The 103,991-nt window shown below is 68.8% G+C and carries 125 protein-coding genes, 1 tRNA gene and 4 pseudogenes; 46 read left to right on the top strand and 84 right to left on the bottom strand.

Features of this window, described 5'->3' with window-relative positions:
* Window positions 1-68 precede the first annotated feature (68 nt).
* The 4 genes and pseudogenes from AC01Y6_RS00650 to AC01Y6_RS00635 all read right to left on the bottom strand — a co-directional run.
* A pseudogene (locus AC01Y6_RS00650) lies at window positions 69-275 on the bottom strand (rhodanese-like domain-containing protein); the annotation flags it as partial.
* 81 nt (window positions 276-356) lie between these two features.
* Window positions 357-683 carry a thiosulfate oxidation carrier complex protein SoxZ gene (gene soxZ / locus AC01Y6_RS00645; protein WP_428720160.1) on the bottom strand — a complete coding sequence of 109 codons (327 nt, stop codon included), beginning with the start codon at window positions 681-683 and terminating at the stop codon, window positions 357-359.
* Between the two features lie 11 nt (window positions 684-694).
* Window positions 695-1,147, bottom strand: coding sequence for a thiosulfate oxidation carrier protein SoxY (soxY, locus tag AC01Y6_RS00640; RefSeq protein WP_347241484.1), 453 nt, complete (start codon window positions 1,145-1,147; stop codon window positions 695-697).
* Entirely contained in the window at window positions 1,140-1,568 is a 429-nt protein-coding gene (locus AC01Y6_RS00635) for a SoxW family protein (protein ID WP_476669787.1), read from the bottom strand. The genes soxY and AC01Y6_RS00635 overlap by 8 nt, the downstream gene beginning before the upstream one ends.
* A 227-nt stretch (window positions 1,569-1,795) precedes the next feature.
* Between AC01Y6_RS00635 and cycA the strand changes: the two genes are divergently transcribed.
* From cycA to AC01Y6_RS00605, 6 genes are all read left to right on the top strand, one after another.
* Window positions 1,796-2,242, top strand: a complete 447-nt coding sequence (gene cycA / locus AC01Y6_RS00630) for a cytochrome C-552 (RefSeq protein WP_476669786.1) — start codon at window positions 1,796-1,798, stop codon at window positions 2,240-2,242.
* 87 nt (window positions 2,243-2,329) lie between these two features.
* Entirely contained in the window at window positions 2,330-3,280 is a 951-nt protein-coding gene (locus tag AC01Y6_RS00625) for an ABC transporter ATP-binding protein (RefSeq protein WP_428720158.1), read from the top strand.
* Window positions 3,277-3,882, top strand: coding sequence for a thiamine diphosphokinase (locus AC01Y6_RS00620; RefSeq protein WP_476669784.1), 606 nt, complete (start codon window positions 3,277-3,279; stop codon window positions 3,880-3,882). Before AC01Y6_RS00625 ends, AC01Y6_RS00620 begins: the two co-directional genes overlap by 4 nt.
* Before the next feature lie 39 nt (window positions 3,883-3,921).
* Window positions 3,922-3,997: transfer RNA gene (locus AC01Y6_RS00615), tRNA-Lys, on the top strand.
* A 45-nt stretch (window positions 3,998-4,042) separates the two neighbouring features.
* Window positions 4,043-5,062: a DUF815 domain-containing protein gene (locus AC01Y6_RS00610; RefSeq protein ID WP_476669782.1), complete on the top strand. Its 1,020-nt coding sequence runs from the start codon at window positions 4,043-4,045 to the stop codon at window positions 5,060-5,062.
* A 54-nt stretch (window positions 5,063-5,116) separates the two neighbouring features.
* A complete protein-coding gene (locus AC01Y6_RS00605) occupies window positions 5,117-6,796 on the top strand; it encodes a GmrSD restriction endonuclease domain-containing protein (RefSeq protein ID WP_476669781.1) in 1,680 nt (559 codons plus the stop codon).
* 12 nt (window positions 6,797-6,808) lie between these two features.
* Here AC01Y6_RS00605 and AC01Y6_RS00600 read toward each other — a convergent pair whose 3' ends face one another.
* Window positions 6,809-8,458, bottom strand: a complete 1,650-nt coding sequence (locus AC01Y6_RS00600; RefSeq protein ID WP_476669780.1) for a CTP synthase — start codon at window positions 8,456-8,458, stop codon at window positions 6,809-6,811.
* 130 nt (window positions 8,459-8,588) lie between these two features.
* Between AC01Y6_RS00600 and rplM the strand changes: the two genes are divergently transcribed.
* Complete coding sequence (rplM, locus tag AC01Y6_RS00595) at window positions 8,589-9,014, top strand: 50S ribosomal protein L13 (RefSeq protein WP_347241764.1); 426 nt, start codon at window positions 8,589-8,591, stop codon at window positions 9,012-9,014.
* Window positions 9,014-9,400 (top strand): 30S ribosomal protein S9, encoded by a 387-nt coding sequence (gene rpsI, locus AC01Y6_RS00590; protein WP_347241763.1) that lies wholly within the window; start codon window positions 9,014-9,016, stop codon window positions 9,398-9,400. The genes rplM and rpsI overlap by 1 nt, the downstream gene beginning before the upstream one ends.
* On the opposite strand, the gene AC01Y6_RS00585 is transcribed toward rpsI, so the two are convergent.
* From AC01Y6_RS00585 to AC01Y6_RS00550, 8 genes are read right to left on the bottom strand one after another with little or no spacing between them, the layout of a single operon-like run.
* On the bottom strand, window positions 9,397-12,024 hold the full coding sequence (locus tag AC01Y6_RS00585; protein WP_476669779.1) for a UvrD-helicase domain-containing protein: 2,628 nt from the start codon (window positions 12,022-12,024) through the stop codon (window positions 9,397-9,399). The two genes, rpsI and AC01Y6_RS00585, sit on opposite strands and share 4 nt — an antisense overlap.
* On the bottom strand, window positions 12,021-14,249 hold the full coding sequence (locus AC01Y6_RS00580; RefSeq protein ID WP_476669777.1) for a PD-(D/E)XK nuclease family protein: 2,229 nt from the start codon (window positions 14,247-14,249) through the stop codon (window positions 12,021-12,023). The genes AC01Y6_RS00585 and AC01Y6_RS00580 overlap by 4 nt, the downstream gene beginning before the upstream one ends.
* A 20-nt stretch (window positions 14,250-14,269) precedes the next feature.
* A complete protein-coding gene (locus tag AC01Y6_RS00575) occupies window positions 14,270-14,677 on the bottom strand; it encodes a hypothetical protein (protein WP_347241761.1) in 408 nt (135 codons plus the stop codon).
* Window positions 14,678-14,697: 20 nt separating this feature from the next.
* On the bottom strand, window positions 14,698-15,234 hold the full coding sequence (locus AC01Y6_RS00570) for a hypothetical protein (RefSeq protein ID WP_347241760.1): 537 nt from the start codon (window positions 15,232-15,234) through the stop codon (window positions 14,698-14,700).
* Between the two features lie 25 nt (window positions 15,235-15,259).
* Window positions 15,260-16,564 (bottom strand): sensor histidine kinase, encoded by a 1,305-nt coding sequence (locus tag AC01Y6_RS00565; protein WP_476669775.1) that lies wholly within the window; start codon window positions 16,562-16,564, stop codon window positions 15,260-15,262.
* Window positions 16,533-17,183: a response regulator transcription factor gene (locus AC01Y6_RS00560; protein WP_476669774.1), complete on the bottom strand. Its 651-nt coding sequence runs from the start codon at window positions 17,181-17,183 to the stop codon at window positions 16,533-16,535. Before AC01Y6_RS00560 ends, AC01Y6_RS00565 begins: the two co-directional genes overlap by 32 nt.
* Window positions 17,180-19,135: a protein kinase domain-containing protein gene (locus AC01Y6_RS00555; RefSeq protein WP_476669772.1), complete on the bottom strand. Its 1,956-nt coding sequence runs from the start codon at window positions 19,133-19,135 to the stop codon at window positions 17,180-17,182. The genes AC01Y6_RS00560 and AC01Y6_RS00555 overlap by 4 nt, the downstream gene beginning before the upstream one ends.
* Complete coding sequence (locus tag AC01Y6_RS00550; protein WP_347241756.1) at window positions 19,135-19,890, bottom strand: PP2C family protein-serine/threonine phosphatase; 756 nt, start codon at window positions 19,888-19,890, stop codon at window positions 19,135-19,137. Before AC01Y6_RS00550 ends, AC01Y6_RS00555 begins: the two co-directional genes overlap by 1 nt.
* 25 nt (window positions 19,891-19,915) lie before the next feature.
* Here AC01Y6_RS00550 and AC01Y6_RS00545 point away from each other — a divergent pair, with 25 nt between their 5' ends.
* Both AC01Y6_RS00545 and AC01Y6_RS00540 read left to right on the top strand, forming a co-directional pair.
* Window positions 19,916-21,637, top strand: a complete 1,722-nt coding sequence (locus tag AC01Y6_RS00545) for a hypothetical protein (protein WP_476669771.1) — start codon at window positions 19,916-19,918, stop codon at window positions 21,635-21,637.
* Window positions 21,638-21,786: 149 nt separating this feature from the next.
* Window positions 21,787-21,969, top strand: a pseudogene (locus AC01Y6_RS00540) (MFS transporter); the annotation flags it as partial.
* A 189-nt stretch (window positions 21,970-22,158) separates the two neighbouring features.
* Here AC01Y6_RS00540 and hemB read toward each other — a convergent pair.
* Window positions 22,159-23,139, bottom strand: a complete 981-nt coding sequence (gene hemB / locus AC01Y6_RS00535) for a porphobilinogen synthase (protein ID WP_476669770.1) — start codon at window positions 23,137-23,139, stop codon at window positions 22,159-22,161.
* 29 nt (window positions 23,140-23,168) lie between these two features.
* Between hemB and AC01Y6_RS00530 the strand changes: the two genes are divergently transcribed.
* The 6 genes from AC01Y6_RS00530 to AC01Y6_RS00505 are packed head-to-tail and all read left to right on the top strand — an operon-like array spanning window position 23,169 to window position 25,476.
* Complete coding sequence (locus AC01Y6_RS00530) at window positions 23,169-23,486, top strand: YbaB/EbfC family nucleoid-associated protein (RefSeq protein ID WP_347241753.1); 318 nt, start codon at window positions 23,169-23,171, stop codon at window positions 23,484-23,486.
* Window positions 23,487-24,071: a recombination mediator RecR gene (gene recR / locus AC01Y6_RS00525; RefSeq protein WP_347241752.1), complete on the top strand. Its 585-nt coding sequence runs from the start codon at window positions 23,487-23,489 to the stop codon at window positions 24,069-24,071.
* Between the two features lie 37 nt (window positions 24,072-24,108).
* Window positions 24,109-24,537 carry a hypothetical protein gene (locus tag AC01Y6_RS00520; RefSeq protein ID WP_347241751.1) on the top strand — a complete coding sequence of 143 codons (429 nt, stop codon included), beginning with the start codon at window positions 24,109-24,111 and terminating at the stop codon, window positions 24,535-24,537.
* Window positions 24,525-24,854 (top strand): roadblock/LC7 domain-containing protein, encoded by a 330-nt coding sequence (locus AC01Y6_RS00515; protein WP_347241750.1) that lies wholly within the window; start codon window positions 24,525-24,527, stop codon window positions 24,852-24,854. The genes AC01Y6_RS00520 and AC01Y6_RS00515 overlap by 13 nt, the downstream gene beginning before the upstream one ends.
* A gap of 11 nt (window positions 24,855-24,865) precedes the next feature.
* Window positions 24,866-25,213: a roadblock/LC7 domain-containing protein gene (locus AC01Y6_RS00510; RefSeq protein ID WP_347241774.1), complete on the top strand. Its 348-nt coding sequence runs from the start codon at window positions 24,866-24,868 to the stop codon at window positions 25,211-25,213.
* Window positions 25,210-25,476 carry a DUF3467 domain-containing protein gene (locus AC01Y6_RS00505; RefSeq protein ID WP_347241749.1) on the top strand — a complete coding sequence of 89 codons (267 nt, stop codon included), beginning with the start codon at window positions 25,210-25,212 and terminating at the stop codon, window positions 25,474-25,476. The genes AC01Y6_RS00510 and AC01Y6_RS00505 overlap by 4 nt, the downstream gene beginning before the upstream one ends.
* Before the next feature lie 11 nt (window positions 25,477-25,487).
* Here AC01Y6_RS00505 and AC01Y6_RS00500 read toward each other — a convergent pair whose 3' ends face one another.
* A complete protein-coding gene (locus AC01Y6_RS00500) occupies window positions 25,488-27,293 on the bottom strand; it encodes a S9 family peptidase (protein WP_476669768.1) in 1,806 nt (601 codons plus the stop codon).
* Window positions 27,294-27,358: 65 nt separating this feature from the next.
* Between AC01Y6_RS00500 and AC01Y6_RS00495 the strand changes: the two genes are divergently transcribed.
* The 4 genes from AC01Y6_RS00495 to AC01Y6_RS00480 are packed head-to-tail and all read left to right on the top strand — an operon-like array spanning window position 27,359 to window position 29,601.
* Window positions 27,359-28,087 carry a Nif3-like dinuclear metal center hexameric protein gene (locus AC01Y6_RS00495; protein ID WP_347241747.1) on the top strand — a complete coding sequence of 243 codons (729 nt, stop codon included), beginning with the start codon at window positions 27,359-27,361 and terminating at the stop codon, window positions 28,085-28,087.
* The gene (tmk, locus tag AC01Y6_RS00490; RefSeq protein WP_428720209.1) at window positions 28,087-28,686 is read left to right on the top strand and encodes a dTMP kinase; all 600 of its coding nucleotides are present in this window, start codon (window positions 28,087-28,089) and stop codon (window positions 28,684-28,686) included. Before AC01Y6_RS00495 ends, tmk begins: the two co-directional genes overlap by 1 nt.
* Window positions 28,687-28,693: 7 nt before the next feature.
* Complete coding sequence (locus AC01Y6_RS00485; protein ID WP_476669767.1) at window positions 28,694-29,149, top strand: DUF192 domain-containing protein; 456 nt, start codon at window positions 28,694-28,696, stop codon at window positions 29,147-29,149.
* Window positions 29,149-29,601 (top strand): DUF192 domain-containing protein, encoded by a 453-nt coding sequence (locus AC01Y6_RS00480; RefSeq protein ID WP_476669766.1) that lies wholly within the window; start codon window positions 29,149-29,151, stop codon window positions 29,599-29,601. The genes AC01Y6_RS00485 and AC01Y6_RS00480 overlap by 1 nt, the downstream gene beginning before the upstream one ends.
* A 119-nt stretch (window positions 29,602-29,720) precedes the next feature.
* Here the strand turns inward: AC01Y6_RS00480 and AC01Y6_RS00475 are convergent, their stop codons facing one another.
* Window positions 29,721-29,942, bottom strand: a complete 222-nt coding sequence (locus tag AC01Y6_RS00475; protein WP_347241743.1) for an FmdB family zinc ribbon protein — start codon at window positions 29,940-29,942, stop codon at window positions 29,721-29,723.
* A gap of 74 nt (window positions 29,943-30,016) precedes the next feature.
* Between AC01Y6_RS00475 and AC01Y6_RS00470 the strand changes: the two genes are divergently transcribed.
* Window positions 30,017-30,565, top strand: a complete 549-nt coding sequence (locus tag AC01Y6_RS00470; protein WP_347241742.1) for a 5-formyltetrahydrofolate cyclo-ligase — start codon at window positions 30,017-30,019, stop codon at window positions 30,563-30,565.
* A gap of 46 nt (window positions 30,566-30,611) precedes the next feature.
* Here the strand turns inward: AC01Y6_RS00470 and AC01Y6_RS00465 are convergent, their stop codons facing one another.
* The 3 genes from AC01Y6_RS00465 to AC01Y6_RS00455 all read right to left on the bottom strand — a co-directional run bounded on the left by AC01Y6_RS00465 (window position 30,612) and on the right by AC01Y6_RS00455 (window position 33,142).
* Window positions 30,612-31,997 (bottom strand): S-layer homology domain-containing protein, encoded by a 1,386-nt coding sequence (locus tag AC01Y6_RS00465; protein ID WP_428715294.1) that lies wholly within the window; start codon window positions 31,995-31,997, stop codon window positions 30,612-30,614.
* A gap of 71 nt (window positions 31,998-32,068) precedes the next feature.
* Window positions 32,069-32,596, bottom strand: coding sequence for a type I phosphoribosyltransferase (locus AC01Y6_RS00460; protein ID WP_347241740.1), 528 nt, complete (start codon window positions 32,594-32,596; stop codon window positions 32,069-32,071).
* A gap of 9 nt (window positions 32,597-32,605) precedes the next feature.
* The gene (locus AC01Y6_RS00455; protein ID WP_428715295.1) at window positions 32,606-33,142 is read right to left on the bottom strand and encodes a phosphoribosyltransferase family protein; all 537 of its coding nucleotides are present in this window, start codon (window positions 33,140-33,142) and stop codon (window positions 32,606-32,608) included.
* Between the two features lie 22 nt (window positions 33,143-33,164).
* Between AC01Y6_RS00455 and AC01Y6_RS00450 the strand changes: the two genes are divergently transcribed.
* Window positions 33,165-33,593, top strand: a complete 429-nt coding sequence (locus AC01Y6_RS00450; RefSeq protein WP_428715296.1) for a bifunctional nuclease family protein — start codon at window positions 33,165-33,167, stop codon at window positions 33,591-33,593.
* A 3-nt stretch (window positions 33,594-33,596) separates the two neighbouring features.
* Window positions 33,597-34,361 carry a metallophosphoesterase gene (locus AC01Y6_RS00445; RefSeq protein ID WP_347241737.1) on the top strand — a complete coding sequence of 255 codons (765 nt, stop codon included), beginning with the start codon at window positions 33,597-33,599 and terminating at the stop codon, window positions 34,359-34,361.
* On the opposite strand, the gene AC01Y6_RS00440 is transcribed toward AC01Y6_RS00445, so the two are convergent.
* Together AC01Y6_RS00440 and AC01Y6_RS00435 are read right to left on the bottom strand one after the other, a co-directional pair.
* On the bottom strand, window positions 34,342-34,665 hold the full coding sequence (locus AC01Y6_RS00440; RefSeq protein ID WP_476669765.1) for a histidine triad nucleotide-binding protein: 324 nt from the start codon (window positions 34,663-34,665) through the stop codon (window positions 34,342-34,344). The two genes, AC01Y6_RS00445 and AC01Y6_RS00440, sit on opposite strands and share 20 nt — an antisense overlap.
* Before the next feature lie 10 nt (window positions 34,666-34,675).
* Window positions 34,676-35,974 carry a MiaB/RimO family radical SAM methylthiotransferase gene (locus tag AC01Y6_RS00435; RefSeq protein ID WP_347241735.1) on the bottom strand — a complete coding sequence of 433 codons (1,299 nt, stop codon included), beginning with the start codon at window positions 35,972-35,974 and terminating at the stop codon, window positions 34,676-34,678.
* A gap of 140 nt (window positions 35,975-36,114) precedes the next feature.
* Between AC01Y6_RS00435 and AC01Y6_RS00430 the strand changes: the two genes are divergently transcribed.
* The 4 genes from AC01Y6_RS00430 to AC01Y6_RS00415 are packed head-to-tail and all read left to right on the top strand — an operon-like array spanning window position 36,115 to window position 42,231.
* Entirely contained in the window at window positions 36,115-40,323 is a 4,209-nt protein-coding gene (locus AC01Y6_RS00430) for an adenosylcobalamin-dependent ribonucleoside-diphosphate reductase (protein ID WP_476669763.1), read from the top strand.
* Window positions 40,324-40,342: 19 nt separating this feature from the next.
* A complete protein-coding gene (locus AC01Y6_RS00425; RefSeq protein ID WP_347241733.1) occupies window positions 40,343-40,942 on the top strand; it encodes a phosphoribosylanthranilate isomerase in 600 nt (199 codons plus the stop codon).
* Between the two features lie 7 nt (window positions 40,943-40,949).
* Window positions 40,950-41,747 carry an inositol monophosphatase family protein gene (locus tag AC01Y6_RS00420; protein WP_428720739.1) on the top strand — a complete coding sequence of 266 codons (798 nt, stop codon included), beginning with the start codon at window positions 40,950-40,952 and terminating at the stop codon, window positions 41,745-41,747.
* A 4-nt stretch (window positions 41,748-41,751) separates the two neighbouring features.
* Window positions 41,752-42,231 carry a flavin reductase family protein gene (locus tag AC01Y6_RS00415; RefSeq protein WP_428720740.1) on the top strand — a complete coding sequence of 160 codons (480 nt, stop codon included), beginning with the start codon at window positions 41,752-41,754 and terminating at the stop codon, window positions 42,229-42,231.
* On the opposite strand, the gene AC01Y6_RS00410 is transcribed toward AC01Y6_RS00415, so the two are convergent.
* The gene (locus AC01Y6_RS00410) at window positions 42,228-42,602 is read right to left on the bottom strand and encodes a M67 family metallopeptidase (protein WP_428715304.1); all 375 of its coding nucleotides are present in this window, start codon (window positions 42,600-42,602) and stop codon (window positions 42,228-42,230) included. The two genes, AC01Y6_RS00415 and AC01Y6_RS00410, sit on opposite strands and share 4 nt — an antisense overlap.
* 56 nt (window positions 42,603-42,658) lie before the next feature.
* Here AC01Y6_RS00410 and AC01Y6_RS00405 point away from each other — a divergent pair, with 56 nt between their 5' ends.
* The 5 genes from AC01Y6_RS00405 to AC01Y6_RS00385 all read left to right on the top strand — a co-directional run bounded on the left by AC01Y6_RS00405 (window position 42,659) and on the right by AC01Y6_RS00385 (window position 50,111).
* Complete coding sequence (locus AC01Y6_RS00405; RefSeq protein WP_476669761.1) at window positions 42,659-44,635, top strand: elongation factor G; 1,977 nt, start codon at window positions 42,659-42,661, stop codon at window positions 44,633-44,635.
* Window positions 44,636-45,526 carry an AAA family ATPase gene (locus tag AC01Y6_RS00400; RefSeq protein WP_476669759.1) on the top strand — a complete coding sequence of 297 codons (891 nt, stop codon included), beginning with the start codon at window positions 44,636-44,638 and terminating at the stop codon, window positions 45,524-45,526.
* Window positions 45,523-47,916, top strand: a complete 2,394-nt coding sequence (gene ppsA, locus AC01Y6_RS00395) for a phosphoenolpyruvate synthase (protein WP_476669757.1) — start codon at window positions 45,523-45,525, stop codon at window positions 47,914-47,916. The genes AC01Y6_RS00400 and ppsA overlap by 4 nt, the downstream gene beginning before the upstream one ends.
* 88 nt (window positions 47,917-48,004) lie before the next feature.
* Entirely contained in the window at window positions 48,005-48,679 is a 675-nt protein-coding gene (locus AC01Y6_RS00390) for a response regulator transcription factor (protein ID WP_347241726.1), read from the top strand.
* A gap of 25 nt (window positions 48,680-48,704) precedes the next feature.
* Window positions 48,705-50,111, top strand: coding sequence for a sensor histidine kinase (locus tag AC01Y6_RS00385; protein WP_476669756.1), 1,407 nt, complete (start codon window positions 48,705-48,707; stop codon window positions 50,109-50,111).
* On the opposite strand, the pseudogene AC01Y6_RS00380 reads toward AC01Y6_RS00385, so the two are convergent.
* The 6 genes and pseudogenes from AC01Y6_RS00380 to AC01Y6_RS00355 form a co-directional block, all read right to left on the bottom strand.
* Window positions 50,065-50,271, bottom strand: a pseudogene (locus AC01Y6_RS00380) (DUF2089 family protein); the annotation flags it as partial. The gene AC01Y6_RS00385 and the pseudogene AC01Y6_RS00380 overlap by 47 nt on opposite strands.
* A complete protein-coding gene (gene ccsA, locus AC01Y6_RS00375) occupies window positions 50,272-51,024 on the bottom strand; it encodes a cytochrome c biogenesis protein CcsA (protein WP_476669755.1) in 753 nt (250 codons plus the stop codon).
* Window positions 51,021-52,136 carry a glutamyl-tRNA reductase gene (gene hemA / locus AC01Y6_RS00370; RefSeq protein ID WP_428719537.1) on the bottom strand — a complete coding sequence of 372 codons (1,116 nt, stop codon included), beginning with the start codon at window positions 52,134-52,136 and terminating at the stop codon, window positions 51,021-51,023. The genes ccsA and hemA overlap by 4 nt, the downstream gene beginning before the upstream one ends.
* A gap of 45 nt (window positions 52,137-52,181) precedes the next feature.
* A complete protein-coding gene (locus tag AC01Y6_RS00365; RefSeq protein WP_476669754.1) occupies window positions 52,182-52,862 on the bottom strand; it encodes a uroporphyrinogen-III synthase in 681 nt (226 codons plus the stop codon).
* Entirely contained in the window at window positions 52,834-53,199 is a 366-nt protein-coding gene (locus AC01Y6_RS00360) for a carboxymuconolactone decarboxylase family protein (protein ID WP_476669753.1), read from the bottom strand. The genes AC01Y6_RS00365 and AC01Y6_RS00360 overlap by 29 nt, the downstream gene beginning before the upstream one ends.
* Complete coding sequence (locus tag AC01Y6_RS00355; protein ID WP_428719534.1) at window positions 53,196-53,855, bottom strand: HAD family hydrolase; 660 nt, start codon at window positions 53,853-53,855, stop codon at window positions 53,196-53,198. The genes AC01Y6_RS00360 and AC01Y6_RS00355 overlap by 4 nt, the downstream gene beginning before the upstream one ends.
* A 308-nt stretch (window positions 53,856-54,163) precedes the next feature.
* On the opposite strand from AC01Y6_RS00355, the gene purB reads away from it, so the two are divergent.
* Genes purB through purF form a run of 9 tightly spaced genes read left to right on the top strand, consistent with a single transcriptional unit; the run spans window position 54,164 to window position 62,012 of the window.
* Window positions 54,164-55,474 carry an adenylosuccinate lyase gene (gene purB / locus AC01Y6_RS00350; RefSeq protein WP_476669751.1) on the top strand — a complete coding sequence of 437 codons (1,311 nt, stop codon included), beginning with the start codon at window positions 54,164-54,166 and terminating at the stop codon, window positions 55,472-55,474.
* A 9-nt stretch (window positions 55,475-55,483) separates the two neighbouring features.
* On the top strand, window positions 55,484-55,711 hold the full coding sequence (locus tag AC01Y6_RS00345; protein WP_008633096.1) for a DUF433 domain-containing protein: 228 nt from the start codon (window positions 55,484-55,486) through the stop codon (window positions 55,709-55,711).
* Window positions 55,708-56,073, top strand: coding sequence for a DUF5615 family PIN-like protein (locus tag AC01Y6_RS00340; RefSeq protein WP_347241717.1), 366 nt, complete (start codon window positions 55,708-55,710; stop codon window positions 56,071-56,073). The genes AC01Y6_RS00345 and AC01Y6_RS00340 overlap by 4 nt, the downstream gene beginning before the upstream one ends.
* 35 nt (window positions 56,074-56,108) lie before the next feature.
* Window positions 56,109-56,798, top strand: coding sequence for a phosphoribosylaminoimidazolesuccinocarboxamide synthase (gene purC, locus AC01Y6_RS00335; protein ID WP_476669749.1), 690 nt, complete (start codon window positions 56,109-56,111; stop codon window positions 56,796-56,798).
* An 11-nt stretch (window positions 56,799-56,809) separates the two neighbouring features.
* The gene (gene purS / locus AC01Y6_RS00330) at window positions 56,810-57,064 is read left to right on the top strand and encodes a phosphoribosylformylglycinamidine synthase subunit PurS (protein WP_347241715.1); all 255 of its coding nucleotides are present in this window, start codon (window positions 56,810-56,812) and stop codon (window positions 57,062-57,064) included.
* Window positions 57,061-57,744 (top strand): phosphoribosylformylglycinamidine synthase subunit PurQ, encoded by a 684-nt coding sequence (purQ, locus tag AC01Y6_RS00325; RefSeq protein ID WP_476669747.1) that lies wholly within the window; start codon window positions 57,061-57,063, stop codon window positions 57,742-57,744. The genes purS and purQ overlap by 4 nt, the downstream gene beginning before the upstream one ends.
* Window positions 57,741-58,454, top strand: a complete 714-nt coding sequence (locus tag AC01Y6_RS00320; protein WP_476669746.1) for an HAD family hydrolase — start codon at window positions 57,741-57,743, stop codon at window positions 58,452-58,454. The genes purQ and AC01Y6_RS00320 overlap by 4 nt, the downstream gene beginning before the upstream one ends.
* Window positions 58,454-60,631: a phosphoribosylformylglycinamidine synthase subunit PurL gene (purL, locus tag AC01Y6_RS00315; RefSeq protein ID WP_476669745.1), complete on the top strand. Its 2,178-nt coding sequence runs from the start codon at window positions 58,454-58,456 to the stop codon at window positions 60,629-60,631. Before AC01Y6_RS00320 ends, purL begins: the two co-directional genes overlap by 1 nt.
* Window positions 60,624-62,012 (top strand): amidophosphoribosyltransferase, encoded by a 1,389-nt coding sequence (gene purF / locus AC01Y6_RS00310; RefSeq protein WP_428721090.1) that lies wholly within the window; start codon window positions 60,624-60,626, stop codon window positions 62,010-62,012. Before purL ends, purF begins: the two co-directional genes overlap by 8 nt.
* Here the strand turns inward: purF and AC01Y6_RS00305 are convergent.
* Window positions 62,009-62,272 carry a hypothetical protein gene (locus AC01Y6_RS00305; RefSeq protein ID WP_476669744.1) on the bottom strand — a complete coding sequence of 88 codons (264 nt, stop codon included), beginning with the start codon at window positions 62,270-62,272 and terminating at the stop codon, window positions 62,009-62,011. The genes purF and AC01Y6_RS00305 overlap by 4 nt on opposite strands.
* Before the next feature lie 47 nt (window positions 62,273-62,319).
* Between AC01Y6_RS00305 and glyA the strand changes: the two genes are divergently transcribed.
* Together glyA and recN are read left to right on the top strand one after the other, a co-directional pair.
* Complete coding sequence (gene glyA, locus AC01Y6_RS00300; RefSeq protein ID WP_476669743.1) at window positions 62,320-63,543, top strand: serine hydroxymethyltransferase; 1,224 nt, start codon at window positions 62,320-62,322, stop codon at window positions 63,541-63,543.
* Between the two features lie 22 nt (window positions 63,544-63,565).
* Window positions 63,566-65,140 carry a DNA repair protein RecN gene (gene recN / locus AC01Y6_RS00295; RefSeq protein ID WP_476669742.1) on the top strand — a complete coding sequence of 525 codons (1,575 nt, stop codon included), beginning with the start codon at window positions 63,566-63,568 and terminating at the stop codon, window positions 65,138-65,140.
* A 213-nt stretch (window positions 65,141-65,353) separates the two neighbouring features.
* On the opposite strand, the gene AC01Y6_RS00290 is transcribed toward recN, so the two are convergent.
* From AC01Y6_RS00290 to gmk, 5 genes are read right to left on the bottom strand one after another with little or no spacing between them, the layout of a single operon-like run.
* Window positions 65,354-65,965, bottom strand: a complete 612-nt coding sequence (locus AC01Y6_RS00290; RefSeq protein ID WP_347241707.1) for a MarC family protein — start codon at window positions 65,963-65,965, stop codon at window positions 65,354-65,356.
* Window positions 65,966-65,969: 4 nt separating this feature from the next.
* The gene (gene argR, locus AC01Y6_RS00285; protein WP_347241706.1) at window positions 65,970-66,461 is read right to left on the bottom strand and encodes an arginine repressor; all 492 of its coding nucleotides are present in this window, start codon (window positions 66,459-66,461) and stop codon (window positions 65,970-65,972) included.
* Between the two features lie 9 nt (window positions 66,462-66,470).
* A complete protein-coding gene (coaBC, locus tag AC01Y6_RS00280; protein WP_476669740.1) occupies window positions 66,471-67,658 on the bottom strand; it encodes a bifunctional phosphopantothenoylcysteine decarboxylase/phosphopantothenate--cysteine ligase CoaBC in 1,188 nt (395 codons plus the stop codon).
* Window positions 67,658-67,960: a DNA-directed RNA polymerase subunit omega gene (gene rpoZ, locus AC01Y6_RS00275; protein ID WP_347241704.1), complete on the bottom strand. Its 303-nt coding sequence runs from the start codon at window positions 67,958-67,960 to the stop codon at window positions 67,658-67,660. The genes coaBC and rpoZ overlap by 1 nt, the downstream gene beginning before the upstream one ends.
* Window positions 67,941-68,603 (bottom strand): guanylate kinase, encoded by a 663-nt coding sequence (gmk, locus tag AC01Y6_RS00270; RefSeq protein WP_476669790.1) that lies wholly within the window; start codon window positions 68,601-68,603, stop codon window positions 67,941-67,943. The genes rpoZ and gmk overlap by 20 nt, the downstream gene beginning before the upstream one ends.
* Before the next feature lie 91 nt (window positions 68,604-68,694).
* Here gmk and AC01Y6_RS00265 point away from each other — a divergent pair, with 91 nt between their 5' ends.
* Window positions 68,695-70,122, top strand: coding sequence for a glycoside hydrolase family 13 protein (locus AC01Y6_RS00265; RefSeq protein ID WP_476669739.1), 1,428 nt, complete (start codon window positions 68,695-68,697; stop codon window positions 70,120-70,122).
* Here the strand turns inward: AC01Y6_RS00265 and AC01Y6_RS00260 are convergent.
* The 17 genes and pseudogenes from AC01Y6_RS00260 to AC01Y6_RS00180 form a co-directional block, all read right to left on the bottom strand.
* Window positions 70,099-70,560, bottom strand: coding sequence for a methylated-DNA--[protein]-cysteine S-methyltransferase (locus tag AC01Y6_RS00260; protein ID WP_347241702.1), 462 nt, complete (start codon window positions 70,558-70,560; stop codon window positions 70,099-70,101). The two genes, AC01Y6_RS00265 and AC01Y6_RS00260, sit on opposite strands and share 24 nt — an antisense overlap.
* Window positions 70,561-70,563: 3 nt before the next feature.
* Entirely contained in the window at window positions 70,564-71,625 is a 1,062-nt protein-coding gene (locus tag AC01Y6_RS00255; protein ID WP_476669738.1) for a SpoIID/LytB domain-containing protein, read from the bottom strand.
* 12 nt (window positions 71,626-71,637) lie between these two features.
* Complete coding sequence (gene bshC, locus AC01Y6_RS00250; RefSeq protein WP_476669737.1) at window positions 71,638-73,092, bottom strand: bacillithiol biosynthesis cysteine-adding enzyme BshC; 1,455 nt, start codon at window positions 73,090-73,092, stop codon at window positions 71,638-71,640.
* Window positions 73,093-73,102: 10 nt separating this feature from the next.
* On the bottom strand, window positions 73,103-73,726 hold the full coding sequence (locus AC01Y6_RS00245) for a Crp/Fnr family transcriptional regulator (RefSeq protein WP_476669735.1): 624 nt from the start codon (window positions 73,724-73,726) through the stop codon (window positions 73,103-73,105).
* Window positions 73,727-73,729: 3 nt separating this feature from the next.
* Entirely contained in the window at window positions 73,730-74,548 is an 819-nt protein-coding gene (locus tag AC01Y6_RS00240; protein WP_476669733.1) for a menaquinone biosynthesis family protein, read from the bottom strand.
* Window positions 74,549-74,553: 5 nt separating this feature from the next.
* Window positions 74,554-77,310, bottom strand: coding sequence for a hypothetical protein (locus AC01Y6_RS00235; RefSeq protein ID WP_476669731.1), 2,757 nt, complete (start codon window positions 77,308-77,310; stop codon window positions 74,554-74,556).
* A gap of 60 nt (window positions 77,311-77,370) precedes the next feature.
* On the bottom strand, window positions 77,371-78,393 hold the full coding sequence (locus AC01Y6_RS00230; protein ID WP_476669730.1) for a 1,9-bis(guanidino)-5-aza-nonane synthase: 1,023 nt from the start codon (window positions 78,391-78,393) through the stop codon (window positions 77,371-77,373).
* A 65-nt stretch (window positions 78,394-78,458) separates the two neighbouring features.
* Window positions 78,459-78,678, bottom strand: a pseudogene (locus AC01Y6_RS00225) (hypothetical protein); the annotation flags it as partial.
* A gap of 1 nt (window position 78,679) precedes the next feature.
* Window positions 78,680-79,570, bottom strand: a complete 891-nt coding sequence (locus tag AC01Y6_RS00220) for a 2-hydroxyacid dehydrogenase (RefSeq protein ID WP_476669729.1) — start codon at window positions 79,568-79,570, stop codon at window positions 78,680-78,682.
* The gene (locus AC01Y6_RS00215; RefSeq protein ID WP_476669727.1) at window positions 79,545-80,072 is read right to left on the bottom strand and encodes a GNAT family N-acetyltransferase; all 528 of its coding nucleotides are present in this window, start codon (window positions 80,070-80,072) and stop codon (window positions 79,545-79,547) included. The genes AC01Y6_RS00220 and AC01Y6_RS00215 overlap by 26 nt, the downstream gene beginning before the upstream one ends.
* 9 nt (window positions 80,073-80,081) lie before the next feature.
* Window positions 80,082-81,356 carry a Glu/Leu/Phe/Val family dehydrogenase gene (locus tag AC01Y6_RS00210; protein ID WP_347240733.1) on the bottom strand — a complete coding sequence of 425 codons (1,275 nt, stop codon included), beginning with the start codon at window positions 81,354-81,356 and terminating at the stop codon, window positions 80,082-80,084.
* A gap of 10 nt (window positions 81,357-81,366) precedes the next feature.
* Window positions 81,367-82,626, bottom strand: a complete 1,260-nt coding sequence (locus AC01Y6_RS00205; RefSeq protein ID WP_347240732.1) for a Glu/Leu/Phe/Val family dehydrogenase — start codon at window positions 82,624-82,626, stop codon at window positions 81,367-81,369.
* A gap of 26 nt (window positions 82,627-82,652) precedes the next feature.
* Complete coding sequence (locus tag AC01Y6_RS00200; protein WP_428721077.1) at window positions 82,653-83,606, bottom strand: polyprenyl synthetase family protein; 954 nt, start codon at window positions 83,604-83,606, stop codon at window positions 82,653-82,655.
* A gap of 46 nt (window positions 83,607-83,652) precedes the next feature.
* Window positions 83,653-84,093 carry a hypothetical protein gene (locus tag AC01Y6_RS00195; protein WP_347240730.1) on the bottom strand — a complete coding sequence of 147 codons (441 nt, stop codon included), beginning with the start codon at window positions 84,091-84,093 and terminating at the stop codon, window positions 83,653-83,655.
* On the bottom strand, window positions 84,090-84,725 hold the full coding sequence (locus AC01Y6_RS00190) for a redox-sensing transcriptional repressor Rex (protein WP_054638503.1): 636 nt from the start codon (window positions 84,723-84,725) through the stop codon (window positions 84,090-84,092). The genes AC01Y6_RS00195 and AC01Y6_RS00190 overlap by 4 nt, the downstream gene beginning before the upstream one ends.
* Complete coding sequence (locus tag AC01Y6_RS00185; RefSeq protein WP_476669725.1) at window positions 84,722-85,513, bottom strand: SPOR domain-containing protein; 792 nt, start codon at window positions 85,511-85,513, stop codon at window positions 84,722-84,724. The genes AC01Y6_RS00190 and AC01Y6_RS00185 overlap by 4 nt, the downstream gene beginning before the upstream one ends.
* Before the next feature lies 1 nt (window position 85,514).
* Window positions 85,515-86,852, bottom strand: coding sequence for a tetratricopeptide repeat protein (locus AC01Y6_RS00180; protein WP_476669724.1), 1,338 nt, complete (start codon window positions 86,850-86,852; stop codon window positions 85,515-85,517).
* A 73-nt stretch (window positions 86,853-86,925) separates the two neighbouring features.
* Between AC01Y6_RS00180 and AC01Y6_RS00175 the strand changes: the two genes are divergently transcribed.
* Window positions 86,926-87,462, top strand: a complete 537-nt coding sequence (locus tag AC01Y6_RS00175) for an HNH endonuclease (protein WP_347240727.1) — start codon at window positions 86,926-86,928, stop codon at window positions 87,460-87,462.
* A 1-nt stretch (window position 87,463) separates the two neighbouring features.
* Here AC01Y6_RS00175 and AC01Y6_RS00170 read toward each other — a convergent pair whose 3' ends face one another.
* Complete coding sequence (locus AC01Y6_RS00170) at window positions 87,464-88,297, bottom strand: DMT family transporter (protein WP_347240726.1); 834 nt, start codon at window positions 88,295-88,297, stop codon at window positions 87,464-87,466.
* A 47-nt stretch (window positions 88,298-88,344) separates the two neighbouring features.
* Here AC01Y6_RS00170 and AC01Y6_RS00165 point away from each other — a divergent pair, with 47 nt between their 5' ends.
* Window positions 88,345-88,821: a DNA cytosine methyltransferase gene (locus AC01Y6_RS00165; RefSeq protein WP_347242128.1), complete on the top strand. Its 477-nt coding sequence runs from the start codon at window positions 88,345-88,347 to the stop codon at window positions 88,819-88,821.
* Window positions 88,822-88,927: 106 nt separating this feature from the next.
* Here AC01Y6_RS00165 and rplQ read toward each other — a convergent pair whose 3' ends face one another.
* From rplQ to AC01Y6_RS00005, 32 genes are all read right to left on the bottom strand, one after another.
* Window positions 88,928-89,284 carry a 50S ribosomal protein L17 gene (rplQ, locus tag AC01Y6_RS00160; protein ID WP_347242127.1) on the bottom strand — a complete coding sequence of 119 codons (357 nt, stop codon included), beginning with the start codon at window positions 89,282-89,284 and terminating at the stop codon, window positions 88,928-88,930.
* 4 nt (window positions 89,285-89,288) lie between these two features.
* Window positions 89,289-90,227 carry a DNA-directed RNA polymerase subunit alpha gene (locus tag AC01Y6_RS00155; protein WP_347242126.1) on the bottom strand — a complete coding sequence of 313 codons (939 nt, stop codon included), beginning with the start codon at window positions 90,225-90,227 and terminating at the stop codon, window positions 89,289-89,291.
* 22 nt (window positions 90,228-90,249) lie between these two features.
* Window positions 90,250-90,879, bottom strand: coding sequence for a 30S ribosomal protein S4 (gene rpsD / locus AC01Y6_RS00150; protein WP_428719513.1), 630 nt, complete (start codon window positions 90,877-90,879; stop codon window positions 90,250-90,252).
* Window positions 90,880-90,889: 10 nt separating this feature from the next.
* On the bottom strand, window positions 90,890-91,279 hold the full coding sequence (gene rpsK, locus AC01Y6_RS00145) for a 30S ribosomal protein S11 (RefSeq protein ID WP_347242124.1): 390 nt from the start codon (window positions 91,277-91,279) through the stop codon (window positions 90,890-90,892).
* Window positions 91,280-91,320: 41 nt separating this feature from the next.
* Window positions 91,321-91,701 carry a 30S ribosomal protein S13 gene (gene rpsM / locus AC01Y6_RS00140; protein WP_039458154.1) on the bottom strand — a complete coding sequence of 127 codons (381 nt, stop codon included), beginning with the start codon at window positions 91,699-91,701 and terminating at the stop codon, window positions 91,321-91,323.
* Between the two features lie 9 nt (window positions 91,702-91,710).
* Entirely contained in the window at window positions 91,711-91,824 is a 114-nt protein-coding gene (rpmJ, locus tag AC01Y6_RS00135; protein WP_003043944.1) for a 50S ribosomal protein L36, read from the bottom strand.
* Between the two features lie 8 nt (window positions 91,825-91,832).
* Window positions 91,833-92,051, bottom strand: a complete 219-nt coding sequence (gene infA, locus AC01Y6_RS00130; RefSeq protein ID WP_347242122.1) for a translation initiation factor IF-1 — start codon at window positions 92,049-92,051, stop codon at window positions 91,833-91,835.
* Between the two features lie 7 nt (window positions 92,052-92,058).
* Window positions 92,059-92,826 (bottom strand): type I methionyl aminopeptidase, encoded by a 768-nt coding sequence (map, locus tag AC01Y6_RS00125; protein ID WP_428719512.1) that lies wholly within the window; start codon window positions 92,824-92,826, stop codon window positions 92,059-92,061.
* Window positions 92,826-93,380: an adenylate kinase gene (locus AC01Y6_RS00120; protein WP_347242120.1), complete on the bottom strand. Its 555-nt coding sequence runs from the start codon at window positions 93,378-93,380 to the stop codon at window positions 92,826-92,828. Before AC01Y6_RS00120 ends, map begins: the two co-directional genes overlap by 1 nt.
* A gap of 9 nt (window positions 93,381-93,389) precedes the next feature.
* Window positions 93,390-94,706, bottom strand: a complete 1,317-nt coding sequence (gene secY, locus AC01Y6_RS00115; protein WP_476669721.1) for a preprotein translocase subunit SecY — start codon at window positions 94,704-94,706, stop codon at window positions 93,390-93,392.
* On the bottom strand, window positions 94,707-95,159 hold the full coding sequence (gene rplO, locus AC01Y6_RS00110) for a 50S ribosomal protein L15 (RefSeq protein ID WP_347242118.1): 453 nt from the start codon (window positions 95,157-95,159) through the stop codon (window positions 94,707-94,709).
* Entirely contained in the window at window positions 95,156-95,338 is a 183-nt protein-coding gene (gene rpmD, locus AC01Y6_RS00105; RefSeq protein ID WP_347242117.1) for a 50S ribosomal protein L30, read from the bottom strand. Before rpmD ends, rplO begins: the two co-directional genes overlap by 4 nt.
* Complete coding sequence (gene rpsE / locus AC01Y6_RS00100; RefSeq protein WP_347242116.1) at window positions 95,338-95,811, bottom strand: 30S ribosomal protein S5; 474 nt, start codon at window positions 95,809-95,811, stop codon at window positions 95,338-95,340. Before rpsE ends, rpmD begins: the two co-directional genes overlap by 1 nt.
* Before the next feature lie 9 nt (window positions 95,812-95,820).
* Window positions 95,821-96,159: a 50S ribosomal protein L18 gene (gene rplR / locus AC01Y6_RS00095; protein ID WP_234507146.1), complete on the bottom strand. Its 339-nt coding sequence runs from the start codon at window positions 96,157-96,159 to the stop codon at window positions 95,821-95,823.
* 8 nt (window positions 96,160-96,167) lie between these two features.
* Window positions 96,168-96,710, bottom strand: coding sequence for a 50S ribosomal protein L6 (gene rplF / locus AC01Y6_RS00090; RefSeq protein ID WP_347242115.1), 543 nt, complete (start codon window positions 96,708-96,710; stop codon window positions 96,168-96,170).
* Window positions 96,710-97,126, bottom strand: a complete 417-nt coding sequence (gene rpsH / locus AC01Y6_RS00085; protein WP_054637958.1) for a 30S ribosomal protein S8 — start codon at window positions 97,124-97,126, stop codon at window positions 96,710-96,712. The genes rplF and rpsH overlap by 1 nt, the downstream gene beginning before the upstream one ends.
* 68 nt (window positions 97,127-97,194) lie before the next feature.
* Window positions 97,195-97,380 carry a type Z 30S ribosomal protein S14 gene (locus AC01Y6_RS00080; protein WP_018111303.1) on the bottom strand — a complete coding sequence of 62 codons (186 nt, stop codon included), beginning with the start codon at window positions 97,378-97,380 and terminating at the stop codon, window positions 97,195-97,197.
* Between the two features lie 7 nt (window positions 97,381-97,387).
* Window positions 97,388-97,936, bottom strand: a complete 549-nt coding sequence (gene rplE / locus AC01Y6_RS00075) for a 50S ribosomal protein L5 (protein ID WP_347242114.1) — start codon at window positions 97,934-97,936, stop codon at window positions 97,388-97,390.
* Between the two features lies 1 nt (window position 97,937).
* Window positions 97,938-98,270 (bottom strand): 50S ribosomal protein L24, encoded by a 333-nt coding sequence (gene rplX, locus AC01Y6_RS00070; RefSeq protein ID WP_428719510.1) that lies wholly within the window; start codon window positions 98,268-98,270, stop codon window positions 97,938-97,940.
* Complete coding sequence (gene rplN, locus AC01Y6_RS00065) at window positions 98,270-98,638, bottom strand: 50S ribosomal protein L14 (RefSeq protein WP_003043914.1); 369 nt, start codon at window positions 98,636-98,638, stop codon at window positions 98,270-98,272. The genes rplX and rplN overlap by 1 nt, the downstream gene beginning before the upstream one ends.
* Window positions 98,635-98,952 carry a 30S ribosomal protein S17 gene (gene rpsQ / locus AC01Y6_RS00060; RefSeq protein ID WP_347242112.1) on the bottom strand — a complete coding sequence of 106 codons (318 nt, stop codon included), beginning with the start codon at window positions 98,950-98,952 and terminating at the stop codon, window positions 98,635-98,637. The genes rplN and rpsQ overlap by 4 nt, the downstream gene beginning before the upstream one ends.
* On the bottom strand, window positions 98,945-99,163 hold the full coding sequence (rpmC, locus tag AC01Y6_RS00055; protein ID WP_347242111.1) for a 50S ribosomal protein L29: 219 nt from the start codon (window positions 99,161-99,163) through the stop codon (window positions 98,945-98,947). The genes rpsQ and rpmC overlap by 8 nt, the downstream gene beginning before the upstream one ends.
* Entirely contained in the window at window positions 99,150-99,575 is a 426-nt protein-coding gene (gene rplP, locus AC01Y6_RS00050; protein WP_347242110.1) for a 50S ribosomal protein L16, read from the bottom strand. Before rplP ends, rpmC begins: the two co-directional genes overlap by 14 nt.
* A gap of 3 nt (window positions 99,576-99,578) precedes the next feature.
* A complete protein-coding gene (rpsC, locus tag AC01Y6_RS00045) occupies window positions 99,579-100,298 on the bottom strand; it encodes a 30S ribosomal protein S3 (protein WP_347242109.1) in 720 nt (239 codons plus the stop codon).
* On the bottom strand, window positions 100,288-100,629 hold the full coding sequence (gene rplV, locus AC01Y6_RS00040) for a 50S ribosomal protein L22 (RefSeq protein ID WP_347242108.1): 342 nt from the start codon (window positions 100,627-100,629) through the stop codon (window positions 100,288-100,290). The genes rpsC and rplV overlap by 11 nt, the downstream gene beginning before the upstream one ends.
* 2 nt (window positions 100,630-100,631) lie before the next feature.
* Complete coding sequence (gene rpsS / locus AC01Y6_RS00035) at window positions 100,632-100,913, bottom strand: 30S ribosomal protein S19 (protein WP_011173711.1); 282 nt, start codon at window positions 100,911-100,913, stop codon at window positions 100,632-100,634.
* 8 nt (window positions 100,914-100,921) lie between these two features.
* Window positions 100,922-101,752 (bottom strand): 50S ribosomal protein L2, encoded by an 831-nt coding sequence (gene rplB / locus AC01Y6_RS00030; RefSeq protein ID WP_347242107.1) that lies wholly within the window; start codon window positions 101,750-101,752, stop codon window positions 100,922-100,924.
* A gap of 50 nt (window positions 101,753-101,802) precedes the next feature.
* Window positions 101,803-102,093 carry a 50S ribosomal protein L23 gene (locus tag AC01Y6_RS00025; protein WP_347242106.1) on the bottom strand — a complete coding sequence of 97 codons (291 nt, stop codon included), beginning with the start codon at window positions 102,091-102,093 and terminating at the stop codon, window positions 101,803-101,805.
* On the bottom strand, window positions 102,090-102,713 hold the full coding sequence (rplD, locus tag AC01Y6_RS00020) for a 50S ribosomal protein L4 (RefSeq protein ID WP_428719509.1): 624 nt from the start codon (window positions 102,711-102,713) through the stop codon (window positions 102,090-102,092). Before rplD ends, AC01Y6_RS00025 begins: the two co-directional genes overlap by 4 nt.
* An 8-nt stretch (window positions 102,714-102,721) precedes the next feature.
* Window positions 102,722-103,342, bottom strand: coding sequence for a 50S ribosomal protein L3 (gene rplC / locus AC01Y6_RS00015; protein ID WP_428722191.1), 621 nt, complete (start codon window positions 103,340-103,342; stop codon window positions 102,722-102,724).
* On the bottom strand, window positions 103,339-103,656 hold the full coding sequence (gene rpsJ / locus AC01Y6_RS00010; RefSeq protein WP_054647667.1) for a 30S ribosomal protein S10: 318 nt from the start codon (window positions 103,654-103,656) through the stop codon (window positions 103,339-103,341). Before rpsJ ends, rplC begins: the two co-directional genes overlap by 4 nt.
* Before the next feature lie 8 nt (window positions 103,657-103,664).
* The coding region (locus AC01Y6_RS00005) for an EF-Tu C-terminal domain-related protein (RefSeq protein WP_476669711.1) at window positions 103,665-103,991 on the bottom strand (327 nt) is incomplete at its 5' end.

Here is a 103,991-nt window from a genome sequence, read left to right as displayed (position 1 = left end):
CCACCAGGGACTGGGCGGAGGCCAGGCCCAGGAGGGCCAAAAGGGCGAAAAGCTTCCTCATCATCCACCCCCTCTATGGGAAGGCCGGCGTCCAGCCAGCCTTTGAAGCCGTGGGCGATGTTCTTGGCGTTCTTGTAGCCTTTGGCCTGCAGGAAGGCCGCCACCACCGCGGAAACGCCCCCCGAGTTGCAGAGGATCAGGGACTCCTTGCCCTTGGGGAGCTCGCGCAAGCGGTCCGGGACCTTCCCGGCGTAGATGTGCACCGAGCCCGGGATGGAGGAGGAGAAGCGCCAAGAGCATTACCTTTCGCATACACCACCTCCCTAAGGGCGCCCGGGAAGACCCGGGCGCCCGCCCTAGGCCAGCTCCAGCTTGGCCGCGCCCTCGCCCGTGTCCCCGTCCGTGTCCTTGAGCTTGACGGTGAAGGTCCCGGGCTTCTCCGCCTTGAACTTAAAGCCGTAGAGGGGGTTGGCGCTGGTGGAGGGGCCGGGGCGGGCCTCCGCCACCTTTTCCCCCTCAAAGTAGACCTCCACCAGGTTGATGTACTTGGCGGGGATGAGCTTCCCCTCGGCGTCCCGGCGGGTGCCGGGCTCGTTGGGGTGCTGGGCCACCGCCTGGAGCTTGAACTCCTCGCCCGCCTTGGGCTTGGCCGGGGTTAGACGCACGATCACGCGAATCGCCATGGCTCACCTCCTTAACCGCACCCGCCCGCCGTGAGCCGGGTGCTGGCCGAGGCCAGAAGGAGCTTCCCGTCCTGGGTCTCCACCACCGCCCGCACCGCCGTGGTCTCCGCCAGGCGCACCCGGGTGGCGTAGTAGGGCAGGGCCTTCATGGGCATGAAGCTCGCCAGGCGGGGGGTGGGGTTCTTGTCGGCGAAGAGGTGGACGGCCTTGATCTGGGCCGAGGGCAGGTTTACCTCCACCTCGGCGGGCACGTTGGCCCCGCTTTCGGCGATGGCGGGCATGGTGAGCCTCACCAGATCGGAAGGGGTGAGGTCCTTGAAGCCCTTGCCCAGGGTCTCCTGCAGGGCCTTTTCCAAGTTGGCCAGGTCCTCGCCCTCGAGGCCCTGGGCCCTCACGGGAAGCCCAAAGAGGACCCCGGCCCCTAGGGCCGCTCCGGTAGCCTTGAGAAACGCTCGCCTATTCACACGCACCTCCCTTGGCACACATCTGGCGCAGCTCCTCCAGAAACTGCGCCCGGGGCCGGCTGCCAAAAAGCCGGCCCACCTCTTCCCACGCCCCCTTGCGGAAGGCGAGGAAGACGAAGGTAGGGGTCCCCGGCACCCGGAAGCGCCGGGCAAGCTCCTGCCCCTCCGGGGTCTCGGTGCCCACGGAGGCCACCACGAAGCGCTCCTCCAAAAGGCGGCTTACGGCGGGGTCGGAGAGGACGAAGGTGTTCATCTGGTCGCAGTAGGGGCAGCGGGGGCTGTGGAAGTAGACCACGACCACCCGCCCGTGGGCCTGGGCCAGGGCCTGGGCCTGGGGCAGGGGATACCAGCGGCCGAAGTCCGGGGCCGCCAAGGCCAGGCCCATCAGGAGGAGCGTCCAAAGTACCCGGTATGCGTACATACTCCACTCTGCCTGGGTACACCCAAGGACATTTGTACCATACTCGCGGGTCAAGGAAAAATCAAGAGCCTAGGGCGCAAACCTCTGTGTACTTATCCACAAACCCCCTTCCCTTATCCAAGCATTGCCGTTTTATACCCCAAGGGGTAGATGGCTTAAGCCAGGCTAAAGGTACACCCCTTGACGGGAAAGCAGGGACAAACTACCCTATACCCCGGAGGGTAAAGATGAAGCGGACCCTTATGGTTTTCCTCCTTCTCGGCGGCCTGGCCTTGGCCCAGGCGGACGGCGCCAAGATCTACGCCCAGTGCGCGGGGTGCCACCAGGCGAACGGGCAGGGCATCCCCGGGGCCTTCCCGCCCCTCGCGGGCCACGTGGCGGAGATCCTCTCCAAAGAGGGGGGCCGGGAGTACCTCGTCAAGGTTCTCCTCTGGGGCCTGCAGGGCCAGATTCAGGTGAAGGGGATGAAGTATGGCGGGAACATGCCCGCCTACGCCCAGCTCAAGGACGAGGATATCGCCGCCGTCCTCAACCACATCGCCACCGCCTGGGGGGACGACAAGAAGGTGAAGGACTTCAAGCCCTTCGCCGCGGCCGAGGTGAAGGCCCTCCGCGACAAGAAGCTCACGCCCCAGCAGGTCTACGAGGAGCGGAAGAAGCTCGGCCTGAAGTAACCCCACCCCACGCTGGCCCAAGCCAGCACGGGGACCCCGGTAAAGGGACCTGGGCGCTTGCCCGGGCCCTTCCGGTTTAATGGGAGGGTGCTGGAGCTTCACCTGGAAAAGGCCTTTCCCGGCTTTAGCCTCTCCGTGGGGCTCTCCATGGCCGAGGGCGAGACCCTGGCCCTTCTAGGGCCTTCGGGAAGCGGGAAGAGCACCCTGCTCAGGCTCATCGCCGGGCTTCTAAGGCCCGATGGGGGTTTCGTGCGCTTCCTGGGGGAAGACCTCACCCCCCTTCCCCCCGAAAGGCGGAAGGTGGGCTTCCTCTTCCAGGACTACGCCCTCTTCCCCCACCTCACCGTGGAGGAAAACGTCGCCTTCGGCCTGGTGGAAGCCCGCTGGCCCAAGGAGGCGCGGGAGGCCCGAGTCAAGGAGCTCCTGGAAAGGATGGAGCTCACCCCCCACGCCAGGAAGCGCCCTAAGGAGCTCTCCGGCGGGGAGCAGCAGAGGGTGGCCCTGGCCCGGGCCCTGGCCCCTAGGCCCCGCCTCCTCCTCCTGGACGAGCCCTTGGGGGCCCTGGACCTGAGGCTTCGGGAGGAGCTCCTCCTCTTCCTGAGGAGGACCCTCAAGGAAGAGGGGGTCACCGCCCTCCTCGTGACCCACGACCAGGGGGAGGCCTTTCTCCTCGCCCACCGGGTGGCCCTGCTGAAGGAGGGGCGGCTGGTCCAGGTGGGGAGGCCCGAGGAGGTCTACGCCCGCCCCAAGGACCTCTGGGCCGCCCGCTTCCTGGGGCACAAGAACCTCCTCTCCCCTGAGGAGAGCCAAGCCCTGGGGCTTCCCCCCAAGGCCCACCTCCTCCCCCCAAGGGCCCTCGCCCTGGGAGGCCCCCTGGAGGGGGTGGTGGAGGAGCGCCTCTTCTTCGGGCCCCGGGTGGGGCTTTGGGTGCGGGTGAAGGGGGTCAGGCTCTACCTCGAGGCCCCCGAGGGCCCCAGGGAGGGGGAAGGGGTGGGCCTCCACCTGGACCCCGCCCAGGCGGTAGCCTTGGAAGGATGAGGCTCGCCCTCCTCCTCGGGGGGCCCCTCCTGGTGACGGAGGGGCTAAGGAAAAGGCTGGAAGGTTTTCGCCTCTGGGCGGCGGACTCGGGGGCCCGGCACGCCCCGGCCCTGGGGCTTCCCCTGGAGCTTTGGCTTGGGGACATGGACTCTAGCCCCCCCTGGCTGGACCTAAAGGCCCCCAAGGAGGTGCTTCCCCGGGACAAGGACCTCACCGACGGGGAGGCCCTCTTCCGGAGGGCCCTGGAGCTTGGGGCGGAGGAGGTGCTTGGCCTTGGGGCCCTGGGGGGGAGGCTGGACCACACCCTGGCCCACCTGGAGCTCGCCTTCCTCCTGGCGGAAAGGGGGTGCCGGGTGGAGCTCACCGACGGCCTCGCCTGGGCCCTACCCCTCCTTCCCGGGGTCCACGAGCTTCCCCTGGAGCCGGGAAGCCCCTTCAGCCTCCTCCCTTTCCCCGAGGCCATCCTGGGGGTGGAAGGGGCCCGGTGGAACCTCCCCCCCACCCCTCTTCGGGCCACCACCCGCACCCTGGAAAACCAGGCCCTGGGGCCCCTAAAGGTGCGCGTGGAAAGGGGGCGGGCCCTCCTTTACCGCTTCCCTTGACAGCGGAAAAAAGGAAGGCTACACTAGCCTTTGGCGTTTGGGCCGCTAGCTCAACCGGTAGAGCAACCGACTCTTAATCGGTGGGTTACAGGTTCGAGTCCTGTGCGGCCCACCAAAGCCCCCGGGGAAACCCCCGGGGGAAGCCCTTATGATGGGGCCCATGGAGCTGCCCAAGCGGCCCCCGGACCTCCTTTCCCTGGACCTCCCCCAGGGCGAGCCCTGGGGCTACGCCCTGGCCCAGGCCCTCCTCAAGGCCCCCTGGGCCTGGCGGGCCCTGAGGCCCACCCCCGGGCTTCTGGACCTGGTGCGGTGGGACCTCGAGGCCCTCTTCGCCGAGCTCCAGCGCCTTAGGGCGGAATCCCCCCTGGGAAGCCTGGGGGAGCGGCCCCCCCACCCGGCGGAGGAAGGGGCGCTAAAGGCCCTCCTCGCCCGCGACCCGGAAGCCCTGGTGGCCGTCCTAAAGGCCCACGGCCCCTGGCCCTTCGCCCTCTACCGGGCCTTCCGCTTTGACGGGGAGCTCCACCCCCTGCCCCACCCCCGCCTCCCCCGGGAGGACGAGCTCATCGGCTACGAGGCCCAGCTTCAGGCCCTCGAGGCCAACGCCCGGCGCTTCCTCTCCGCTAGGCCCGCCCTCCACACCCTCCTCTACGGGGCCCGGGGCACGGGGAAGAGCACCGCGGCCAAGGGCCTCCTCCACCTGGAGGGGGCGAGGATGGTGGAGGTGGAGAAGGGGGCCCTCCCCCGCCTCGAGGTCCTCCTGGAGAAGCTCGCCCTCCTCCCCCACCGCTTCTTCCTCTTCCTGGACGACCTCTCCTTGGACCCCGAGGACGAGGCCTTCCACCACCTGAAGGCCCTTTTGGAGGGGAGCCTCGAGGGGCCGCCGGAGAACGTCCTCCTCCTCGCCACCTCCAACCGCCGCCACCTGGTGCGCCTAGGGAAAAACCCCCTCCCCGGGGAGGCCCCCGAGGCCTGGGACGACCTTCAGGACACCCTGGCCCTCGCCGAGCGCTTCGGCCTGGTCCTCACCTTCCCCCCCTTTGACCAGGCCCTCTACCTGAAGGCCGTGGCCCACCACCTGGGCCGCCCCCTCGAGGCGGAGGAGGAGGCCGAGGCCCTCCGCTTCGCCCTGGCCCGGGGCTTCTCCGGCCGGGTGGCGAGGCAGTTCGCCCAAAGCCGTTGACGGTTCCCCAATCGATGTGGCACTATTTTAGGTATGCGTACAGGGTCATTCCGAATGAATCAGTTGTTGAAAAAAGCCAAAATCGGCCAGTTTAAACTCCCTCAATTCCAGCGTGATTTTGTTTGGAACGAAGCGCAGGTTGCTCTACTAATTGACTCTATTGCTCGTAATTACCCCATCGGCTCGTTGCTTTTATTAGAACCTAGTCCTGAGGTTCGCTTAAGCACCCGTTCTCTTCAGGTTGCTGTAGATGATTCGGAATCATTCTTGCAAAATACCTCTTCGGGAAACCTCTCTGGAGATGAAGATGTGGTACCGGAGGGGCAGGAGTTACTTATACTAGATGGCCAACAAAGGATGACCTCTATTGTTCGTGTATTGCTAAATGCCCACCCCCAAAAAACTTATTGGTTTGATTTACAAGCATTGTATGACTCATTTGAAGATGAACGATCGGATTGGATTAAGAAAACTTCTCTTTCTGGAGCGAAAGATCCAACCCGTAATAATGGGCGGTGGGTGCGTGCAGATCTTGTTATCGAGGGAGAAGAACAAAGGCATGTTATTAGCTATTTTTTGGATTTTTTTAGAGAAGAGCAAGACAGAGCAATGGAAGCGATACAAAAAGTTAATCGTATATTTGAAACTATCCGAAACTATGAGATTCCTTACATTCTTCTAGAAGGCCAAGAGGGAATAGAAGCTATTTGTCGTATTTTTGAAACAATAAACTCAACGGGAACGCGCTTAACCACCTTTGATCTGGCCGTTGCGCGTTACTTTCCCGAGCCAGATCTTAGAAACTTATACGAAACGGCGCAAAACTCCCATCACTTACTCAAACAATTTGATGTAGATGGAGAGCGAATCCTTCAGGTTATCGTCCTTCTTGAGAAGAATACAGAACCTTCCCGTAGTGAACAACTTAGGCTCACCAAAGAAGATATTAGTAAGCATTGGGATAAAGCAGTCTCAGCTCTGGTTTCTGCTATAAAATGGGCGCAAAACGAATGCGGCCTTGAGCCAAGGTACTACGTTGGTGAAAGTCAGTTGGTAGCTCTTGCTGGGGTTTTGGCCGGGTTAAGCCGCAGGGAACAAGAAGCCTTCCTTGTAGAAAGGCGAGATAAATTGGTGCAATGGTTTTTCTCGAACGTTCTGCAAAGTGGTTTTAGGGCTACAAATTACAGAATTTTTATCCATTATAAGAGCCTTCAAAAACTTTTGGAGGAGGGGCAAATCCCAGATGATGACCTTCCAGCGGTTAAACTCGACCTGGAAAGTTTGGTTAACTTGGCAAAAAGCGATAACAGACATAAAGCCATTCAAGCCCTCTTAAGACGAGTTATCCCTGAAGATTTCTACTCGGGATCCAGGATAGAATCAGATGTTTTAGAGATGCATCACGTTTTCCCCCGGTCTTTTGGAGGAAGAAAGAAGGTAGACTCCATCGCAAACTTAGTGCCCCTAACTCGCGAGAGCAACCAACGGCTTTCAAACAGAAATCCTTCGGACTACATTCACGATCTCAAGGATCGGGTAGGTATAAATGTGGCAAACAATCGCTTAAAGAACGCTTTGTTTCCAATCCAATTCACCTCTGACGGGGAAATACACCCTCCCATCCTATCGGACGATCAATACGAAGCTTTTTTGCACGAAAGAGGTAAGCTTATTCTGGAAAAAATAAGGGAGGTTCTAGGCAATCGCTTTGCCGAAAACCCCCCTGATGATTAACAGCAACCTTATCTAGGACCCTGCGAAAGCTAAGGACGCCTCCACGAAGCCCGCGAAGGGCGGGGAGGGGCGCATGGGCCGGCTTTTAAACTCGGGGTGGCTCTGGAGGGCGAGGAAAAAGGGGTGGTCCTTAAGCTCAACGGCCTCCACCAGCCCCGCCCCCCGGCCCCGCATCCCCGGGGTGGTGGCGGAGACCACGAGGCCCGCCCGCTCCAGCCGGTCCACGTAGAGGGGGTTCACCTCGTAGCGGTGGCGGTGGCGCTCCAGGGCCTCCTCCTTGCCGTAGAGGCGGTGGAGCAGGGTGCCGGGCTTGATGCGCATGGGCCAGTCCCCAAGGCGCATGGTGCCCCCAAGGCCCTCCACCTCCAGCTGCTCGGGCATGAGGTCGATCACCGGGTGGGGGGTGTAGGGGTCAAACTCCGTGGAGTTGGCCCCCTTGAGGCCCGCCACGTTCCGGGCGAACTCAATGACGGCGATCTGCAGGCCCAGGCAGATGCCGAGGTAGGGGATCTTCCGCTCTCTGGCGTACTGGGCCGCCCGCACCTTGCCCTCTATCCCCCGCACGCCAAAGCCCCCGGGGACCAGGATCCCCGCCACGTCGCCGAAGGCCTCGTCCAGGTCCGCCTCCTCCAGGGCCTCGGCGTCCACCCACTTCACCTCCACCCGGGCCCGGTTCCGGATCCCGGCGTGGCGAAGGGCCTCCAGGAGGGAAAGGTACGCATCCGGCATCTTCACGTACTTCCCGGCGATGGCGATCCTCACGGTGCGCTCGGGGTGCTTGAGGACCTGGACCGCCTCCTGCCAGAAGGAGAGGTTGGGGATCACGGGCTCGAGGCCCAAGGCCCGCTCCACCGCCCGGCCCAGGCCCTGCTCCTCCAGGAGGAGGGGCACCTCGTAGAGGTGCTCCACGGTGGGGCTGGAGAAGACGTGGCCGGGGCGGACGTTGGTGAAGAGGGCCACCTTCTTCCGCACCTCCTCGGGGACGGGCTTCACCGAGCGGAGCACGATGGCGTCGGGCTGGATCCCCACGCCCCTTAGGGTGGCCACGGAGTGCTGGGTGGGCTTGGTCTTGAACTCCTCGCTGGTCTCCAGGTAGGGGACCAGGGTGAGGTGCAGGTAGAGGGTGTTCTCCTCCCCCTCGTCAAAGCGGAACTGGCGGATGGCCTCGAGGAAGGGAAGGCTCTCAATGTCCCCCACCGTCCCCCCCACCTCCACCACGGCGATTTCCGCCTTCTGCTCCTCGGCCACCTTGCGGATCCTTTCCTTGATCTCGTCGGTGATGTGGGGGATGACCTGGACGGTCTGGGAGAGATACTCTCCCCGGCGCTCCTTCTGGATCACCGAGAGGTAGACCTGGCCGGTGGTGAGGTTGTTTCCCCGGGAGAGGTCCATGTCCAAGAAGCGCTCGTAGTGGCCGATGTCCAGGTCGGTCTCGGCCCCGTCCGCGGTGACGAAGACCTCCCCGTGCTCGTAGGGGCGCATGGTGCCCGCGTCCACGTTCACGTAGGGGTCAATCTTGATGGCCGTCACCCGGTAGCCCCGGGCCCGGAGGAGCGCCCCCAGGGAAGAGGTGAGGATGCCTTTGCCCAGGCTGGAAACCACCCCCCCGGTGACGAAAATGTACTTTCTGGACCTGGCTAGATGCTCGGAAACCCCGCTCACGGGTCTTCAGCCTACCACATCTACCCCCAGGCCCTAAGGATGTGGTAAAGTAACCTTTGGCGTTCTTGCGGGGTCCCCCGATCCCCCGCCAAGAGCGGTTCTTTGTGCCCAAGCCATAAGGAGGGCCCTGGTGAAGACGTACGTACCTAAGGAAGTGGAACCCCGCTGGGTTTTGATTGACGCCGAGGGCAAGACCTTGGGGCGGCTCGCCACCCAGATCGCCACCCTCCTTCGGGGCAAGCACCGCCCCGACTGGACCCCGAACCTTCCCATGGGGGACTTCGTGGTGGTGGTGAACGCCGACAAGATCCGCGTCACCGGGAAGAAGCTGGAGCAGAAGATCTACACCCGCTACAGCGGCTACCCCGGGGGGCTTAAGCAGATCCCCCTGGAGAAGATGCTGGCCACCCACCCCGAGCGGGTGCTGGAGCACGCGGTGAAGGGCATGCTCCCCAAGGGGCCCCTGGGCCGGAGGCTCTTCAAAAGGCTTAAGGTCTACGCCGGGCCCACCCACCCCCACCAGGCCCAGAAGCCCGAGAAGCTGGAGGTCAAGTGATGGAGCAGTACTACGGCACCGGACGGCGGAAGGAGGCGGTGGCCCGGGTATTCTTAAGGCCCGGGAGCGGCAAGGTCACCGTGAACGGCCAGGACTTCAACGAGTACTTCCAGGGCCTGGTGCGCGCGGTGGCGGCCCTGGAGCCCCTGAGGGCGGTGGACGCCCTGGGCCGCTTTGACGCCTACATCACCGTGAGGGGGGGCGGGAAGAGCGGCCAGGTGGACGCCATCAAGCTGGGGGTGTCCCGGGCCCTTCTCCGGTACAACCCCGACTACCGGGCGAAGCTCAAGCCCCTGGGCTTCCTCACCCGGGACGCCCGCGTGGTGGAGCGCAAGAAGTACGGAAAGCACAAGGCCCGCCGCGCGCCCCAGTACTCCAAGCGCTAGGCCTGGCCTTCCCTACCCCCCAGGGCTTCCCCTGGGGGGTTTTCCAGCTCCGCCAGGGCCGCCCTAAGCTCCTCGGGGGAGAAGGGGTGGACCTCCTGGGAGCGGAGGTAGACCACCCGGGCCTCCGCCTCCACCCCCCAGGCCCGCCGCACCGCCTCCCGGTAGAGGGCGAGCTGCGGGCGGTAGACCTCCGGGTGGACCTCCCGGTCGGTCTTGTAGTCCTCCAGGTACCACTTCCCCCCCACCCGGTACAGGCGGTCCAGAACCCCGTACCAGACCGTTTTCCCAAGGGGCAGGACCAGGGGAAGCTCGGCGTGGTCCTCCTCCCGGGCCTCCAGAGGGGGAAGGGGGCCCCCCAGCATGGCCCGGTAGCGGCGGAGGAGGAGGCGGACCTCCCGCAAAAGGGCCTCCCGTTCCTCCGGGGAAAAGGGAAAGGCCACCTCCTGGAGGAGAAGGGCGGCCATGGACCCCTGGTCCTCGGGGTCCAGATGGCGGGCGATGGCGTAGTGGACCAGGGTGCCCAGGGCCCGGGCGAACTCCGGAGCCCGTTCCGCCTCCAGGGCCTCGAGGAGGGGAAGGGGCTCCTCCTGGGCCTTGCGGTGGGCGCTGGGGGAGTAGACCCGGGGGAGGGGGCGGGCGGGGAAGGCCAGGGCGGCGTAGGGCGCGGGCTCCGGAGGAGGGGGAAAGGAAGGGGGGGGCCCGGGGAGGGGGGCCGCCCCCACGGGGTGCCGGTAGACCCAGGGGTCCTCGGCCTCCGGCCCCAGGCCGAGGCGCAAGAAGGCCCTGGCCCAGGGTCCTGGGCGGCTCGAGGCGCTTCCCGTCACCAAGAGCACGTCCTTGGCCCGGGAGAGGGCCACGTAGAGGAGGCGGAGGCCCTCCTCCTCCTCGGCCTGGGCCCAGGCCTTGCGCACCCGGGCGAAGGCCTCCGTCCCCCGCAAGGCCACCTGCCCCTCGGGCCCCACCGCCACGGGGTCCCGGAAGGGGGGGTCCTCCCGGGCCAGGTCAAAGACCGCCACCACGGGCCACTCCAACCCCTTGGCGGCGTGCACCGTGAGGAGGCTCACCCCCTCCGCGCCCTCGGGGAGCTCGCTGGCCTCGGGGTCCTGGGCGCGAACCTTGAGCCACTCCAGGAGGGCCTCGAGGTCGGGGAAGCGCTCGGAGGCCGCCAGGAGGAGCAGGGCGTCCAGGTTGGCCCGGGCCCTGGGGGAAAGCCTCCTCAGGAAGCCCTCCTCCCGGGCCAGGGCCTTCAGGGCCTCCAGGGGCTTGGCCCCGGCCAGCCCTTTCAGCCAGAGCAGCCGCTCCCGCACGGCCTCGGGCAGGAGGGTAAGGGGGTCCTCCGCCCGCAGGGCCTCTTCCACCTGGGCCAGGTCCAGCCCCACCCAGGGCCCCCGCAGAAAGGCCAGCAGGGAAAGGCGCTCCTCCGGTCCCCAAGGCCCCTCCAGGAGGGCGAGGCGCAGGGCGTGGTAGAGGTCCCGCACCTCGGGGCGGTTGAAGAAGCTCCGGCCCCGCCTGAGCCCATAGGGCACCCCGCGGGCGCGAAGGGCCGCCTCGAGGTGGGAAAGGCTGGTGCGGCTCCGGACCAGGACGGCCATGTCCTTAAAAGGGTAGCCCTCCCCGTGAAAGGCCAAGAGGCGCTCCGCCAGGAGGGCGGCCTCCCGCCTGCGCTTCCCCTCCAGGTCCCCCTCCCCCACCACCCAGTGGACCTCCACCCGCCCCTCCTCCTCCCGCTCGGGGGCCACCAAGACCCGCTCCTTTTCGGGGAAAAGGGCCACGAAGCGGTTGAGGAAGCGGGCCACCTCCCGGGCGTGGCGGAAGGTGCGGTCCAGGGAACGGACCTCCTCTGCCCGGGCCAGGGCCTGGCGGAAGACCTCCACCCGGGCGTTGCGGAAGAGGTAGATGGACTGCTTGGGGTCCCCCACGGCCACCACCTCCGCCCCCGCCTCCTCCAGGGCCTGGAAGAAGCGGCCCTGCAGGGGGTTCAGGTCCTGGTACTCGTCTATCAGCACGTGGGGAAAGCGCTCCACCACCCGCCTTAGGGCCCCGGGGTGGTCCAGGAGGCGGAGGGCCCAGGCCTCCAGGTCCCCGGGCCCCAGGGCTTCCCCGGTGCGGCGGCGGTACCTTTCCAAGACCTCCTGGAAAAGCCCCACCGCCTCCTCCGCCCCCGGGAGGGGGGTGAACCCCTGGGCCAGGGTGCGCTTCCGGTAAAGGAGGTGGAGGACCTCGGGGAGGGGGCCCGGGTCCAGGCCCCGGAGGTAGAGGAGGCTCCTCACCTCCTCCAGGAAAAGGGCCTCGGCCAAGAGCTCGTCCACCACCGCGAAGTCCGGGTCCAAGGAGAGGAGGGGGGCCACGTGGCGCAGGGCCTCCGCCAGGAAGCCGTGGATGGTGGTGAACACCGCCCCGTGCACCTCCCGCCTGGCCTCCTCGGCCCAAGGAGCCCCGGGCGCCCTCGCCAGAAGGTCCTCCACCCCCGCCCGGGCCCGGGCCCTCAGCTCCTCCGCGGCCTTGCGGGTGAAGGTGACGGCGGCGATGCGCCTTAGGGGAACGCCCCTTTCCACCAGGGCCAAGAGCTCCTTCACCAGGGTGTGGGTCTTGCCCGTGCCCGCCGAGGCCACGTAAAGCCTCACAGCTCCTCCTTCCGGCAGACGTCCTTGTAGGGGCAGGGGTGGCAGTGGCTCCCGGGCTTTGGGGCGAAGGGGCTCCCCTGCCAGAGGGCCAGGGCCTCCTCCAGCCTGGGCTTGATGGCCTCCAGGGGCCCGATCCTATCCCCCTTGCGGAAAGGGCGCCCGCGGTAGGGGACGGGCTCGCCCAGCCAGGGCCAGGCCCAGAGGTGCACCGCCTCCACCCTGGGCTTGAACCTGCCGTCTAGGAGCTCCTCCAGGGCCTTCCACTCGGTCCAGCGCTTCCGCGCATCCCATTCGGGCTCGGCCCCCGCCGGGAGAAGGCGGTAGAGGTGCAAAGCCTCCCCCTCCCGCCGCACCCCGTCCAGGCGCAGGCGGTAGCCTTCCCTCTCCCAAAGCACGAAGAACCGCATGCCCTCCAAGTGGGCCCGGTGCCGCTCAAGCCAGGGCCCCACCTCCGGGTGGTTCCAAAGCCCTTCCCCTCCACGGGCGAGAAAGGACCAGCCCGAAAAGCCGTCCTCTTCCTCCCGCAGGGGAAAACGCTCCATGTACGCCCGGAAAGGGCACTCCAGAAGGCGCCTTAGGGTCTCCAGAAAAGGGGGCTCTTTCCCGCCCGAGGGCCAGGGGGACCGGAAAGGGGTGTGGGGCAGGGCCTCGAGGCGGCTCGCCGGGGGCAGGGGGTCGGGCCTTCGCCCCTGTTCCACGGGCGGGTAGGAACCGGAGGGCCCGGCCTCGGGGTAGAGGAGGAAGACCTCCTCCCCCCGGGTGGCCACCGCCTCGAGGAAGAGGGGGTCAAGGCCCCGGAGGCGCCTTGGAAGCCGGGAGAGGAGCCCCCGCTCCCTGAGCTCCTCCAGGAGGAAGTAGTCCTCCCCCTCCCCCAGGGTGTACCGCCCCGCCACCCAGTCCAGCACGTAGGCCCGCCGGGCCCGCACCCCCGTGGCCCGCAAGGGGGGAAGGACGGGGACGCCCCGCCCCACCCCGGGGGGCAGGGTCTCGTCCAAGAGGAGGCTCCGCCACCAGGCGAGGGGGTTTTCCCGGTCCACCCGGAGGGCCAGGCGGAGGCGGGAGAGGAAGGGTTCCTTGGCGGAAACCCCCACCCTTTCCAAGGCCTCCTCCGCCCAGGCCAAGGGGTCCGGCCCCGGGGCGCGCAGGGCCCGGAAGGCCTCCCACTCCGCCAGGAGGCCTTCCCGCTCGGCCAGGGCCTTAAGGGCCTCCTCCCCCGCCAGGCCCAGGCGCAAGGCCCGCCGGCCCAGGGCGGAAAACCCCAGGGCCAAGAGGTCCCGCCCCGAGGGGAAGGGGCTCAGGAGGGCCAGGACCTTTTCCCCGTCCTCGGTCTCCGCCAGGGCCCGCTCCCGGCCGTCCTCCAGGGGGAGGCCGTACTCCTCCTTGAGGAGAAGAAGCCCCCCGATGCGCTCCTCCGGGGCCACCACCAGCACCTCCTCCGGGGCCAGGCCCTCCCCCCCAAGCTCCCGTGGGGCCAGGGCCCGCTTCAGGGCCCGGAGGAGGTGGCGGGCCTCCTCCACGGGGTTGGCCAGGCGCCACACCTCCTTGCGCACCGGCCTAGGGGGAAGGGTTTCCCAGGGCTTTAGGCCCTGGGGCAGGACCTCGAGGGCAAGGAGCACGGGCACCTCCTGGGCCAGGCGCCGGAGGAAGGCCAAGTCCAAGGGCCCCACCTCCCGGAAACCGTCCACCACCACCAGGTGCGGCCTCGGGAAGAGGCGAAGGGGAACCTTGAGCGCCAGGCGGCGGAAGTCATCGTAATCCAGGCTTCCCCGCTTCAGGCGCTCGTAGGCCAGGTAGACCCGCCTCAGCCTCCCCGCCTCCCCCTCCTTGGGCAGGGCGAAGGGGGAAAGCCCGAAGCGCTTGAGCTCGGCGATGGCCCGGGCGAAAAGCCGGGCCTCCCCGGGGGCTACCCCAGGGCCATGGAGCTCCCGCAGGGCCTCGGCCACCAGGGCCACCCGCCCCGCCCCCGGAAGGAGGGGGCGAAGCCAACCCGCCTCGGCCAGCGCCCGGTAGTAGAGGGCCTGGAAGGAGAGGTACTCCAGGCCCAAAAAGGGCCCCTCCCTGCCGAAAAGCTCCTGAACGTAAACGCGCTGGTGGGGCAGGCCCACCCACCACACCCGCCCCCGCGCCCTAAGGGCCTCCAGGGCGTGGGCCAGGACGAGCCGGGTCTTCCCCGAGGCCGGGGGGCCTAAAAGGGGATAAAGCCCGGGCCCCAAAGCGGGCTTCATACGAGGGGCATTCTACCCCCTCAAGGGCCCTGGGGCAGGGGCAGGGGACGGAGGTCCTCCCCCAGGCGCACCACCCCCACCACCCGGCCCCGGTGGAGGACGAAGCAGCGGTACTCTCCCGGCAGGACCACCACCCGCCGGGCCAGGGAGAACTCCCTCAGGAAAGGCAAGGGCCTACGGGGAAGGGGCCTGCCCCGGGGAGGGCCCAGGTGGGGGTAGGGTCTCTCCCCCTCCAGGGCCAGGAGGAGGAGGGGCCTCTCCCGCCCCAGGAGGACCAGGGTGGCCCCCCCCTCCCGGTAGAGGGCCAGGACCTCGAGGGCCCGCACCACCTCGGCGCAGCGCAGGAGGACGGCCTCCTCCGAAAAAGGCCCGGGCTCCCCCCCCAGGGCCATCCCAAAGAAGGCGAGGAGGAGCACGGGCCAGCGCATGGGTCAATCCCGGTGCGGCCTCAGAAGCCCCGCTCCGCCGAGATCAGGGCCAAGGCCGCCCGGGCCAGCATCCAGGCCCGGCCGGGCTCCTTCTCCAACCGGTTCTTGGCCTCGGCCACCAGGTCCTTCACCAAGGGGTCCTGGCCCCGGTAGTAGGCGAGCTCCTTCTCCGCCCGGTCCGAGACGGCCTGGGCCCGAGCCCTGAGGTCCACGCCTTTCCCGCCCCAGCCCTTCGGGCCGAAGCCGTGGTGAAAGCCCATGCGGGCCTGGGGCCGGGCCTTAAGCTTCGGCTCCCCTTGGGCGGCCCGGTAAAGCAAAAGGGCCGCCTGGGCCTCCCGGAGGACCTTGAAGTAGGCCTTGGCCTCGTGGCTCTTCTCCGCCCGGGCCTTCACCTCCTTGGCCCAGGCGAGGAGCTTCTCCTCCCCCCCCGCCAGCCCGGCCACCCGCTCCAGCTGGGAGAGGGCAAGGGCCGCCCGGGCCTCCATACGGTAGTCCGCCTGCTGGGCCAGGGAAAGGCCCGCCAAAAGAACCAGCGCGCCCAAAGCCGCTCCCTTCACTTCCCATCACCTCCCGGCGCCCAGGCTAGCCCTCCTCCCCAAAGGGCGCACCGGGGGAAACCTTAAGGGAAGCCAAAGGCAGGAAAAGCCCCACCCCCGCCCCCCCACGGTTTTCCGCCCGCGCCTTGCCCCCGTGGGCCCGGGCCACGGCGGCCACCAGGGCGAGGCCCAGGCCCGTCCCCTTCCCCCCGTGCACGAAGGGCTCCAGGACCCGGGGAAGGAGGTCCTCGGGAAACCCGGGGCCCGCGTCCACGAGCCAGACCCAGACCCCCTCTCCTTCCCGGGAAAGCTCCGCCCGCACGGGAAGCCTGCCGTGGCGGCGGGCGTTCTCCAGGACGTTCTCCACCGCCAGGGCCAAAAGCTCAGGGTCGGCCAGGACCACCCCCTCCCCCTCCGCCTCCACCCCCCTCTCCCGCAGGAAGGCCCGTAGGTCCAAGGGCCTTGGGGAAAGGGGGTGGGCCTCGAGGCGGGCGAGGCGGAGAAGCCCCGCGAGGAGGGCCTCCATGCGCCCGGCCTCCCGCAAGGCCCCCTCCAGGGCCCGGGGCTCGTTTTTGCGGCGGAGCACCTCCAGGTAGCCCTTGAGGGCGGTGAGGGGGGTGCGGAGCTCGTGGGAGGCGTGGCGGGCGAAGCGCCGGGCCGCCTCCTCCTTCTCGGCGAGCTCGGCGAGGAGCCTCCCCACCCGGGCGAAAAGGGCGTTCAGCGCCGCCACCACTGGCCTGAGCTCGGCCAGGCCCGGGTCGGGGAGGGGGCTTAGGTCCTCGGGGGCCCGGGCCCGCAAGGCCTTTTCCAGCTCCCGGAGGGGACGGAGGGCCCAGGAAAGGGCGAGGGCGGCGAGGAGGAAGACCCCAAGCAAAAGCCCCCCGCCCCAGGTGGCGTAGAGGAGGAGAAGCCGCCTCCCCAGGGCGGAAACCCCTTCCAGGGGTACCCCGAGGCCATAGGCGAGCCCCCCTTGGGCCAGGGCCACATAGAGCGTCCCCCGAAAGACCCCCTGGTAGACCCCTTCCGCCGCCAAAGCCGCGGGAAGCCCGGGGGGCAAAGGCCAGTCCCCGAGCTGGGTGAACCGGGCCACGCCCCCCCGGAGGACAAACCCCACCCCGCCCCCGAAGAGCTGGGCCAGGCGGAAAAGCTCAAGAAGGAGCTGCTCCTCGTCCCTCACCCCCTCCGCCTGGAGGAGGTAGAGCCGGGTATAGAGGGCCCGCCTCAGGTCCTCGCTCGCGGCCCGCTCCGCCTCCCGGGCGGAAAGCCAGGCCAGGGGGGCAAGGAGGAGGAGAAGGGCGAGGAGGAGGAGGGCGAAGAGCCTAGCCCTCAGGGAGGAAAAGGCGGTAGCCATACCCGCGCACCGTCTGGAGGGGGCTGGGTTCCCCCAGGGCCTTCCGGAGGGCGGAGAGGTGGACCTCGAGGGTGGCGGGCTCCACGGGCTCCCCCCAGACCCTAAGCATCAGGGCCTCCTTGGGAATCACCTCCTCCGGGCGTTCCAAGAAGACCTTGAGGAGGAGGAAGGCTTTGGGAGAAAGGCTGAGGCGCCTTTCCCCGCGGAAGGCCTCCATGCGCCTAGGGTAGAGGCGGAGGTCCTTGTAGGCGAGGACCTCCTCGCGCCTCCTCGCCCGGCGGGCCAGGGCCTCGAGGCGGGCCAGGAGCTCCTGGAGGCTGTAGGGCTTCACCAGGTAATCGTCCGCCCCCTCCCTCAGCCCCTTTACCCGCCACTCCACCTCCTCCAGGGCGGTGAGGATGAGGACCGGCACCTCCGAGCGGGCGCGAATCTCCTTGAGGAGGGAAAACCCGTCCCCCTCCGGCAGGAGGATGTCCAGGACCACCGCCTCGGCCCAGGGAAGGAGCCCTAAGGCCTCTTTGGGCCGGTCCACGGCCCGCACCTCGTGCCCCTCCAGGGAAAGGCCAAGCTCCAAGGCCTCCCGCACCCCGGGGTCGTCCTCCACCAGAAGAACCCTCATGCCGGATTCCGCCAAAGGGCAAGGGCCCGCACCGGGGCGTAAACCTCCAAGGGCGCAAGGGCCTCCCCGGTCCTCAGGTCAATGCGGTGGACCCGGGGGCTCCCCCGCCGGGCGGCGTAGAGGATGCCCCCAAAGGGAAGAAGCTCCACCAGGCTCATGCGGTCCTCCCCTTCCAGGAGGGGCAGGGCGTAGGAGCCAAGGAGGGCCCCGGAGAGGTCCAGCTCCCGCACCTTGCCCGCCTCGGCATCGTAGAGGTAAAGCCTCTCCCCCGAAGCCCCCACGCCCCCCAGGAGCCTGAGGTCCTCGCTCTCCTTGGAGCGCCGGAAGGCGTAGCGGGAGAGGTAGCGCCCGTCCAAGGAAAGCCGCTGCACCTGGCGGTTGCCGTAGTCCAGGACGAAGAGGAACTCCCCCGAGGCCACCAGGGCCTTGGGGTCTTGAAAGCTTCCCCGGCCCGGGCCGTGTCCCCCGAAGCGGGCCTGGTAGTGGCCCTTCAGGTCCAGGCGGGTGATGGTGGCCGTCTCCCCGTCCAGGACGAAAAGGGCGCCGTCGGCCACGGCCAGGCCCAGGGGAAAGAGGAACTCCCCGGGCTTCATGCCGTAGGGCCCCACGGAGAGGAGGAGCTCCCCTTCGGGGGAGAAGCGGTGGAGCATCTTGGCCCCGTGCTCAAAGACCGAAACCCAGACCCCCCCCTCGGGGTCGGCGGCCACCGCCAGGGGCGGGGCGGGGAAGTGCCCGGGGGCCGAGCCGATGCCCGAGAGGAGGCGGGCCGGGGTGCCCTCGAGGTCCAGAAGGCGCACCGTGCCCTTCTTGGCCTCCACCCCGAGGAGGAGGTAGTGGGGGTGGGCAAGGCCCCGCTCCTCGTCCCAGGGGCCCTCCAGGACCCGGATGACCTCTTCCAGGGCGGGCCGCTTGGCCGGGTCCTTCTCCAGCATCTTGAGCACCAGGTCGGAGAGGGCCTGGGGGATCTCGGGCCTAAGCTGCTTGGGGGGCGTGGGCATCTGGAAGATCTGCTGGTGGATCACCGTCTCGTACCCCCCGGTGAAGGGGGGCTGTCCGGTCAGGGCCTCGTAGAGGACGATGCCCAGGGAGTAGATGTCCGAGCGGTGGTCCAGGTTCTGCCCCTTGGCCTGCTCGGGGCTCATGTAGACCGGGGTGCCGATCCGGACCCCGGTGATGGTGAGGCGGGTGAGGACCTTCCCGGCGGCGATGCCGAAATCCATGAGGCGCACCCCCCTCGGGTCCACCCCGTCCTCCCGGAGGGCCCCCTTGAGGACCATGATGTTCCCCGGCTTGATGTCCCGGTGGACGATGCCCTGGGCGTGGATGTGCCGGAGGGCGTCCGCCACCCGGGCGAGGATGGCGGCGGCCTGCCTGAGGTTCAGGCGCCGCTCCTCAATGAGCTTGTCCAACCCCTCCCCCTCCAAAAACTCCATGGCGATGAAGTGGACCCCGTCCACCTGGCCGTGGTCGTAGACCTTGACGATGCTGGGGTGGTCCAGCTTGGCCAGCACCTCCGCCTCCCGGTGGAAGCGGCGGACGAAGCGGGGGTCGCCCACGAAGCGCTCCTGGGGCACCTTTAAGGCCACCAGGCGGCCCGTCTTCTTGTCTTTGGCTTTGTAGACCGTGGCCATCCCCCCCACCCCCACCTTCTCCAGGACCTCGTAGCGCTGGGAGAGGGCCTTTTCCTCCTCCGTGGTCTTGGTGCGGGTGGGGTTCTTTTCCCGGGCGGGCCTCCGCCTGGGGGACCTGCGCCTAGGACCCAGGTACACCCGGGGAGCCGCCAGGGTCCCCAGGGCCAGGAGGAGCCAGGGGAGGGCCGCCTCCGGCCGCACCCCGAGGGCCATCCCCGCCCCGGCAAGGAGGGCGAGGAGGAGGAAGAGGGGCCAAGGGGAAAGCCGCGCGGCCAAGGCCGCGGTGAGGAGAACGAGGAGGAAGGCCAAAAGCAGGTGCATCACTCCACCCTGAGGGCCACGGCGGTGATGTTGTCGTCCCCGCCGCGCCTAAGCGCCTCGGCCACCAGGGCCTCGAGGCTCCCCTGCAGGTCCTTGCCGAGAAGCCACTCCTCTTCAGGCAAGAGGCCGTAAAGCCCGTCGGTCACCAGGAGCACCCCTTCCCCCGGGAGGAGGCGCACCGGGAGGAGGTCAAAGCGGGCCTCGGGAAGGCCCAGGGCCCGGGTGAGGACGTGGCGGTAGGGGTGGCGCTCCGCCTCGGTGGGGGTCAAAACGCCTTCCCGCACCCGCTCCGCCACCCAGGAGTGGTCCTCCGTGAGGCGGGAAAGCCCCTGGGGACCGAAGCGGTAGGCCCGGGAGTCCCCGATGTGGCCCACCACCCCCTCCTTCAGCCAGTCGGCGTAGAGGAGGGCGGTGAGGGTGGTGCCCATCCCCCGCTTTCCGAGCCTTTCCGCCTCCCCCTCCACCCTCCTTTGGGCCAGGGTGAAGGCCTTCTCCATCACCCTGGGGAGCCCCACGGCGGAGCGGCCTCCCTTCAAGTGCTCGGCGTAGGCCCGCGCCGCCTGGGAGAGGGCCTCAATGGCCACCTTGCTCGCCCACTCCCCCGCCTCCATGCCCCCCATGCCGTCGGCCACCGCCAGGAGGAGGAGGTCGCCCGGGGGCACCTCGAGGCGGAGCACCCGGTGGAAGTCCTCGTTGTTCTGGCGGCGCCCCACGTGGGAAACGGCGGCCACCTGGAACCGGGGGGCGAGGCGCATCCCGTCCATTGTATAGGATGGGAGCGTGGAGCGCCTGGCCGACCTGGTGGACCTCTACGAGTACCGGGTGGAGGACCTTCTCCAGGGCCGCACCCCCAAAGGGGGGAAGCGGGCCCTCCTGGAGCTTAGGGCCCTCCTGGCGGACTCCCGCCTCCCCCCGCCCCTCGCCAAGCGTTTCCGCCAGGCCGACGCCCGCCTCCGGGCCCTGCGGGGCGGGACTCCCCAAGCCCCCCCGGCTCCCCCAGACCTCCCCGCCCTCCTCCTCGAGGAGCCCGAAGCCCCCCAGGAGGACGAGATCCAGGAGCGCCTCAAGAGGATCTCCCTGAAGGTGTGGCGCCTCCTCGCCGAGCGGGAGGTGAAAAACCGGGCCAAGGACTTCCTCTCGGGCAGGCGTGAGGAACTGAGGCTCGTCCACGCCTTTCTGCAGAACTACGGGGCCTACCGGGAGCAGGAGGGCTTCCGGCGGGACTTCAACCTGGCCCGCTTCGTCCCCACCCACCCCATCCCCGCCCTCTCGGACCCCCTGGTGGACCTCGAGGACCCCAAGGTGGCCGAGGCCCTCCTCCTGGAGTACCTGGAGACCGCCCTGCGCCTGCCCCAAGACCTCCCCCTGCCCCCCGAGGAAACCCGCACCTACGTGCGCCGCTTCCTCAACCGCCTCCTGGACTGGGACGGGGCCTACGGCCTCTCCCCCAGGCGGGACCTCGCCGCCCTGAGGCGGGCCCTGGAGGAGGCCCGAAGGCTCGGGGCAGGGCCTAAGGAGATCGCCCGCCTGGAGGAACGCCTCAAACAGGAGGCCCTGGAAGAGCGGCGGAGGGAGCTCCTCCTGGAGGAGGAGAGGCGCCGGTTCCGCGTGGCCCTGGAGAAGGTCCTCGCCCTCCTCAACCTCCTCCCCACCCCTCAAGGGGAAACCCCCTGGCCCGAGGTGCCCCCCCCTGGCCAGGTGGGAGAGAACCTGGCCACCCTTCCCTTGCGGCCGGGCCGCGTTCCCCTGGGCCCCCTCACCCTCACCCTGAGCCAGGCCGAGGGCCGCTGGCACCTGGGCCTTGGGGGCGAGGACCACCCCCTGGAGGAGACCTTGGTCCTCCCCTGGGAGGACCTCGAGGTCTGGGCGGTGCGGGAGGAAGACCTCCTCCACCTCAGGCTGGAGGCCCGAAGCGGTCTCCGCCTCTACGAACTGCTCTCCGAGGGGCGGGTGGTGGCCCTCCTCCTCAGCCCTAAGGGGGACTACGCCCACCTCCGCCTCCTCCGGGCCCTCTCCGCCAGGCTCAAGGGGGAGTTCCAGCCCGAGGCCTTCGGGCCCGGCCTGGCGGAAAAGTACCGCCAAGCCCCGGAAGAGGCTCTCCTGGACTTCGCCCGCAAGGGCCTGGAGCTGACCCTAAAGCGCCTGGGGCCCCAAGACCCCCTTCCCTTTCTCCTGGAGGTGGGCCGGGCCCTGGGCCTGGAGGGGGAGGCCCATACCCTGGGCGAGGCCCTCCGGGAATACCTGGGCCGCCGTCCCCCCACCCGGGAGACCCTGGGGGGCGAGGTCCACCTCCTTTCCCTCTCCCCCGAGCCCCAGGCCCTCAAGGTGGGGAGTAGCGTCCTCTCCCTCCGCCTCAGGGAGGACACGGCCTACGTGGGCCAGGCGGGGGAGGTGCCAAAGCGGCTCAAGGACCTCCTCCTCTACCGCCTGCCCGAGGGAACCCTGGTGCTCGCCCGGGAGGGGCGCAGGGTGGCCTACCTGGTCCTCCACCCCGAATCTTGATACAATCCCCACCTTACGCCACAAGGCCTTCGCCCGGCTCATCCTCTCCTACCTGGTCTCCCAGGCGGGGAGCAAGGTCCACCAGGTGGCCGGGGGTGGGTTCGCCGGGCTTCGGCTTCGTGGAGGCGTCCATGGCCCTCGAGACCATCAGCGCCGTGATGAACGCCGCCGTGCTCCTCGGCACCATGCTGGGCGGAGCCCTAGAGGGGCGGATCGGCGCCCCGGCGGTCTTCGTCCTGGCCGGGGCCGGGGTGGCCTTGGCCTCCGGCCACACCCTCTTAAGGGGAGGCGTGCCCGCCCCTAGGCAAGCCCCCAGGACCACCCAGGCCTGAGCCCCCCACGCTCCCAAAGAGCCGTACGACCCGGCTTTGGGGCGGAGGATTCGCGCCAAAGGGGTACGACCCCCGGTCAGGGGCGAGCTAAGTGCCCGCGCGTTGGCTTCGCAACATGGGATACCCGAGCTGAGGCTATGGGAAAACGCTTTTGGGGCCCCCACCGCGGCTTTTGCCGCGGTGGGGTACTTAGGCCTCCTTCAGCCAGCGGGCGGCCTCGAGGGCGTAGTAGGTGAGGATCCCCTGGGCCCCGGCGCGGCGGAGGGCAAAGAGGCTTTCCAGCACGGCCCGCCTTTCGTCCAGCCACCCTTTGAGGGCCGCCGCCTTCAGCATGGCGTACTCCCCGGAGACCTGGTAGGCGAAGAGGGGCTTGGCGAAGCGCCCCTTGAGGGCGGAAAGCACGTCCAGGTAGGGGAGGGCGGGCTTCACCATGAGCATGTCCGCCCCCTCCAGGTCGTCCAAGGCCGCCTCCCTCAGGGCGTCCCACAGGCCCGCCCGGGGGTCCATCTGGTAGCCGGAGCGGTCGCCGAAGCCCGGGGCACTCTGGGCCGCCTCCCGGAAGGGCCCGTAGAAGGCGGAGGCGTACTTCACGGCGTAGGAGAGGATGGGCACGTGGGCGAAGCCTCCCCGGTCCAAGGCCTCCCGGATGGCCTTGACCTGCCCGTCCATCATGGCGCTTGGGGCCACCACGTCCGCCCCCGCCTGGGCCTGGGAGAGGGCGGTCTTGGCGAGGAGGTCCAGGGTGGCGTCGTTGTCCACGTAGAAGCCCAGAGGGCCTTCCCTCACCACCCCGCAGTGGCCGTGGTCCGTGTACTCGCAAAGGCAGGTGTCGGCCATGACCAGAAGCTCGGGGAACTCCCGCTTGAGAAGCCTTAGGGCCCGCTGCACCACCCCGTCCTCGGCGTAGGCCCCCTGGCCCAGGGGGTCCTTGGCCTCCTGTGGCAGGACGCCAAAGAGGATCACGCCTCCAAGGCCCGCCCTCAGGGCCTCCTCCCCCGCTCGGGGAAGCTCGGCGAGGGGGTAGCGGAAGACCCCGGGCATGGAGGAAACCTCCTCCTTCTCCCCGCCCTCCTTCACGAAGAGGGGGAGAACGAGGTGCCTGGGGGAGAGCTCCACCTCGGCCACCAGGGGGCGGAGAAGGGGCGAGCGAAGCCTTCTTGGGCGCTCCATGCCTCCACTATACTCATGGGGGAGGGAGCATGAACCTGCAGAAGCTCTTGAAGGAAGCCCAGAAGGCCCAGAAGAAGGCCGCCGAGGTCCAAGAGCGGCTGGAGCGAATGACCGTGGTGGGCTCGGCCCAGGGCCTGGTGGAGGTGGAGGCGAACGGCCACGGCAAGATCCTCGCCCTGAGGCTTAAGCCCGAGGCCCTGAAGGCCTTCCAGGAAGACCTCGAGGGCCTCGAGGACCTCCTTTTGGTGGCCATCCAGGACGCCCAGAGGAAGGCCCACGAGCTCTCGGAAAAGGAGATGGCCCGGGAGCTCGGGGGCGTGGGGGACATGCTGGGGAAGCTCCTTTAGATGCGCTACCCGGAAAGCCTCCTCAAGCTCACCCGGGCCCTCTCCCGCCTGCCCGGCGTCGGCCCCAAGACCGCCCAGAAGCTGGCCCTCTTCCTGGCCTTCCACCGGGAGGAGGCCGAGGAGCTGGGGGCGGCCTTGGCGGGCCTGGAGGGCCTGGGGGTCTGCCGCGAGTGCGGCAACCTGGCCGAGGGGGAGCTCTGCCCCATCTGCCGGGACGAGGACCGGGACCGCTCCCTCCTCGCCGTGGTGGAGAGCGTGGCCGACCTGTACGCCCTGGAGCGGAGCGGGGAGTTCCGGGGCCTCTACCACGTCCTGGGAGGGGCCCTGAACCCCTTGGAGGGCATCGGCCCCAAGGAGCTCAACCTGGAGGGCCTCTTCCGGCGGCTTAAAGGCGTGGAGGAGGTGGTCCTCGCCACCTCCATGACCGTGGAGGGGGAGGCCACCGCCCTCTTCCTCGCCGAGGAGCTGAAGAAGCGGGGGGTGCGGGTGACCCGGCCCGCCTACGGCCTCCCCGTGGGGGGGAGCCTGGAGTACGCCGACGAGGTGACCCTGGGCCGGGCCCTGGAGGGGAGGAAGCCCCTCTGAAGCCATCCGGCCCGGGAAGGGCGCGCTTTCAGCGAAGATGAGACGTCCCGAAAGCCCTACCGAAACCCTCTTGCAGGACCTCCTGGACCGGGTGGACGGGGCTTTCGCCGCCGCCATCGGCACCCTGGAGGGCCTCTTGGTGGAAGGGGTCGGCCGGAGACGGGTGGACCTGGAGGCAGCCGTGGCCGAGCACGCCGCCCTCCTGCGCCAGGCCCGGGCCGCCTACGCGGGAAGCCTAGGCACCCCCAGGGTAGAGGAGCTTCTGGTGGGGGGGCATCCCGTGGTAGGCTATGCCCGAATGGTGCGCGCTGGCTCCACATCCCGGGAGGGTTGGGCCTTTAGGCAAGGGTCTTCGGACCTCTTCCTCCTCCTTCTTCTAGAGGCCGAGGGCAACCTCGGCCAGGCGCGGTGGCAAACGGCCAAGGCCAGGGAAAGGCTTTGGGAGGTGGCGGGATGGCTTACCTAGAAAGCCTGGCCCCCCTAGGGGTGCGGCGGGCGGTCCTCACGGGGCTGGACGGCCTGGTGATTGAGGCCCTGGGCCGGGGCGCCCCCCCCGCCGAGGTCCTGGCGGCGGAGCTCGCCTCCCTGGTGCGCCACATGGCCCCTCTGGCCGAGGCCCTCTCGGGGGACGTGCGCCGCTTCACCCTGGCCACGGACCAGCAGGAGGTGCTGGCCCTGAGGGTGGGGGAGTACATCCTGGGGGCGGTGATCGAACGGGGCATGGACCGCAAGGCCATCGGCCAGGAGCTTTCCCGCATCGCCCTAAAGGTGCAGGGGCTCTAGGAGGAGAGATGGTGGAGGAAGCCCTCAAGGAACTCAAGGCCACCCGGGGAGTGCGGGTGGCGGCCCTGCTCAGCGAGGACGGCTTCGTGGTGGAGGAGGTTCGCGAGGAGGGGGCTCCGGAGCCCGGCCTCCTCTCCGCCCGGGCCGCCACCGCCTTGGGCACGGCCCAGGCCCTGGCCCAGGGCTTGGGCCAGGAAGACCTGGAAGAGGTCATGATAGAGTACCCAGAAGGGGCGCTGCTTTTGGCGCCCCTTCCTGGGCATCACCTTCTCCTTTTCCTGGACGGGGTGAAAAGCCTAGGCCGGGCACGGCTCACCCTAAAAAGGGTGTTGCCCAAGCTAGAGGAGGCCCTTAAATGAGCGAACTCAAGTTGGACATCCAGATAGACAAGGACACCGCCCTAGGCCGCTACACCAACCTGGCCCTCATCGCCCACACCAAGAACGAGTTCATCCTGGACTTCGCCCTGCTCCAGCCCCAGGGCGGGGCCATGGTGGTGAGCCGGGTCATCACCAGCCCCCAGCACGCCAAGGCCCTCCTAAGGAGCCTGGCGGAAAACGTGGCCCGCTACGAGGAGACCTTCGGCCCCATCCCCGAGCCCGTGGCGGAGAACCAGGCCTAGGCCCCCCGGCCCTACAGGTTTTCCCGCCACCAGTCCAGGTAGGCCCTAAGCCGGGCGATCCTTCGGTCCGGCCGGCCCGAGCGGGAAAGCTCATGCCCCTCCTCCGGCACCCGGAAGAAGCGGGTCCGCACCCCGAGGTGGCGTAGGGCCGTGTACCAGGTCTCCCCCTGGTCTATGGGACAGCGGTGGTCGGCCTCCGAGTGGACCACGAGGGTGGGGGTCCGGACCCGGTGGACGAGGCGGAGGGGGCTCTTCTCCCAGAGGACCTCGGGCCTTTCCCAGGGCCTGGCCCCAAGCTCCAGGTAGGTGAACCGGGGGCCGATGTCGCTCGCCCCGAAGAAGCTCAGCCAGTTGCAGATGCTCCGGTCGGTGACCGCCGCCTTAAAGCGCTCCGGGTAGCGGGCGGTAAGCCAGTTCGTCATGTACCCCCCGTAGCTTCCCCCCGCCACCCCCACCCGCTTAGGGTCCAGGGGAAAGTGGGCGAGCACGTGGTCCAGGAAGCCCAGGAGGTCCCGCTCGTCCCGCTCCCCCCACTCCCCCTCCAGGAGGGCGAAGTCCTGGCCGTAGCCCGTGGAGCCCCGGGGGTTGGAAAAGGCCACGGCGTAGCCCGCCCGGAGGAAGAGCTGGAACTCCAGCATGGGGGCCTCGCCGAAGGCGGTGTGGGGCCCCCCGTGGATGTAGAGGATCACCGGGTGGGGCCCCTCCCCCTCGGGCAGAAGGACCCACCCCGGGACCTCGTGCCCCTCGGGGCTTGTCCACTCGGTGTAGAGGGGCTCGGCCAGGTCCAAGACCCCGGCGTTGGGGTCAAAGGTGCCCAAGGGGCCCTCGAGGCGGGCCGGGTGGCTGAAGCCCTCCTTGAGGAGGAAGAGCCCCCGCTCCGCGAGGGCGAAGGCGAGAACGCTTCCCTCCTCGGTGAGGGCCTCCGCCCTCCCCTCCAGGTCCACCCGGTAAAGCCTCGCCCTCCCGGCCTCGGTGCGCACCACGTAGACCCCGTCCCCGCCCCACTTGGGGCCTTGGGCGTGCTGGCCAAAGCGGAGGTCGGAGTTCAGGGAGTTCCCTAGGCTCCCCTCCAGGAGCACCCGGGCCTCGCCTCCCTTGAGGTGGTAAAGCCTCGCCTCCGTCCCCCCGCCCCGCTCAAAGGCGTGCCCCAGGAAGAAGAGGCCCTCTGGGCTCCACTCCAGGCCGAAGATGGGGCCTACACCCCCGTAGACCCTTTCCAAGCGCCCCTCCCGGAGGAGGTAGAGGGCATCCCGCCCCTCCATCTGGGCCTCGAGGTCCTCGGGCATCACCAAATAAAGGCCACCGGGGGCGTAGACCATTTCCTTGGGGGCGGGGTAGCGGTCCAGGAGGAGACGGGGCCTCCCCTTCTCCAAGGCGTAAAGGGCCACGTTTCCCTCGGGGAGGAGGCCTCGCCCGTCAAACTTGAAGGGCCAGCCCTCAAAGACGCGGGGCGCCCCGGGCCTTGGGGGCTCCTTCAGCGCCAGGAAGGCCACCTCTCCCCCCGGGCCCAGGGCGTAGTCCAGCACCCCGGCCGTCTCCGTGAGCCTTTCCGCCTCGCCCCCCCGAAGGTCCAGGCGGAAAAGCTCTTCTCCCTCCCCCACCTTGCGCAGGAAGTAAACGTACGGGTGGGCGTAGCGGGGCTTCCTCGCCTCCCCCTGGGTGAGGAGGCGTAAGGCCCCGTCATAGAGGGCGAGGCGGGAGCGGTAGCGGGGCGGGTCCCCCTCCTGGATCTCCGTGAGGAGGAAAAGGGGGAAGCCCTCGGGGCCGGGGACCAGATCCGATAGAAAGCGGAGCTTCAGCAAGACCTCGGGCTCCATGCCCCCATGATACTGACCGGTCATCCGCGCACCGGGGCGCCGGGGCCCTGGGGTAAGCTTGTCCCATGGACCGGGACGAGCTGGTGCGGTATCTGGACGCTTACCTAAGGCTCCAGGCCTTCCCAGAGGACCCCTCCCTAAACGGCCTCCAGGTGGAGGGGAGGCGGGCGGTGCGCAAGGTGGGGGCGGCGGTGGACGCCGGGGAGGCCATCTTCCGGAGGGCCCTGGAGGAGGGGGTGGACTTCCTCCTGGTGCACCACGGCCTCTTCTGGGGGAAGCCCTTTCCCCTCGTGGGCCACCACAAGCGCCGCCTGGACCTCCTCTTCCAGGGGGGCATCAACCTTTACGCCGCCCACCTCCCCCTGGACGCCCACGAGGAGGTGGGGAACAACTTCGTCCTGGCCCGGGACCTGGGCCTGGTGGACCTCGAGCCCTGGGACGTGGGGGTGAAAGGGCGCTTTCCCATCCCCACCCCCCTCCTCCAGGTGGCGGACCGCCTGGGCCAGCTCACGGGGATGCAGCCCCTGGTGCACCAGGGAGGCCCGGACCACGTGGAGACCGTCATCCTGGTCTCGGGGGCGGGGGTAAGCCTCCTCCCCAAGGTGGACGCCGACCTCTTCATCACCGGGGAGCCCAAGCACAGCGTCTTCCACGAGACCTTTGAGCGGGGGCTCAACGTCATCTACGCCGGCCACTACGACACGGAGACCTTCGGGGTGAAGGCCCTCGCCGCCCACCTCGAGGCCCGCTTCGGCCTCCCCTGGGTCTTCCTGGACCACCCCACGGGGCTTTGATGAAAGGGGTTTTCCTCACCCTCGAGGGCCTGGACGGGAGCGGCAAGTCCACCCAAGCCCGCCTCCTCGCCCGCTTCCTGGAGGCAAGGGGCCTCCGGGTCCGCCTCACCCACGAGCCCGGAGGGGGCATAGGGGAGGTCCGAACCCTCCTCGCTCAGGACCTTTCCCCCGAGGCCGAGTACCTCCTCCTCAGCGCCGACCGGGCCGAACACGTGCGCAAAGCGATCCTCCCCGCCCTGGAGGAGGGGGCCTGGGTGGTCTCGGACCGCTACCTGGACTCCAGCCTCGCCTACCAGGGCTTCGGGCGCGGGCTTCCCCTTTCCTGGCTGAAAGAGGTGGCCGAGCGGGCCACCCTGGGCCTAAAGCCCCGCCTCACCTTCCTCCTGGACCTTCCCCCGGAGGAGGCCCTGAGGCGCCTGGAGGGAAGGGCCAAGGACCGCTTTGAGGAGGAGGGGCTGGCCTTCTTCCGGAGGGTGCGGGAGGGCTACCTCGCCCTCGCCCGGTCCGAGCCCGAGCGTTTCGTAGTCCTGGACGCCACGAGGAGCCTCGAGGCGGTGCAGGGGGAAATCCAAGCCCGCCTGAGGGCCCTCCTGCCATAATGGGCCTATGCGCCTCCTTGTCCTCCTCGCCCTCCTTGGCCTTCTCGCCCTGGCCCAGGGGCTCACCTTCCCCCGGAGCACCCTCTACGTGGAGGGAAACGGCAAGCGCTACCCCCTCAAGGTGGAGGTGGCCGACACCCCCGAGCGCCAGGCCCAGGGCCTCATGTTCCGGAAAAGCCTAGGAGAGGACGAGGGCATGGTCTTCCTCTTCCCCGCCCCCACCGCGGGAGGGTTTTGGATGAAGAACACCCTCATCCCCCTTTCCATCGCCTTCTTCAACCGAGAAGGGATCGTCCTCCGCATCCTGGAGATGGCCCCCTGCAGGGCCGACCCCTGTCCCGTCTACTACCCCGGGGTGGTTTACCAGGGGGCCCTCGAGGTGAACCAGGGCTGGTTCCGGAGGCGCGGCCTCAGCGAGGGCGCCCGGGTGGGGGGCGAGGCCCTGAAGCTCTGGCCCAGGTAGTGGAGCGGAACCCCCTCTTCCCCCTCGCCGCCTTCCTCCTCCTCGTCCTCCTCTCGGTCTTCTCCCTTCTCGGCTACCTCCTGGCCTTCCGCAGGCTCCCGCCCCCTCCCCCCACCACCCCCATCCGGGTGGAGACCCGGGAAGGGACCAGGGTCTTGGAGGGCCGCCTGGCCCGCACCCCCGAGGCCTGGGCCCGGGGGCTCGGCCTACGGCAAGAGCCCCTCGAGGCCCTCCTCTACCTTTTCCCCGAGGCCACCGACGCCCCCTTCACCACCCAGGGGTACCGCTTCGGGGTGGTGGTGGCCTTCCTGGACGGGGAAGGCCGGGTGCTCCGGGTGGCCCACCTGAGGCCGGGGGAAACCTACGCCCCCGGCACCGCCTACCGGGGAGCCTTGGAGGTGCGGGAGGGGCTCCTTACCTTCGCCCCTGGGGACCGGGTGCGCTGGCCCTAGCCCTAGGTCGGCTTGCGCCGGCCTGAAGTGGCCTTATACCCTTTTGGCGTGAAGCCTTAGAGCCCTTTGGGACCCCTTTTCCGGGTTTCCATGCGGGCTTGCGCCAGCATGGGGTGGTATTACTCCTTGCTCTCCTCGCCCCCGGACTTGCCCTCGCCGTCCTTCTTGGCGTAATCCTTCACGTGCCAGCCCGACCCCTTGAAGATGATGGCGGGCGGGGTGATGACCCTTTTAAGGGGCTCTCCCGTCTCGGGATGCGCCGCAAGGGGCTCGTCGTGGAAGCCCTGCTCAAACTCGTAGTAGTTGCCCGTCTGCAAGCCCTTGTAGACGTAGACCGGCATACCCTACCCTCCTAGGCCCATTTTGACACTCCAATAGCTTGAGTGTCAAGGCGGGGACGTAGTACCCTCCCCCCGTGGACAAGCCCGCCCTGCGCCGCCTCGCCCTGCGGGTCTGGCGCACCCTGGACCGGGAAACCCTCTCCCGCCAAGTCCTCTCGGCCCTCCTCCCCTGGCTTCGGGAACGGGGCTTCCGTCACATCCTCCTCTACCACCCCCTCCCCCACGAGCTGGACCTCACCCCCCTGGTGGAGGCCTACCCCGTCCGCTACTACCTCCCCAAGGTGGCCGGGGAGGGCCTAAGCGTCCACCCCTGGGGCCCCTTGGCGCCAGGGCCCTTCGGCCTTAAGGAGCCCACCACCGAGGCCGTGGACCCTGGGGTCTTGGAGCTCATCGTGGTCCCGGGCCTCGCCTTTGACCGGGAAGGCTTCCGGCTGGGCCACGGCAAGGGGTACTACGACCGCTTCCTCTTTGGAGTGAGGGCCCTCTCCCTGGGGGTGGTGCCCGAGGCCCTCCTCCTGCCTCGCCTTCCCCGGGACCCCTGGGATATTCCCGTGGCCTTCCTGGCCACGGAAAGGGGGGTACGGCGGTCGGATGCCCAGGGCCCGGGATCCGAGGGGTGCTAAACTCCCTCCATGCGGGGTGCTCTCCTGGACCGGGAGTTTATGCCCTTTACCAAAGGGCACTTGGGAGGTGAATCCGCTGCAGCTTGTCCTCCATCACCGTCAGGAGGCGATCTTTGTCCTCCAGGGCCAAGCCCTTGGGTCGGCTCAAGGGGAGTTCCGCCAAGAGCACCTTGTCCACCGGGCGGACCGGGATGGGGTTCCGCTCCTCCAAACCCCCTTCGTCCCAAGCGCTGAAAGCGATGTCCTCCCCGGCGTTGAGGTCGACCCGGTACAGGCGGGCACTTCCCGGTTGGGCCTCGAGGACCAGCAGGTTCTTGGGATCGGGCCAGGCCACCCCCGCCACCTCGGCCTCAGGACCGTCCAAAAGGTAAGCGTACTCTTCGTACAGGCCCACGGGGTTGCTCAGAAGAAGCACCAGGCGCACCACCCGGCTTGGGCAATCGCAAAGAGGCCGGGCATTCACCAGCAAGAGGTAGTTGCCCGAGGGGTCCAGGGCCAAATGCCCCTCACCCATTCGGCGGAGCACCGGAGGAAGGACCTCTTTGCCCCCGCCCGCCCCTAGGGGAACATACCGGTTCTTGCCGTCCTCCAGGACACCCCCTTGCAAACGCCAGGGAGGCAACGCCACCCCGGCCCCCGCGGGCCCCGCCTCCTTGGCCTCACCTGCGGCCCACAGCCAGGCCTTCTCACCCACCACCCAAACCTGCCCCCGGGCCATACCCACCCAGCTGGCGGGCAGGTCCAAGGGCTCCTTGGCCACCGCTGGGGCAAGGGTGCCCGGGGACTGCCTGGGTGGCGAGGGAGGGGAAGGCTGGGCTTCCTGGGTCTTAGGTCCAAGCTTGCCCAACCCCTCCAGCAAGGACCTCAAGGCAGCCAGGACCCGGGCCATCTGGTAGCGGTTGACCGGGGCCTCGAGGCCAAAGGAGCCGTCCGGGTTCAGGTCCATAAGCCCCGCCCCCACCACCCGGCGCACCGCCGGGGCTGCCCAGTGAACCTCGGACACGTCCCAGGGCAACAGGGCTTCCCTGGCCACCCCCAGCCGCTCCAAGATGCGCGCAAGCACCGCGGCCAAGGCAGCCCGGTTCAAGGGCTCCTGCCCCCGAAAGGTCCCGTCGGGGTAACCGGTAACAAGCCCCCAGGCCACGGCCAAGGATAGGGGCTCCAGGGCCCAATGCCCGGGGGGCACGTCCTTAAAGGCCACCGGCTTGCCCTCCACCCCGAGATCCTTCAGCACCCGCCCCAAAACAGTCCCCAGCTGGTAGCGGTTCAAGACCTCATGCCCGCGAAAGGTTCCGTCGGGATACCCCTGAATCCACCCGGCCCGCACCACCGCCTCCACCTGCTCCGTGAGAGGGCCTTGGGGCACATCGGAGAAGGCAGCCCAAGCCAGACCGCCCAAAACCGAAAGGGCCAACAACCCGATGCCTTTCATGCAACCCCCTTCCCCAAAATACCCCTGGGGGCCGGAAAGCATCCAGCCCCCAGCACAGCCCCACAACGTTTCTAAAGCACCGGGAGCTCGGCCACGGTAGCCACTTCCAAGGAGGGGTTTCCCTGCCTAAAGGCGGCGATCCGCCCCACCACGTGCCCTCCCGCCCGGACCACCATCCTCTCCATGGCCTTCATGGTCTCCCCGCTCGCCACCACATCGGAAACCAGGGTCACCTTCTGGTTGAGGAGCTTCTCGGCGAAGCGGCGGTCCAGCCAGAGCACCTCTCCCACCCCCAGGGTCAGGGTCTGGACCTCCTGGATGATGGGGTCTTCCATGTAGGGACGGCGGCGCCTCCTGGCCACCACGTAGGGCAGGCCCAACGCCTCCGCCAGCACGTGGGTGAGGGGAATGGGGCTCGTCTCGGTGGTGAAGAGGATCTCGGTATCCGAAGGCACCAGGGGCTTCAAGGCCAGGGCGGCGGCCCGGGTGAGCTCTGGGTCCCCTAGGAACTCCACCAAGGGAATGCGCCTTCCCGGTAAGGGCTCAATCAGGGGCACGTGCCGGGTGATGCCGCCGATGGCGATGGGGTAGGTTTCCATAGCCTCCTCCTATTCCGGCTTGAAAAGGGGAAGATGGCCCAGGGCGATGACGTCCTGGCGAGGGGTACCCTCGGTGAAGACGGCGAGCACCGCCACCACCTCTCCCCCCACGCTCTCGATGAGTTCCCTGAGGCCCGCCAGGGTGGAGCCCGTGGAGACCACGTCGTCCACGATGGCCACCTTTTTACCCCGGATGAGGGGAACGTCCGCCCCGTCCAGCACCAGAAGCTGGGGCTTCCCCGTGGTGATGGAGAGCACCTGGCGGCTTACGGGGTTGATCATGTAGGGCTTCTCCGTCTTGCGGGCCACCACGTAGGGCTTGCCCGTGATGCGGGAAAGGGCGTGGGCCAGGGGCACGGCCTTGACCTCCGGGGTGACCAGGGTTTCCGCCTCCGGGGGCAAGCGTTTGGCTAGCTCCTCCGCCGCCGCCTCGGTGAGCTCGGTGTCGCCCAAGAGGTTCAAAAGGGCCACGGCCACATCCGGCCCCACCTGGACAATGGGAAGCTCCCGCTTGACCCCAGCGATCTCCACAGGGTAGGTCCTCACGGGCCCAGTCTATACTGAAGGCATGCTGAGCGCCAAGATTGAAACCCTGGGCGTGGACCCCCAAAACGGCAGCGTGGTGGTCCTGCTCAGGACGGAGAACGATAAGCTTTTACCCATCGTCATCGGTCCCCTCGAGGCCCACCACATCGTGGTGGCCCTGCAAGGGGAAAAGCCCCCAAGGCCCCTCACGCCGGACCTCCTCCTCTCGGTGATGGAGATGCTCCAGGCTAAACTGAGGCGGGTGGAGATCATTGACCTTAGGGACGGCACCTTCTACGCCCGCCTCATCCTGGAGCACCGGGGGATTGAGCTGGAGGTGGACGCCCGCCCCTCCGACGCCATGGCCCTGGCCTTAAGGGCGGGGGCGCCCATCCTGGTGGCGGAGGAGGTGGTGGAGAAGGCGGGGGTAGAGGAGGCGAGCCTCAAGCCCCACGGGGCCGCGGAAGCCTAGACCTTGCGCCGGTTTCTCCCCTTTCTCCTCCTCTTCTCCCTGGCCCTGGGCCAGCGGCTTGCGGTCCTGGGAGACTGGGGGGCGAACACCTGGGGGCGGGCCCAGGTGGCGGCCCTCCTCCAAAGGGAGCACGCCCATAGCCCCCTCACGGCCCTCCTCACCGCCGGGGACAACTTCTACCCTAGGGGCGCCGTGGTGGAGGCCTTCCTGAAGGAGCTTCCCCCCGTTCCCCTCTACCCCGCCTTCGGCAACCACGACGCCCCAAGCCTTAGGGCGCAGCTCAAGCGCTTCGGGCTGGAGAGGCCCTACTACCGGGTCCGGTTCGGGGGCCTCGAGGCCTTCGTCCTCTACACGGAAGGCGACCTCAAGGCCCAGCGGGCCTGGCTGGAGGAGGCCCTCCAAAGCTCCACCGCTCCCCTGAAAGCCCTCCTCCTCCACCGCCCCCTCTACTCCTCGGGGCTCCACGGGGGAAGCCCCGCCTTAAGGAGCCTCCTGGAGCCCCTCCTCCGGCGGCACGGGGTGGCCCTGGTCCTCGCGGGCCACGACCACCACTACGAGCGCCTGGAGGTGGGCCCCACCACCCACTTGGTGGTGGGGGGCGGGGGCGCGGGGCTCTACCCCACCCGGCCGCCCCTCCCCTGGAGCCGGGCCCTGGCCGTGGCCCACCACGCCCTCTTCCTGGAGGTGGGGCGGGAGGGCCTTTTGGGCTACGCCCTGGACCCCGCGGGGAGGGTCTTGGACCGCTTCCTCATCCCCAGCCCCCCATGACGTGCACGTGCACGTGGAAGACCTCCTGCCCCCCCTTTTCCCCCACGTTCACCTGGACGCGGTAGCCCTCGAGGCCCAGGTGCCGCGCCACCCGGCCCACGGTGCGGAAAAGGGCCCCGAGCTTCCTCTCCCCTTCCTCGGTGTCGGGGTAGTCGGAGAGCTTCTCCACGTGCTCCTTGGGCACCACCAGGACGTGCACCGGGGCCTTGGGCCTTATATCGTGGAAGGCCACGAAGGCCTCGTCCTCGTAGACCTTCCTGGAGGGGAGCTCCCCGGCGATGATGCGGCAGAACACGCACTCCATGGAAGGCATCCTACCGCACGGGAAGCTCCAGGGGCCCCTTGACCCCCTCCACCCGGCCCAAAAGGACGTACCCCTCCACCCCCAGGACCCGGGCCCAGACCGTCTCCCCGGGGCGGGCCTCCCCGGAAAGCCGGGCCTCGTAGTAGTCGGGGGTGTGGCCTAAGGCCTCGCCCCCCTGGACCCTTTCCACCAGGACCTCCACCCGCTCCCCGAGCTTAGGCCGGACCCGCTCCTCCGCCAGGCGCTGGGCCAGGGCGATGAGCTCCTTGGTGCGGCGCCTCCTCACCTCCGGGGGCACCTGGGGCATGGAGGCCGCCCGGGTCTTGGGCCTCGGCGTGTAGGTGAAGGCGTGGACCCGGGTGGGCCTGAGCTCCTCCAGGAAGGCCAGGGTCTCGCGGTGCTCCTCTTCGGTCTCCGTGGGGAGGCCCGCGATGACGTCGGTGGTGAGGGCGAAGCCGGGGATGAGCTCGTAGGCCCGCCGCACCAGGTCCCGGTAGTAGGCCTTATCGTAGCGGCGGCCCATGAGCTTGAGGAGCCGGTCCGAGCCCGTCTGCAAGGAGAGGTGGAGGTGGGGCCTGACCTCGGGAGCGTAGCGGCCAATGGTCCTCAGGAGGTCCTCCCCCGTGTCCTCGGGTTCTATGGAGGAAAGCCGCACCTTGGCCCCCAGGTGGTAAAGGTCCTCCACGAGCCCCGCGAGGCCCCGGGGGTGCCCCCGGTAGCTCCCGAGGCGCACCCCGGTGAGGACGATCTCCCGGATCCCCATGCGGAGAAGGGCCTCGGCCTCGGCCAGGGCCTCCCGGTAGTCCCGGTGGCGCTCCTTGCCCCTAAGCCTCGGGATGATGCAGTAGGCGCAGCCCGCCTGGCACCCGTCCTGCACCTTCAGGAAGGCCCGCACCCGGCTGTTTAAAAGCCCCCTTTCCCCCGCCCCCCAGAACTCGTTGGGCGGGGTGGTGATGGGGTCGGAGGGGAGGCCAAAGCGCTCCAGGATCACCCGGGGAAGCTCGGCCTTGCGGGCGTTGGGCACCACCGCGTCCGCCCCGAGCTCCTTTAGGACCTCGGGGGCGAGCTCGGCGTAGCACCCCGTGACCACGATGAAGGCCTCGGGGTTGTACCGCCTGGCCCGGCGCACCTCCTTGCGGGTGTCCGCCTCCGCCGTGGTGGTGACGGCGCAGGAGTTGATGACCACGAGGTCCGCCCCCCCGGCCTCCACGGGGACCACCTCGGGCTCCAGCGCCTTGAGAAAGCCCAAAAGGGCCTCGGTCTCCACCTGGTTCACCTTGCACCCCAGGGTGCGAAAGGCGGCGCGCATCCTTTCCATTCTGGTAACCTTTAGAAGCCCCGTCAACCGCCCGGGCCAGAGTGTGGTCCCCCCCACTTGCCGTGAAAACCCAAGGAGTAGTAGCATCCTGCCACCTAACCCCAAGATCTGGGGGTTATTAGGGAGGACCTATGGAGCGACCCTTCTTTGACGAGCACGCCCAGGCCATCGCCAAGCGCCAGTACCTCCAGCCCGGGGACGGGGACATCCTGGGCATGTTCCGCCGGGTGGCCCGGGAGATCGCCAAGCCCGAGAAGCCCGAGGAAAGGGCCTACTGGGAGGAGAAGTTCTACGAGCTCATGAGCACCAAGCGCTTCTCCCCGGGGGGCCGGATCCTCGCCGGGGCGGGCACCGCCCACGGCAACCTCCTCAACTGCTTCGTCCAAGGGGCCACGGAGAACCCCCCCGAGAGCTTCGCGGGCATCATGGAGGTGGCCAAGAAGCTCGCCCTGGTCACCAAGGTGGGGGGCGGAAACGGGGTGAACCTGGACCCCTACCGCTCCAAGGGGGCGGGCAGGCGCCGGGAGGTGCGGGGCGTGGCCTACCTCTCGGCGGAGCACCCGGACCTCGAGGACTTCCTCCGGGGCCTCATGCGCCCCCCCACCAACCCCGATGGGCCCAAGGAGGAGATCCGGCTCAAGAACTTCGCCCGGGTGGTCTACGGAAAGCTCTCCCCCGAGCTCATGGCCCTGGCGGAAGAGCGGGGGGTGGGGGTGGTGGAGGAACCCCCCAAGGAGCGCATCCTGGTCCCCGACGACATGGGGGGCATCGTGGAGGCCGCCCGCGAGGCCGCGGACCTGGCCCGGAGGGGCCTCACCCCCCACGTGGACTTCTCCCTCCTCCGCCCGGAAGGAGCCCCCATCCGGGGAAGCGGGGGGACGAGCTCGGGGCCGGTGAGCTTTCTCTTTGAGCTCTTTGACAACTTCCTGGAGTGGGCCGCCCTGGGAGCGGAAGGGGCGGGCCCCGTGGCCACCCTGCGCTACGTGTACGCCCCGGTCCTCCGGGTGGTGCGGCAGGGGGGGTGTCTCCACCCCGATACCCTGGTCCACACCGACCGGGGCACGCTACGCCTTCGGGAGATCGTGGACCCCTTCCTTCGGGGCTGGCAGCCCCACGCCCTAAGTGTGGCCACCGACGAGGGCTGGCGGCGAAGCCCCGAGGGGTACAACAACGGCGTAGCCTCCACCCTCCGGGTGGTCCTGGAAAATGGCCTCGAGGTCCAAGGGACCCCTAATCACAAGCTCAAGGTTCTCCGAGAAGACGGGACGCGGGCCTGGGTGGAACTGCAGGACCTCAGACCCGGGGACTGGGTGATCTGGGTGCTGGACGAGCACACGGGGACCCCAGTCCAGCTCGCCCCCCTGGACGAACCCCTCCACCCCAACGCCACCCCCGTCCGCACCCCGGAGGTGCTCACCGAGGACCTGGCCTTCCTGCTGGGGTTCTTCTTCGGAGAGGGCTTCGTGAGCGGGGACCGGATCGGCCTCTCCGTCCACGAGGAAGAGCCTATGCGGGAAGAGGTCAAGCGCCTCTTCCGCGAGCTCTTCGGGTTGGAGCTCCGGGAAGAGCGGAAGCCGGGGGACCGGAGCGTCACCTTAGTGGCCCAGAGCCGTCACCTGGTCACCTGGCTCAGGAAGAACGGCCTTCTCAAGGGGAAGGCCCACGAACTGGAGGTCCCCAGGGCCATCCGTCAAAGCCCCCGCCCCGTCCTCGCCGCCTTCCTCCGGGGCCTCTTTGAGGCCGATGGTACCCTTACCGCAGGTTACCCCATGCTGACCACCGCCTCCAAACGCCTGGCCCAGGACGTAATGGTCCTCCTGGGGGGACTGGGTATCCCCTCCAAGCTCCTCCGCTACAACCCCCTGCCGGGGCGCTTCTCCAAGGCCGAACACTACCGGGTCCGGGTGGTCACCGCCAAGGGCCTGGAGCGGTACCTGGAGAGGATCGGGGTGCCCAAGGGCTCTCGCTTGGAAGCTCTCTACGAGAGGCAGCCCGACACCCGGAGGGAGTCCAGCTGGCCCCTGCCCCACGCCGAAGGGTTGCTGAAGCCTCTCTTGGCGGTGGCGGAGAAGGGCAAGAAGGGCCACGCCTCCCCCTACACCCCCTTGCGGAAGGACCTCCTCCGGTATATCCGGGGCGAGCGTCGGCTCACCGCCACGGGGTACGCTATGGTCCTGGAAAAGGCGCAGGACCTGGGCCTGGAGGCCGAACCCTTTCCCTTCAACGAGTACTACGTGCAGGTGGCCTCCGTGGAGCCAGGCGGGGCAATCCTCACCCTGGACCTCTCCGTGGATGAGAACCACACCTACCTCGCCAACGGCCTGGTGAGCCACAACACCCGCCGCGGCGCGGGGATGGCCACCCTCTCCATTGACCACCCCGACCTCCTGGACTTCCTCACCGCCAAGGACCTGGACCGGGAGAAGGCCGAGGGGGACATCTCCACCTTCAACATCTCCGTCCTGGTCACCGAGGCCTTCATGAAGGCCCTGGAGGAGGACGCCCTCTGGCCCGTGACCCCCGTGGAGGTGCCGGGGAAGTACTACCCCTACCCCCTGGAGGGCCCCTACACGGGCAGGCTCCCCGAGCTTCCCGAGCGGGCCGATGGCGCCAAGCCCATCCCCCTCTATGGGGGGAAGGTCCCCGCCCGGTGGCTCTGGCACGAGATCGCCTGGCACGCCTGGGCCACGGGGGAGCCGGGCCTCATCTTCGTGGACCGGGTCAACGAGTTCTCGGCCCTGAAGGGCTTGGGGCCCCGTTATTGGATTCGCTCCACCAATCCCTGCGGTGAGATCCCGCTCACCATGGGCGAGCCCTGCGACCTGGGGGCCCTGAACCTCGCCGCCTACGTGAAGGACGGGGCCTTCCAGATGGAGGAGTTCCGCAAGGACGTCCACACCGCCGTCCGCTTCCTGGACAACGTCCTGGACGTGAACAGGTTCGCCCTCCCCGACAACGAGGAGGCGGCGAGGCGGCTCAGGCGGCTTGGCCTAGGGGTCATGGGCCTGGCGGACGCCCTCATCAAGATGGGCCTCCCCTACGCCTCGGAGGAGGCCCGGGAGAAGGTCTACGAGATCATGTCCGCTCAAAGGGAGGAGGCCATCCGGGCCTCCGAGGCCCTGGCCGAGGAAAGGGGCGTCTTCCCCCTCTACGAGGAACACCGGGAGTACTTCCAGGCCTTAGGCGTCCGCCCACGGCGCAACGTGGCCCTCCTCACCGTGGCCCCCACGGGGACCACCAGCATGCTCATGGGGGTCTCCTCGGGGATTGAGCCCGTCTTCAGTCCCTTCGTCTGGCGCAGGATCGGCGGGGAGTACAAGCCCCTCCTCCACCCCCTCTTCGTGGAGCTCATGGAGGCCTACCCGCCCGCCCCTGGCTTCGCCAAGGACGGGAAGTGGGACTGGGAGAAGATCGTGGAGGAGATCCAGAAGGACGGCCACGGTTCCGTGCAAAATCTCCCCTTCGTCCCCGAGCCCATCCGGCGGGTCTTCCAGTGCGCCCACGACATCCACCCCTTGGACCACGTGCGCATGCAGGGGGCGGTGCAGCGGGCCTTTGACGCCGAGGGGTACGCCGGGAACTCCCTCTCCAAGACCATCAACCTTCCAAACCACGCCTCGGTGGAGGACGTGGAGGCCGCCTACCTCGAGGCCCACCGCACGGGGTGCAAGGGGATCACCGTCTACCGGGACGGCTCCCGGGAGTTCCAGGTGCTCACGGTGAAGAAGGAGGAGAAGAAGGCCGAGGCGCATACAGAAGGGGAGGAAAAAGCGCGGGACATCCCCTTCCAAGCCCACGAACCCCCCAGGCAACCCCAGGCAGGGGAGCCCGTCTACGAACGTCCGGGCCGCCTCATGGGCTTCACGGACATGGTGAAGCTCATGACCCCCGAGGGGCAGAAGCGGAGCTTCCTGGTGACGGTGAACGTGTTGGAGGGGAAGCCCATAGAGGTCATCCTCACCTCGGGGAAAGCGGGGGACGAGGCCAACGCCGACTCCGAGGCCCTGGGCCGGGTGGTCTCCATCGCCCTGCAGCACGGGGTGCCCCCCGAAGCCCTCATCCGCACCCTCCGGGGCATCAACGGGGGGCTTTACGGCACCTACCAGGGGCGGCTCGTCTCCAGCAAGGCGGACCTCATCGCCGTGGCCCTGGAGACCATCCCCGAGGCCCTGAAGGGAAGCGCCCCCGCGCCCTCCCTAAAGGAGCCCCTCCCCGCCCTCTCCGGCGGGGGGCTTGTCCTCCCCGGGGCCGAGAAGTGCCCGGTGTGCGGGGAGAAGGCCCTGGTGCGGGAGGAGGGGTGCTGGAAGTGCCAGGTCTGCGGCTACTCTAAGTGCGGCTGAGGGCCTTTATACTGGCCCCGTGCGGGTCAAGATCTGCGGCCTCACCCGCCTTCAAGACGCCCTCCTGGCCGAGGAACTCGGGGCCTTCGCCCTGGGCTTCGTCCTCGCCCCGGGCTCCAGGAGGCGGGTGGAGCCCGGGGCCGCCCGCGCCATCTCCCGGGCCCTCGGGCCCTTCGTGGTGCGGGTGGGGGTCTTCCGGGACCAGCCCCCCGAGGAGGTCCTTAGGGCGATGGAGGAGGCCCGCCTCCAGGTGGTCCAGCTCCACGGGGAGGAGCCCCCGGAGTGGGCCGAGGCCGTCGGGCGCTTTTTCCCCGTCATCAAGGCCTTTTCCCTCAAGGGCCCGGCGCGGCCCGAGTGGGCGGACTACCCCGCGGAAGCCCTCCTCCTGGACAGCCCCGCCCCGGGAAGCGGCCAGGCCTACCCCCGGGAGTGGGCCAGGCCCCTCCTGGAAAGGGGCCTGAGGGTCATCCTGGCCGGGGGCCTGACCCCGGAAAACCTGGGGGAGGCCCTGGCCCTAAAGCCCTACGCCATAGACCTGGCGAGCGGGGTGGAGGAGGCCCCGGGGGTGAAGAGCGAGGCCAAGCTCAGGGCTCTTTTCCAGAGGCTCCGGGGCCTATGATAGAAGGGTGATCGGCAAGGGTCATCCCTTCTTTCCCCATCTTGAAACCATGCTGGAGGCGGCCCGCCTGGCCCGGGGCATCCACCACTATTACCTGGAAAAAGGCTTCACCCACGGGACCAAGTCGGGCCCCACCGACCTCGTCACCCAGGCGGACCGGGAGGCGGAGGAGGCCATCAAGACCCTTCTCCTAGAGCGCTTTCCCGAGGCGGGCTTCCTGGGCGAGGAAGGGGGAAGCGAGGGGAACGCCGCCTTGCGCTTCATCGTGGACCCCCTGGACGGCACGGTGAACTACGCCCACGGCTTCCCCTTCTACGGGGTCTCCCTGGCCCTCGAGGCCGAGGGGGTCATCCAGGCGGGAGTGGTCATGGACACCGCCCGGGGGGAGACCTTCTACGCCCTTAGGGGCGAGGGGGCCTACCTGGACGGGAGGCCCATCCGGGTCACCGGGAGGGGGGAGCTCCTTGGAAGCCTTCTCGCCACGGGCTTCCCCTACGACGTGGCCCAGGACCCGGAGAACCTCACCTACTTCGCCCGGGCCCTGAGGCGGGGGCTTTTGGTCAGGCGCCCGGGGGCCGCCGCCCTGGACCTGGCCTACGTGGCCGCGGGGCGGCTGGAGGGCTTCTGGGAGGTGAAGCTGAACCCCTGGGACGTGGCCGCGGGCTGGCTCTTGGTGGAGGAGGCGGGGGGCAGGGTCACGGACCTTACGGGAAAGCCCTACACCCTGGGAAACCGGTACATCGTGGCCACCAACGGCCGGATTCACGAAGCCCTCCTAGAGGCCCTCCTCACCGAGGTAGAATAGGGCCATGGACCTCGAGGCCAAGAAAAAGGTCCTCCGGAGCTTCACCTACGGGCTCTACGTCCTCACGGCGAGGGACGGCGAGGAGATGGCCGCCGGGACGGTGAACTGGGTCACCCAGGCCTCCTTCCAGCCCCCCCTCGTGGCCCTGGGGGTCAAGCGGGACAGCCACCTCCACGCCCTCATAGAGCGCACGGGCAAGCTCGCCCTCATGACCCTGGCCCAGGACCAGAAGGCCATCGCCCAGGACTTCTTCAAGCCCACGGTGCGGGAAGGGGACCGCCTGAACGGCCACCCCTTCGCCCCCTCCCCCACCTTCGGCCTCCCCCTCCTCACCGAGCTCCCCTACTGGCTCGAGGCCGAGGTGCGCCACCTCTACCCGGGCGGGGACCACAGCCTGGTGCTGGCCGAGGTGGTGGAGGCCGGGGTGCGCTACGAGGCCAGGCCCCTCGTCATGTGGGACACGGGCTGGTTCTACGGGGGCTAGAGGAGGACCACCTCCACCTCCCGCCCCTCGGGGAGGAGGAAGGCCCGGAAGCCGTCGGTGCCGAAGATCACGTAGGGCACCCTCCAGCGGGCCTCTTTGAGGTCGGTGGGGCTCGGGAGGGCGGGGCCCTTGGGGTGGGAGTGGTAGATGGCGAGGAGGGCAAGCCCCTCCCGCTCCAGGGCCTTCAGGGCCTTTAGGAGGGCCAGGGGCTCGGCCAGGTAGCCCGTGAGGGGGCTAGGGTGGACGTTGGGCAGGGGGATGACCCGCTCCACCTCGCGCCTCCCCGCCCAAAGCCCCACCCCCTCCCTGGGGGCCTCGCCCTTAAGGTGGGCCTCCGTTTCCCGAAGGAGCCTCCGCGGCAGGTAAAGCACCTGGGACAATCGCCCCCTCCTTGGCCCTATACTATGGGCACCAAGAAGGAGGCGCCATGATCCGAACCGTGGCCCTGGTAGGGCACGCAGGCAGCGGCAAAACCACCCTCACCGAGGCCCTGCTTTTCCACACGGGGGCCAAGGAGCGCAGGGGCCGGGTGGAAGAAGGCACCACCACCACGGACTACACCCCCGAGGCCAGGCTCCACCGCACCACGGTGCGCACCGGGGTCGCCCCCCTCCGCTACCGGGGCCACCGGGTCTTCCTCCTGGACGCCCCGGGCTACGGGGACTTCGTGGGGGAGATCCGGGGGGCCCTGGAGGCCGCGGACGCCGCCTTGGTGGCGGTCTCGGCGGAAAGCGGGGTGCAGGTGGGCACGGAACGGGCCTGGACCGTGGCGGAGAGGCTCGGCCTTCCCCGCATGGTGGTGGTCACCAAGCTGGACAAGGGCGGGGACTACTACGCCCTCCTCCAGGACCTGAGGAGCACCCTGGGCCCCATCCTCCCCATAGACCTCCCCCTCTACGAGGGGGGGGAGTGGGTGGGGCTCATTGACGTCTTCCACGGGAAGGCCTACCGCTACCAGGAGGGGCGGGAAGTGGAGGTGGCGGTCCCCCAAGAGGAAAGGGAAAGGGCGGAGCGCTTCCGCCAGGAGGTCCTCGAGGCCATCGTGGAAACCGACGAGGGCCTCTTGGAGAAGTACCTGGAGGGGGAGGAGGTCACGGGGGAGGCCCTGGAGAAGGCCTTCCACGAGGCGGTGCGGAGGGGCCTCCTCTACCCCGTGGCCCTGGCCTCGGGGGAGGCGGGGATCGGGGTGCTTCCCCTTCTGGACCTCGTCCTGGAGGCCCTCCCCTCCCCCACGGAGCGCTTCGGGGATGGCCCCCCCTTGGCCAAGGTCTTCAAGGTCCAGGTGGACCCCTTCATGGGCCAGGTGGCCTACGTGCGCCTCTACCGGGGAAGGCTCAGGCCCGGGGACAGCCTCCAAAGCGAGGCGGGGCAGGTGCGCCTCCCCCACCTCTACGTGCCCATGGGGAAGGACCTCCTGGAGGTGGAGGAGGCGGAGGCGGGCTTCATCCTCGGGATCCCCAAGGCGGAGGGCCTCCACCGGGGCATGGTCCTCTGGCAAGGGCCTAGGCCGGAAAGCGAGGAGGTGCCCTTCGCCCGCCTCCCCGAGCCCAACGTGCCCGTGGCCCTCCACCCCAAGGGGCGCACGGACGAGGCCCGGCTGGGGGAGGCCCTGAGGAAGCTCCTCGAGGAGGACCCGAGCCTGAAGATAGAGCGCCAGGAGGAGACGGGGGAGCTCCTCCTTTGGGGCCACGGGGAGCTTCACCTCACCACGGCCAAGGAGCGCCTCTCGGACTACGGGGTGGAGGTGGAGTACTCCCTCCCCAAGGTGCCCTACCGGGAGACCATAAGAAGGGTGGCCGAGGGCCAGGGCAAGTACAAGAAGCAGACCGGGGGGCACGGCCAGTACGGGGACGTGTGGCTGAGGCTTGAGCCCGCCCCCGAGTACGCCTTTGAGTGGCGCATCACCGGCGGGGTCATCCCCAGCAAGTACCAGGAGGCCATAGAGGAGGGGATCAAGGAGGCGGCCAAGAAGGGAGTGCTGGCGGGCTTTCCCGTGATGGGCTTCAAGGCCATCGTCTACAACGGCTCCTACCACGAGGTGGACTCCTCGGACCTCGCCTTCCAGATCGCCGCGAGCCTCGCCTTCAAGAAGGTAATGGCCGAGGCGAACCCCGTGCTCTTGGAGCCCATCTACCGCCTCAAGGTCCTCGCCCCCCAGGAGCGGGTGGGGGACGTCCTCTCCGACCTCCAGGCCCGGCGGGGAAGGATCCTGGGCATGGAGCAGGAGGGGGCCTTGAGCGTGGTCCACGCCGAGGTGCCCCTGGCCGAGGTCCTGGAGTACCACAAGGCCCTCCCCGGCCTCACCGGGGGGGCGGGGGCCTACACCCTGGAGTTCAGCCACTACGCCGAGGTCCCCCCGCACCTCGCCCAGAGGATCGTCCAGGAGCGGGCCCAGGAGGGCTAGGTGGCCTTGGAACGGCTTCGGGAAGCCCTGGGGGAGGCCCTCTTCGGCCAGGAGGAGGTCATAGAGGCCCTCCTCGCCGTCCTCCTCGCCCGGGGGCACGCCCTTTTGGAGGGGATGCCGGGCCTGGGCAAGACCCTCCTCGCGGAAAGCCTGGCCCGGGCGAGCGGCCTCGCCTACAAGCGCATCCAGTTCACCCCGGACCTCCTCCCCCAGGACCTCACGGGGAGCGAGGTCTTCCGGGAAGGCCGCTTTGAGTTCGTGAAGGGCCCCCTCTTCGCCCAGGTGGTCCTGGCGGACGAGATCAACCGGGCGCCCCCCAAGGTGCAGTCGGCTCTTCTGGAGGCCATGCAGGAAAGGGCGGTGACCGCAGGGGGCGTGCGCCACCCCTTGCCCGAGCCCTTCTTCGTCCTCGCCACGCAAAACCCCCTGGAGCTGGAGGGCACCTACCCCCTGCCCGAGGCCCAGCTGGACCGCTTCACCGCCAAGATCCCCTTCCGCCCCCCGAGGCGGGAGGTGTGGCTAAGGATCCTCACCGAGGAGCCCAAGACCCCGGAGCCGGTGGAGGTGGACCTCCTCAAGGCCCAGGAGGAGGCGGGGGAGGTGCGGGTGGCCAGGGAGGCCCTTTTGGCCATCACCCACGTGGCCTTCCTCACAGAGGAGGACCGGCGCCTCCGCATGGGGCTTTCCCCCAGGGGGGCCAAGGCCTGGCTGGCCCTGGCCAAGGCCCTCGCCTACCTGCGGAAGAAGCCCTTCGTGGACTGGAAGGAGCTCAGAGACGCCGCCTTCCTCGCCCTCCCCCACCGCCTCTTTCTCACGGAGGAGGCCCTTTACGAGGGGGAAAGGGCCGAGAGGGTGCTGGAGGAGGCCTTAAAGAAGGGAGGGATCCCATGAGATGGGTGCGGTTTTTCCACGAGGTGGGCCTGGAGGACGTCCCCCTGGTGGGGGGCAAGAACGCCTCCCTGGGGGAGATGATCCGGGAGCTTTCCCCCTTAGGGGTGAAGGTGCCGGAAGGCTTCGCCACCACCAGCGAGGCCTACCGGTATTTCCTCCGGCACAACGGCCTCGAGGAGGCCATCGCCAAGGAACTCAAGGGGCTGGACCCGGAGGACCCCAAGGCCCTGGAGAGGGCGGGCCGCCGCCTACGGAACCTCATCCTCAAGGGCGAATACCCCCAAGACCTCCGGGAGGAGATCCTCGAGGCCTACCGCAGGCTCTCCCAGGAGGCGGGGGAGGAGGAGATCCCGGTGGCCGTGCGCTCCAGCGCCACCGCCGAGGACCTCCCCACGGCGAGCTTCGCCGGGCAGCAGGAAAGCTTTCTCTACGTCCAAGGGGAAGAGGACCTCCTCCTCCACGTGAAGCGGGCCATGGCGAGCCTCTTCACGGCGCGGGCCATCAGCTACCGGTCCCACATGGGATTTGACCACCTCAAGGTGGCCCTCTCCGTGGGGGTCCAGCGCATGGTGCGGGCGGACAGCGCCGCAAGCGGGGTCATCTTCACCCTGGACCCCGACACCGGCCACCGGGGCTTCGTCTACCTCACGGCCATCTACGGCCTCGGCGAGAACATCGTCCAGGGCCGGGTGGTCCCGGACGGCTACTACGTGCACAAGGAGACCTTCCGCGAGGGCTTCCGGGCCGTGGTCTATAAGCGGCTCGGCGCCAAGGAGCTCACCCTGGCCTTTGACCCCAGGGAAGGGAGGCTCAAGAACCGCCCCACGCCCCTCTACCTGCGGAACCGCTTCGCCCTAAAGGACGAGGAGGTCCTCCTCCTCGCCGACTGGGCCCTGAAGATTGAGGACCACTACTCCAAGAAGCGGGGAAGCCCCACCCCCATGGACATTGAGTGGGCCAAGGACGGCCCCACGGGGGAGCTCTTCGTCCTCCAGGCCCGGCCCGAGACCGTCCACTCGCAAAAGGCCCCGGTCCTCCGCGTCTTCCGCCTCCTAAAGAAGGGCGAGGTCCTGGCGGAGGGGCTCGCCGTGGGCGAGGCCATCGCCCAGGGCCGGGCCCGCGTCCTCAAGGACCCCAAGGAGATGGACCGCTTCCAGGAGGGGGAGGTCCTGGTCACGGAGACCACCAACCCCGACTGGGAGCCCATCATGAAGAAGGCGGCGGCCATCGTCACCGAAAGGGGCGGGCGCACCTCCCACGCGGCCATCGTGGCCCGGGAGCTGGGGGTGCCCGCGGTGGTGGGGGCGGTGGGGGCCACCCGGCTGGTCCCCGAGGGGGAGGAGGTCACGGTCTCCTGCGCCGAGGGGGAGGTGGGGCGGGTCTACCGGGGGAGGCTCCCCTTTGAGGTGGAGGAGATCCGCCCCGAGGCCCTGCCCAAGACCCGGACCAAGATCCTGGTGAACGTGGGCACTCCGGAGGAGGCCCTGAAGGCGAGCCTCCTCCCCACCGAGGGGGTGGGCCTTCTCCGGATGGAGTTCGTCTTCGCGAGCCACGTGCGCGTCCACCCCCTGGCCCTCACCCGGTTTGAAACTCTCCCTAAGGAGGTGCGCCGCCAGGTGGAGGAGGCCACCGAGGCCTACCCCGACAAGCGGGCCTACTTCGTGGAGCGCCTGAGCGAGGGCATCGGCCTCATCGCCGCCGCCTTCCACCCGAGGCCCGTTCTCCTCCGCTTCTCCGACTTCAAGACCAACGAGTACGCCCGCCTCCTCGGGGGGCACCTCTTTGAGCCCAAGGAGGAGAACCCCATGCTGGGGTGGCGGGGGGCGAGCCGCTACTACCACCCGGACTACAAGGAGGGCTTCCTCCTGGAGGTGGCCGCGGTGAAGCGGGTGCGGGAGGAGATGGGCTTAAGGAACCTTCACGTGATGGTCCCCTTCTGCCGCACCCCGGAGGAGGGGGAGAAGGTCTTGGAGGCCATGGCGGAAGGGGGCCTCAGGCGGGGGGAGGGCGGGCTCCAGGTCTACGTGATGGCGGAGATTCCCGCCAACGTCCTCGAGGCCGAGGCCTTCGCCGAGCTCTTTGACGGCTTCTCCATCGGCTCCAACGACCTCACCCAGCTCGCCCTGGGCCTGGACCGGGACTCGGAGCGGGTGGCCCACCTCTTTGACGAAAGGCGGGAGACGGTGAAGCGCCTCGCGGCCATGCTCATTGAGAAGGCCCACGCCAAGGGGAGGCCTGTGGGCATCTGCGGCCAGGCCCCCTCGGACTACCCCGAGTTCGCCGCCTTTTTGGTGGAAAGGGGCATAGACTCCCTGAGCCTCAACCCGGACGCCCTCTTGCGCACGGTGCGGGAGGTGGCGGAGGTGGAAACGAGGCTCGGAATCGGATAGCTTGGCCAGCCTGCGAGCGCCCCCGCCCTTTTTCGCGAACCGGGCCCCGCACCTGGCTTTCTCATGAGAAAGTGAGTACCATGGGGGCATGGAACCCCCTCTGATCCTCATCGTGGAGGACGAGAAGGACATCGCCCGCTTCATTGAGCTTGAGCTCCAGGCCGAGGGCTACCGCACCGAGGTGGCCCACGACGGCATCACCGGGCTTTCCAAGTTCCGGGAGGTGAACCCAAACCTGGTGATCCTGGACCTGATGCTTCCCGTCATGGACGGGATTGAGGTGGCCAAGCGCATCCGCAAGACCTCCAACGTCCCCATCCTCATCCTCACCGCCAAGGACCGCGTGGAAGACAAGGTGGCCGGCCTAGACGCCGGGGCCGACGACTACCTGGTGAAGCCCTTTTCCATAGAGGAGCTCCTCGCCCGGGTGCGGGCCCACCTCCGCCGGGTCACCCCGGCCATCACCGGGGAGATCCGGGTGGCGGACCTCATCATCAACCTCGAGGGCCGGGAGGTCTTCCGGGGCGGGCGGCGGGTAGAGCTTTCCAACAAGGAGTTTGAGCTCCTGGAGCTCCTCGCCAAGAACCCCGGCAAGGTCTTCAGCCGCTACGAGATCGAGGAGAAGGTCTGGCCCGGCTACCAAGGCGGGAGCAACGTGGTGGACGTCTACATCGGCTACCTGCGCAAGAAGCTGGAGGCCGGGGGGGAGCGCCGCCTCATCCACACGGTGCGGGGGGTGGGGTACGTCCTCAGGGAGGACTGAGCCCAGGCCCGCCCAACCCCCCGGCATGACCCTCAGGACCCGGATCACCCTCCTCACGGCGGGGCTTCTCCTCGTGGCCCTCCTGGTCTTGGGCTTCGCCCTGGAAGGCCTTCTCAGGAGCTTCCTCTACCGGAACCTCCGGGGGGAGCTCCTAGAGGCCAGCAACCAGGTGGTGCGCCTTCTCAACCTCGGGGGGCAGGCCCTCCTGGAGGCGGGCCTCCCGCCGAGCCTCTACGCCGAGGTCCAGCTCCTCCCCGAGGAAAACCCCGCCCTTTTGGCCAAGGAAGGGGGCATCAGCCTGCAGAAAAGCCCCGCCCTGGGGCAGGGAAGGCTTCTCCTGGGCGAGGCCCAGTACCGCGCCCTCCTGGAAAAGGGCGAGGTCTGGGCCCAGGTGGCCCTTCCCCGGGAGGGAAGCCCCTTGCGCCTTTTGGTCTACGCCCGCCGGGTGGAGGTGAACCTCTCCGGGGCGGTGTGGAAGGGGGCCCTTTTGGTGGGCAAGCCCACGGAGGACCTCGAGGCCACCCTCAGCCAGTTCGCCCGCATCTACGCCGGGACCGCCCTCCTCGTCCTCCTCCTGGTCCTGTTCCTGGCCCGAAGGCTCGTGGCCCGGGCCCTGGAGCCCCTGGAGTGGGCGGCCCGCAAGGCCGAGGCCATGAGCGCCCGCCCCGAGCCCCTGCCCGAGCCGGAGACCGAGGACGAGGTGGCCGCCTTGGTCAAGGCCCTGAACGGGATGCTCTCCCGGATGCAGGAGGCCTTTGAGGCCCAGACCCGCTTCCTCCAGGACGCCTCCCACGAGCTCAGGACCCCCGTCACCGCCATCCTGGGGCACGTGGGCTACCTCCTCCGCCGCACCCCCCTCACCGAGGCCCAGCGGGAGAGCCTCGAGGTGGTGAAGCGGGAGGCGGAGCGCATGGGCAAGCTGGTCTCCGACCTCCTGGACCTCTCCCAAAGCGGCACTTGGAGGATCCGCCCCGTGCCCGTGCGGGTCTTAGACCTCCTGGAAGAGGTGCGGGAGGAGTTCGCCAAGAGCTTTGAGGGGGAGATCCGGGTGGAGGCCCCCGAGGAGCTTTACGTCCTGGGGGACCCCGACCGGCTCCACCAGGTCATGGCCAACCTGGTCTCTAACGCCCTCAAGGCGGGGGCGAGGCGGGTCTGGCTCAAGGCCTTTGACCTGGGGGGTAAGGCCATCGTGCGGGTGGAGGACGACGGGGAAGGGATCCCCGAGGAGCACCTCCCCCACCTCTTTGAACGCTTCTACCGGGTGGACAAGGCCCGGGACCGGGAAAGGGGCGGCTCGGGCCTCGGCCTCGCCATCGTGAAGGCCATCCTCGAGGCCCACGGGGGGGAGGTCTGGGTGGAGAGCCAGGTGGGCAAGGGGACGGCTTTCAGCTTTTCCCTTCCCGCAAGCGGGCCACCGCCTCCTCCAGGCTGATCTCCCCCCGCCTCAGGGCCTCCAGGACCTGTAGGCGGTCCTCCTCCCCGTCTTCCTCCTCGTACCCCAGGGCCTTGAGGAGGGCGTCCAGCCGGGCCCGCACCGTGGGGTAGGACACCCCCAGGATGCGCTCCACCTCCTTGAGGTTCCCTCTACCTTTTCAAAAAGGAAGCCTCGAGGGGTGCCGGGAGCCTAAAAAGGGCGCCCCCAGGAAGGCGAAGAGGAGAAGGCCGTAGGCGAGGAGAAGAACCCCGGCCCGCGAAAGACCCCGAAGCCTCTCCTCCAGGAGGAAGTAAAGGGTGAGGAGGAGCCAGCCCAAGAGGGCGGGGACCTCCTTGGGGTCCGGGCTCAATGGGCTTCCGAAGTAGCCGAAGGCCCAGGCCATGCCGCTCGCGAGCCCCAGGGTGGCCGCCACGTACCCCACCCGCAGGTACCCCCGCTCCAGGCGCCTCAGGCTCCAGAGGGGAGCGCTCCCCACCGCCCGCTCGGGGGCCCGGCGCAGGCGCAGGTCCTGCAGGGCGCACATCGCCCCCGCCCCCACCCCCACGCTCAAGGCGAGGTAGGCCACGAGGAAGGCCCCCCCGTGGAGGAGGGAGAGGAAGGGGGAGAGGCCCTCCCCCGGGTGGGGCAGGGCCTTGAGGGCGAAAAGCCCAAGGAGGAGGGAAAGGAGGGCCAGATAGCGCCCGAGAGGGGCGAGCCAGGGCCTCTCCAAAAGGGTGGCCCCCCTTAGGGCGAGCAGCCCCCCAAGGAGGAGGGCAGGTTGGGCAGGGCCGGAAAAAGGCCCCTTGAAGAGGGCATCGGCCAGGGCCGCCCCCAGGTAAACAAGGGCCCCCCACCCCATTCCCCGGGGCCAGAAAAGCCCTAGCGCCAGGAGCACCACCCCGAGGAGGGCCAGGGGGCTCGCCGGGGTCATGGCCGGGCCTGGGCCTTGAGGGCCAGGATCAGGGGGTGGGCCCGGCGGCCCGCCTCCTTGCGCCAGGTGAGGGGGTCGGCCCCGGGCAGCTCCCGGGCCACCTCCTGAAAAAGACGCTCCTCCAGAGCGCGAATGGCCTCCCGCACCCGGTGGCCCGCGTACCACTCCAGGTAGTCGGCGAGGGCCTTCTCCACCAGGGCCTCCACCTTGGGCACCTCCCCCTCCCTGGCCCTAAGGTTCCTCTCCACCACCCGCTCCAGGTCGTCCAGGTTGTAGAGGTAGGCGTGGGGGAGGCGGCCCACCCGCGGGTCTATGTTCCGGGGCAGGGCGATGTCTATGAGGAAGAGGGGCTTGGCCCTTTTAGGCAGGTCCTCGGGCCCCACCAGGTAGTGGGGAGCCGCCGCCGAGGCCACCACCAGGTCCGCCTGGCGGAGGACCTGGGGAAGGGCGGGAAGGCCGAAGGCCTCCCCGCCAAAGCGCTCCGCCAGGGCCCTCGCCCTTTCCTCGGTGCGGTTCACCACCAGCACCCGCCCCACCCCGTGGGCCTTGAGGTGGGTGAGGAAAAGCTCCGCCATCTCCCCCGCCCCCAGCACGGCCACGGAGAGCCCGGAGAGGTCCCCGTAGACGGCGAGGGCCAGGTCCAAGGCGGCGTAGGCCACGCTCACCGCCCCTGCCCCAATGCCCGTTTCGCTCCGGGCCCTTTTCCCCAGGGCGATGGCGGATTGGAAGGCCTTCTCCAGGAGGCTCTCCGTGGCCCCGTGCTTTCTCGCCAAGAAGAGCGCCTCCCGCACCTGGCCCAGGATCTGGGCCTCCCCCACCACCAGCGAGTCCAGCCCCGCCGCCACCCGGAAGAGGTGGCGCAGGGCCTCCTGGCCCTCCTTCACGTAGAGGTGCCGGGGAGCCACCCCCCTTTTTAGGAGGAGGGCCTTGGCCCTCTCGGGGCTCCCCACCCCGTAGAGCTCCGTGCGGTTGCAGGTGGAGAGGACCACCCCCTTGCCCAGGGCGGAAAGGGCGGCGGGCAGGCCCACCACGGGGTCCAAAGAGGCCCGCTCCCGCACCTCCACGGGAGCGGTCTTGTGGGAGAGGCCCACCAGGTAGAGGGGCAGGGCCATATTCCTCCCCGAGAGTATACGCCAAGGGCGTAGGGACGGAAGCCCCTACCGCCCGAGGACCCGGAGGATGGCCCGGAAGAGGCCCTCGAGGCCCGGGCTTTCCGCCTCCACCACGGGAAAGCCGAGCCGCCTCGCTTCCTCCCCGGTGCTTGGGCCGATGGCGGCCGCTTGGGGGCGCCTTTTCGTCCAGCGGGCGAAGGCCCTGGCCCCGCTCGGGCTGAAGAAGGCCACCACCTCCGCCCGCTCCAAAAGGGCCACCTCCTCGGGGGCGAGGTCCCTTTCCCGGGTGGCGTAGACCTCCTCGCGCTCCGCCAGGACCCCCCTCGCCCTAAGCCCCTCCTCCAGGTCCCGCCCCGCCAGATCCCCGGCCACGAAGAGGACCCGCCTCGCCTCGGGGAAGCCCTGGGCCAGGTCCCGGGCCGTGGCCCTTTCCGGCACGAAGGCGGGGAAAAGCCCCCCTTCCGCCAAGACCTTCCCCGTGCCCTCCCCCACCGCCGCCACCCTGAGGAAGGGGCGGCCCGCCTCCTCCCAGGCCCGAAGGAGGCGCTTCGCCCCCTCCTTGGAGGTCACGGCCACGTAGTCCCACCCCTCCTTAAGCCTTTGGGGCAGGCGGGCGAGGGCGGGGAGGTCCACCTGCTCCAAGAGGGCCACCTCCGCCGCCTCTATCCCGAGGGCGGCGAGCCTGGCGAGAAGCGCCCTATCCTTCCCCCTCGTGAGGAGCACCACGGCCCTTGAGCACCTTCTGGAAAAGCTTCATGGCGGCCAGGGCCCGGGGAAAGCCCAGGAAGAGGGCCGCCTGAAGGATGGCCTCCCGCACCTCCCTTTCCGTGGCCCCCACCCTCAAGGCCCCCTCCAGGTGGGTGGCGAGCTCCTTGGGGCTACCCAGGGCGATGAGGGCGGTGATGGCGAGAAGCTCCCGGGTCTTCAGGTCCAGACCCGGCCTGGCCAGCACCTCCTCGTAGGCGAAGTCCCGGATGTAGCGGAAGAGGTCCCCGTCCGCCTCCTTCAGGGCCTCCTCAATGGCCTCCCGTTTCTCCCCCCAGAGGGCCTCCCGGACGCTCATGGGAGGTAGTCTAGCACCGCCTGAAGCCGGGAAAGGGCCTTGGGGTTTTCCCCCAGGGGGTCAAAGAGGAGGGCCCGCATCCCCACGGCCTCCGCCCCCAGGAGGTCCGCCTCGGAGTCCCCCACGTGCACCGCCTCCTCCGGGGCTACCCCTAGGGCTTGGAGGGCCTCCTGGAAGAGGCGGGGGTCCGGCTTGGCGTAGCCGGAGAAGGCGCTCACCGCGAGGTGGTCAAAGTAGCGCTTTAGGCCCACCACCTCCAGGATCTCGGGGAGGGTGGCGTCCCAGTTGGAGACCACGGCCAGGGGGTAGCCCTCGGCCTTCAGGGCCCTTAGGGTCTCCTCCGCCCCCGGTGCGAGGGGCCAGAGGGCGGGGTCCTTCCAGCGGGCCACGAGCTCTTGGGAAAGGGCCTCGGCGTGGTCCTCGAGGCCCATCCCCGCAAGAAGCCTCCGGTGGAACTCCCGCCAAAGGCCTAAGGCGGTCTCCAGGTCCCGGGCCGAGAGGTGGTGCTCCTCGTAGAAGCGGAAGGCGGCCAAGGCCGCCGCTTTGGGGTCCTTTCTTGGCCTAAGCCCCCTCTCTTCCAAGAAGGGCAGGAGCCAGAAGCGGGGGCTCGCCAGGATCAGGGTGTTCCCCACGTCAAAGGTCAGGGCCCGGACCATGGGCCCAGTCTATACCCTTTACCGCAAGGCCCCCTGGGAAGGCCCCATAAGCTTCCAGGCGATCCTGCAAATCCGCGGATCTCCCACCCCAAGGTCTTCGCTCAAAGGGGTGGTCTCTCCCCGGGCGTGGGAACCGAAAATGGCCAGCTCCCGCACGCCGAAGCGCGCCCGAAGCTCCGGCTTGTTGGGCCAAGATGCGCCGGATCTCGCCCAGGGTCTTCATGGTCTGCTACCCCCTAGAGGGGCCACAACCGTTGGTATACGCTCCCCTCCAGCTTGCTCGCCCGTTCCCTGGTACCCTAAAGGGCATGATCGCCCGCTACCAGACGCCGGAGATGGCCCGCCTCTGGTCGGAGGAGAGCCGCTACCGGATGTGGGCTTGGGTGGAGGCCTACGCCCTCGAGGCCTGGGAAGCCCTGGGGGAGGTGCCTAGGGGCCTTGCGGCGAGGCTTCTCGCCAAGCTTGAGGCAAGGCCCCTGGACGGGGCCTTCGCCCGGAGGGTGGCCGAGCTAGAGGCCGAGACCCGGCACGACCTCGTGGCCTTCACCCGGGCCCTCACCGAGTGGACGGAAGACGAGGAGGTGGGCCGCTACCTCCACCTCGGCCTCACCAGCTCGGACGTGGTGGACACGGCGCAAAACGCCCTTTTGGTCCAGGCCCTGGACCTCGTCCTGGAGGAGCTAAAGGGGGTGGAGGAGGCCCTTAGAGCCCTCGCCCTCCGCTACAAGCGCACCCCCGCCGTCGCCCGCACCCACGGGGTCCACGCCGAGCCCACGAGCTTCGGCCTCCGCTTCCTCTCCTTCCTCGCCGCCTTCCAAAGGGACGAGGAGAGGCTCAAGCGGGCGAGGGAGGCCATCGGGGTGGCCATGCTCTCGGGCTCCGTGGGGAACTACGCCCACGTCCCCCCCGAGGTGGAGGCCCACGTGGCCCAGCGCCTGGGCCTTCTTCCCGAGCCCGTCTCCACCCAGGTGGTCCCCCGGGACCGGCACGCCGAGGTCATGGCGGCCCTCGCCCTCCTGGGCGGCAACCTGGAGCGGGTGGCGGTGGAGCTACGCCACCTCCAGCGCACGGAGGTCCTCGAGGCCCAGGAGCCCTTCCACGAAGGGCAGACGGGAAGCTCCTCCATGCCCCACAAGAAAAACCCCGTGGGCCTGGAGAACCTCACCGGGGTGGCGAGGCTTTTGAGGGGCTACCTCTCCCCCGCCCTGGAGGACATCGCCCTCTGGCACGAGCGGGACATCTCCCACTCCTCGGTGGAAAGGGTCATCCTCCCCGACGCCACCACCCTGGCCCACTACGCCTTGAGGCGCCTCAAGGAAATCCTGAAGGGCCTCGTGGTCCACGAGGAGAACCTAAAGCGGAACCTGGACCTCACCCGGGGCCTCATCTACTCCCAGCGGGTCCTGAACGCCCTCATCGCCCGGGGCCTCTCCCGGGAAAGGGCCTACGCCCTCGTCCAGCGGAACGCCCTGAGGAGCTGGGAGGAGGGGAAGAGCTTCCTGGAACTTCTGGAGGCCGACCCCGAAAACCCCCTCAAGGGGGAGGAGCTAAGGGCCCTCTTTGACCCAAAGCCCTTCCTCCGGCACGTGGACGCCATCTACGCCCGGTTCGGGCTTTAGAATGGGGGCATGCCCCGGTTTAGCCGGATCACCCACGATCCCCGCCTCTTCGGCGGTAAGGCCACCATCCGGGGGATGCGCCTCACGGTGGCAGCCCTGCTCCGGCGGCTGGCCCACGGAGAACGTCCCGAGGACCTCCTCCGGGACTACCCGGAGCTTACCCTCGAGGACATCCGGGAAGCCTTGGCCTACGCCGCTTGGAGGCTGGAGGAAGAAGAGCACGCTTTGAGCCCGTGAAGATCCTGGTGGACATGAACCTCTCGCCGCGCTGGCGGGAAACCCTCCAGGCCTCGGGGTACGAAGCCGTTTGGTGGCGCGACGTGGGCCCGGAAAACGCCCCCGACGAGGTTCTCTTCGCTTGGGCCAGGGAGCGGGGCTATACGGTCCTCACTGCCGATCTGGACTTCGGCCACCTCCTCTCCCTCACGGGAGAGGACGGACCTAGCGTGATCCTCCTCCGCCTCCCCTACACAGAACCCCCTGAGGCCCTACCGCAGGTGCTGGAAGTCTTGAGTCGCTTCTCCGAGGCTTTGCAGCGGGGAGCCCTAGCGGTGATCGGCCCCGAAAAGACGCGGCTTCGCCTCCTGCCGCTACAATGAGGGCAAAGGGCCCCGTGCCCCTTTTGAGGAGAGGCATGGAGAAGCTCTACGAGGGCAAGGCCAAGGTGCTCTACCGGGAAGGCCCGGACACCCTAAGGGTCTACTTCAAGGACGAGGCCACCGCCTTCAACGCAAAGAAGCGGGGGGTGATCCCCGGAAAGGGCGTGGTGAACAACAAGGTCTCCTCGGCCCTCTTCCGCTACCTCGAGGCCCACGGGGTCAAGACCCACTTCCTGGAGGAGGTCTCCGACCGGGAGATGCGGGTGAGAAGGGTGGCGATCCTTCCCCTGGAGGTGATCCTCCGCTATAGGGCCGCGGGAAGCTTCGCCCGGCGCTACGGCCTGGAGGAGGGGACCCCGCTCAGGGCGCCCCTTCTGGAGTTCTCCCTGAAAAACGACGCCCTGGGAGACCCCCTGATCTGCGAGAACGCCGTCCTCGCCCTGGGGCTTGCGGAAGAGGCAGAGCTTGAGGCGGTGAAGGCCACCACCCTCCGGGTGGGGGAGCTCCTTAAGGGCTTCTTCGCCGAGCGGGGCCTGGAGCTCGTGGACTTCAAGCTGGAGTTCGGGAAGGCGGACGGGGAGGTCCTCCTCGCCGACGAGATCAGCCCCGACACCATGCGCCTTTGGGACGAGAAGGGGGAGCCCTTGGACAAGGACCGCTTCCGCAAGGACCTGGGCGGCGTGGAGGAGGCCTACCAAGAAGTGCTGAGGCGCGTCCTGGGGTAGACTTGGGCCATATGCCGCGCTACCGGGCCACCCTGCTCATTGAGCTCAAAGAGGGCATCCTAGACCCCCAGGGCCGGGCGGTGGAGGGGGTCCTAAAGGACCTCGGCCACCCGGTGGAGAGCGTGCGGGTGGGGAAGGTGCTGGAGATCGTCTTCCCGGCGGAAACCCTCCTGGAGGCGGAGCGGAAGGCCTTGGAGTTCGGCAAAACCCTCGCCAACCCGGTGATGGAGGTCTACGCCCTGGAGGCCCTGAAGGAACTCCCATGAGGTGGGCCATCGTCCGCTTTCCCGGCGCAAACTGCGACGAGGACGCCCGCTTCGCCCTAAAGAAGGCGGGGGTCCGGGCGGAGTTCGTCTGGCACACGGAGAGGGACCTAAAGGGCTTTGACGGGGTCTTCCTCCCCGGAGGCTTCAGCTACGGGGACTACCTGAGGGCGGGGGCCCTCGCCGCCAAGAGCCCGGTGATGGAGGCGGTGCGCCGCTTCGCCCGGGAGGGGCGGTACGTGGTGGGGGTCTGCAACGGCTTCCAGATCCTCACCGAGGCGGGGCTTCTGCCGGGGGCGCTCCTTGCCAACCTCAACCTCCACTTCACCTGCAAGGAGGTGGGGGTGCGGGTGGAGCGAAACGACCTCCCCTTCACCCGGCTCTACGGGAAGGGCCAGGTCCTCAGGCTTCCCATCGCCCACGGCGAGGGCCGCTACTACGCCGACCCGGAGACCTTGGCGCGCCTCGAGGGGGAGGGCCTCGTGGTCTTCCGCTACGCGCCCCTAAAGGGCGAGGCCGACTACAACCCCAACGGGAGCCTCCACGACATCGCGGGCATCGTGAGCGAAAGGGGGAACGTCCTCGGCATGATGCCCCACCCCGAAAGGGCCGTGGACGAGGTCTTGGGCAACACCGACGGGCTTCCCTTCTTCCTGGGGCTCGTGGAGGAGGTGGCGCGATGAAACCCAAAGCCATCACCTTTGACTTCTGGGGCACCCTCTTCACCGAGGGGGAGGCGTTTTTGGAACGGGTCATGCCCGCCCGGTACGAGATCCTCCTGGACGCCCTCTCCGAGGCGGGGCACCCCGCGGAGGAGGCCGAGGTGCGGGAGGCCTACCGCCAGGCGGCCTTGGCCTTTGAGGAGGCCTGGAAGGCGGGGGAGCACATGCCCACCTACGAGCGGGTGGCCCGCATCTTCGCCCTCCTCGGCGCCCCCCACGACCCCGGCCTCATCGCCCTCACCGCAAGGCGCCTGGAGGAAAGCGCCCTCCTCGCCGACCTCGAGCCCCTTCCCGGCGTAGCGGTCTTGAAGGAGCTCGCCAAGCGGTACCCCCTGGCCCTGGTCTCCGACACCGGCATGACCCCGGGCCGCCTCCTCCGGGAGCACCTCAAGCGGCAGGGCCTGGACGTCTTCCAGGCCTATAGCTTCTCCGACGAGACGGGCTTCGTGAAGCCCAGGCCCGAGGCCTTCCGGGTGGCCCTCGAGGCCTTAGGCATCGCCCCGGAGGAGGCCCTCCACGTGGGGGACCTGCCCCAGACGGACATCAAGGGGGCCTTCGGGGCGGGCTACCCCTGGGCGGTCCAGTACGTGGGCCTGAGGGAGGTGAACGGGGAGGTGAAGCCCACGGCCAAGGTGAAGGACCACCGGGAGCTCCTCGCCCTCCTCACGTGATGGAAGCCCTGGCCAAGGAGATCGGGATCCCGGAAGGGGAGTACCGGGAGATCGTCCGCAGGCTCGGGCGGGAGCCCAACCGGGTGGAGCTCCTCCTCTTCAAGGTGATGTGGAGCGAGCACTGCGCCTACAAGAACTCCCGCCCCCTCCTCAAGGAGCTTCCCAGGGAGGGAGAAGCCGTCCTCCAGGGCCCCGGGGAGAACGCCGGCGTGGTGCGGGTGGGCGAGGGCTGGGCCGTGGCCTTCAAGATAGAAAGCCACAACCACCCCTCGGCGGTGGAGCCCTTCCAGGGGGCGGCCACGGGGGTGGGGGGGATCCTCCGGGACATCCTGAGCATGGGGGCTCGCCCCATCGCCCTCCTGGACTCCCTCCGCTTCGGGCCGCCCGAGGAGCCTAAAAGCCGCTACCTCCTCAAGGGGGTGGTCTCGGGAATCGGCTTCTACGGCAACGCCATCGGGGTGCCCACGGTGGGGGGGGACCTCTACTTCCACGAGGGCTACCGGGAAAACCCCCTGGTGAACGCCATGGGGATAGGCCTATTAAGGGAGGAGCGCCTGAAGCGAAGCCGGGCCTCTTTGGGCCGCCCCATCTACTACGCCGGGGCCAAAACAGGCCGGGACGGGATCGGCGGGGCGGCCTTCGCGAGCCGCGAGCTCAAGGAGGAGAAGGCCGAGGACCGGCCCGCGGTCCAGGTGGGGGACCCTTTCCTCGGCAAGCTCCTCATGGAGGCCACCCTCGAGGCCATAGAGCTTGACCTGGTGGAAGGCGTCCAGGACATGGGGGCGGCGGGGCTCACCTCTAGCCTCGCCGAGCTCGCCCACAAGTCGGGCCTCGGGGTGGAGCTCCACCTGGACCTCGTCCCCACCCGGGAGGCGGGGATGACCCCAGAGGAGCTCCTCCTCTCGGAAAGCCAGGAGCGCATGGTCCTCGTGCCCAAGGAGGGGAAGGAAGGGGCCTTGGAGGAGGTCTTCCGGAGGTGGGGCCTAGACTGCGTCCCCGTGGCCAGGACCATCCCGGAGCGGGTCTTCCGGGTCCTCTTTAGGGGCCAGGTGGTGGCCGAGGTGCCCACGGAGGCCCTGGCCGAGGCCCCCACCTACCTGAGGGTGGGGCGGGAGGACCCCGAGGTAAGGAGGCTCCGGGAAACCCCTATCCCCCCCCTGGAGGCCGACCCCCAGGAGGTCTTAAAGAGGCTCCTCGCCTCCCCCAACCTGGCGAGCCGCGAGGCGGTCTACGAGCGGTACGACCACCAGGTGGGGACCCGCACCGCCCTCCTCCCTGGCCGGGGGGACGCCGCCGTCTTATGGATCCAGGGGACCCGCCTCGGCGTGGCCGCCAAGGTGGACCAGAACCCCCGGTATAGCCGCCTTTCCCCCCGGCTTGGGGCCATGCACGCCCTGGCGGAGGCCTGCCGGAACGTCTCCGTGGTGGGGGCGAGGCCCCTCGCCTACACCGACGGCCTCAACCTGGGAAGCCCCGAGACCCCCGAGGGCTACCACGAGCTCGCCGAGACCCTCGCCGGGCTCAAGGAGGCGAGCGAGGCCTTAGGCGTCCCCGTGGTCTCCGGGAACGTCTCCCTCTACAACGAAAGCGGGGGGCGGCGCATCCCCCCCACGGCCATGGTGGGGGTGGTGGGGGTTCTGGAGGTGGACAAGCGGGCGGAGATGGGCTTTAGGCGCCCGGGGGAGGTCCTCCTCCTCATTGGGGAGGAAAGGGGGGAGCTCGGGGCGAGCGAGGTCCTCTACCTCCTCACGGGGAGGGAGTTCGGCCACCCCCCGAGGCTTGACCTCGGGCGGGAGAAGGCGGTGCAGGAGGCCATCCGGGAGCTCATCGGGAGGGGCCTCACCCGGACCGCCCACGACGTGGCGGAGGGGGGGCTTCTGGTGGCCCTCGCCGAGATGACCTTCCCCCACGGGGTGGGGGCCACGGTGGAGGTGCGCTCCCAGGGCCTCGAGGCCCTCTTCGGCGAGGCCCCAAGCCGCATCCTCTTCACCGTGGAGAAAGCCCGCCTCCAGGAGGCCACCCTCTTCCTGGAGGAAAGGGGCCTTCCCTACCGGGTCCTGGGGGAGACGGGCGGGCCAAGCCTCACGGTCCTCACCCCAGACGGGGTGCTAGAGTGGGGCGTGGAGGAGCTCCTCACGGCCTGGAAGGCCCCCTTGCGGGAGGTGCTGGATGGATAAGCCCCAGGAGGAGTGCGGCGTCCTCGGGCTTTGGAGCGAAGGCCCCGTGGATGTGGCGGGGCTTCTCCACCTCGGCCTCCTCGCCCTGCAGCACCGGGGCCAGGAGGCGGCGGGGATGGCGGTCACGGACGGCAAGGCGTTTTGGGTGGAAAAGGACCTGGGCCTCGTGAACCAGGTCTTCACCGAGGAGCGCCTGGGAAAGCTCCGCCTTCCGGAGGCCCGCCTGGGAATCGCCCACACCCGCTACTCCACCACGGGCTCCAACCTGCGCATCAACGCCCAGCCCCTCACCGCAAGGACCGCCCACGGGGTCTTGGCCATCGCCCACAACGGCAACTTCACCAACGCCAAGCCCCTCCGCGACCGGCTTCTCCGGGAGGGGGCCACCTTCCAGAGCACCTCGGACACCGAGGTGATGCTCCTCCTCCTCGCCCGCCTGGGCCACCTTCCCCTGCCCGAGGCCGCCGCCCAGGCCATGCGGCAGCTGGAAGGGGGGTACTCCATCCTGCTCATGAGCCCGAAGACCCTCCTCGCCCTCCGCGACCCCCACGGGGTGCGGCCTTTGGTCCTGGGGGAGGCCCCTTGGGGCTACGCCTTCGCCTCCGAGCCCCCGGCCCTCCTCCTCATGGGGGCGGAGTACGTGCGGGACGTGCGCCCCGGGGAGGTGGTCTGGGTGGAGGAGGGCGAGCTCCATAGCCTCCAGGCCCTCCCCCCGGAGCCCGCCCCGTGCGCCTTTGAGTGGATCTACTTCGCCCGGCCCGACAGCCTCCTGGACGGCACCGAGGCCTACGAGGCCCGGGTGCGGATGGGGATGGAGCTCTTCCGAGAGGCCCCCGCGGAGGCCGACCTCGTGGTCCCCGTGCCGGACTCGGGCATCGGGGCCGCCGTGGGCTACGCCAAGGCGAGCGGGCTTCCCTTGGAGTTCGGCCTCTACAAGAACCCCTACGCCGGGCGCACCTTCATCCAGCCCACCCAGGAGCTCCGCGACCTGAAGACGAGGCTCAAGCTCTCCCCCACGGGGGCGGTGAAGGGCAGGCGGGTGGTCCTCATAGACGACTCCATCGTGCGGGGCACCACCAGCAAGCGGATCGTGCAGATGCTCAAGGAGGCGGGGGCCCTCGAGGTCCACTTCCGGGTGAGTAGCCCCCCCATCCGCTTCCCCTGCTACTACGGCATAGACACCGCCGCCCGCAAGGAGCTCATCGCCGCACAGAAGAGCGTGGAGGAGATCCGGGCCTACATCGGGGCCGACTCCCTGGCCTTCCTCTCGGAGGAGGGGGTGAGGCGGGCCATCGGGGGGCCCATCTGCCTCGCCTGCTTCAACGGGCGCTACCCGGCGGGGGTGCCCCTGGAAGGGGAGAAGCTCGCCCTGGAGCTTTAGGCCCTTCGCCTCAGGAAGAGGCCCAGCAAAAGCCCTCCCAGGAAGCCCAGGAGCAAGAAGGCGAAGGCGAAGGCCCCGGTGGAGGCCAGGTGCCAGCCGAAGAACCAGTAGCTGCACACGGCGTACCGCTCCACCTGGACCCGCACCAGCTCGGGGAGGTTGCGGCTCGTGGTGAAGTTGACGAGGAGGGTGGCCAAGAGGAGGACCAAGAGGATAACGAGGGCCGTCCACTTGAGAAAGGTCCAGGGATTCCCCTTCATGGCCTAAGCTTACCAGCCCTCCCAGATCTAGGGCCTATAATCGGACCATGGTCCGCGCGAGCCTGAGGGACGAGGCCCTTTTTGAACTCATCGCCCTGGAGGAGAAGCGCCAGCGGGAGGGCCTGGAGCTCATCGCCAGCGAGAACTTCGTCTCCAAGCAGGTGCGGGAGGCGGTGGGGAGCGTCCTCACCAACAAGTACGCCGAGGGCTACCCCGGGGCCCGGTACTACGGGGGGTGCGAGGTCATTGACCGGGTGGAGTCCCTGGCCATAGAGCGGGCCAAGGCCCTCTTCGGGGCGGCCTGGGCCAACGTCCAGCCCCACTCGGGCTCCCAGGCCAACATGGCCGTCTACATGGCCCTGATGGAGCCGGGGGACACCCTCATGGGCATGGACCTCGCCGCGGGCGGCCACCTCACCCACGGCTCCCGGGTGAACTTTTCCGGGAAGCTCTACAAGGTGGTCTCCTACGGGGTCCGCCCCGACACCGAGCGCATAGACCTCGAGGAGGTCCGCCGCCTCGCCCTGGAGCACCGCCCCAAGGTCATCGTGGCCGGGGCCAGCGCCTACCCCCGCTTCTGGGACTTCAAGGCCTTCCGGGAGATCGCCGACGAGGTGGGGGCCTATTTGGTGGTGGACATGGCCCACTTCGCCGGGCTCGTGGCCGCGGGCCTCCACCCGAACCCCCTTCCCTTCGCCCACGTGGTCACCAGCACCACCCACAAGACCCTGAGGGGCCCAAGGGGCGGGCTCATCCTCTCCCAGGACCCGGAGCTCGGAAAGAAAATAGACAAGCTCATCTTCCCCGGGATCCAGGGAGGGCCTTTGGAGCACGTCATCGCCGGAAAGGCCGTGGCCTTCTTTGAGGCCCTGCAGCCCGAGTTCAAGGAGTATAGCCGCCTGGTGGTGGAAAACGCCAAGCGGCTGGCGGAGGAGCTCGGCAAGAGGGGCTACCGCATCGTCACCGGGGGCACCGACAACCACCTCTTCCTCGTGGACCTGCGGCCCAAGGGCCTCACCGGGAAGGAGGCGGAGGAGAGGCTGGACGCCGTGGGGATCACGGTGAACAAGAACGCCATCCCCTTTGACCCCAAGCCGCCCAGGGTCACCTCGGGGATCCGCATCGGCACCCCGGCCATCACCACCCGGGGCTTCACCCCCGAGGAGATGCCCCTCGTGGCCGAGCTCATAGACCGGGCCCTCCTGGAGGGCCCCTCGGAGGCCCTAAGGGAGGAGGTCCGAAGGCTCGCCCTGGCCCACCCCATGCCTTGAGGCTTCCCCTACAATGAGGGGGATGCTCCGGCGCCTCGAGGTGCAAAACCTCGCCGTCATCCGGGAGGCCGCCCTGGAGCTCGCCCCCGGCCTCAACGTCCTCACCGGGGAAACCGGGGCGGGAAAGAGCCTCCTGGTGGACGCCCTGGCCCTCCTCCTCGGGGAAAAGCCCGAGGGGAGGGTGGGGCCCTTTGGGGATAGCCTTCTCGTCACCGCCTTCTTCCAGGGGAAGGAGGAGCGGGTCCTCTCCCGGAGGGTGGGAAGCCGCTCCACGCCCCGCATTGACGGGGAGGTGGTGAGCCTGAAGGAGCTCCAGGAGGAGGCGGAGAGGTGGCTTTCCCTCCACGCCCAGCACGCGGCCCTCGCCCTCCTCTCCCCGAGGCGCCAGCGGGAGCTTCTGGACGCCCTCCTGGACCCAGAGCTTCTCGCCCGCTACCAGGAGGCCTACGCCCGCCACCAGGCCCTAAAGGGCGAAAAGGAAGCCCTAGAAGAAGCCCTCAGGGCCAAAGCCGAGCGGGAGGACCTCCTTCGCTTCCAGCTAAAGGAGATCGCCGAAGCCAAGCCCCGCCCGGGGGAGGACGAGGAGCTTTCGGAGGAGGCCCGGAAGCTCCGCCACCTCGAGGCCCTGAGGGAGCGGGCAGGAAGGGCCTACGGCCTCCTGGAGGAGGAGGCCCTGGGGCCTCTGGAGGCCGCCTTTAGGGAGCTTAAGGCGGGGGGGCGGTTTGACCGGGCCCTGGAGGCCCTGGCGGAGGACCTGGAGGCCGCCCTCCACGGGGCCCAGGCCGTGGCCCGGGAGCTTGCGGACTACCTGGAGGGCCTGGAGGGGGACCCAGAGCGGCTTTCGGCCCTCGAGGCCCGCCTCGCCCTCTTGGAGCGCCTGAAGCGCAAGTACGGGCCCACCCTGGAGGACGTGCTGGCCCACGCGGAGCGGGCGAGGGCGGAGCTCTCCACCCTGGAGGGAGGGGAGGCCCGGCTAGAGGAGGTGGCCCGGGCCCTAGAGGAGGCGGAAGCGGCCCTCCTCCTGGCGGGCGAGGCCCTGGGCGAGGCCCGCAGGCAGGCGGCGGAGCGCCTCGCCCGGGGCATGGAGCGGGAGCTTTCCGAGCTCGGCTTTCCCAGGGCCCGCTTCCAGGTGGACCTCAAGCCCCTCCCGGAGCCGGGGCCTTTCGGCCTCGAGGAGGTGGCCTTCCGCTTCTCCGCCAACCCCCACCTTCCCCCCGCCCCCCTGGGGGCGGCAAGCGGCGGGGAGCTCTCCCGGGTGGCCCTGGCCCTCGCCCTCCTCACGGGGGCCGAGGCCCCCACCGTGGTCTTTGACGAGGTGGACGCGGGCCTCGGCGGGGAGACCGCCTGGAAGGTGGCCGAGCGCCTGGCCCGCCTGAGCGAGACCCGGCAGGTCCTGGTGGTCACCCACCTGCCCCAGATCGCCGCCCGGGCCCACCGCCACCTGAAGGTGGTGAAGGCGGGGGAGGAGGTGCGGGTGGAGGTCCTGGAGGGGGAAGAGAGGGTGCGGGAGCTCGCCCGCCTCCTCTCCGGCCAGTACACCGAGGCCGCCCTCTCCCACGCCCGGCTCCTCCTAGAGCGCCCCGAGGTCCAAGGTTGAGCCTCCCCGAAGCCCCGGATGAAGGGGTGGAGCGGAACCCCTCCCCTGCCCCTTACCCCCGTCTACGGGGTAGGCGCAGGAGGGATCGAGGCGGGGGAAGGAACCCTAGAAAACCCCCTGTGAATCCTTCGCCTAAGCCGTGGGCCTTCTTTCCCGGGGCCCCCATGCAAGCCAGCATGGGGTGGTATTAAAGCCGGACGCATCGCGAGAAGTTTAAAGAAGGCCCTTGACCCCTTGGGCCACGTACTGCACCGCCAAGGCGGCGAGGAGAATGCCCAGGACCCGGGTCACCACGTTGACCCCCGTGCGCCCCAAGGCCCGGCGCACCCGGATGGCCGCCCGCAGGAAGAGGTAAGCCAGGGCCAGGACCAGAAAGGCCGTGAGGAGGACCATCCCCACCCCCAAGGGCACCCGCGTGGCCTCCGCTCCCAGGACCAGCACGCTGGCCAAGGCCCCCGGGCCCGCAATCAGGGGGATGGCCAGGGGGAAGACGGAGATGTCCGCCCGCTCCAAGGCCTCTCTGGCCTCCTCTTCCGTCTCCCGCTCGTGATGGGCAAAGACCATCTCCGTGGCGATGCGGAAAAGGAGGATACCCCCGGCCACCCGCAGGGCGTCCAGGCTGATGCCCAGGTAGCCCAGAAGCCCCCGGCCGAAGAAGAAAAAGAAGGTGAGAAGCCCTCCCGCCACCAGGACCGCCTTGCGGGCGATGCGCGCCTGCTCCTTGGGGGAGCGGTCCCCGGCCAGGGCCAAAAACACCGGCACCAGGCCCACCGGGTCCATGACCACGAAAAGGGTGAGGAAGGACTTCAGGAAAAACTCGGGCACGGCTTTAGGAGGGGGCGGGCCTCCCCAGGGCCTTCCCCGAAAGGAGAAGCCCGCCGAACTCCTCCTCCAAGGCCCTGGCGTCCTCCTCCGTGCGGGCCACCACCAAAATGGTGTCCTCCCCCGCCAGGGTGCCCACGATCTCGTCCCGCCTGAGGCGGTCTATGAGGAGGGCGATGCCGGAGGCGTGCCCCTCGGCGGTCTTGAGCACCAAGAGGTTGCCGCCCCGGTCCACGTCCTTCACGAAGAGGCCCACCTGCCGCCTGAGCTCCTCGTACACGTCCTCGGGAAGCTCCGTGGAGGGGAGGGCGTACTTGTGCCGCCCCTTGCCCAGGGCCACCCGGGCCAGGCGGAGCTCGGCGATGTCGCGGCTCACCGTGGCCTGGGTCACCTCAAACCCGAGCTGGCGCAGGCGCTCCACCAGCTCCTTCTGGGTGCCGATCTCCTCCTTGCGCACGATCTCCTGGATGGCGCGGTGCCGCTCCGCCTTGCTGCGCATACCCATCCCTTAACCCCTAAGCTCCTTGACCAAATCCAGTATACGCTCGGCCACTTCCCGCTTCCTCATGCGGGGAAGCTCCAGGACCCGCCCGTCCCTAAGGAGGAGGACCACCTGGTTCTCCAGGCTCCCAAAGCCCACCCCCTCCCGGTTGACCCAGTTGAGGGCGATAAGGTCCAGGTTCTTGCGCCTTAGCTTCTCCCTGGCCCGCTCCAGGCCCTCCCCGGTCTCCATGGCGAAGCCCACCAGAATCCGGCCCTCCTTCCTCTCCCCGAGCTCCTTGAGGATGTCGGGGTTGGGCACCAGGCGGAGGAGGCGCTCGGCCTCCACCTTGGGCTCCTTCTCCTTGAGGGTCTCGGCGGGCCGGTAGTCGGCCACCGCCGCCGCCATCACCACGGCCTCGGCCCAGGGGTAGCGGTCCAGGATGGCCTGCCGCATCTCCAGGGCGCTTTCCACCTGCACCACCTCCATTCCCCAGGGGTCGGGGAGGGCAGTGGGGCCCGAAACCAGGACCACCTCCGCCCCCCGGTCCCGGGCGGCCTCGGCCACGGCGTAGCCCATCCGGCCCGAGGAGGGGTTGGAGAGGAAGCGCACGGGGTCCAGGTACTCCCGGGTGGGCCCGGCGGAGACCAGAAGGCGAAGGCCCTTTAGATCTTTAGGGGCGAGAAGGGCCTCGAGGCGCTCCACCAGTTCCTCGGGCTCCAGCATCCGCCCCCACCCCTCTCCCTCCCCCGCCGCCGCCAAAGGGCCGTAGGCGGGGCCGAAGAGGGCGTGGCCCAGGGCCTTAAGCCGCTCGGCGTGGGCCTGGGTCTGGGGGGAAAGCCACATGGCCTCGTTCATGGCGGGAGCCCAGGCCACCCTCTTCGCCCCGGCGAGGAGGGTGGCGGAGAGGAGGTCGTCGGCGAGGCCAAGGGCGGCCTTGGCCATGGCGTCGGCGGTGGCCGGGGCCACCAGGACGGCCTCGGCCCACCGGGCGAGCTCTATGTGGAGGGCCCGGCCATCGGGGCGGAACCAGGCTTCCTCCGTGGCCACCTCGCCCCCCGCGGCCACCGCCAGGGAAAGGGGGGTGATGAACTCCAGGGCCCTCGGCGTGGCCAGGACCCGGACCTCGTGCCCCCTCGCCCGGAGGAGGCGGAGGAGGTGGGGGGCCTTGATGGCCGCCACCCCCCCCGCCACCGCCACCAGGACCCGGGCCACTAACCCTCCTCTTCCGCCACCGGGTAGAGCCTCTCCATCTCCTTCTGCAGGCGGTCCTCGGGGACCAGGTTCTCCCCGAAGACGAGCCTGCCCGTGAAGAGTTCCTTCATGGCCCAGGTCACGGCGTTGGGGTCGTCAAAGAGGCCCTCGAGGGTGCGCATCTTGGGCCTTTCCTCCGGCTCCAAGACGGTGTTCTTGAAGCGGTGGCGCAGAAGCTGCTGGGCCCTTTTGGCCACCACCACCGTGAGCCGGTACTTGGAATCCACCATGCCAAAGAGCTTGTCAATCCCCGGTTCCGCCATGGCTCCTCCTCAGGATCTCCTCCAGCTCCTCCTCCAAGGACGCGTCCCGGGCGAGGGCCCGGCTCAGGGCCTCCCCCATGCGCTCGGTGCGGCGGCGCTCGGCGGTGAGGATGGCGAGGAAGTCCCGCACCGCCTCCTCCAGCACGTCGTTCACCACCACGTAGTCAAAGCGGTGGGCGTTCCTGATCTCTCTTTCCGCCTGCTCCAGGCGCCTCCGAATCCTCTCGGGGTCGTCCGTGCCCCGGTAGACCAGGCGGCGCTTGAGCTCGGAAAGGGAAGGGGGCACCAGAAAGATGAGCACGGCCTCGGGCATCCTCTCCTTCACCTGGAGGGCCCCCTGGACCTCGATCTCCAAGAGCACGTCCTCCCCCCGGCTCAAGGCCCGCTCCACCGGGGCCTTGGGGGTGCCGTAGAGGTGCCCCACGTACTCGGCGTGCTCCAGAAACCCCCCTTTGGCGAGGAGGGCCTCAAAGGTGGGCCGGTCCACGAAGTAGTAGTCCACCCCGTGCCGCTCCCCCGGGCGGGGGGGACGGGTGGTCATGGAGATGGAGTAGAAAAGGCGGGTGCGCTCCAGGACCTTGGCCCGCACCGTGCCCTTCCCCACCCCGCTGGCCCCGGTCATGACGAAGAGCTGGCCCCGCATACCCCTCACCCCGGGAGGATACCAAAAGCCCCCGGCCCCGGCAAGGATTTTTGTGATCTGGGCACCTTCTCCCCGTGGTACACTCTCCCCCATGGCCTGGTACCAGGGCGCCTTCTTTTACCAAATCTTCCCCGACCGCTTCTTCCGGGCAGGCCCCCCGGGCAGGCCCGCCCCTACGGGACCCTTTGAGCCCTGGGAAGCCCCCCCCACCCTAAGGGGCTTCAAGGGGGGAACGCTTTGGGGCGTGGCGGAGAAGATTCCCTACCTCCTGGACCTGGGGGTGGAGGCCCTCTACCTCAACCCCGTCTTCGCCTCCACCGCCAACCACCGCTACCACACCGTGGACTACTTCCAGGTGGACCCCCTCCTGGGAGGCAACGCCGCCCTCCGCCACCTCTTGGAGGTGGCCCACGCCCACGGGGTCCGGGTCATCCTGGACGGGGTCTTCAACCACACGGGAAGGGGCTTTTTCGCCTTCCAGCACCTCCTGGAAAACGGGGAGGCGAGCCCCTACCGGGACTGGTACCACGTGAAGGGCTTCCCCCTCAACGCCTACGGCCTCGAGCCCAACTACGAGGCCTGGTGGGGCAACCCCGAGCTGCCCAAGCTCAAGGTGGAGACCCCGGCGGTGCGGGAATACCTGCTTTCCGTGGCCGAGCACTGGATTCGCTTCGGGATAGACGGCTGGCGCCTGGACGTGCCGAACGAGATCCCAGACCCCGAGTTCTGGCGGGAGTTCCGGCGCAGGGTCAAGGGGGCGAACCCCGAGGCCTACCTGGTGGGGGAGATCTGGGAGGAGGCGGATTTCTGGCTCCAGGGGGACATGTTTGACGCGGTGATGAACTACCCCCTCGCCCGGGCCCTCCTGGGCTTCGTGGGGGGGGAGGCCCTGGACCGGGAGCTCGCCGCCCGCTCGGGGCTTGGGCCCGTTGAACCCCTCCAGGCCCTGGCCTTCAGCCATCGGCTGGAGGACCTCTTTGGCCGCTACCGCCCCGAGGTGGTCCGGGCCCAGATGAACCTCCTCACCTCCCACGACACCCCTCGCCTCCTCAGCCTGATGCGGGGAAGCGTGGAGCGGGCGAGGCTCGCCCTTTCCCTCCTCTTCCTCCTGCCCGGAAACCCCACGGTCTACTACGGGGAAGAGGTGGGCATGGAAGGGGGCCACGACCCGGATAACCGGGGCGGGATGGTCTGGGAGGAAGCCCGCTGGCGGAGGGAGCTTTGGGAGGCGGTGCGGCGGATGGCGAGGCTACGCAAGGACCACCCCCTCCTGCGCACCGCCCCCTACCGGCGCGTCTACGCCCAGGACGGCCACCTGGCCTTCACCCGCGGGCCCTACCTGGTGGTGGCGAACGCCACCCCCCACCCCTTCCGCCAGGACTTCCCCCTGCACGGGGCCCTGCCCCGGGGAGCCCAGGCGGTGGACCTCCTCTCGGGGAAGGCCTGTACCCCCATGGGGGGGCGCCTCTGTGGCCCCGAGCTTCCCCCCTTTTCCCTAGCGGTCTGGGTGGAGGTCTAAGGCCCCTTCAAAGGCGAGGAGCCAGCGCTTCAGCCCCTCCTGGCCCTGAAACCCCCCAAGCCGACCATCGGCGTGGATCACCCGGTGGGCGGGCACCAGGAGGAAAAAGGGGCAGGCCCTAAGGGCCGCCCCCACGGCCCGGGGAGCGAGACCGAGCTCCCGGGCCAGGCGCCCGTAGCTTTCCGTCTTTCCGTAGGGAATGCGCCGCACCCGCTCGTAGACCGCTACCCGGGCCGGGGAGAAGCCGGCGTAGTCCAGGGGCAGGTCCAAAAAGTTCAGGCGCTCCCCGGCGAAGTAGGCCTCCACCCTCTCCCGCACGGCACGGGCTAGGGAGCCCCTTGCCTCCTCTCCCCGGAGAAAAAGGACGGGCTCCAAGCGCCGCACCCCAAAGGGGGAAACCTCCAGCCAGAGGGGCCCTAGGGGCGTGGGGATCCACATGGCCTAGCGAAGGGCCAAGGCCGGACCCGGAAGCCCCCCTAGGAGAAGGTCCGAAAGAAAGGTGCCGGGGAAGTAGTGTCCCAGGATCTCCCGGTGGCCGTACCCCGCCTCGGCCATGCCCTTGGCCCCCCACTGGGAAAGTCCCACCCCGTGCCCCAGCCCCCGGCCCAACGCCTCAAAGCCTTGGAACTCCACCAGGGTAGAGGGAAGCCCCAGAAGGCGCAGGAAGCGGCCCGCCTCGAGGCCCCGAAGCTCCACCCCCAGAAGCCGCACCCGCCACACCCGGCCCGAGGGGCTTCGCTCCAGAACCCGGGGAGGGTCTTCCCCCGCCGGACGGAACCCCAGAGCCCGGAGCACCTTGGCCGCTCGGGCCTTTTCCACCCGCATCCGCCAAAGGCTTTTGGGGCCCTTGGCGTAGGGGTCGGGGCGGGGGCGGAGGTAGGGCAGGGCCTGGCCGAAGACCTCCTCGTTTCCCGCCGTCATCCCCCCGGAGTCGGCGTGATAGAGGGCGGAGATGGCCCTTCCCCCGTAGCTCAGGACCTGGCCCCGGGTGGCCGCCACCGCCGCCCGGTACCGTTCCTTTTCGGCGGAAAAGCCCAGGTAGACCTGGCAGCGCTCGCCCGCGCAGAGGTCGTAAGGGGCCTTGGGGTTCAGGCGGCTTACGGCGAAGGTGCGGGCCACCACCGCCTGGGCCTTCAGGGCCTCCAGGGGAAAGCCCTCGGGCATCTCCCCCGGCAGGACCCCGAGGAGGTAGTCCTCCAGGGAAACGAGGTTCACCACGAGAAGCTTCCCCCCCTGGGCGAGGAGGCGCACCCCGCCCCGGTAGACCCGGCCTCCCAGGGCGAAATAGGGGGCGGGAAGGTCAAGGAAGGGGTAGACCCTTCCCTCCACCGCCACCCCCTGGGGCGTGGCCCAGGCCCGCACCTTCCCCTCGGGGAGCCTGAGGACCACCTCCTGGCCCAAGGGCGCCTCCCGGAGGAGGACCCGAAGCCATAGGTCCTGCCCCTGGCCCCGCCCGGAAAAGAGGGCGAGGAGAAGGAGGAAAAGCCGGAAAAAGCCGCGCATCGGCCTTCCATCCTACCCCAGGACCAGCACCGCCCGCCCCTCTAAGGGCGCCTCTTCCAGGCTCCGCAAAGCGTCTTGGTGGCGCAAGGCGTACATGGCGTAGGGGAAAACGCGCTCCTGGGGAAGCCCCAGGGGAAGGAGGTGGCGCCTTAAGCGCTCCAGGTGGTGGAAAAACACCGCATCCCGGGAAAGCCGGGCGCGGAGCACCTTCCGAAGAAGCCGCTCCCCCTCCCCCTGAAGCCTCGCCCGGAAGCGGCGGAAGGGGCGCTCCAGGGTGGGCTCCAGGGCCCGGGCCCGCTCCGCCAGGGCCTGGGCCTCTTCCAGGAGCCGGGCGAGCCCCTCCTCCACCTGCCGGAAGCCCTCCAGGTCCTCCCGGAGGGCCTCGAGGAAGGCCCCCTCTCCCCGCTCCACGAAGGCCCAGGGGTCCAGGCGGTACCGCTTTAGGATGCGAAGGATGGGGGGCTCCAGCACCACCCCCTGCACCCTCAGGAAGAGGGCGGGCATGGGAAGGCCGTAGAGGGCGTAGACCCCGGAAAGCTCCGCCACGTAGCGGAACTCGTTGGGCCCCACCACGAAGCCCGCCGTGGGGAGGACCAGGTCCTGAAACACGGGCCTCAGACCCGCCGCCGGGGTGAGGCGGGAGGGGTCGGCGCGGGCGATCTCCCGGAGCTCCCTCTGGGTGTAGCGCCGCACCCCGTCGGTGAAGGCCCCGCCCTCGTAGAAGAGGAGGCGTCTTTGGTCTGTTTCCAGGAAGAGGTTGGTGGCCCCGGGCTTGCGCCGAAGAGGGGCCTTCCCCCCAAGGCCCCGGACCCTTTCCGCCTCCCGGTTGATGGCCTCGGCGCTCGCCAAGGGGTCTTCTAGCTCCCGCTCCAGGGCCTCCTGGAAGAGGGGGGCGAGCTCCTCGGCCATGGGGTCAAAGGGGAGGAGCCCCCGCTCCCCCAAAAAGGCCAGGAGGACCCGGGCGAAGAACTCGGAAAGCGTCCCCGCCTCCAGGGCGTAGACCAGGCGGGGGTCCTTCGCCCAAGGGCCGAGGAAGTCGGCGATGGCCTTGCGGTGAGGCTCCAGGGAAAGGCGCCCCGCGGGCAGGGGGGGGAAGGGAAGGGAAAGGGTGCGCACCTCCCCGTCCACGAGGAGGTGGAGGTGGCGCACCTCCTCCACGTCGTGGTCCTGGGAGGCCACCCAAAAGACCCCGGCCGCCCCTACCCGCTCCGCCAGGCCCAAGGCGGTGTGGGCCTTGTAGAAGGTGAGGGCGGGCCCCCCGAGAAGCCCCGCCTGCTGGCCGGTGACCACCGCCCCCGCCTCGAGGCGCTTCAGGGCCCTGAAGGCTTCCTCCGGGGCCTGAAGGCGCTCAAGGTAGGCCCCAAGGGCCTCCCCAAGCCTGGGGTGGCCCTTTCGGCCCAGGCGGGACCTTAGGGCCTCCTCCCCTTGGGGCAGGTTCAAAAGGCGGGCCAGCAGGGCGGGCTCCATGCTTTAGAGCCTAAAGCGCCTCCGCCAGGCGGGCAAGGGCCTTGGGGTCCAGGACCTCCACCCGGCGGTAGCCCAGCTCCACCCAGCCCTCCAGGGCCCACTCCCCCAGGAGCTTGGTCACGGTTTCCCGGGTGGCCCCCACCATGCGGGCCAGGTCCTGGTGGGAGAGGACCACCTCCCCCTCCCGCCCCAGGCGGAGGAGGAACCGGGCCAGGCGCTGGGCCACGGAGAGGTGGCGCACCTCCCAAAGCCTCTCCTCCGCCGCTCGCAGGCGGCGGTAGAGGGCCTCGAGGAGCCAGGCCCCCACCTGGGGAAAGCGGGCCCAAAGGGGGTCAAGCCGGTCCTTGGGGGCGAAGAGGAGCTCGCCGTAGGTGAGGGCCACGGCCCCGGCGCGCCGCCTGGCCTCCCCCACCAGGGCCTCCTCCCCCAAAAGCTCCCCCGGGCCCACCACCCCCAAGGTGGCGGGCTCCTCGGCGGGGCCCAAGCGCTCCAGCAACAGGAGGCCTTCCCGCACCAGGTAGAGGCCATCGGCCCGGTCCCCCTCGGCGTAGAGAAGGGCCCCCCGGCGCACCCTGAGGGGCTGGAAGACCCCGGCGGCCTCCTTGCGCGCCTCGGGAGGTAGCCCCTGGAGCATGGTCTACAGAAAAAGGGGGGCGGCCGAAGGGGGAACGAGCCCCCGGGCCTCGGCCTCGGCGAAGAGGCGCGCCACGGCCCGCTCCCCCTCCTCTCCCACGTCCAGGCTGAAGCCGTTCACGTAGGTGCGCACGTGGGCCCAGATGACCTCCTCGGAAAGCTCCTTCGCGTGGGCCTTCATGTAGTCCAGGGCCTCCTCGGGGTGGGCCAGGGCGTACTCCAGGCTCCGGCGCACCGCCCGGTCCAGCTCAAGGATGAGCCCCTCCCCCAGGTCCCGCCGGGCCAGGATGGCCCCGAGGGGCAGGGGTAGGCCGGTTTCCGCCTCCCACCACTCCCCGAGGTCCAAGAGCTTTACCAGGCCGTACTTTGGATAGGTGAAGCGGCTTTCGTGGATGATGAGGCCCGCCTCCACCTCTCCCTGGGCCACCAGGGGGAGAATCTGGTCGTAGCGCACCTCCACGGGGTGGAAGCCCTGGGCGTAGAGGGAGAGGAGCAAGAAGGCGGTGGTGTTCCGGCCTGGGACGGCCACCCTGGCCCCCTCGAGGCGGGGGAGGGGGCGCCTGGCCACGAGGAGGGGCCCCACCCCCCTCCCCAAGGCCCCCCCGCTCCTTAGGGCCACGTACCGGTCCCGCACCCGGCCGTAGGCGGCGTAGGAGAGCTTGGTGAGGGGAAGCCTCCCCTCCAGGGCCCAGCGGTTCAGGGTCTCCACGTCCTCCAGGACGGGCTCCAAGGGAACGGGGCTTTCCACCCGGCCGTGGGCCAGGGCGTAGAAGATGAAGGTGTCGTTGGGGCAGGGGGAGTAGCCAAGGGCCAAGGCCTCCATAGCCCCTACTGTACCCCTTTAAGGGCCTTCTTGAAGACCTCCGGGGCGAAGGCCTTGAGGGCCCTCAAGAACCCCGTGGCCCCCCGGGCCCGGCCCGGGATGACGTGCACCGGCACCCCCAGGCGCTCGGCCTCGAGGCGCACGGGCTCGGAGAGGTCGTGGCCCACGTAGCTGGAGACGATCATGAGGCCGTGGGCCTTCTCCAGGCGGCTCAGGATGCGCCTCAGGGCCTCCTTTCCCACCCCGGCGCTGTCGGCGTCGTACCAGTCCACCTTGAGGCCCCGGGCCTCCAAAAAGGGAACGAGGCGGCTACGGAGCTGGGTGTGCCCCCCCACCACCAGGAGGTGCTCCCCGTGGAACCTCGGGAGGTCCTCCTCCAGGAGTTTTCCGGGCGATTCGGGCAAGGGGGGCGCCTCCTCTCCCAGGGCCTTCAAGCCCTTCCCCACCGCCTTAAGCTCCTCCAGGTAGAGGGCCAGGCTCTCGTCGTGGGGCTTGAGGAAGAGGAGGTTCCTAAGGATCTCCCGGGCCAGGGCCAGGTCCTTCTCCCGGTAAAGGGCCACCTCCAGGGCCTTCTGCCAGTACTCCGCCGCCCGGCGCCAGTCCCCCTGGGCCTCGTGGTGCTCGGCCAGGTCAAAGAGGACCTCCAGGGCCTGGGAGTGCTCCTGGAGCTCGGAAAGGAGAAGGGCCTCCGCTTCCGCCGCCCTCCCCGCCCCGTAGAGGGCGGCCAGGTACTGCCCCCGCGCCGTCTCGGCCTCGGGGCTTTCCCGGAAGGCCCGGGAGAGCCGGTAGGCCAAGGCCAGAAGCTCCAGGGGCGGCTGCGGCGTGTGGCTTAGGGCCTGGTAGAGGACGCTGAAGGCGGCCCAAGGCCCCTCCAGCCTCTCCAGAAGGTGCAGGAGTCCCAGGAGGTCCTCCTCGGCCACGGCCTCGAGCCCGGCGTCCCGGGCCCGGGAAAGGAGCTCCCGGGCGAGCACCTCCTCCCCCCCCTCCAGGGCCTCCCGGGCCAGGCGGAAGAGGTAGGGGGCGGGGTAGGCCCTTAGGGCGTGGGCCCGCTTGTGGTCTCCAAGGACCTCCCGAAGAGGGCGACCTAGGGCCCGCTTTACCTCGGCCAGGTGGTGGAAGGCCATCCCCGCCACCTCCCCTTCCCCGTGGCGGGCCGCCTGCTCCAGAAGGTAAAGGGCCTCGGCCATGCGCCCTTCCCGCTGACGGAGGATGCCGAGGAGCAAGGAGGCCTCGGGGATCTCCGCCCGGCTCAGGGTCTCGGTGAGGTAGGGCTCCACGGCCTTCAGGTCCTCTCCCCGGTAGTCCAGGGGGGTGCGGAGGCGGAGGGCGCTCAGGGCCAATCCCAAGAACCCCTCGGCCTCGTCCCAATCGGCGAGCCTCCTGGCGTAGCGCTCGGCACGGGCGAAGAGCCCTTGGAAAAGGGCCGCTCTTAGGCCAAGCCGAAGCATCTCCCGGGTGAGGAGGCCCGGGGAGAGGTCCTCCACGAACTCCGCCCGACGGCTCACCTCGGTCCACTCCCCCTCCCGGGCGTAGCGGCGCATCCTGTCGGTGATGCGCTCCAGGGCCTCTTGGATGTAGACCTCGGCCTCGAGGAGGCCCGACTCCACGAACTGCCGGAGGGCGTCGGCGTACCGCCCCTGGGCCAGGTAGACCCGGCCCAGGGCCAGGCGGTACCGCCCGCCCCGCACCGCCAGGGCCTCGAGGCGGCTCCTCGCCCTCTCGTACTCCCCGAGCTCCACGAGGACCAAGGCCCTAAGGTCCTCCGCCTCCTCGGAGAGGGCCCGCCTTAAGGCCTCCTCCGCCTCGGCGTAGCGGGAGAGGGCCAAGAGGGCCCGGCCCCGGAGGTAGGCCGCCTCCCCCGCCGCCTCCTCGGGCAGGCGGGCCAGGACCTCCTTGTGGTTGCCCGCCTCCAAAAGGGTCCGCACCTCCTCGAGGTCCACCCCCCGCGCCAAAACGGGCTCGGGCTCCTCCCAAGGCTCCTCCAAGGCCTCCCCCACGAAGGCCTCCGCCAGGGCCTCGGGCCTCCGGGCGAGGACGAGGAAGTACTCCCCCTCCCCCACCCGCTCCACCTCGGCGAAACCTAGGCGCCTGAGCCCCTCCTCCACCCCTTCCGGGCTCTTGCCCAAAAAGGGCCCGTGCCCGTAGACGAGAAGCCCCCCGGGACGGAGGAGGCGGAGGAAGAGGGGCAGGCGCTCAAAGAAGGCGAAGCGCTTCCAGAAGGCCTCCGGAGCCAGGCGGCTTTCCAGGTCCTGGTCCACGAGCCCCTCGGGAAAGACCGAGAGGAGAAGCAGGGTGTCAAAGGGGGGAAGCTCGGCCTCCTCCGCCCAGCCCAGGTGCCAGGCCACCTCCGGCACCCTCTTCCTGCCCACCTCCACCGCCTCCTCCACCCCCTCCAGGGCGTGCCACTCCAGGTCGGGGCGCTGCCTTTGCAGGAAGCCCACCAGGGCCCCGGTGAAAGGCCCCACCTCCAGGACCCGCCCCTCCACCCGGGAGGGCACCTCCTTGGCGTAGAACTCCAGGAAGGGGAGGTGCATCCCGTAGACCAGGGCCTCCCCCTTGGGGACCTTGAGGACCTCCCGGTAGAAACTTCGCACCGCCTCCCGCCCCCCACCCCCCAGGTAGGCCCGCCAGGCCTTGAGGAGGGGGGCCCGCTTGGCCGGGCTTCCCAGCTGCTTGGCGAGCTCGGCCTCAAAGCGCCCGGGGGGAAGGGGCCCCTGGACGCCGAAGCGCTCCTTCAGGAAAAGCCTGAGCTCCTCGGGCATTTGCCGGGAGTCTACCAAAAAGGCGGGGGGCGGTAAAGCGCCCCCCGCCCGCCCGATGGCCTAAGCCGGAACCTCCCTCAGGAAGAGGTCGGCGTAGCGGCGCTTGGCCCGCGCGGGGGCGCGGTGCCAAATGTAGGAGGCAAGGAGGGGGAAGGCCAGGGTGGCCTCGGCGAAGACCATCTGGGAGAGGGCGGCGTCCACCTTGCCCCAGCTTTGCGCCTCGGAGAGGGTGGAGCCGGAAAGCCCCCCGTCCCGCTCGTCGGCCACGGTGATCTGGATGGCGTACTTGTGCATCTCCACCCGGTGGCCCAAGACCTCGGCGGCCACCACGATGTCCTGGGCGAAGTTCTTGGGCACCCCGCCCCCGAGCATCACGAGCCCCGTGGTCCCGGCCTTCAGCTTGATCTCGGTGAGCTCGCGGAAGTCGGCCACGGAGTCTATGGTCACGTGGGCCTCGGGGCGCTTCACCTGGTGGTAGACGAGGCCGAAGCCCGCGGAGGAGTCGGAGAAGGCGGGGACGAAGATGGGCACCCCTTCCTCGTAGGCCGCCCGCACGATGCTCCTCTCCCCCAGGCCCCGCTCCGCCAGGTAGCGGCCCATGTGCCAGAGGAACTCCCGGCTGGAGTAGGGGCGGGGCTTTAGGCCGTCGGCGATTTCGGCGATGGTGTAGTCGGTGTGCCTCAGCTCCTCCTCGTCAATGTAGGTGTCGTAGATGCGGTCAATCCAAAGCCGCCTTAGGGCCTCGTCGTCGGCCTTCGGGTCCCCCTGGTAGTGGCGGTGGCCCAAGGCCTCAAAGAAGTCCTGGTCCACGATGTTGGCCCCCGTGGCCACGACGACGTCCACCAGGCCCTTCCGGATGAGGTCGTGGACGATCAGGCCCTGGCCCGCGGAGACCAGGCTCCCCGCCAGGGTGAGGATGACGGCGCAGTCGTCCTGGAGCATCTCCAGGTAGATCTCCGCCGCGCGGTGGAGGTTCCTGGCCTGGAAGGCCGTCTTGCCCATGGCCTCGAGGATGGGCCCGGCGTCAAAGGCCTTGATGTCTATGGGCTCCACGGGCGTAGAGAGGAGGTCCTTCTTCTGCACGCTTCTCCTTTCCACGCGGGGTGGGCGTTGGGCGGCTCCCCCCCTTTGGCGCCCCCTGCCCCTTGCGGCAGGACCTCAAGTATACCACCCCCCGGCGATGGGGGGGTAGACCTCGAGGGGGCCCTCCACCTCCTCGTCCAGGCCCACCGCCTTGTCCCCCACGGCGAGGAGCCAGGCCTCCTCCAGGGGGATCCCCAGCTTCTTTAGGGCCTCCCTCGGGGTCCTGGCCTCCACCTGGAACCGCTCGCCAAAGCGGCGGAGGTCGCCGTGAAGGATGACTTCCACCCTAATACCCCTCCCGCACCACGTTGAGGAGGGGCTCCCCCCGGAGGTACCGCCCCACCTGCTCGGCGAGGAAGCGGGCCGCCCGGCGGGAAAACCCCTCGGAAAGCCCGGCCACGTGGGGGGTGATCACCGCCCCCTGGGCCCGCCAGAGGGGGTGGCCCTGGGGAAGGGGCTCGGGGTCGGTGACGTCCAAGAAGGCCCGCACCCGCCCCGCCTCCAGGGCCTCCAGGAGGGCTTCCGTGTCCACAAGAGCGCCTCTTCCCGCGTTCACCAGGAGGGCCCCCTCCTTCATCCGGGCGAGGAAGTCCCGGTCCACGAGCCTTCGGGTCTCGGGGGTGAGGGGGAGGAGGAGGACCACGGCGTCCGCCTGGGGGAGGAGGTGGGGCAGGTCCTCCCGGGCGTAGACCCCGGGGCGGGGGCGGCGGGCCACGGGAAGAAGCTCCACCCCAAAAGGCCTAAGCCGCTCCGCCACCGCCTTCCCGATGGACCCAAAGCCCAAAAGGAGGACCCTCTTCCCCTCCAGGTCGGAAAGCCGCCTCGGGGCCCAGCGCCCTTCCCGTTGGGCCTCGAGGAAACCGGGGAGGTCCTTGAGGAGGGCGAGGAGGGCCAGGACCACCCACTCGGCCACGGGGGCGTCGTGGATGCCGGAGCCGTCGCAGAGGACCACCCCCTCGGGGAGGAGGGGGAGGATCCAGTCCACCCCGGCGGAGAGGGTCTGGACCACCCTGACCTCCACCTCCGCCAACACCTTCCGCACCACCTCCTCCTGGCCGTAAGGGGGAATGAAGAGGTCCGCCGCCTTCGGCCAGGGCTCGTCCAGAAAGCGCACCTCCACCCCCTCGGGCAGGAGGGCGAAGACCTCCTCCCTAAGCCTCGGGGCCAAGATCCTCACGGCGCACCTCCATGTGCACGTCCTCCCTCCCCCTGGGGCCCGGGACCACGCCCACCTCGCGGAAGCCCGCCTTCTGGAAGGCCCGCCTGGCGCGGAGGTTGTGGGCGAAGGTCCTGAGCTTCACCCGCCTCAGGCCCAGGACGCGAAAGGCGTAGTCCAAGGCCGCCCGCACCGCCTCGGTGCCGTAGCCCCGCCCCCAGCGCTCCTTCCTCCCGATGAGGATGCCCAAGGTGGCCTCCTCCGGGGTGAGGTCGTAAAGCTCCAGGGTGCCGAGGTACTCCCCCCGCTCGTCCAGGATGACGAAGGCCTGGCGGTCCTTTCTCCGGGCCTCCGCCAGAACCAGGCGCTTGAAGAGCCAAAAGGGGGAGCGTATGGGGCTTGAGCCGTTCCACTCCGCCACCTCGGGGTCGCGGAAGGTCTCGTAGAGGGCCTTCCACTCCGCTTCGGAAAGCCCCGCGGAAAAGGGCTTGAGGACCACGCGGCCGAAGCGGGGCCAGTCCACGGGGATAGCTTAAGGGTAGAGGCCCCTAAGGGCCCGGGCCTCGAGGACCCGGGTGGCCGCCACCACGTAGGCGGCGGTGCGCAAGGGGATCTTCTTCTCCCGGCTCACCTGCCACACCGCCTCAAAGGCGTTGCGGAGCACCCTTTCCAGGCGGGCGTTGATCTCCTCCTCCGTCCAGAAATAGGAGTTGAAGTCCTGGACCCACTCAAAGTAGCTCACCGTCACGCCCCCGGCGTTGGCGATCACGTCCGGAACCACCAGCACCCCCTTCTCCAAGAGGATGTCGTCGGCGGCGGGGGTGGTGGGGCCGTTCGCCCCCTCGGCCACGATCCGGGCCTGGATGCGCCAGGCGTTCTGCTCGGTGATCTGCTTCTCCAAGGCGGCGGGAATGAGGAACTCCGTGGGTATGGCCCAAAACTCGGGGTTGGGCAAGGGCTCGGCCCTGGGGTAGCCCCGCACCCCCCCCATCTCCGCCACGTAGCGCTGCAGGTCGTAGGGGTCAACGCCCGCCTCGTTGTAGATGGTCCCGGTGTGGTCCTGCACGGCGATGACCCGGGCCCCGTGGTCGTGGAAGGCCCGGGCGGCGGCGCTCCCCACGTTGCCGAAGCCCTGGAGGGTCACCCGGGCCCCCTCCACCTGAAGCCCGATCTTCTCCGCCGCGGCCGCCGCGGTGATGAAGACCCCCCTCCCCGTGGCGTCCTTTCGGCCCAGGGACCCCCCCAGGGCGATGGGCTTCCCCGTGACCACCCCGGGCACGGTGCGGCCCACGTTCATGGAGAAGGTGTCCATCATCCAGGCCATCTCCCGCTCCCCGGTGTTCACGTCGGGGGCGGGGATGTCCCGGTCAGGGCCGAGGAGGATCCCGATCTCCGAGGTGTAGCGGCGGGTCAGGCGCTCAAGCTCCCCCGGGGAAAGCTTCTTGGGGTCCACCCGCACCCCGCCCTTCCCGCCCCCGTAGGGCAGGCCCACGGCGGCGTTCTTGATGGTCATCCAGGCGGCCAGGGCCATGACCTCGGAAAGGGTCACCTCGGGGTGGTAGCGCACCCCGCCCTTGGCGGGCCCCCGGGCGGTGTTGTGGTGTACCCGGTAGCCCTCAAAGTGGGCCACGGTGCCGTCGTCCAGGTGGATGGGCACGTCCACGATGAGAATGCGCTTGGGCCGCTTCAGGCTTTCCGCCAGGGGAGCGAGCCGCCCCAGGTAAGGCACCACCCGGTCCACCTGCTCGGTGAAGATCTCCCAAGGACCGCCGTCTTTGCCCAGGTAGGAAAGGGGTTCGCTTCTCATACACGCTCCTTCAGGGGTACACGCCCCTAAGCCGCGTGGCCTCGTTCACCCGCTCCAGGGCCAGGACCATGGCCCCAGCGCGGAGGTCCGTGGAAAGGGCCTCGGCCCTCTCGCACACCTCGGCCACCGCCTTGGCCACGCTCTTGGCGAAGCTATGGCGCACCTCCTCCTCGCTCCAGAAGAACATGTTGAGGTCCTGCACCCACTCCAGATAGCTCGCCAGAAGCCCCCCACCTCCGGTAAGGAGGTCGGGAACCACCCGTACTCCCTTGCCCAGGAGGTAGGCCTCCCCCTCCGGGGTGAGGCCGAAGTTGGCCGCCTCCAGCACCGCTTGGGCCTGGACCCTCTTGGCCCTTTCCCCGTCCAAAGCCCCCTCCAGGGCCGCCAGCACCAGGTAGTCCACGGGCAGGGCCAGAAGCTCCTCCGGGTCCAGGTCGTGGCGGGGGAGGACCCCCGTGGCCTCGTAATGGGCCAGCACCTCCTCCACGGGAAGCCCCTCCTCCTGGTACATCGCCCCCCGGGAGGTGGAGACCGCCACCACCTTAAGGCCCATCCGCTGGGCGTGGAGGGCAAAGGCCCCGCCCACCTGGCCAAAGCCCTGGACCGCCACCCGGGCGCCCTCCAGGGGAAACCCCCATCTCCGGGCGAACTCCTTTAGGATCAAGGCCACCCCTAACCCCGCGGCGTCGTCCAGGCCCTCGGTGCCCCCCAGGGCGTGAGGCTTGCCCGTCACCACCCCGGGCACCGTGGAGCCCAGGGTCATGGAGTAGGTGTCCATGATCCAGGCCATGACCCGCTCGTCGGTGCCCAGGTCGGGGCCCAGGATGTCCATATCCGGGCCGATAAGGTTGACCAGCTCGGCGGTGTAGCGGCGCACCAGGCGCTCAAGCTCCCTCGGGGAAAGGAGCCCGGGGTCCACGGCCACCCCGCCCGCCGCCCCGCCGAAGGGAAGGTCGTAGACCGCCGCCTTCAAGGTCATCCAGGCGGCGAGGCCCGCCGTCTGGCCTAAGGTGACGGAGGGGTGGAGGCGCACCCCGCCCTTGGCGGGCCCGCGGGCGATGTCGTGCACCACCCGGAAGCCCTGGAAGACCCGCACCTTGCCGTCGTCCATGACCACGGGGAGGGAGACCGTGACCAGCCGCTTGGGGTGGGTCAGGTACTCCACCGTGGTGGGGTGGAGGGGGGCCACCCTCAAGGTCCTCTCCAGCCGCTCCAAAAAAGCCTCCCAGAGGCCCGGGTCCTCGGGAGGTCGGTAGGCGGGCAGGCTCATAGCATCACCGAGGGGGATTATACCCCCTAGGAGAGCCTCTCCGCCTCGCGCAGGGCCAGCTCCTCGAGGGCTGCCTTGAAGGGCGAGGGGGGGAGGGGCCTTAAGGCCGCCACCGCCTCCTCCGCCCGCTTCCGGATGCGGGCCTCCACCTCCTCCGCCACCCCGCTTTCCCGGGCCAAGGACTTGAGGCGCTCCAGATCCCCAGGCTCCCTTCCCCTCCGCCTCAGGATCTCCCGCACCTCGGGGTAGCGCTCCATGAGGAGGAGGGGGATGAGGGTGGCCTTGCCCTCCCTTAGGTCCCCCCCCACGGGTTTCCCCAGGGCCTCCGGGGTGCCCATCAGGTCCAGGTAGTCGTCCCGCATCTGGAAGGCCTGGCCGTAGAGAAGGCCAAAGCGGTAGAGGGCCTCCCGCACCCCGCTTTCCGCCCCGAGAAGGAGGGCGGGGCCCTCCGTGGCGAGGGCCATGAGGACCGCGGTCTTGGCGGTGATGATCCGCTCGTAGTTCTCCAGGGAGTAGTCCTCCAGGGCCGCCACCTGGAACTGGAGAACCTCCCCCTCGGAGAGGGTCTTGGCCACCTGGGCGAAGCGCTCCACGAGCTCCATCCGCCCCATCTTGGCGATGACGTGAAGGAGCCGGGAGAGGAGGAAGTCCCCGGAGAGCACGGAGACGGCGTTCCCGTACTTGCGGAAGGCCGCCTCCTTGCCCCGCCGGGTCTCGGCCTCGTCAATGAGGTCGTCGTGGAGGAGGGTGGCGGAGTGGAGGAGCTCCACCGCCAGGGCGAGCTCCAGCTCAAAAGGCGCCCCCCCGAGGGCCCTCGAGGCCAGGAACACGAGCCTCGGCCGGATTCTCTTCCCCCCCGCCGTCACCAGGTCCTGGTGGATGAGGCGGATGAAGAGGACCTCGGACTGGACAAGCTCAGAAAGCGCCTCTTCAAAGCGGCGGAGGAGAGGCTCGAGGGTGGGGAGGGCGATGAACCCCATGCCCCTGAGTATACGCCGGGCAGGCCGGGCCACCTTTCCCTGAGGCTCAGTAAATCTCTATAGGGGCAGGGAGGGAAATCACCTTGGACTGCCCGTTGGCGGAAACGGTGCGGTACTTGACCACCTGGACGGGAGCCAGGGGTGCGGAAACCCGCTTCTGGTAGCTCCGGGTGTAGGGACCACAGGGGTTTGGGTTCAGGGGTGGACAGGCCTGGGGAATCGTGAAGGGCACGTCCACGGGGTTGTCCGAGGCGTCCAGGAGGACCACGGACCCGACCCCCGAGCCGGGTAGGGTGAAGAGGGCGAGGGTGTAGCCGTAGATGTAGAAGGTGTTGCCGTTCTGGTCCGTTTCGGTGCTAAGGGAGAAGTTCTCCCGCGACACCAGCACCGTGGGTCCACCAAAGATCACCCCACCGCTGGAGAGGTTGCCGCAACCCGCAAGAAGGACCAGCAAAAAGGGGATTGGCAGGAGCTTGAAGCCTCTCATCCCATCATCTCCTCCCGCCACTTGGGATTAAGTATAGCAAAAGAGAGCCGCGTAAGCCCGGCCAGGAAGTCCACGTTCTCCACCGCCACCTCCTTGGGCACCTCGAGGACCACCGGGGCGAAGTTGAGGATGCCCTTGATCCCCGCCGCCACCAACCGGTCCGCCGCCTCCTGGGCCGCCTCCCGGGGCACGGTGAGAAGGGCGATCTCTATCCGCCCGGGAACCCGCTGGGGCAGGAGGTCCACGGGCTCAATCACCCCGCCCCGCACCGGCCGGCCCACCTTCTCCGGGTCCACGTCAAAGAAGCCCCTCAGCTCAAAGCTCTCCCCGAAGCCCGGGTAGTCGGCGAGAGCGCTCCCCAGGCGGCCCATGCCCACGATGCAAAGGCCCCATCTGCGGTTCAGGCCCAGGATGTGGCGGAGCTCCCGCTTGAGGACGGGTACGGTGTACCCCACGCCCCGGGTGCCGTAGGAACCGAAGTAGGAGAGGTCCTTCCGCACCTGGAAGGCGGTCACCTGGGCCTCCTCCGCCAGTTGCTCCGAGCTCGTGCGGTGGATGCCCTTGGCCTCCAGCTCCTCCAGGATGCGGAGGTAGGTCACCAGACGGCTTATGGCGGCGCTAGGAACCTTCATCGCACCTCCAAAGCCTGGAGGCCCAGGGCCTCCACCCGCGCCTTCAGAGCCTCCTTCTCCTCGGGGGCTACCGGCCCCACCCGGACCCGGTACACGCCGTCCTTCACCAGCACCACGGGAAGCCCCGCCTCTTTAAGCTTGCCCGCCAGGGCCAGGGCGTTCTCCTCCCTCTGGAAGGCCCCTACCTGCAGGTACACGCTCCCCTCGGGCGCGGGGGCCGGGGCCTGGCCCCGGTAGACCTGGGCCCCGTAGGCCGAAAGGGCTTGGGCCACCCGCCTCGCTTCCTCCTCGCTGGCGTAGGGGCCCACCACCACCCGGGTGAGAGAGCCGCTGGCCTCGAGGCGCACCGGGTAACCCCGCTCCTTGAGCTCCCGCTCCAGCCGGGCGGCGTTTTCTGGGCTGGCGAAGGCCCCCACCACCACCCGGTGGCGCCCCTCCGGAGCGCGAGAGGCGGGGGCCGGGGAGGGCTTCTCCTTGGTCGGGGTGGCCTCCTGGGGCTTGGACGGGGGGGTCTGCTCCGGCCGGGACGGGGTGGCCTCCGGGGCCTGGGGAAGGGGCATCACGGTGACCACGGGCTCCGAAGGCTTCGCCTCCTTGAGGGCGGACTGGGGCGAGGCCTGGGCCGGAGGGGGCGAAGGGGAGGTTTGGGGAGCGGGCGGGGGAGCCGCCTGGGGGCGGGCAAAGGGGTTGACCCCGGTGAGGTAAAGAACGACCCCCGCCGCCACCAGGGCGATGAGCAAGAAGATCAGGGCGTCCAGCCATCTTTGCTTTTGCTTGAACCAGCGCATCCTACCTCCGAAGAAGGGCCCGGGCTTCCTCCGAGCCCAGGGCGGCGGCCTGCCTGAGGGCGCGCTCCGCTTCTCCCTCCCGGCCCAAGGCCCTCAAGGCCAGGCCCAGGTTGTACCAGGCGGCGGCCTGCCTGGGGGCCCGCCCCAGCACCTCCCTTAGGAGAAGCTCCGCCTCGCCGAAGCGCCTCAAAGCCACCAGGGCGGCGGCCAGGTTCACCCCCACCTGGGGGTCCCGCCCCGCCTCGTACAGGGGGCGGAGGACCGCCGCCGCCTCCTCGGCCCGCCCAAGCTTCAGCAGGAGGGCGCCCTTAAGGGCTAGGGCCTCAGGGGTAGACGCCCCCTCCAAAAGCCTCAGGGCCTCCTCCTTCCTCCCCAGGGCGTAGGCCGCCTGGGCCTTGAGGAGGGCTCCCGGGGGGCCGGCCTCGTCGGCGTAGCGGTAGGCGTTCTTGTAGTCCTTGAGGCGCAGGTAAGCCCCGGCCAGGGCCAGGGCCACCTGGGGCTCGGGGGAGGCCCGGTAGGCGGAGAGGAGGTAAGGCAGGGCCCCCTTGGCGTCCCCAGCCCGCAGGCGGGCCTGGCCCAAGAGGTAGCCCGCCTCCCAAAGCCCGGGGTCCAGGGCGTAGGCCTCCTTGAGGAGGGGCTCGGGGGCCTCGGAGAGGAGGGCCTTGCGCAGGAGAAGCCTGGCCCTGGCCTTCCCCTCCACCTGGGCGAGACCCCGGTCCAGCTCCCGGAGGGCCCGCCCCTTCAGCCCCTCCTCCGCCAGGATGCGGGCCAGGAGGTCCCAGGCCTCCGCCTCCTTGGGGTTTTGGTTTAGGAGGCCGTAGAGGACGGGCACGGCCTCCGCCCGGCTTCCCGCGGCGTAAAGAGCCTGGGCCAGGGCCAGGCGGTAGGCGGGGCTCCGCTCCGGAAGGAGGCCCTTCCTCAAGGCCTCCGCCGCCTCCTTGGCCTTACCCGCCTGGGCGAGGGCGGCCGCCAAGGCCAGGTAGGCCTCCTCGGTGGGCTTCAGGGAGACCGCTTTCTGGAAAGCCTCCGCCGCCTCCAAGGGCTTCCCCAGACGCAGGTAGACCTGGCCCAGGTTAAAGTGGCCCTCGTACCGGTCAGGGAAGACCCGGACCATCTGGTCAAAGGCGAAGCGGGCCTCCTCTAGGCGGCCCGCCTTAACGAGGGCTACCCCTAGGCCCAGGTGGGCCTCGAGGCGGCCGTAGTCCTCAGCCAGAACCTCCTCGTAGGCCAGGGCCGCCTGGGCGTAGTTCCCCGAGCGCAGGAGGGCCTCCGCCTCCTCCAGGGAAGCCGCCAGGGCCAGGCCCAGGAGGGACAGGAGCGCAACCAAGGGTCTCGTCATAAGGACCTCCCAACCCTTCGTTGCCCCCAGCATAGCACAGCTCCAAGGGGAAGCCTTTGCTATCCTAAAAAGCGTGGGGCCAGCTGAGGAAAAGCCCCTCAACCTAGACGCCCCCCGCGTCCTGGTGCTCAATGCGGGGTACGAGGTGCTGGGCCTCGCCAGCATCAAGCGGAGCGTGCTTCTGGTGCTTTCGGGAAGCGCGGAAACCCTTTCGGAAAGCGGCCGCTACCTCCACACCCCTTCCACCCGGATCCCCGTGCCCAGCGTCATCCGCCTCAAGCGCCTGGTGCGGAGGGGACCAAGCCGCGTCCCCCTTAACCGCAGGAACGTCCTAAGGCGGGACCGCTACACCTGCCAGTACTGCGGGCGGCAAGGGGGGGAGCTCACCGTGGACCACGTCCTGCCCAGAAGCCGAGGCGGCAAGCACACCTGGGAAAACCTGGTGGCGGCCTGCCGGGCTTGCAACCTCAAGAAGGGGGACCGCACCCCCGAGGAAGCGGGGATGCGCCTTCTCAAGCCCCCCAGAAGCCCCCGGGTGCCCCTCTTTCTCTCCGACCTCAAGGAGGTTCCCCAGGACTGGGCGCCCTACCTCGAGGCCTTCTTGCGCTGAGCTACCGCCGAACGCTGAGGAGGACCGCCAGGAGGACGAGCCCCGCCCCCAGGTAGCCCAGGGGGGAGAGGACCTCGCGGAAGAAGAGGAAGGCGAAGAGGTTGGCCACCACGGGCTCGAGGGTGGCCACCACGCTCGCCCGGGTGGCGGGAAGCCGCTTTAGCCCCGCGTAGTAGGCCAGGTAAGCCCCGTAGGTGGAAAAGGCCCCCAGGAAGAGGAGGGCGTAGAAGGCCCTAGGGGTTAAGGGGGCGAACTCCACGAAGGGCAGGAGCCCCAAGGCCCCCACGGGCAGGGCATAGAGGAAGAGGGTGGGGGTGGCGTAGCGGGGCAGGTAGAGCTTGCCGAAGATGTAGTAGAGGGCGTAGGTGAATCCCGAAAGCAGGCCGAAGAAGAGGGCGGACAAGGGGGCCTTCACCTGGCTTCCCCCGCCCAGGCCCATGAGGGCCACCCCCAGGAGGGTGAGGGCCACGGAAAAAAGCCCCAGGGCGTCCAGGGGCTCCCGGAGGACCAGGTGGGAAAGAAGGGCCACCCAGGCGGGGGCGGTGTAGAGGAGGACCGAGGCCAGGGCCGCTCCGCCGAACCCCACCGCCAGCTGGTAGGCCCCGTAGAACAGGGAAACCCCCACCAGACCAAAGAGGAGGAGGACGGGAAGGTCGCGGGGGGCCACCCGCACCTGGCGCAAGAGAAGGGCGTGGGCGGCGAAAAAGAGCCAGGCGAGCCCCGCCCGAAAGAAGGCCACCGCAAGAGGGGTGAGCCCTTCCCCGAAGGCCAGGCGGCTCACCGGCCCCAAAAGGCCCCACAGGGAAGCGGCCAGAAAAAGGTAAAGGTAGCCCATGAAAGGTAGTGTATAATCCCCCCGGTGCCCTTTATGGAGGTCAAAGCATGAGCGCCCGCACCCTTTTCGCCCTCCTCGTGCTCCTTCTCCTCGTCCTCTTCGCCTGGCTCAACTGGGGGGAGATCAACAAACCCACCTCCCTTTCCCTGGGGCTCACCCGGGTGGAGGCTCCCTTGGGCCTGGTCCTGGTGGTGGCCCTCGGGGCCCTCACCCTCCTCTACCTGGTCTTCACCATCGGCCTGGAAACGGCGGCCCTCCTGGAGGTCAGGCGCTACGCCCGGGAGCTCCTCTATTACAAGAAGCTCGCCGAGGACGCCGAGCAAAGCCGCTACACCGAGCTAAAGCGCTACCTGGAGGCCGAGTTTCAGCGCCTGGCCGAGGCGGAGCGGCAGGAGATCCAGGCCCTGGCGGCCCGGGTGGAGGAGACCCTGGAAAAGCACGGCAACACCCTGGCCGCCTACATCGGGGAGCTGGAGGACCAGCTTCTAAGGCTTCTCGGCCCCTCGCAAAACGGCAAAGGGTAAACACCCCGCCCGTGGCGGGGAATCTAAGTACCCCACCGCGGCTTTTGCCGCGGTGGGGGCCCCAAAAGGGCTTTCCCACAGCCCACCCTAAGGAGGGGTAGGAACCCTACTCCACCAGCTCCACCAGGGCCAGAGGCGCCCCGTCCCCGCGGCGGCGCTCCGCCAGCTTGAGGACCCGGGTGTACCCCCCGGGGCGGCTCTGGTACTTGGGGGCGATCTCGTCAAAGAGCTTGCGCACCAACTTCACGTCCTGGAGGTCTCTGAGGACCAGCCTACGGGCGTGGAGGTCTCCCCGCTTGGCCAGGTGGATGAGGTGGTCCACGAAACCGGTGAGCTCCTTGGCCTTGGGGAGGGTGGTGGTGATGCGGCCGTGCAGGAGAAGGCTCTTGGCCTGGTTGCGGAAAAGGGCCAGGCGGTGGGAAGAGTGGCGGTTCAGCTTCCTTCCGGACTTCAGGTGGCGCATGGTCTCACTCCTTTAGGGTAAAGCCCCGCTTGGCCAGGGCCTCGCGGATCTCCTCGAGGCTCCTCTCCCCGATGCCGGGGATGTTCCTCAGGTCCTTGAGGTTGAGGGCCAAAAGGGCGCGCACGGACTCAATCCCCTCCTCCTTGAGGCTGTGGAGGACCCGGGTGGAAAGGCCGAGCTCCTCCAGGGGCAGGTCCAGCTCCTCCTTCTCCTCCCGCTCCTGGGAGGGCTCGGAGACCGGGGGGGAAGGGGCCGCCTGGGGGCTCGTGAAGTAGGAGAGGTGCTCCTTGAGGATGGCCACGGCCTGGTTCAGGGCCTCGAGGGGGGTGATGGAGCCGTCGGTCCAGATCCTGAGGGTGAGCTTGTCCAGGTCGGTGCGCTGGCCTAAGCGGGTGTCCTCCACCTGGAAGGCCACCCGGCGCACGGGGGAGAAGAGGGCGTCCACGGGTATGGCGTTGATGCGGTCCTTGATGCCGTGGCGCTCGGCGGGCACGTACCCCACCCCCCGGTCCACCCGCACCTCCATGTAAAGCCTCCCCCCCTCCTCCAGGGTGGCGATCTTCAGGTCCGGGTTCAGGATCTCCAGGTCGGCGGAAGGGGTGAAGTCCGCGGCCCGCACCTCCTTGGGGCCCTCCGCCCGGAGGACCAGGGTGGCGGTCTGCATCTTGGGGTCCAGGAAGCGCACCACCAGCTCCTTGAGGTTCAGGACGATCTCCACCACGTCCTCCTTGACCCCGGGGATGGTGGAGAACTCGTGGAGGACGTCCTCAATGTAGACGCTGGTGACCGCGGTCCCCGGGATGGAGGAGAGGAGGATGCGGCGAAGGGGATTCCCCAAGGTGACGCCGAACCCCCTTTCCAAGGGCTCCAGGACGAACTCCCCGTACTCCCGCCCCTGGGTGCGCACCGTGAAGACCGGGGCTTTGAGCTTGCTCTCTAACATAGGCCTCCTTACCGGCCAGGGACTACCTGGAGTAGAACTCAATCACCAGCTGCTCGTTCACGGGCAGGGCCAGCTCCTCCCGGTCGGGCAGGCGCAGGAACTTGCCCTTCATCCCCTCCACGTCCAAGGAGAGCCAGGGGCTCACCTTGCGCCCCTTCATGGCCTCGAGGTTCTCCCGGATAAAGGCTAGGTTCCTGCTCCCCTCGGCGATGGCGACCTCGTCCCCGGGCCTCACCCGGTAGGCCGGCAGGTCTACCCGGCGGCCGTTCACCGTGATGTGGCCGTGGCGCACCATCTGCCGGGCCTGGCGGCGGCTTTGGGCGAAGCCCAGGCGGTAGACCACGTTGTCCAGGCGGGACTCCAGAAGGCCCAGGAACACGGTACCCGTGACCCCTTTCTTGCGGCTCGCCTCCTCAAAGAGGTTGCGGAACTGGGTCTCGGAGATCCCGTAGATGCGGCGGAGCTTCTGCTTCTCCCTGAGGCGCACCGCGTAGTCGGAGGGGCGCCGCGTGCGGCGCTGCCCGTGCTGGCCCGGGGGATAGGGGCGGCGCTCCATGGCGCACTTGGGGCTATAGCACCGCTCCCCCTTCAGGTAAAGCTTGACTCCTTCCCGACGGCAAAGGCGGCAAACTGGTCCGATGTAGCGACCCATCTTTCACTCCTCAGGAGGCCTTGCGGAACTTCTTCTTGGGCCGGCAGCCGTTGTGGGGCACAGGGGTGTCGTCCACGATGGACTTCACCTGGAGGCCGGAGGCCTGGAGAGCCCGGATGGCCTGCTCCCGCCCCGCCCCGGTGCCCCGCACGACCACGTCCACGCTCTGCATGCCGTAGGCCATGGCCTTCTTGGCGGCGTCCATGGCGGCGAGCTGGGCGGCGTAGGGGGTGCCCTTCCGGCTCCCCTTGTAGCCGATGACCCCGCCCGAAGACCAGGTGATGGGGTTGCCCTCGGGATCGGTGATGGTGACGATGGTGTTGTTGTAGGAGGCGTGGATGTAGGCCTTCCCGTTCGCCACCTGCCGTTTGACCTTCTTCTTGGTCGCTTTTCTGGCCATACTCTCCCTCTCGGAGTATCCGCTGGCCCCAGCCTAAGGGCTTACTTCCTGGGAGCCTTCTTCTTGCCCGCCACGGTCTTCCGGGGCCCCTTGCGGGTACGGGCGTTGGTGCGGGTGCGCTGGCCCCGCACCGGAAGCCCCCGCCGGTGCCTAAGGCCGCGGTAGCAGCCGATGTCCATCAGGCGCTTGATGTTGGCCGCCACCTCCGCCCTAAGCTCCCCTTCCAGCTTCCAGGTGTTCTCCACGTACTCGCGGAGGCGCACCACCTCGGCCTCCGTGAGGTCCTTCACCCGGGTGGCGGGGTTGATCCCCGTCTTCTCCAGGGCCTCCTTGGCCCGGGCCGGCCCGATCCCGTAGATGTAGGTGAGGGCCACGTCCACCCGCTTGTTCCTGGGAATCTCCACGCCTGCGATCCTCGCCACGTCGCCTCCTTAGCCTTGCCGCTGCTTGTGCTTGGGGTTCTCGCAGATCACGTAGACCCGGCCGTGCCGGCGCACCACCTTGCACTTCTCGCACATCCTCTTGACCGATGCCCGTACCTTCATCGCGCCTCCTACTTGCGGTAGACGATCCTTCCCCGCGTGGGGTCGTAGGGGGTGATCTCCACCACCACCCGGTCCCCGGGCAGGATGCGGATGTAGTTCATGCGCATCTTGCCCGAGATGTAGGCCAGGATCTCCGGCCCCGAGTCCAACTTCACCCGAAAGGTGGTGTTGGGCAGCGCCTCGGTGACCACGCCTTCCGCCCGAATGGTGTCCTTCTCCTTCGCCATACCCCTCCTACCGCGCCCGCACCAGGGGAACCCCGGTGAGAAGCTCCGGGCCCTCCTCCGTCACCAAGACGGTGTTCTCGTAGTGGGCGGCGAGGTTGCCTCGGCCAGCGCTCGCCGTCCAGCCATCTTCCAATATTACCACAGGGGCGGGCCTCAAGGTGACCATGGGCTCGAGGGCCAGGGTCATGCCGGGCCGGATCTTGGGACCGGTGCCGGGCTTACCGAAGTTGGGAAGCTGGGGGTCCTCGTGGATCTCCCGCCCCACCCCGTGGCCCACGAACTCCCGCACCACCCCGTAGCCCCGGCTCTCCAGAAAGGTCTGCACGGCATAGGACACGTCCCCGATGCGGAAGCCCGGGCGGAGGTATTTCATCCCCTCCCAAAAGGCCGCCTCCGTGTCCCGGATGAGCCTCTCCGCCTCGGGCGAGACCCGGCCCACGGGAAAGGTGCGGGCCATGTCGGCGGCGAAGCCCCCGTAGAAGAGGCCCACGTCCACGGAGAGGATGTCCCCCTCCTTCAGGGGCTCCTCCGAGGGAATGCCGTGGACCACCACCTCGTTCACCGAGGTGCACAAGGTGGCGGGAAAGCCGTAAAGGCCTAAGAAGGCGGGCTTGGCCTTGCGCTTCCTTATGGCCTCGAGGGCGATCCGGTCCAGCTCCTTGGTGGTGATGCCGGGCTCCACGTGGCGGGCCACCTCCTCCACCACCTCGGTGAGGAGGGCCCCCGCCTCCCGCATGCGCTCGATCTCCCAGGGGCTTTTCAGCTTGATGGCCATCAGATTCCCAGGGCGGCCCGGATGCGGGCGTAGACCTCATCCGGGGTGCCGAGGCCGTCCACCCGCCGCAAGGCCCCCTTCCCCTCATAGTACTGGACCAAAGGCTCGGTCTTTTCCCGGTAGACCTGGAGGCGCCGCCTTATGGTCTCCTCGTTGTCGTCGGAGCGGCCCTCGAGCCCGGCCCGCCTGAGCATCCTCCGAACCAGCTCCTCCTCCGGCACCTCCACCAGGACCACGCCCAAAAGGCGGGTGCCCGTGGTCTCCAGGAGGCGGTCCAGGGCCTCCGCCTGGGGTAGGGTTCGGGGAAAGCCGTCCAGGATGACCCTTTCCGCCAACTCCTCCCGTATGAGGGCCAGGATCAGCTCGTCCGGCACCAGGTCCCCCCGGTCCATGATGGGCTTCACCCGCTGGCCCAGGGGAGTCCCCCGGGCCACGTGGTCCCGGAGGATGTCCCCGGTGGAAAGCTTCTTGAAGCCGAGCTCCTCCGCAAGCCTCGCCGCCTGGGTGCCCTTGCCCGCCCCCGGCGGCCCCAAGAAGATCACCGCTTCGCCCATCCCTCCTCCCTAGCGCGTGCGGCCGCGGATCCGGCCCTTGGAGAGAAACCCCTCGTAGTTCCTGAGCATGAGCTGGCTCTCCACCTGCCTTAGGGTGTCCAGGGCCACCCCCACCACGATAAGGAGACCGATCCCCGAGAAGGCGATGCTCTTGACCCCGGTGAGGTTCTGAATGATCTGGGGCAAAGCGGCCACCAGCCCCAGGAAAAGCGCCCCCCAGAGGGTGAGCCTGGAAACGATGTGTTCCAGGAACTTCACCGTGGGCTCCCCGGGGCGGATTCCCGGGATGAAGCCCCCGTACTCCCGCAAGGACTCGGCGATGCGCCTGGGGTCAAACTGCACCGCGGTGTACACGTAGGTGAAGAGGACGATGAGGAGTACCTCGAGGAGAAGCCCCGAAAGGTGGGTGGGGTTGAAGAAGTTGGCGATGGCCTGAAGGACCGGGTTATCCTGGAAGGGGGCGGTGAGGAAGATGGGGATCTGCAGGATGGCGGCCGCAAAGACGATGGGGATCACCCCGGCGGCGTTGAGCTTGATGGGGATGTAGGTGGCCTGCCCCCCGTAGACCCTCCGGCCCACCACCTTGCGGGCGTACTGCACCGGGATGCGGCGCTCCGCCTGCTGCACCGCGGCCATGCCGGCAAAGGCCAGGACGATGAAGGCCAGGAAGAAGAGGAAGGCCACCAGGTTTACCTCCCCGGTGCGGATGAGGCCCGCGGTGCGGAGGAGTTGGGGGAGCCAGTCCACCACGATCCCGGCGAAGATGATCATGCTGGTGCCGTTGCCGATGCCGTACTCGGTGATGCGCTCGGCCATCCAGAGGAGGAGGGCGATGCCCGCCACCTGGGTGACCACCACCACCAGCCAGAAGAAGGGCCCCGGGGACCACCCGGGAAGGAGGAACCGCCCCCCTTCCGCCCCCAGGAAGGCCGTGGCCAGGAAGAAGCCCTGGAAGGCCCCCAGAGCGATGCCGCCGATGCGGGTGTACTGGTTGATGATGCGGCGGCCCTCCTCCCCCTCCTTGGAGAGCTTCTCCAGCGCGGGCACCACCGTGACCAAAAGCTGCATGATGATGGCCGCGGTGATGTAGGGCATGATCCCCAGGGCGAAGATGGAGAAGCGCTCAAAGTTGCCCCCGGAGAAGAGGTTGATGATGCCGAACACCCCCCCCTGGGTGGTGCGCAAGAACTCCTGGATCTTGTCCAGGTCCACCCCCGGGGTGGGGATAAAGGCCCCGAGGCGGTAGGCCGCGAGCACCAAGAGGGTGAAGAGGATGCGCTGGCGAAGCTCGGGGATCTGGAGGGCGCTCCGGAAGGCCCTAAGCATTTAAGCCTCCAGGAGGACGGCCTCGCCGCCCGCGGCCTTCAGCTTCTCCAGGGCGCTCTTGGAGAAGGCGTGGGCCACCACCTTGAGGGGCTTGGCCTCCCCCTCGCCCAGGATCTTCAGCCGGTACCCCTTCTTCAGGATCCCCGCCCGCACCAAAAGCTCGGGGGTCACCTCCCCCTCAAAGCGGGCGAGGTCCTTCAGGTTCACCCCCTGGTACCGGGGGCGCTTGATCTCCCCGGGCACCTGGCCCTGCATGCCCCGCTTGGGCAGGCGCATGAGGGTGGTGGAGCGCCCGCCCTCAAAGCGCCGGGGGTCCTTGAGGCCGCCCGAGCGGGACTTCTGCCCCTTGTGGCCGCGGGTGGCGGTCTTGCCATGGCCGGAACCGGGGCCCCGGCCCACCCGCTTGCGCTTCCGGTTGGCCCCGGGGTTGGGCTTGAGGTCCGTAAGCTTCATTCCACCACCTCCACGCGCACGAGGTGCGCCACCTTCTCCACGTTCCCCCGGATGGCGGGGGTGTCCTCGAGGACCCGCTCCTGCTGGAGCCGCCTAAGCCCCAGGGCCTTGAGGGCCGCCTTCTGGTCCTTGGGGTAGCCGATGGGGCTCTTCACCAGCTTCACCTTGAGCCTGGCCATCACTCCTCCCCACCCTTCCTGAGGCGCTTCACGTCCTCCTTGGTCTGGAGCTGCCTTAGGGCCTCCATGGTGGCGTAGGCGATGTTGATGGGGTTGCGGCTCCCCAGCTCCTTGGTGAGGATGTCGGTGATCCCCGCAAGCTCCAGGATGGCCCGGGGCACCGCCCCGGCGATCACCCCGGTGCCGGGGGCGGCGGGCTTCAAGAGGATTTTGGAGGCCCCGTACTCCACCTCGATCTCGTGGGGGATGGTGCCGTTTTGGAGGGGAACCTCCACCATGTTGCGCCGGGCGTAGTAGCCCGCCTTCTGCACGGCCAAGGGCACCTCCTTGGCCTTGCCCAGCCCCAGGCCCACCCGGCCCTGCCGATCCCCCACCACCACCAAGGCGCCGAAGCGGAAACGGCGTCCGCCCTGGTAGGTCTTGGCGGTGCGCCGCACCAGGATCATCTTCTCCTCAAAATCGGTCTCGGGCATGGTTCCTCCTTAGAACTCCAGGCCCCCCTCCCGGGCCCCCTCGGCCAGGGCCTTCACCCGGCCGTGGTACTTGTAGGGCCCGCGGTCAAAGGCCACCTGCTTGATCCCCTTGGCCAGGGCCTTCTCGGCCAAGGCCCGGCCCACCTGGCGGGCCACCTCGGTCTTGTTGCCCTTGAGCTTCAGGGCCAGGCTGGATTCGGCCACCAGGGTCTCGCCCTTCTCGTCGTCAATGATCTGGGCGTAGATGTGTTTGAGGCTCCGGAAGACGGAAAGGCGGAGCCTGCCCGTGCGCTTGATGCGGTTGCGCACCCGAAACTTGCGGCGCTCGTAAGCGGTTAGCCGTGCCATGCTCCCCCCTACTTCTTGGCCCCGGCCTTGCCGGGCTTAAGGCGGACGGGCTCGCCCGCGTAGTAGATGCCCTTCTCGTGGTAGGCGCTGGGCTTCTTCACGGCGCGGATGTCCGCGGCCACCTGGCCCACCCTCTGCTTGTCGATGCCCAGCACCCGGACCCGCGTGGGCTCGGGCACCTCAAAGGTAATGCCCTCCGGGGGCTCCACCACCACCGGGTGGCTAAAGCCCACGGTGAGCTCGAGGGCCCGCCCCACCAGCCGGGCGCGGTAGCCGATGCCCTTGATGAGGAGCTCCTTGGCGTAGCCCTCGGAAACCCCCTTGACGGCGTTGGCGATGAGGGTCCGGGTCAGGCCGTGAAGGCTTTTGTGGCGGCGCTCGTCCGAGGGGCGCTCCACCCGCACCACGCCCTCCTCCACCACCACCCGCATCTCCGGGGAAACGGGGACCTGGAGCTCGCCCTTGGGGCCTCTCACCTTCACGAGCCCCGGGGCCACCTCCACCTGGACCCCCTTGGGAAGGGAAATGGGAAGCCTGCCGATCCTAGACATCACCACACCTCGCAGATGAGCTCGCCGCCCACGCCGAGCTTCCGGGCCTCGCGGTCCGTGAGCACGCCCTTGGGCGTGGAAAGGATGGCGATACCCAGGCCCCGGCGCACCCTGGGGATCTCCTTGACCCCCACGTAGACCCGGCGGCCAGGCCGGCTGATGCGGCGGATGTGCTTGATGACCTGCTCCGGCCTGGGGTCGGGCCCCTGGCGACGGGGCCCGTACTTCAGGTGGATGCGAAGCACGGGCTTGCCCTCCACCTCCACCCGCTCGTAGCCCTTGATGAACCCTTCCCGCGCCAGGATCTTCAGGATCTCCTCCTTGAAGCGCGAGGCGGGCACCTCGGTGCTCTCCTTGTAGACCCGGGTGGCGTTCCTGATCCGGGTCAGCATGTCGGCGATGGGGTCCGTCAGCATTTCCTCTCTCCTTTTACCTCACTCCAGGACCATGCGGTCTCGAGGGAACCCCCCCGACCGGCCACGGCCTACCAGCTGGCCTTTTTCACCCCGGGAAGCTGCCCCTTGTGGGCGAGCTCCCTGAGGCAGAGCCGGCAGAGCCCGAAGTAGCGGTAGACGCTCCTCGCCCTCCCGCAGCGGACGCAACGGGTGTAGGCCCGCACCTTGAACTTTGGGGTCCTCTTGGCCTTCTCGATCAGCGCTTTCCTCGCCATGCTCGCCTCACTTGCGGAAGGGGAAGCCCAAAAGCTCCAAAAGAGCCCGGGCCTCCTCGTCGGTCTTGGCGGTGGTCACCACCGCGATGTCCATCCCCCTTAGGGCGTCCACCATGTCGTAGGTGATCTCGGGGAAGATGAGCTGCTCCTTGAGGCCCAGGTTGTAGTTGCCCCGGCCGTCAAAGCTCGTGGGGCTGACCCCGCGGAAGTCGCGGATGCGGGGGAGGGCCACGCTTAAGAGCTTCTCCAGGAAGATCCACATGCGGTCGCCGCGGAGCGTGACCCTGAGCCCGATGGGCATGCCCTTGCGGAGCTTGAAGTTGGAGATGGACTTCTTGGCCCGGGTGATGGCGGGCTTCTGCCCGGTGATGAGGGAAAGCTCCTTGGCGGCCTTCTCCAGGATGCGGGCGTCCTCCTTGGCCTCGCCCAGGCCCTGGTTGACCACCACCTTCGCTAGCCTCGGCACCTCCCAGATGTTCTGGTACCCGAAGCGGCGGATGAGCTCGGGGCGAACCTCCTCGTAGTACTTCCTCTTCAGGGCAACGTCCAGGGGCATCTTACTCCTCCACGTCTAGGGACCCGCCGCACTTGGCGCAGACCCGGATCTTCCGCCCGTCCTCCAAGAACTTCTTGCGCACCCGGGTGGGCTTGCCGCAGGCGGGGCATAGGGGGCGGACCTTGGAGGCGTGCAGGGGCGCCTCCTTCTCGATGAACCCCCCCTGGGGGTACTGGGGGCTCACCCGCACCGCCTTCTTCACCAGGTTGACCCCTTCCACGATGACGGCCTGCTTCCTGGGCAGGACCTGCTTCACCTTGCCCACCCGGCCCTTGTACTTCCCGGAGGCCACCAGCACGGTGTCCCCCTTCTTCACGTGCACCTTGGCCCGCATCAGAGCACCTCCGGCGCCAGGGAGACGATCTTCATGAAGCCCTTCTCGCGGAGCTCGCGGGCCACCGGGCCGAAGACCCGGGTGCCTCGAGGCTCCAGCTGGTTGTTGATGATCACCGCGGCGTTGTCGTCAAAGCGGATGGCCGAGCCGTCGGGGCGCTTCACCTCTTTCTTGGTGCGCACCACCACGGCCTTGACCACGTCCCCTTCCTTCACCGCCCCCCGGGGGATGGCCTCCTTAACGCTGGCCACGATCACGTCCCCCACGGTGGCGTACTTGGCGTTGGAGCCCTTGAGGACGCGGATGCACATGATCTTGCGGGCCCCGGTGTTGTCGGCCACCTCGAGGTAGGTCTGCGGCTGGATCATGCCTTACCTCCCCGCTTGGAAAGGCTTTGGTAGTTCTGGCGGCGCACCAGGTACTTCTCCACCAGGTCCAACCGGCCCGATTCCACCAGGCGGAGCACCCTAAAGCGCTTGCGCCGGGAGATGGGGCGGGACTCCACGATCTCCACCACGTCCCCCAGCTTGTACTTCTCCTCGGGGTCGTGGGCCAGGTACTTCTTGGAGCGTTTGATCACCTTGCCGTAAAGGGGGTGGGGGAACTGGCGCTCCACCAGGACCGTGACGGTCTTCTGCATCTTGTCGCTCACCACCACCCCGGTCAGGACCTTCTTAGGCATTGGCCCTCCTCTTCTCGTTCAAGACCGTAAGGAGCCTGGCGATCTGGCGCTTGAGGTCCCGGATCCTGTGGTTCTGGGAAAGCTGGCCGATGGAGGCCTGGAAGCGGAGCTCCATGAGCTCCCGCTTCTTTTCCCGCACGAGCCTCTCCAGCTCCACCGGGGAGAGCTTCCGGGCCTCCTCCAGCTGCTTCTTCACCTCACTGAGCTTCATCGTAGGCGTCCCTCCTCACGATCTTGGTCTTGATGGGGAGCTTGTGGCCGGCGATGCGCAGGGCCTCCAGGGCCTGCTCCTCCGTCACCCCCGCCACCTCAAACATCACCCGGCCCGGCTTCACCACGGCCACGTACCCCTCCACGTTGCCCTTGCCCTTACCCATCCGCACCTCCAGGGGCTTCTTGGTGTAGGGCTTGTCGGGGAAGATGCGGATGAAGATCTTCCCCCCGCGGCGGAAGTGGCGCACCATGGCCACACGGGCGGCCTCGATCTGCTGGGAGGTGATCCAGGCGGGCTCCAGGGCCACCAGGCCGAAGTCCCCGAAGGCCACGTAATCCCCGCCCTTGGTGGCCCCCTTCATCCGGCCCCGGTGCTGCTTGCGGTACTTCATGCGCCTGGGCATCAGCATGGCTTACTCCTCCTTCTTCACCCGCACGGCGGGGCGACGGCGGCGGGGCCTCTCCTCAGCCTTGGCGCCCTCGAGGCGGGCCTTGGCCTTCTGGCCGCCGATCACCTCACCCAGGAAGACGTACGCCTTGACCCCCAGCACCCCGTAGGTGGTGCGGGCCAGAGCGAAGCCATAGTCTATGTTAGCACGCAGGGTCTGGAGCGGTACCCGGCCCTCGGCGGCCCACTCGGTGCGGGCCTGCTCCGCGCCGCCGATGCGGCCGGAGACGATGACCTTGGCCCCCTTAGCCCCGGCCTCCATCACCCGCTGCACCGCCTGCTTGATGGCCCGGCGCACGGCGAAGCGGCGCTCTATCTGCTCCGCCACCCGCTGGGCCACCAGGGGGGCGGAGAGGTTGGGGTTCTGGATCTCCTGGACGTTTAGGGCCACGTTTTTCCCGGTCATCTTGGCGAGGGCGTCCCGCAGGACCTTGATCTTCTCCCCGCCCCGGCCGATGACCACGCCCGGCTTGGCCACGTGGACGGTCACCGCCACGTTGTCCGCCGCGCGCTCAATGTCCACCCGCGCCAGGCCCGCAGGGTAGAGCTCCTTGGTAAGGTAGTTGCGGATCTCCTGGTCCTCCCAGAGGAGGTGGCGGTACTGCTTCTTGCCGGCGTACCAGCGGGACTCCCAGTCCCGGGTGATGCCAAGCCGGAACCCGATGGGGTGGATCTTATTTCCCATGCTTCTCCCCCACGATCACCGTGATGTGGCTGGTCCTCTTCTTCATGATGTCCGCCCGGCCCCGGGCCCTAGGGAGGACCCGCTTCAGGGTGGGCCCCTCGTCCACAAAGGCCGCCTTCACGTAAAGCCGGTCCTCCAGCATGTCGTAGTTGTTGACGGCGTTGGCGGCGGCGGACTCCAGCACCTTGGCCACGTAGTAGGCCCCCCGCTTGTTGGTGTAGCGCAGGATGTTGCGGGCCTCCTCGAGGCTCTTCCCCCGGATGAGGTCCACCACCAGGCGGACCTTCCTGGGGGCGATGCGCACGTAACGGGCTATGGCTTTCGCTTCCATGGCTACTTCTTCTTGGTGGCCTTGGCCTCTTTGCCGTGCCCCCGGTAGGTGCGGGTGGGCGCGAACTCGCCGAGCTTGTGGCCCACCATGTTCTCGGTGATGTAGACGGGCACGTGCTGCTTGCCGTTGTAGACCGCGATGGTGTGGCCCACCATCTCCGGAACAATGGTGGAGCGGCGGCTCCAGGTCTTGATGAGCCGCTTCTCCCCCTTGGCGTTGAGCTCCAGGACCTTCTCCAGGAGGTGGTCGTCTACGAAAACGCCCTTTTTCAAGCTACGCGGCATGGCTCACCTCACTTCTTCCGCCGGGCGATGATGAACCGGCTAGAAGGCTTGCGCCGCTTCCTCGTCTTGAGCCCCTTGGTCTGCCAGCCCCAAGGCGAGGCGGGGGGACGGCCCCGGGGGGCCCGGCCCTCGCCGCCGCCGTGGGGGTGGTCCACCGGGTTCATGGCGGCGCCGCGCACGTGGGGCTTGCGGCCGAGCCAGCGGGTGCGGCCGGCCTTCCCCAGGACGATGTTCTTGTGGTCGGCGTTGCCCACCGCACCGATGGCGGCGTAGCACTCCCCGTGCACCTTCCTGAGCTCTCCCGAGGGCAGGCGGAGGATCACGTAGTCCCCCTCCCGCCCCTGGATCTGGGCGCTGGTGCCGGCGGAGCGGGCCAGCTTGGCCCCCTGCTTGGGCACGAGCTCCACCGCATGGACCACGGTGCCCACGGGGATGAAGCGGAGGGGCAGGGCGTTGCCCACCTGGATGGGGGCGTCGGGCCCCGCCACCACCTGCTGCCCCACCTGCAGGCCGTCCGGGGCGATGATGTACCGTTTTTCCCCGTCTATATAGTGGAGCAAGGCGATGCGGGCCGAGCGGTTGGGGTCGTACTCAATGGCCGCCACCTTGGCGGGGATGCCCGCCTTGTCCCAGCGCTTGAAGTCAACGATGCGGTAAAGCCGCTTGTGGCCGCCCCCGCGGAAACGCACGGTGATGCGGCCCTGGTTGTTGCGCCCCCCCGTCTTCTTGAGGGGGACGACCAAGGACTTCTCCGGCTCGGTCTTGGTGATCTCGGAGAAGTCGGCCACCGTCATGAAGCGGCGGCTTGGGGTGTAGGGTTTGAACTTCTTTACTGGCATTCCTTTCCTCCCTTGCCGGATCAGGGCCGGGCTCCCTTTCCCGGCGGGGTCTAGATGAGGCCCTCCAGGGCCTCAATCTTCTGCCCGGAGGCCACCTGCACGATGGCCTTCTTGCGGTCGGGGCGCTTGCCCAGGTAGCGGCCCAGGCGCTTCTTCTTGCCCCGCACCCTGAGGGTGTTCACCCCCACCACCTTCACCTTGAAGGCTTCCTCCACCGCCTGCTTGATCTCGGTTTTGGTGGCCTTGGGGTGCACCCAGAAGGTGTACTTGCCCTCGGCGAAACCCGCGTAGGCCTTCTCGGAAAGCACCGGGGCCAGGATCACGTCGTAGGCGGTCTTCATTCCTTACCTCCCAGGCGATCCTGGAACGCTTCCCAAGCCTTTAGGTCCATCACCAGACGCTCGGTGCGCAGAATATCGTAGACGTTGAGGCCCTCAGGGGCGAGGACCACCACCCAGGGAAGGTTGCGGGCGGCGCGGCGCACCAGCTCGCTTTCCGCCACCAAAAGAACGCTTTCCGAGCCGTCCAGGCCCGCCTCCCTGGCCCAGGCCAGAAACTCCTTGGTCTTGCCGTTCACCCCGGCGAAGTCCTCCACCAGAAGGAGCTTCCCCTCCTTGGCCCGGTCGGCCACGGCCATGGCAAGCCCCTTCTTCCGCACCTTCTTGGGCAGGGTGTAGCCGTAGTCCCGGGGCTTGGGACCGAAGACCACGCCCCCGCCCACGAAGATGGGGGCCCCGATGTCCCCGTGGCGGGCCCGCCCGGTGTGCTTCTGGGGGTAGATCTTCCGGCTGGAATAGGCCACCTCACCCCGGGTCTTGGTGCTGGCGGTTCCCCGGCGGCGCTTGGCCAGCTGCCAGCGCACCACCTCCCAAAGGAGGTGGGGGTTGACCTCCTGGGGCAGGTCCGCCGCAAGCTCTCGCTTGCCGGCAGAGGAAAGCACAGGAATCTGGTACACAGCCATACCCTCCTTTACTTGGCCACCTTCTTGGCCTCCCGCACCAGCAAGAGGCCCCCGTTCGGCCCGGGGACGGCGCCTTTCACCAAGAGGAGGTTCTCCTCGGGGAGGACGTCCACCACCTCGAGGTTCTGCACCGTAACCCGCTCGGCCCCGTAGCGGCCCGCCATCTTCTTGCCCTTGTAGACGCGGCCTGGGGTCTTCCGGTTGCCGATGGAGCCCGGATGGCGGTGGATCTTGTGGGCGCCGTGGGAGTCGGGCCCGCCCGCGAAGTTCCAGCGCTTTATGACGCCGGCGAAGCCCCGCCCCTTGGAGGTGCCGGTCACGTCCACCCTTTCCCCGGGCTGGAAGATCTCCACGGTAACCACGTCGGCTTCGGGGTTAAAGCCCCGGATCTCCTTAAGAATCCGCACGGGCTGAACCCCGGCCTTGGCGAAGTGCCCCTTCATGGGCCGGTTGACCCGCTTGGGCTTCTGGGGGAGGAAGCCGAGCTGTACCGCCAGGTAGCCGTCCTTCTCCGGCGTGCGCCGCTGCACCACGGGGCAGGGCCCCGCCAGGATGACGGTGACGGGGATGGCCCGGTCCTCCTTGTAGATCCGGGTCATGCCCACCTTCACGCCCAGGATGCCCTTCACTTGCCACCTCCCACGGTCTTGATCTCGATCTCCACGCCGGTGGGCAGGTCCAAGGACATGAGGTTCTCTATGGTCTTGCGGTTGGGGTTGAGGATGTCCACCAAGCGGTGGTGGGTGCGGAGCTCAAAGTGCTCCCGGGAGTCCTTATGCTTGAAGGGACCCCGGATCACGGTGAAGCGCCGCACCCGGGTGGGCAAGGGGACGGGCCCTGACACCTGGGCCCCGGAACGCCTGGCGGCCTCCACGATCCTCTGGGCCGAGGCGTCCAAGGTCTTGTGGTCAAAGCCCCGTAGCTTGATGCGAATCTTGGGCATGCCTCACCTCACTCCAGGATCTTGGTGACCACGCCGGCGCCCACGGTGCGGCCGCCTTCCCGGATGGCGAAGCGGAGGCCCTCCTCCAAGGCCACCGGCTTGATGAGCTCCACCGTGAAGGTCACGTTGTCCCCAGGCATCACCATCTCCACCCCAGGAGGCAGCTCCACCACCCCCGTCACGTCCGTGGTCCGAAAGTAAAACTGCGGACGGTACCCGGAAAAAAACCCCGTGTGCCTCCCACCCTCCTCCTTCTTCAAAACGTACACCGAGGCCTCAAACTTGGTGTGCGGCGTAATCGTCCCAGGCTTCGCCAACACCTGCCCCCGCTCCAC

This window comes from Thermus sp., assembly GCF_056332225.1.
Note: the sequence above shows the minus strand (reverse complement) of the source record. Positions and strands in the feature narration are given on the sequence as shown.

Excerpts from the sequence above, each read along its gene's own strand:
- soxZ (WP_428720160.1), bottom strand. The coding sequence starts at position 683 with ATGGCGATTCGCGTGATCGTGCGTCTAACCCCGGCCAAGCCCAAGGCG.
- AC01Y6_RS00635 (WP_476669787.1), bottom strand. The coding sequence starts at position 1,568 with ATGTACGCATACCGGGTACTTTGGACGCTCCTCCTGATGGGCCTGGCC.
- cycA (WP_476669786.1), top strand. The coding sequence starts at position 1,796 with ATGAAGCGGACCCTTATGGTTTTCCTCCTTCTCGGCGGCCTGGCCTTG.
- AC01Y6_RS00620 (WP_476669784.1), top strand. The coding sequence starts at position 3,277 with ATGAGGCTCGCCCTCCTCCTCGGGGGGCCCCTCCTGGTGACGGAGGGG.
- AC01Y6_RS00610 (WP_476669782.1), top strand. The coding sequence starts at position 4,043 with ATGGAGCTGCCCAAGCGGCCCCCGGACCTCCTTTCCCTGGACCTCCCC.
- AC01Y6_RS00605 (WP_476669781.1), top strand. The coding sequence starts at position 5,117 with ATGAATCAGTTGTTGAAAAAAGCCAAAATCGGCCAGTTTAAACTCCCT.
- rpsI (WP_347241763.1), top strand. The coding sequence starts at position 9,014 with ATGGAGCAGTACTACGGCACCGGACGGCGGAAGGAGGCGGTGGCCCGG.
- AC01Y6_RS00580 (WP_476669777.1), bottom strand. The coding sequence starts at position 14,249 with ATGAAGCCCGCTTTGGGGCCCGGGCTTTATCCCCTTTTAGGCCCCCCG.
- AC01Y6_RS00575 (WP_347241761.1), bottom strand. The coding sequence starts at position 14,677 with ATGCGCTGGCCCGTGCTCCTCCTCGCCTTCTTTGGGATGGCCCTGGGG.
- AC01Y6_RS00565 (WP_476669775.1), bottom strand. The coding sequence starts at position 16,564 with ATGGCTACCGCCTTTTCCTCCCTGAGGGCTAGGCTCTTCGCCCTCCTC.
- AC01Y6_RS00560 (WP_476669774.1), bottom strand. The coding sequence starts at position 17,183 with ATGAGGGTTCTTCTGGTGGAGGACGACCCCGGGGTGCGGGAGGCCTTG.
- AC01Y6_RS00555 (WP_476669772.1), bottom strand. The coding sequence starts at position 19,135 with ATGCACCTGCTTTTGGCCTTCCTCCTCGTTCTCCTCACCGCGGCCTTG.
- AC01Y6_RS00550 (WP_347241756.1), bottom strand. The coding sequence starts at position 19,890 with ATGCGCCTCGCCCCCCGGTTCCAGGTGGCCGCCGTTTCCCACGTGGGG.
- hemB (WP_476669770.1), bottom strand. The coding sequence starts at position 23,139 with ATGGAGCGCCCAAGAAGGCTTCGCTCGCCCCTTCTCCGCCCCCTGGTG.
- AC01Y6_RS00530 (WP_347241753.1), top strand. The coding sequence starts at position 23,169 with ATGAACCTGCAGAAGCTCTTGAAGGAAGCCCAGAAGGCCCAGAAGAAG.
- recR (WP_347241752.1), top strand. The coding sequence starts at position 23,487 with ATGCGCTACCCGGAAAGCCTCCTCAAGCTCACCCGGGCCCTCTCCCGC.
- AC01Y6_RS00520 (WP_347241751.1), top strand. The coding sequence starts at position 24,109 with ATGAGACGTCCCGAAAGCCCTACCGAAACCCTCTTGCAGGACCTCCTG.
- AC01Y6_RS00515 (WP_347241750.1), top strand. The coding sequence starts at position 24,525 with ATGGCTTACCTAGAAAGCCTGGCCCCCCTAGGGGTGCGGCGGGCGGTC.
- AC01Y6_RS00505 (WP_347241749.1), top strand. The coding sequence starts at position 25,210 with ATGAGCGAACTCAAGTTGGACATCCAGATAGACAAGGACACCGCCCTA.
- AC01Y6_RS00500 (WP_476669768.1), bottom strand. The coding sequence starts at position 27,293 with ATGGAGCCCGAGGTCTTGCTGAAGCTCCGCTTTCTATCGGATCTGGTC.
- AC01Y6_RS00495 (WP_347241747.1), top strand. The coding sequence starts at position 27,359 with ATGGACCGGGACGAGCTGGTGCGGTATCTGGACGCTTACCTAAGGCTC.
- tmk (WP_428720209.1), top strand. The coding sequence starts at position 28,087 with ATGAAAGGGGTTTTCCTCACCCTCGAGGGCCTGGACGGGAGCGGCAAG.
- AC01Y6_RS00485 (WP_476669767.1), top strand. The coding sequence starts at position 28,694 with ATGCGCCTCCTTGTCCTCCTCGCCCTCCTTGGCCTTCTCGCCCTGGCC.
- AC01Y6_RS00475 (WP_347241743.1), bottom strand. The coding sequence starts at position 29,942 with ATGCCGGTCTACGTCTACAAGGGCTTGCAGACGGGCAACTACTACGAG.
- AC01Y6_RS00465 (WP_428715294.1), bottom strand. The coding sequence starts at position 31,997 with ATGAAAGGCATCGGGTTGTTGGCCCTTTCGGTTTTGGGCGGTCTGGCT.
- AC01Y6_RS00460 (WP_347241740.1), bottom strand. The coding sequence starts at position 32,596 with ATGGAAACCTACCCCATCGCCATCGGCGGCATCACCCGGCACGTGCCC.
- AC01Y6_RS00450 (WP_428715296.1), top strand. The coding sequence starts at position 33,165 with ATGCTGAGCGCCAAGATTGAAACCCTGGGCGTGGACCCCCAAAACGGC.
- AC01Y6_RS00440 (WP_476669765.1), bottom strand. The coding sequence starts at position 34,665 with ATGGAGTGCGTGTTCTGCCGCATCATCGCCGGGGAGCTCCCCTCCAGG.
- AC01Y6_RS00435 (WP_347241735.1), bottom strand. The coding sequence starts at position 35,974 with ATGCGCGCCGCCTTTCGCACCCTGGGGTGCAAGGTGAACCAGGTGGAG.
- AC01Y6_RS00430 (WP_476669763.1), top strand. The coding sequence starts at position 36,115 with ATGGAGCGACCCTTCTTTGACGAGCACGCCCAGGCCATCGCCAAGCGC.
- AC01Y6_RS00415 (WP_428720740.1), top strand. The coding sequence starts at position 41,752 with ATGGACCTCGAGGCCAAGAAAAAGGTCCTCCGGAGCTTCACCTACGGG.
- AC01Y6_RS00405 (WP_476669761.1), top strand. The coding sequence starts at position 42,659 with ATGATCCGAACCGTGGCCCTGGTAGGGCACGCAGGCAGCGGCAAAACC.
- ppsA (WP_476669757.1), top strand. The coding sequence starts at position 45,523 with ATGAGATGGGTGCGGTTTTTCCACGAGGTGGGCCTGGAGGACGTCCCC.
- AC01Y6_RS00390 (WP_347241726.1), top strand. The coding sequence starts at position 48,005 with ATGGAACCCCCTCTGATCCTCATCGTGGAGGACGAGAAGGACATCGCC.
- AC01Y6_RS00385 (WP_476669756.1), top strand. The coding sequence starts at position 48,705 with ATGACCCTCAGGACCCGGATCACCCTCCTCACGGCGGGGCTTCTCCTC.
- ccsA (WP_476669755.1), bottom strand. The coding sequence starts at position 51,024 with ATGACCCCGGCGAGCCCCCTGGCCCTCCTCGGGGTGGTGCTCCTGGCG.
- hemA (WP_428719537.1), bottom strand. The coding sequence starts at position 52,136 with ATGGCCCTGCCCCTCTACCTGGTGGGCCTCTCCCACAAGACCGCTCCC.
- AC01Y6_RS00360 (WP_476669753.1), bottom strand. The coding sequence starts at position 53,199 with ATGAGCGTCCGGGAGGCCCTCTGGGGGGAGAAACGGGAGGCCATTGAG.
- AC01Y6_RS00355 (WP_428719534.1), bottom strand. The coding sequence starts at position 53,855 with ATGGTCCGGGCCCTGACCTTTGACGTGGGGAACACCCTGATCCTGGCG.
- purB (WP_476669751.1), top strand. The coding sequence starts at position 54,164 with ATGATCGCCCGCTACCAGACGCCGGAGATGGCCCGCCTCTGGTCGGAG.
- AC01Y6_RS00345 (WP_008633096.1), top strand. The coding sequence starts at position 55,484 with ATGCCCCGGTTTAGCCGGATCACCCACGATCCCCGCCTCTTCGGCGGT.
- purC (WP_476669749.1), top strand. The coding sequence starts at position 56,109 with ATGGAGAAGCTCTACGAGGGCAAGGCCAAGGTGCTCTACCGGGAAGGC.
- purS (WP_347241715.1), top strand. The coding sequence starts at position 56,810 with ATGCCGCGCTACCGGGCCACCCTGCTCATTGAGCTCAAAGAGGGCATC.
- purQ (WP_476669747.1), top strand. The coding sequence starts at position 57,061 with ATGAGGTGGGCCATCGTCCGCTTTCCCGGCGCAAACTGCGACGAGGAC.
- AC01Y6_RS00320 (WP_476669746.1), top strand. The coding sequence starts at position 57,741 with ATGAAACCCAAAGCCATCACCTTTGACTTCTGGGGCACCCTCTTCACC.
- purL (WP_476669745.1), top strand. The coding sequence starts at position 58,454 with ATGGAAGCCCTGGCCAAGGAGATCGGGATCCCGGAAGGGGAGTACCGG.
- purF (WP_428721090.1), top strand. The coding sequence starts at position 60,624 with ATGGATAAGCCCCAGGAGGAGTGCGGCGTCCTCGGGCTTTGGAGCGAA.
- AC01Y6_RS00305 (WP_476669744.1), bottom strand. The coding sequence starts at position 62,272 with ATGAAGGGGAATCCCTGGACCTTTCTCAAGTGGACGGCCCTCGTTATC.
- glyA (WP_476669743.1), top strand. The coding sequence starts at position 62,320 with ATGGTCCGCGCGAGCCTGAGGGACGAGGCCCTTTTTGAACTCATCGCC.
- recN (WP_476669742.1), top strand. The coding sequence starts at position 63,566 with ATGCTCCGGCGCCTCGAGGTGCAAAACCTCGCCGTCATCCGGGAGGCC.
- argR (WP_347241706.1), bottom strand. The coding sequence starts at position 66,461 with ATGCGCAGCAAGGCGGAGCGGCACCGCGCCATCCAGGAGATCGTGCGC.
- rpoZ (WP_347241704.1), bottom strand. The coding sequence starts at position 67,960 with ATGGCGGAACCGGGGATTGACAAGCTCTTTGGCATGGTGGATTCCAAG.
- gmk (WP_476669790.1), bottom strand. The coding sequence starts at position 68,603 with ATGCGGGGCCAGCTCTTCGTCATGACCGGGGCCAGCGGGGTGGGGAAG.
- AC01Y6_RS00265 (WP_476669739.1), top strand. The coding sequence starts at position 68,695 with ATGGCCTGGTACCAGGGCGCCTTCTTTTACCAAATCTTCCCCGACCGC.
- AC01Y6_RS00260 (WP_347241702.1), bottom strand. The coding sequence starts at position 70,560 with ATGTGGATCCCCACGCCCCTAGGGCCCCTCTGGCTGGAGGTTTCCCCC.
- AC01Y6_RS00255 (WP_476669738.1), bottom strand. The coding sequence starts at position 71,625 with ATGCGCGGCTTTTTCCGGCTTTTCCTCCTTCTCCTCGCCCTCTTTTCC.
- bshC (WP_476669737.1), bottom strand. The coding sequence starts at position 73,092 with ATGGAGCCCGCCCTGCTGGCCCGCCTTTTGAACCTGCCCCAAGGGGAG.
- AC01Y6_RS00245 (WP_476669735.1), bottom strand. The coding sequence starts at position 73,726 with ATGCTCCAGGGGCTACCTCCCGAGGCGCGCAAGGAGGCCGCCGGGGTC.
- AC01Y6_RS00240 (WP_476669733.1), bottom strand. The coding sequence starts at position 74,548 with ATGGAGGCCTTGGCCCTTGGCTACTCCCCCTGCCCCAACGACACCTTC.
- AC01Y6_RS00235 (WP_476669731.1), bottom strand. The coding sequence starts at position 77,310 with ATGCCCGAGGAGCTCAGGCTTTTCCTGAAGGAGCGCTTCGGCGTCCAG.
- AC01Y6_RS00210 (WP_347240733.1), bottom strand. The coding sequence starts at position 81,356 with ATGAGAAGCGAACCCCTTTCCTACCTGGGCAAAGACGGCGGTCCTTGG.
- AC01Y6_RS00205 (WP_347240732.1), bottom strand. The coding sequence starts at position 82,626 with ATGAGCCTGCCCGCCTACCGACCTCCCGAGGACCCGGGCCTCTGGGAG.
- AC01Y6_RS00200 (WP_428721077.1), bottom strand. The coding sequence starts at position 83,606 with ATGGGGTTCATCGCCCTCCCCACCCTCGAGCCTCTCCTCCGCCGCTTT.
- AC01Y6_RS00195 (WP_347240730.1), bottom strand. The coding sequence starts at position 84,093 with ATGAGAGGCTTCAAGCTCCTGCCAATCCCCTTTTTGCTGGTCCTTCTT.
- AC01Y6_RS00190 (WP_054638503.1), bottom strand. The coding sequence starts at position 84,725 with ATGAAGGTTCCTAGCGCCGCCATAAGCCGTCTGGTGACCTACCTCCGC.
- AC01Y6_RS00185 (WP_476669725.1), bottom strand. The coding sequence starts at position 85,513 with ATGCGCTGGTTCAAGCAAAAGCAAAGATGGCTGGACGCCCTGATCTTC.
- AC01Y6_RS00180 (WP_476669724.1), bottom strand. The coding sequence starts at position 86,852 with ATGACGAGACCCTTGGTTGCGCTCCTGTCCCTCCTGGGCCTGGCCCTG.
- AC01Y6_RS00170 (WP_347240726.1), bottom strand. The coding sequence starts at position 88,297 with ATGGGCTACCTTTACCTTTTTCTGGCCGCTTCCCTGTGGGGCCTTTTG.
- AC01Y6_RS00165 (WP_347242128.1), top strand. The coding sequence starts at position 88,345 with ATGAGCGCCCGCACCCTTTTCGCCCTCCTCGTGCTCCTTCTCCTCGTC.
- rplQ (WP_347242127.1), bottom strand. The coding sequence starts at position 89,284 with ATGCGCCACCTGAAGTCCGGAAGGAAGCTGAACCGCCACTCTTCCCAC.
- AC01Y6_RS00155 (WP_347242126.1), bottom strand. The coding sequence starts at position 90,227 with ATGTTAGAGAGCAAGCTCAAAGCCCCGGTCTTCACGGTGCGCACCCAG.
- rpsD (WP_428719513.1), bottom strand. The coding sequence starts at position 90,879 with ATGGGTCGCTACATCGGACCAGTTTGCCGCCTTTGCCGTCGGGAAGGA.
- rpsK (WP_347242124.1), bottom strand. The coding sequence starts at position 91,279 with ATGGCCAGAAAAGCGACCAAGAAGAAGGTCAAACGGCAGGTGGCGAAC.
- rpmJ (WP_003043944.1), bottom strand. The coding sequence starts at position 91,824 with ATGAAGGTACGGGCATCGGTCAAGAGGATGTGCGAGAAGTGCAAGGTG.
- infA (WP_347242122.1), bottom strand. The coding sequence starts at position 92,051 with ATGGCGAAGGAGAAGGACACCATTCGGGCGGAAGGCGTGGTCACCGAG.
- map (WP_428719512.1), bottom strand. The coding sequence starts at position 92,826 with ATGGCCATCAAGCTGAAAAGCCCCTGGGAGATCGAGCGCATGCGGGAG.
- AC01Y6_RS00120 (WP_347242120.1), bottom strand. The coding sequence starts at position 93,380 with ATGGGCGAAGCGGTGATCTTCTTGGGGCCGCCGGGGGCGGGCAAGGGC.
- secY (WP_476669721.1), bottom strand. The coding sequence starts at position 94,706 with ATGCTTAGGGCCTTCCGGAGCGCCCTCCAGATCCCCGAGCTTCGCCAG.
- rplO (WP_347242118.1), bottom strand. The coding sequence starts at position 95,159 with ATGAAGCTTACGGACCTCAAGCCCAACCCCGGGGCCAACCGGAAGCGC.
- rpmD (WP_347242117.1), bottom strand. The coding sequence starts at position 95,338 with ATGGCCAGGCTCAAGGTGAAGCTGGTGAAGAGCCCCATCGGCTACCCC.
- rpsE (WP_347242116.1), bottom strand. The coding sequence starts at position 95,811 with ATGCCCGAGACCGATTTTGAGGAGAAGATGATCCTGGTGCGGCGCACC.
- rplR (WP_234507146.1), bottom strand. The coding sequence starts at position 96,159 with ATGGCACGGCTAACCGCTTACGAGCGCCGCAAGTTTCGGGTGCGCAAC.
- rplF (WP_347242115.1), bottom strand. The coding sequence starts at position 96,710 with ATGTCTAGGATCGGCAGGCTTCCCATTTCCCTTCCCAAGGGGGTCCAG.
- rpsH (WP_054637958.1), bottom strand. The coding sequence starts at position 97,126 with ATGCTGACGGACCCCATCGCCGACATGCTGACCCGGATCAGGAACGCC.
- AC01Y6_RS00080 (WP_018111303.1), bottom strand. The coding sequence starts at position 97,380 with ATGGCGAGGAAAGCGCTGATCGAGAAGGCCAAGAGGACCCCAAAGTTC.
- rplE (WP_347242114.1), bottom strand. The coding sequence starts at position 97,936 with ATGCCCCTGGACGTTGCCCTGAAGAGGAAGTACTACGAGGAGGTTCGC.
- rplX (WP_428719510.1), bottom strand. The coding sequence starts at position 98,270 with ATGCGGGCCAAGGTGCACGTGAAGAAGGGGGACACCGTGCTGGTGGCC.
- rplN (WP_003043914.1), bottom strand. The coding sequence starts at position 98,638 with ATGATCCAGCCGCAGACCTACCTCGAGGTGGCCGACAACACCGGGGCC.
- rpsQ (WP_347242112.1), bottom strand. The coding sequence starts at position 98,952 with ATGCCTAAGAAGGTCCTGACCGGGGTGGTGGTGAGCGACAAGATGCAG.
- rpmC (WP_347242111.1), bottom strand. The coding sequence starts at position 99,163 with ATGAAGCTCAGTGAGGTGAAGAAGCAGCTGGAGGAGGCCCGGAAGCTC.
- rplP (WP_347242110.1), bottom strand. The coding sequence starts at position 99,575 with ATGCTGATGCCCAGGCGCATGAAGTACCGCAAGCAGCACCGGGGCCGG.
- rpsC (WP_347242109.1), bottom strand. The coding sequence starts at position 100,298 with ATGGGAAATAAGATCCACCCCATCGGGTTCCGGCTTGGCATCACCCGG.
- rplV (WP_347242108.1), bottom strand. The coding sequence starts at position 100,629 with ATGGAAGCGAAAGCCATAGCCCGTTACGTGCGCATCGCCCCCAGGAAG.
- rpsS (WP_011173711.1), bottom strand. The coding sequence starts at position 100,913 with ATGCCGCGTAGCTTGAAAAAGGGCGTTTTCGTAGACGACCACCTCCTG.
- rplB (WP_347242107.1), bottom strand. The coding sequence starts at position 101,752 with ATGCCAGTAAAGAAGTTCAAACCCTACACCCCAAGCCGCCGCTTCATG.
- AC01Y6_RS00025 (WP_347242106.1), bottom strand. The coding sequence starts at position 102,093 with ATGAAGACCGCCTACGACGTGATCCTGGCCCCGGTGCTTTCCGAGAAG.
- rplD (WP_428719509.1), bottom strand. The coding sequence starts at position 102,713 with ATGGCTGTGTACCAGATTCCTGTGCTTTCCTCTGCCGGCAAGCGAGAG.
- rpsJ (WP_054647667.1), bottom strand. The coding sequence starts at position 103,656 with ATGCCCAAGATTCGCATCAAGCTACGGGGCTTTGACCACAAGACCTTG.